79 protein-coding genes, 1 tRNA gene, 2 pseudogenes and 1 riboswitch are annotated in these 96593 nt (G+C 54.1%); of the genes and pseudogenes, 42 read left to right on the top strand and 40 right to left on the bottom strand.

Annotation, left to right across the window (positions count from 1 at the left end; genetic code table 11):
* Nucleotides 1-226 precede the first annotated feature (226 nt).
* Nucleotides 227-529 carry a type II toxin-antitoxin system RelE/ParE family toxin gene (locus AC4IE8_RS15250; RefSeq protein ID WP_069002970.1) on the bottom strand — a complete coding sequence of 101 codons (303 nt, stop codon included), beginning with the start codon at nucleotides 527-529 and terminating at the stop codon, nucleotides 227-229.
* Nucleotides 529-768 carry a type II toxin-antitoxin system ParD family antitoxin gene (locus tag AC4IE8_RS15245; protein WP_071891702.1) on the bottom strand — a complete coding sequence of 80 codons (240 nt, stop codon included), beginning with the start codon at nucleotides 766-768 and terminating at the stop codon, nucleotides 529-531. Before AC4IE8_RS15245 ends, AC4IE8_RS15250 begins: the two co-directional genes overlap by 1 nt.
* Nucleotides 769-932: 164 nt before the next feature.
* On the opposite strand from AC4IE8_RS15245, the gene AC4IE8_RS15240 reads away from it, so the two are divergent.
* A complete protein-coding gene (locus tag AC4IE8_RS15240) occupies nucleotides 933-1547 on the top strand; it encodes a GNAT family N-acetyltransferase (protein ID WP_490791392.1) in 615 nt (204 codons plus the stop codon).
* Nucleotides 1548-2027: 480 nt separating this feature from the next.
* Here AC4IE8_RS15240 and AC4IE8_RS15235 read toward each other — a convergent pair whose 3' ends face one another.
* The 12 genes from AC4IE8_RS15235 to AC4IE8_RS15180 form a co-directional block, all read right to left on the bottom strand.
* Nucleotides 2028-4466 (bottom strand): putative bifunctional diguanylate cyclase/phosphodiesterase, encoded by a 2439-nt coding sequence (locus AC4IE8_RS15235; protein ID WP_490791391.1) that lies wholly within the window; start codon nucleotides 4464-4466, stop codon nucleotides 2028-2030.
* Entirely contained in the window at nucleotides 4463-5314 is an 852-nt protein-coding gene (locus AC4IE8_RS15230; RefSeq protein ID WP_490791390.1) for a phosphate/phosphite/phosphonate ABC transporter substrate-binding protein, read from the bottom strand. Before AC4IE8_RS15230 ends, AC4IE8_RS15235 begins: the two co-directional genes overlap by 4 nt.
* Nucleotides 5315-5762: 448 nt before the next feature.
* Complete coding sequence (gene prpF, locus AC4IE8_RS15225; RefSeq protein WP_490791389.1) at nucleotides 5763-6932, bottom strand: 2-methylaconitate cis-trans isomerase PrpF; 1170 nt, start codon at nucleotides 6930-6932, stop codon at nucleotides 5763-5765.
* 436 nt (nucleotides 6933-7368) lie between these two features.
* Nucleotides 7369-7752 (bottom strand): endonuclease domain-containing protein, encoded by a 384-nt coding sequence (locus AC4IE8_RS15220; protein WP_490791388.1) that lies wholly within the window; start codon nucleotides 7750-7752, stop codon nucleotides 7369-7371.
* A 95-nt stretch (nucleotides 7753-7847) separates the two neighbouring features.
* On the bottom strand, nucleotides 7848-10439 hold the full coding sequence (acnD, locus tag AC4IE8_RS15215) for a Fe/S-dependent 2-methylisocitrate dehydratase AcnD (RefSeq protein ID WP_490791387.1): 2592 nt from the start codon (nucleotides 10437-10439) through the stop codon (nucleotides 7848-7850).
* Nucleotides 10440-10727: 288 nt separating this feature from the next.
* Nucleotides 10728-11882, bottom strand: coding sequence for a bifunctional 2-methylcitrate synthase/citrate synthase (gene prpC / locus AC4IE8_RS15210; protein WP_490791386.1), 1155 nt, complete (start codon nucleotides 11880-11882; stop codon nucleotides 10728-10730).
* A 175-nt stretch (nucleotides 11883-12057) separates the two neighbouring features.
* Entirely contained in the window at nucleotides 12058-12954 is an 897-nt protein-coding gene (prpB, locus tag AC4IE8_RS15205) for a methylisocitrate lyase (protein WP_490791385.1), read from the bottom strand.
* Nucleotides 12955-13740: 786 nt separating this feature from the next.
* Nucleotides 13741-14430 (bottom strand): GntR family transcriptional regulator, encoded by a 690-nt coding sequence (locus AC4IE8_RS15200; RefSeq protein ID WP_490791384.1) that lies wholly within the window; start codon nucleotides 14428-14430, stop codon nucleotides 13741-13743.
* Between the two features lie 159 nt (nucleotides 14431-14589).
* The gene (locus tag AC4IE8_RS15195) at nucleotides 14590-16482 is read right to left on the bottom strand and encodes a propionyl-CoA synthetase (protein WP_068987351.1); all 1893 of its coding nucleotides are present in this window, start codon (nucleotides 16480-16482) and stop codon (nucleotides 14590-14592) included.
* Nucleotides 16483-16764: 282 nt separating this feature from the next.
* The gene (locus AC4IE8_RS15190; RefSeq protein WP_490791383.1) at nucleotides 16765-18420 is read right to left on the bottom strand and encodes a HAMP domain-containing methyl-accepting chemotaxis protein; all 1656 of its coding nucleotides are present in this window, start codon (nucleotides 18418-18420) and stop codon (nucleotides 16765-16767) included.
* Nucleotides 18421-18771: 351 nt separating this feature from the next.
* Entirely contained in the window at nucleotides 18772-19350 is a 579-nt protein-coding gene (locus tag AC4IE8_RS15185; RefSeq protein ID WP_068987353.1) for an isochorismatase family protein, read from the bottom strand.
* A gap of 201 nt (nucleotides 19351-19551) precedes the next feature.
* A complete protein-coding gene (locus tag AC4IE8_RS15180; protein ID WP_490791382.1) occupies nucleotides 19552-20220 on the bottom strand; it encodes a protein-L-isoaspartate O-methyltransferase family protein in 669 nt (222 codons plus the stop codon).
* 344 nt (nucleotides 20221-20564) lie between these two features.
* Nucleotides 20565-20666: riboswitch (TPP riboswitch) on the top strand.
* Between the two features lie 37 nt (nucleotides 20667-20703).
* Here AC4IE8_RS15180 and thiC point away from each other — a divergent pair.
* The 3 genes from thiC to AC4IE8_RS15165 all read left to right on the top strand — a co-directional run bounded on the left by thiC (nucleotide 20704) and on the right by AC4IE8_RS15165 (nucleotide 25784).
* Nucleotides 20704-22593, top strand: a complete 1890-nt coding sequence (thiC, locus tag AC4IE8_RS15175) for a phosphomethylpyrimidine synthase ThiC (protein ID WP_490791381.1) — start codon at nucleotides 20704-20706, stop codon at nucleotides 22591-22593.
* The gene (gene rsuA, locus AC4IE8_RS15170) at nucleotides 22590-23279 is read left to right on the top strand and encodes a 16S rRNA pseudouridine(516) synthase RsuA (protein ID WP_068987356.1); all 690 of its coding nucleotides are present in this window, start codon (nucleotides 22590-22592) and stop codon (nucleotides 23277-23279) included. The genes thiC and rsuA overlap by 4 nt, the downstream gene beginning before the upstream one ends.
* Before the next feature lie 372 nt (nucleotides 23280-23651).
* Nucleotides 23652-25784 carry a bifunctional diguanylate cyclase/phosphodiesterase gene (locus AC4IE8_RS15165; RefSeq protein WP_068987357.1) on the top strand — a complete coding sequence of 711 codons (2133 nt, stop codon included), beginning with the start codon at nucleotides 23652-23654 and terminating at the stop codon, nucleotides 25782-25784.
* Between the two features lie 47 nt (nucleotides 25785-25831).
* On the opposite strand, the gene rapA is transcribed toward AC4IE8_RS15165, so the two are convergent.
* Nucleotides 25832-28711, bottom strand: a complete 2880-nt coding sequence (rapA, locus tag AC4IE8_RS15160; RefSeq protein WP_068987358.1) for an RNA polymerase-associated protein RapA — start codon at nucleotides 28709-28711, stop codon at nucleotides 25832-25834.
* Nucleotides 28712-28856: 145 nt separating this feature from the next.
* Here rapA and AC4IE8_RS15155 point away from each other — a divergent pair, with 145 nt between their 5' ends.
* The 8 genes and pseudogenes from AC4IE8_RS15155 to AC4IE8_RS15120 all read left to right on the top strand — a co-directional run bounded on the left by AC4IE8_RS15155 (nucleotide 28857) and on the right by AC4IE8_RS15120 (nucleotide 34706).
* Nucleotides 28857-29381, top strand: coding sequence for a YqhA family protein (locus AC4IE8_RS15155; RefSeq protein WP_083225842.1), 525 nt, complete (start codon nucleotides 28857-28859; stop codon nucleotides 29379-29381).
* A 99-nt stretch (nucleotides 29382-29480) separates the two neighbouring features.
* Nucleotides 29481-29906, top strand: a complete 426-nt coding sequence (locus AC4IE8_RS15150; protein ID WP_490791380.1) for a GIY-YIG nuclease family protein — start codon at nucleotides 29481-29483, stop codon at nucleotides 29904-29906.
* 139 nt (nucleotides 29907-30045) lie between these two features.
* Nucleotides 30046-30360 (top strand): c-type cytochrome, encoded by a 315-nt coding sequence (locus AC4IE8_RS15145; protein ID WP_068988476.1) that lies wholly within the window; start codon nucleotides 30046-30048, stop codon nucleotides 30358-30360.
* A 209-nt stretch (nucleotides 30361-30569) separates the two neighbouring features.
* Nucleotides 30570-30850: pseudogene (locus tag AC4IE8_RS15140) on the top strand (efflux RND transporter permease subunit); the annotation flags it as partial.
* A gap of 195 nt (nucleotides 30851-31045) precedes the next feature.
* Complete coding sequence (locus AC4IE8_RS15135) at nucleotides 31046-32107, top strand: GGDEF domain-containing protein (protein ID WP_490791379.1); 1062 nt, start codon at nucleotides 31046-31048, stop codon at nucleotides 32105-32107.
* Between the two features lie 169 nt (nucleotides 32108-32276).
* A pseudogene (locus AC4IE8_RS15130) lies at nucleotides 32277-32650 on the top strand (efflux RND transporter permease subunit); the annotation flags it as partial.
* Nucleotides 32651-32994: 344 nt separating this feature from the next.
* The gene (locus AC4IE8_RS15125) at nucleotides 32995-33471 is read left to right on the top strand and encodes a copper chaperone PCu(A)C (RefSeq protein ID WP_490791378.1); all 477 of its coding nucleotides are present in this window, start codon (nucleotides 32995-32997) and stop codon (nucleotides 33469-33471) included.
* Between the two features lie 146 nt (nucleotides 33472-33617).
* Entirely contained in the window at nucleotides 33618-34706 is a 1089-nt protein-coding gene (locus AC4IE8_RS15120) for a hypothetical protein (RefSeq protein ID WP_490791377.1), read from the top strand.
* Here AC4IE8_RS15120 and AC4IE8_RS15115 read toward each other — a convergent pair.
* Nucleotides 34659-34889, bottom strand: coding sequence for a hypothetical protein (locus AC4IE8_RS15115; protein ID WP_068987364.1), 231 nt, complete (start codon nucleotides 34887-34889; stop codon nucleotides 34659-34661). The two genes, AC4IE8_RS15120 and AC4IE8_RS15115, sit on opposite strands and share 48 nt — an antisense overlap.
* 393 nt (nucleotides 34890-35282) lie before the next feature.
* Here AC4IE8_RS15115 and AC4IE8_RS15110 point away from each other — a divergent pair, with 393 nt between their 5' ends.
* The 3 genes from AC4IE8_RS15110 (at nucleotide 35283) to AC4IE8_RS15100 (ending at nucleotide 38545) form a co-directional block, all read left to right on the top strand.
* Entirely contained in the window at nucleotides 35283-35894 is a 612-nt protein-coding gene (locus tag AC4IE8_RS15110; RefSeq protein WP_068987367.1) for a c-type cytochrome, read from the top strand.
* A gap of 278 nt (nucleotides 35895-36172) precedes the next feature.
* On the top strand, nucleotides 36173-36976 hold the full coding sequence (locus AC4IE8_RS15105; RefSeq protein ID WP_068987368.1) for an endonuclease/exonuclease/phosphatase family protein: 804 nt from the start codon (nucleotides 36173-36175) through the stop codon (nucleotides 36974-36976).
* A gap of 30 nt (nucleotides 36977-37006) precedes the next feature.
* Nucleotides 37007-38545 (top strand): GGDEF domain-containing protein, encoded by a 1539-nt coding sequence (locus tag AC4IE8_RS15100; protein ID WP_490791376.1) that lies wholly within the window; start codon nucleotides 37007-37009, stop codon nucleotides 38543-38545.
* Nucleotides 38546-38863: 318 nt separating this feature from the next.
* On the opposite strand, the gene AC4IE8_RS15095 is transcribed toward AC4IE8_RS15100, so the two are convergent.
* The 3 genes from AC4IE8_RS15095 to AC4IE8_RS15085 form a co-directional block, all read right to left on the bottom strand.
* Nucleotides 38864-39415 (bottom strand): hypothetical protein, encoded by a 552-nt coding sequence (locus AC4IE8_RS15095; protein ID WP_490791375.1) that lies wholly within the window; start codon nucleotides 39413-39415, stop codon nucleotides 38864-38866.
* The gene (locus AC4IE8_RS15090) at nucleotides 39412-39912 is read right to left on the bottom strand and encodes a CreA family protein (protein ID WP_068987371.1); all 501 of its coding nucleotides are present in this window, start codon (nucleotides 39910-39912) and stop codon (nucleotides 39412-39414) included. The genes AC4IE8_RS15095 and AC4IE8_RS15090 overlap by 4 nt, the downstream gene beginning before the upstream one ends.
* Nucleotides 39913-40230: 318 nt before the next feature.
* Nucleotides 40231-40620, bottom strand: coding sequence for a TusE/DsrC/DsvC family sulfur relay protein (locus AC4IE8_RS15085; RefSeq protein WP_068987372.1), 390 nt, complete (start codon nucleotides 40618-40620; stop codon nucleotides 40231-40233).
* A 384-nt stretch (nucleotides 40621-41004) separates the two neighbouring features.
* On the opposite strand from AC4IE8_RS15085, the gene AC4IE8_RS15080 reads away from it, so the two are divergent.
* The gene (locus AC4IE8_RS15080) at nucleotides 41005-42741 is read left to right on the top strand and encodes a sugar phosphorylase (RefSeq protein ID WP_068987373.1); all 1737 of its coding nucleotides are present in this window, start codon (nucleotides 41005-41007) and stop codon (nucleotides 42739-42741) included.
* A gap of 119 nt (nucleotides 42742-42860) precedes the next feature.
* Here AC4IE8_RS15080 and AC4IE8_RS15075 read toward each other — a convergent pair whose 3' ends face one another.
* From AC4IE8_RS15075 to AC4IE8_RS15065, 3 genes are all read right to left on the bottom strand, one after another.
* On the bottom strand, nucleotides 42861-44072 hold the full coding sequence (locus AC4IE8_RS15075; RefSeq protein ID WP_068987374.1) for a glycosyltransferase family protein: 1212 nt from the start codon (nucleotides 44070-44072) through the stop codon (nucleotides 42861-42863).
* On the bottom strand, nucleotides 44072-44896 hold the full coding sequence (locus AC4IE8_RS15070) for an HAD-IIB family hydrolase (RefSeq protein ID WP_490791374.1): 825 nt from the start codon (nucleotides 44894-44896) through the stop codon (nucleotides 44072-44074). Before AC4IE8_RS15070 ends, AC4IE8_RS15075 begins: the two co-directional genes overlap by 1 nt.
* Nucleotides 44897-45428: 532 nt before the next feature.
* Nucleotides 45429-48005, bottom strand: a complete 2577-nt coding sequence (locus AC4IE8_RS15065) for a two-component system response regulator (RefSeq protein WP_490791373.1) — start codon at nucleotides 48003-48005, stop codon at nucleotides 45429-45431.
* An 820-nt stretch (nucleotides 48006-48825) separates the two neighbouring features.
* Between AC4IE8_RS15065 and AC4IE8_RS15060 the strand changes: the two genes are divergently transcribed.
* Together AC4IE8_RS15060 and AC4IE8_RS15055 are read left to right on the top strand one after the other, a co-directional pair.
* Nucleotides 48826-49989, top strand: a complete 1164-nt coding sequence (locus AC4IE8_RS15060) for a DcaP family trimeric outer membrane transporter (RefSeq protein WP_490791372.1) — start codon at nucleotides 48826-48828, stop codon at nucleotides 49987-49989.
* Between the two features lie 105 nt (nucleotides 49990-50094).
* Nucleotides 50095-50670, top strand: coding sequence for a DUF2057 domain-containing protein (locus AC4IE8_RS15055; RefSeq protein ID WP_490791371.1), 576 nt, complete (start codon nucleotides 50095-50097; stop codon nucleotides 50668-50670).
* Nucleotides 50671-50702: 32 nt separating this feature from the next.
* Here AC4IE8_RS15055 and AC4IE8_RS15050 read toward each other — a convergent pair whose 3' ends face one another.
* The gene (locus tag AC4IE8_RS15050; protein WP_068988484.1) at nucleotides 50703-51662 is read right to left on the bottom strand and encodes an aldolase catalytic domain-containing protein; all 960 of its coding nucleotides are present in this window, start codon (nucleotides 51660-51662) and stop codon (nucleotides 50703-50705) included.
* A 174-nt stretch (nucleotides 51663-51836) separates the two neighbouring features.
* Nucleotides 51837-54134, bottom strand: a complete 2298-nt coding sequence (gene metE / locus AC4IE8_RS15045) for a 5-methyltetrahydropteroyltriglutamate--homocysteine S-methyltransferase (RefSeq protein WP_068987377.1) — start codon at nucleotides 54132-54134, stop codon at nucleotides 51837-51839.
* Between the two features lie 103 nt (nucleotides 54135-54237).
* On the opposite strand from metE, the gene AC4IE8_RS15040 reads away from it, so the two are divergent.
* Complete coding sequence (locus AC4IE8_RS15040; protein WP_068987378.1) at nucleotides 54238-55134, top strand: LysR family transcriptional regulator; 897 nt, start codon at nucleotides 54238-54240, stop codon at nucleotides 55132-55134.
* A 135-nt stretch (nucleotides 55135-55269) separates the two neighbouring features.
* On the opposite strand, the gene AC4IE8_RS15035 is transcribed toward AC4IE8_RS15040, so the two are convergent.
* Together AC4IE8_RS15035 and AC4IE8_RS15030 are read right to left on the bottom strand one after the other, a co-directional pair.
* Entirely contained in the window at nucleotides 55270-55797 is a 528-nt protein-coding gene (locus AC4IE8_RS15035; protein WP_068987379.1) for a DVUA0089 family protein, read from the bottom strand.
* A gap of 318 nt (nucleotides 55798-56115) precedes the next feature.
* The gene (locus AC4IE8_RS15030; protein WP_490791370.1) at nucleotides 56116-56919 is read right to left on the bottom strand and encodes a peptidoglycan-binding domain-containing protein; all 804 of its coding nucleotides are present in this window, start codon (nucleotides 56917-56919) and stop codon (nucleotides 56116-56118) included.
* 223 nt (nucleotides 56920-57142) lie between these two features.
* On the opposite strand from AC4IE8_RS15030, the gene AC4IE8_RS15025 reads away from it, so the two are divergent.
* From AC4IE8_RS15025 to AC4IE8_RS15015, 3 genes are all read left to right on the top strand, one after another.
* Nucleotides 57143-57553 (top strand): hypothetical protein, encoded by a 411-nt coding sequence (locus tag AC4IE8_RS15025; protein ID WP_068987381.1) that lies wholly within the window; start codon nucleotides 57143-57145, stop codon nucleotides 57551-57553.
* Between the two features lie 70 nt (nucleotides 57554-57623).
* The gene (locus AC4IE8_RS15020) at nucleotides 57624-57995 is read left to right on the top strand and encodes a hypothetical protein (protein ID WP_490791369.1); all 372 of its coding nucleotides are present in this window, start codon (nucleotides 57624-57626) and stop codon (nucleotides 57993-57995) included.
* 255 nt (nucleotides 57996-58250) lie between these two features.
* On the top strand, nucleotides 58251-58691 hold the full coding sequence (locus AC4IE8_RS15015; RefSeq protein WP_490791368.1) for a hypothetical protein: 441 nt from the start codon (nucleotides 58251-58253) through the stop codon (nucleotides 58689-58691).
* 122 nt (nucleotides 58692-58813) lie between these two features.
* On the opposite strand, the gene AC4IE8_RS15010 is transcribed toward AC4IE8_RS15015, so the two are convergent.
* Together AC4IE8_RS15010 and AC4IE8_RS15005 are read right to left on the bottom strand one after the other, a co-directional pair.
* Nucleotides 58814-61999 carry an MMPL family transporter gene (locus AC4IE8_RS15010; RefSeq protein WP_490791367.1) on the bottom strand — a complete coding sequence of 1062 codons (3186 nt, stop codon included), beginning with the start codon at nucleotides 61997-61999 and terminating at the stop codon, nucleotides 58814-58816.
* A gap of 324 nt (nucleotides 62000-62323) precedes the next feature.
* Nucleotides 62324-63019 carry an HAD family hydrolase gene (locus AC4IE8_RS15005; RefSeq protein ID WP_490791366.1) on the bottom strand — a complete coding sequence of 232 codons (696 nt, stop codon included), beginning with the start codon at nucleotides 63017-63019 and terminating at the stop codon, nucleotides 62324-62326.
* Between the two features lie 265 nt (nucleotides 63020-63284).
* Between AC4IE8_RS15005 and AC4IE8_RS15000 the strand changes: the two genes are divergently transcribed.
* The 9 genes from AC4IE8_RS15000 (at nucleotide 63285) to AC4IE8_RS14960 (ending at nucleotide 70997) form a co-directional block, all read left to right on the top strand.
* Nucleotides 63285-64661 carry an L-serine ammonia-lyase gene (locus tag AC4IE8_RS15000; RefSeq protein ID WP_490791365.1) on the top strand — a complete coding sequence of 459 codons (1377 nt, stop codon included), beginning with the start codon at nucleotides 63285-63287 and terminating at the stop codon, nucleotides 64659-64661.
* Between the two features lie 178 nt (nucleotides 64662-64839).
* Nucleotides 64840-65595 carry a hypothetical protein gene (locus AC4IE8_RS14995; protein ID WP_068987387.1) on the top strand — a complete coding sequence of 252 codons (756 nt, stop codon included), beginning with the start codon at nucleotides 64840-64842 and terminating at the stop codon, nucleotides 65593-65595.
* Nucleotides 65596-65864: 269 nt separating this feature from the next.
* The gene (locus AC4IE8_RS14990; protein ID WP_490791364.1) at nucleotides 65865-66092 is read left to right on the top strand and encodes a hypothetical protein; all 228 of its coding nucleotides are present in this window, start codon (nucleotides 65865-65867) and stop codon (nucleotides 66090-66092) included.
* Between the two features lie 13 nt (nucleotides 66093-66105).
* Nucleotides 66106-67551: a Fe-S cluster assembly protein SufB gene (gene sufB / locus AC4IE8_RS14985; protein ID WP_490791363.1), complete on the top strand. Its 1446-nt coding sequence runs from the start codon at nucleotides 66106-66108 to the stop codon at nucleotides 67549-67551.
* Between the two features lie 65 nt (nucleotides 67552-67616).
* Nucleotides 67617-68369, top strand: coding sequence for a Fe-S cluster assembly ATPase SufC (gene sufC / locus AC4IE8_RS14980; protein ID WP_068987390.1), 753 nt, complete (start codon nucleotides 67617-67619; stop codon nucleotides 68367-68369).
* Entirely contained in the window at nucleotides 68366-69703 is a 1338-nt protein-coding gene (gene sufD / locus AC4IE8_RS14975) for a Fe-S cluster assembly protein SufD (protein ID WP_068987391.1), read from the top strand. The genes sufC and sufD overlap by 4 nt, the downstream gene beginning before the upstream one ends.
* Nucleotides 69687-70046 (top strand): SUF system Fe-S cluster assembly protein, encoded by a 360-nt coding sequence (locus AC4IE8_RS14970; RefSeq protein ID WP_068987392.1) that lies wholly within the window; start codon nucleotides 69687-69689, stop codon nucleotides 70044-70046. The genes sufD and AC4IE8_RS14970 overlap by 17 nt, the downstream gene beginning before the upstream one ends.
* Before the next feature lie 76 nt (nucleotides 70047-70122).
* Nucleotides 70123-70449 carry a HesB/IscA family protein gene (locus tag AC4IE8_RS14965; RefSeq protein ID WP_068987393.1) on the top strand — a complete coding sequence of 109 codons (327 nt, stop codon included), beginning with the start codon at nucleotides 70123-70125 and terminating at the stop codon, nucleotides 70447-70449.
* 104 nt (nucleotides 70450-70553) lie between these two features.
* On the top strand, nucleotides 70554-70997 hold the full coding sequence (locus AC4IE8_RS14960) for a SufE family protein (protein ID WP_068987394.1): 444 nt from the start codon (nucleotides 70554-70556) through the stop codon (nucleotides 70995-70997).
* A gap of 95 nt (nucleotides 70998-71092) precedes the next feature.
* Here AC4IE8_RS14960 and AC4IE8_RS14955 read toward each other — a convergent pair whose 3' ends face one another.
* From AC4IE8_RS14955 to AC4IE8_RS14935, 5 genes are all read right to left on the bottom strand, one after another.
* Nucleotides 71093-72220 carry a methyl-accepting chemotaxis protein gene (locus AC4IE8_RS14955; RefSeq protein ID WP_068987395.1) on the bottom strand — a complete coding sequence of 376 codons (1128 nt, stop codon included), beginning with the start codon at nucleotides 72218-72220 and terminating at the stop codon, nucleotides 71093-71095.
* 183 nt (nucleotides 72221-72403) lie between these two features.
* Entirely contained in the window at nucleotides 72404-74725 is a 2322-nt protein-coding gene (locus AC4IE8_RS14950; protein WP_490791362.1) for a PhnD/SsuA/transferrin family substrate-binding protein, read from the bottom strand.
* Nucleotides 74726-75041: 316 nt separating this feature from the next.
* A complete protein-coding gene (locus tag AC4IE8_RS14945; protein WP_490791361.1) occupies nucleotides 75042-75752 on the bottom strand; it encodes an SIMPL domain-containing protein in 711 nt (236 codons plus the stop codon).
* Between the two features lie 149 nt (nucleotides 75753-75901).
* Nucleotides 75902-76774, bottom strand: a complete 873-nt coding sequence (locus AC4IE8_RS14940; protein ID WP_068987398.1) for a ThiF family adenylyltransferase — start codon at nucleotides 76772-76774, stop codon at nucleotides 75902-75904.
* Nucleotides 76761-77576, bottom strand: coding sequence for a PEP-CTERM/exosortase system-associated acyltransferase (locus AC4IE8_RS14935; protein WP_490791360.1), 816 nt, complete (start codon nucleotides 77574-77576; stop codon nucleotides 76761-76763). Before AC4IE8_RS14935 ends, AC4IE8_RS14940 begins: the two co-directional genes overlap by 14 nt.
* Before the next feature lie 461 nt (nucleotides 77577-78037).
* Here AC4IE8_RS14935 and AC4IE8_RS14930 point away from each other — a divergent pair, with 461 nt between their 5' ends.
* Nucleotides 78038-79234: a GGDEF domain-containing protein gene (locus AC4IE8_RS14930; protein WP_068987400.1), complete on the top strand. Its 1197-nt coding sequence runs from the start codon at nucleotides 78038-78040 to the stop codon at nucleotides 79232-79234.
* A 2-nt stretch (nucleotides 79235-79236) separates the two neighbouring features.
* Here the strand turns inward: AC4IE8_RS14930 and AC4IE8_RS14925 are convergent, their stop codons facing one another.
* From AC4IE8_RS14925 to AC4IE8_RS14910, 4 genes are all read right to left on the bottom strand, one after another.
* A complete protein-coding gene (locus AC4IE8_RS14925) occupies nucleotides 79237-80445 on the bottom strand; it encodes an efflux RND transporter periplasmic adaptor subunit (protein ID WP_490791359.1) in 1209 nt (402 codons plus the stop codon).
* 2 nt (nucleotides 80446-80447) lie between these two features.
* Nucleotides 80448-82811: an ABC transporter permease gene (locus tag AC4IE8_RS14920; protein ID WP_490791358.1), complete on the bottom strand. Its 2364-nt coding sequence runs from the start codon at nucleotides 82809-82811 to the stop codon at nucleotides 80448-80450.
* Between the two features lie 7 nt (nucleotides 82812-82818).
* Complete coding sequence (locus tag AC4IE8_RS14915) at nucleotides 82819-83550, bottom strand: ABC transporter ATP-binding protein (RefSeq protein WP_490791357.1); 732 nt, start codon at nucleotides 83548-83550, stop codon at nucleotides 82819-82821.
* 110 nt (nucleotides 83551-83660) lie between these two features.
* Nucleotides 83661-83885, bottom strand: coding sequence for a DUF6116 family protein (locus tag AC4IE8_RS14910; RefSeq protein ID WP_068987404.1), 225 nt, complete (start codon nucleotides 83883-83885; stop codon nucleotides 83661-83663).
* Between the two features lie 744 nt (nucleotides 83886-84629).
* Between AC4IE8_RS14910 and AC4IE8_RS14905 the strand changes: the two genes are divergently transcribed.
* Both AC4IE8_RS14905 and AC4IE8_RS14900 read left to right on the top strand, forming a co-directional pair.
* Nucleotides 84630-85892 (top strand): hypothetical protein, encoded by a 1263-nt coding sequence (locus tag AC4IE8_RS14905; protein ID WP_068987405.1) that lies wholly within the window; start codon nucleotides 84630-84632, stop codon nucleotides 85890-85892.
* 87 nt (nucleotides 85893-85979) lie between these two features.
* Nucleotides 85980-86627 (top strand): c-type cytochrome, encoded by a 648-nt coding sequence (locus AC4IE8_RS14900; protein ID WP_490791356.1) that lies wholly within the window; start codon nucleotides 85980-85982, stop codon nucleotides 86625-86627.
* A gap of 105 nt (nucleotides 86628-86732) precedes the next feature.
* Here the strand turns inward: AC4IE8_RS14900 and AC4IE8_RS14895 are convergent, their stop codons facing one another.
* On the bottom strand, nucleotides 86733-87314 hold the full coding sequence (locus AC4IE8_RS14895; RefSeq protein ID WP_490791355.1) for a PEGA domain-containing protein: 582 nt from the start codon (nucleotides 87312-87314) through the stop codon (nucleotides 86733-86735).
* A gap of 343 nt (nucleotides 87315-87657) precedes the next feature.
* Between AC4IE8_RS14895 and AC4IE8_RS14890 the strand changes: the two genes are divergently transcribed.
* A complete protein-coding gene (locus AC4IE8_RS14890; RefSeq protein ID WP_068987408.1) occupies nucleotides 87658-88125 on the top strand; it encodes a hypothetical protein in 468 nt (155 codons plus the stop codon).
* Nucleotides 88126-88642: 517 nt separating this feature from the next.
* On the opposite strand, the gene AC4IE8_RS14885 is transcribed toward AC4IE8_RS14890, so the two are convergent.
* A tRNA-Arg gene (locus AC4IE8_RS14885) sits at nucleotides 88643-88719 on the bottom strand.
* 229 nt (nucleotides 88720-88948) lie between these two features.
* On the opposite strand from AC4IE8_RS14885, the gene AC4IE8_RS14880 reads away from it, so the two are divergent.
* On the top strand, nucleotides 88949-89476 hold the full coding sequence (locus tag AC4IE8_RS14880; RefSeq protein ID WP_490791354.1) for a c-type cytochrome: 528 nt from the start codon (nucleotides 88949-88951) through the stop codon (nucleotides 89474-89476).
* A 41-nt stretch (nucleotides 89477-89517) separates the two neighbouring features.
* Here AC4IE8_RS14880 and rep read toward each other — a convergent pair whose 3' ends face one another.
* On the bottom strand, nucleotides 89518-91521 hold the full coding sequence (rep, locus tag AC4IE8_RS14875) for a DNA helicase Rep (RefSeq protein ID WP_490791393.1): 2004 nt from the start codon (nucleotides 91519-91521) through the stop codon (nucleotides 89518-89520).
* 164 nt (nucleotides 91522-91685) lie between these two features.
* On the opposite strand from rep, the gene AC4IE8_RS14870 reads away from it, so the two are divergent.
* The 6 genes from AC4IE8_RS14870 to AC4IE8_RS14845 all read left to right on the top strand — a co-directional run bounded on the left by AC4IE8_RS14870 (nucleotide 91686) and on the right by AC4IE8_RS14845 (nucleotide 95974).
* Nucleotides 91686-92408 (top strand): LOG family protein, encoded by a 723-nt coding sequence (locus AC4IE8_RS14870; RefSeq protein WP_068987412.1) that lies wholly within the window; start codon nucleotides 91686-91688, stop codon nucleotides 92406-92408.
* Nucleotides 92409-92430: 22 nt separating this feature from the next.
* Nucleotides 92431-92778, top strand: a complete 348-nt coding sequence (locus tag AC4IE8_RS14865) for a DUF2782 domain-containing protein (RefSeq protein ID WP_490791353.1) — start codon at nucleotides 92431-92433, stop codon at nucleotides 92776-92778.
* 10 nt (nucleotides 92779-92788) lie between these two features.
* Entirely contained in the window at nucleotides 92789-93334 is a 546-nt protein-coding gene (locus AC4IE8_RS14860) for a TRAP transporter small permease subunit (protein ID WP_068987413.1), read from the top strand.
* On the top strand, nucleotides 93334-94713 hold the full coding sequence (locus tag AC4IE8_RS14855) for a TRAP transporter large permease (RefSeq protein ID WP_490791352.1): 1380 nt from the start codon (nucleotides 93334-93336) through the stop codon (nucleotides 94711-94713). The genes AC4IE8_RS14860 and AC4IE8_RS14855 overlap by 1 nt, the downstream gene beginning before the upstream one ends.
* 63 nt (nucleotides 94714-94776) lie before the next feature.
* Entirely contained in the window at nucleotides 94777-95082 is a 306-nt protein-coding gene (locus AC4IE8_RS14850; RefSeq protein WP_068987415.1) for a DUF1330 domain-containing protein, read from the top strand.
* A 457-nt stretch (nucleotides 95083-95539) separates the two neighbouring features.
* Nucleotides 95540-95974, top strand: a complete 435-nt coding sequence (locus AC4IE8_RS14845; protein WP_068987416.1) for a hypothetical protein — start codon at nucleotides 95540-95542, stop codon at nucleotides 95972-95974.
* The last annotated feature ends 619 nt before the right edge of the window (nucleotides 95975-96593 follow it).

Raw genomic sequence — 96593 nt, 5'->3', positions numbered from 1 at the left:
TTATAGACCTGTGCATCATCGGGCTACTGAACCGGTAACTTGCTGCTACAAGTTACGGGCTTCATTTTATCAACTCTCCATTTAGAGGCAGGGATCGGCTATCAGTACTCAAATTCAACCATACAAGTAGTTCCAGCGGACCCCAAACTCCACGCGGCTTTTTGCGCATGCCTACGGCATTGTCGCGCAAACGCCTCGCTCCGTTTGGGTCCACTGAACAAGGGCGTTATGCCTCAAAGAGCTTGGAAGAGACATCCATGTGTTTATGAAGAATTCGAATTATCTCTACGCATTCGGTACCAGAGATCCTGTAATAGATTACGTGGCTGATCACTGGGAATTTTCTATATCCAGGTCTTATATAGTCACAAGCACTTCCGAGGTTTGGGTTGTCTGCCAACTGATGAAAGGAATCGTCAAATTGATGCAAGTATTTGTTGCGCTGATTTCTACCCCATCGCTTTTGGGTAAAAACGGCAATCGCCTTCAAATCATCTTTCGCTCTGGCTTTAAGCTTGAAGGTGGGCATCAATGAGAATCGTCATCAAGTTCAGAAATCAGCCCGTCGAGGGAATACTCTACAAAATCGCTAGATTCGCCTTCATCCAGCATTTTTCGAAGTGCAACAAGTTTTGTCTCCTCTTCCTCAAGCAACCTCAAACCTGCACGCACAACCTCACTGGTAGAAGAAAATCTTCCGTTTTTCAATTGGTTATCAATAAAAGAGTTAAAGTGTTCATTAAGGGTAATGCTCGTGTTCTTGCTCATCTGCTTAGCCTAAGGTTGATACCAATATTTGGTACTATAGTCAGGCATAACAAGGGGGTCAAGCCGCTCGTTGCACTCGCTAGGACTCTCCGCAGCTATGCTGCTCCGTGCCTCTTACCCCAACGTTTGGCAGCAAATAACCAGTTCATCAAATCGCATTGAAGATGGATATAAAAGAAAAAACAATATTACTTAGGCCGGCGAAACCGGAATTTGAAGAGGGTTTGCAATTCGCTCATTACCTCGATCAGGCTGCAGAAGGGTTTTTCCGAATTATGCTGGGCCGAGAATCAGAAAGCATTATCGCTACAGCATACATTGATGGAGGGCATTCACTCTCCTATGAGCATGTGATTTTTGCCGAAGTTGATACAAAAATAGTCGGTATGAGTTCATCATTTACTGAAAAACAACAGCGTATGTTTTCTGAAGAGCCACTACAAAGTGCTGCAAAAAGAAACGTTATTCGACTGAAACTTATGCGGATCCTTTTTGCGCCAATATGGCGTATTCTTGAGACTATCCCTGAGGGTGATTTCTACGTACAGGGGCTCGCTATCGAACCGGAATTCAGAGGAGCAGGAATTGGCTCACTTCTCATGAAGGACATTGAGAATCGGGCCAAAGCAAGCGGCTCAAACAGGCTGAGTTTGGATGTTTCAGCAAAAAATGATGGTGCAAGGAGATTGTACAAGCGGTTTGGAATGGTCGCGTCTTCGGCATGGCCAAATTCACGATTTCTCCCAACAGTGTTCATTAGAATGTCTAAAGATTTGTAGTTATGACATTTGCACGTCTTATCGTTGCATTCAGGAATTGGTTATCTAGCATCGGTTAAGTTTAAGAGTTTGGTGGTACGAAATAGTCTGTGACTGTGATAGCGGGGAATGAGTAATCGAATGGGCAGCTCAGTGATTGAGTTAATTCAGAACAATAGTAGTGGTTAAGCGCCTTTCAATGTGCGTTCTGTTAATGCTGATATCTGCAAATGTAGTTGTACATTCATATATTAATGATAAGAATACACTTGCTAAACGAGCAAAAACAATTTTGTCTCCTTAGGGTTTAAGTTTGATGGGTTCTATTGTACGAAGGACCTACAGCATATTTAGAGAGCAACAGATCAACTTATTTCGTCGCTTACGCCAGTGGTGGCTGAATAATGAACAGATGCTCATCAATGGAAAATAGTGTTCGATGCGGGTTGAAGTAAGAATGGTGCTTGTGGAATTGTGGCGATGCGGTCAGTTGAGGCTGGCTCAACTCATCAAGGCTCCAGGCTGAGTATCGCCGAGGATGAAGGCGAGAGCCTCGCCCGGTGGCATTGGTGGTGCATAGAGATAACCTTGTGCCTGATCGCATTGGTAGTCTCGTAGGATATTGGCCTGAGTCTCGTTTTCCACCCCCTCGGCAATCACCCTTAGATCCATGTGGTGGGCCAGGGAGACGATCGACGCGGAGATGATGGCGTCATTGGGGTCCTGGGCGATGTCCTGGATGAAGGAGCGATCGATCTTCAGGGTGGAGATGGGGAAACGCTTCAGATAGCTCAGGGATGAGTAGCCAGTGCCGAAGTCGTCGATTGCCAGTCTGACCCCGAGGGTGCTGAGCTTCTGCATGATCTGGATAGCGGTATCCACATCCCCCATGATCATGCTTTCGGTGATTTCGAGTTCCAGCTTGGCCGGCTCTATGTGGGTCACCTGAAGAACCTGTTCTACCTTCTCCACAAAGCTGTTGTCTAGGAACTGTTGGGCCGACAGATTGACCGATATCTGCAACCGGTTTGCACCGGCACTCTCCCACTGCTTGAGTTGACGGCAGGACTCCAGGAGTACCCACTGACCAATTTCAAAGATATGACCGGTACGCTCGGCAAAGGGGATGAACCGGTCCGGGCTCAGGAGTCCTTTTTTTGGATGTTGCCAGCGCACCAGCGCCTCAAAACCCAGCAGATCACCATTCGCCAGATCGACCACCGGTTGGTAGTGCAGGCGTAATTCATTCCGGGTCACCGCTTTACGCAGCAGGATTTCCATATCGAGCTGTTCGTGGATCTGCTGGTTCAGTTCAGGGGTATAGAACTGTATGTAGCCTCCCGCTTTATGCTCTTTCGCCCGATGCAGGGCTATTTCGGCGCAGTTGGTCAGCTCCAGTGTCTGGCGGCTGTCCACCGGTGCGACGGCAACTCCGATACTGGCGCTGAAGACATACTCCTGGTCATTGAACATGATCGGTTTGCCAATCAACGCATTGAGCTTGTTGATGGCGTTTAATATGCCTTCCAACTGCTTGAAGGGGTCAAGTAGGATGGCAAACTCGTCGCTGCCGACCCGCGCCACCGAATCGTTGCTGCGGGTAGCGCTTTTCAGTCTCTCCGCAATCTGGATCAGTAACCGGTCGCCCTGGGATTGACCAAGACTTTCGTTAAACGTCTTGAAGCGGTCGATGTCGAGCATCAAGACACCGATCATACCGCCACTGTGCTCGAGAATTTTCAGGGATTGTTCCAAGCGGTCGTTGAACAGTATCCGGTTGGCCAGGCCGGTCAGTTGGTCGTGGTTGACCAGATGCTGAATGGTGGCATTTTTTTCCAAGAGTTTGAGTTCCAGGGTCTGCCGGTCGGTGATGTCACGATGGCTCTCGATCACACCGGTCAGCTCACCGTTGGCATCCAGCATGGGAGAGCCGAGTATTTCGATGGTACGCTGATTGCCGCTGCTATCGGCAAGGTTATGGATCAGCAGTTGGGGCTTCAGGGTTTTCTTCACCAATTCTACCGGGCAGGTGACTTCCTGATTACTGCAGGGCTTATCCAGGTCGTGGATCAGGTTGTAACAGTAGCGGCTGTTGAGGCGCTGCCCATATTTCTCCTGTGAGGCGCGATTCTCCAGCAATACCTGCAGATCGAGATCCACTACCAGGATTGGATCGTTGACTCCGTCGATGATCCGCTGCAGAAAGGTACGCTCCTGATCAAGCGCCTGTTCGCTCGTCTTCAGTTCGTTGACCTGCTGCGCCAGTCGGTCCGCCATGCTATTGAATGCCATGGTCAGCTGCCCCAGCTCATCCTGGCTTTTCAGGTTAACCCGGCTCTCCAGGTTACCGTTGGCCAGCTGTTTACTGGCCCTGGTCAGCTGGTTGAGCGGGCGACTGAAATAGTGGCCGAACCACATGAAGGAGCCGAGACTGATGAGAATGATCAGTGAGGCGGCCAGCAGTGAACGGTTCAGCCACTTGACCATCAGCTCCTGATAGGAAGAGAGGTTGATGCCGACCCGGATTCTGCCGTAGATGACATCGGAGAGATAGATCGATGAGGCAAAATCGTAGACGCCATCGTCGAGCCAGAGATCCGGCAGCGTGTCTATCGTCGGTAAGGGTTTTTCTGAATTGATACTGACGCTGGCGATGTTTCGTCCCTGCTCATCTTCCAGGAGCAGATAGAGGAGTTTCTGTTCTTTCTGCATCTGTTCGAGAAAGAGCTGTGCCTGGGCCAGGTCACGGGTTACCAGGGTTGGCCCCAGAGAGGTTTCGAGCAGGGAGCTGATCAGCTCTTTGTCCCTTTTCAGGTCGTTATTCAGATGGCGCTCGTGGGTGGCGATACCGATATAGAGAATGCTGCTGATCAGGCTCAGTTCCAATAGCAACAGCAGGCCGCTTATTTTCAGGGTGAAGGGCAGGCTTGAGAGTTTCAATGTCTGACCTCACCCTGCTGTCGGCGCAGTGCGGGAAGAAAAGGGTCCAGTGACTGCATGTCGTCATGGTTTGTTGGTCGTAAGCCCTGGTAGCCGAACTGATCGATGAACTTCCGCCCAGCCTCACTGTTGTTGGCAAAGTCGAGGATGATCTCCGCCAGTCTGGCGCTTGAAGTGTTGTCCAGCTCCGGACTCACCTGATAGATGATCGGTGCAGTACGCCCGGGCAGGGTACCGGATATTTGACTTGAGCCGGTCAGTTTACGCAGTTTGCCAGCCAGTCTGTCCTGCAACTGATCCAGTGCTCTGGAAGAGATCACGGCAGCCTGGGTGTTGCCCTGAATGACATCCATGGCGGCAGAGCTGTGGGTTGGATGGTGGATCAGCTTGATATCAATACCTGGTTCAAGTCCCGACTCCTGGAACATCTGTGAGGCCATTTGTGTTATCAGGGCCGTGCGTGACGGTACACCCGCCGTGGCGCCACGCAGTTGGGAGATCTCAGTATAAGGGGCTTGCGATGAAACCAGCAGTACCGCCTCAAGATCGGTTTGTGGGCGTAAAAGCGGCAGATAGCCGTAGTCGAGTTGTGCGACTCGGGCCATATGCGCGGCATTGATCACCAGTGTGTACTCTCCCTGTCGCAGCCGCTCCATGAAGCTGGTGTAGTCCGGTGCACTGACTACCCGCACCGGATGACCCAGCTGAGTTGTCAGGGCTTTCGACAGGGGCGCATAGAGCTGTACCAGCTTTTGCGGTGAAAGATAGGGAAAGATGGCGATTTCCCGTACGGAGGCCAGGCCGTGAGCTTGTGCCGGCGATAGGTTCAGGCTGATCAGCATCAACATGAATAAAACCAACCATCGATTGAGAGGTGATGTTGAACGGGAAATTGTGCGGGTACAGCAGGACAATAGGTGGGCAGGATCGAGCCTCGAATCTCTGATCAGCGGATAATTGGGTCGCCTCGTCATGGTACGCGTCTGAGTATGCCTTGATTGTTATCGGTATGGGTTTCAACCGCCGGTGGTTACTGCGTATCTCGCCATACCCTGGCATACCGGCTCGCCAACTCCACGCTCTCAGTGGTATTGGCGAATCGCTAAGGATTTCAAAAGTATAGTGTGTCCAACATTTCAGTTCAAAAGATGTGGTTATATTGCTGCAGGTTGATACTTGTTGGGGGGGCTTCCGATTGTCCTGTCGAGAGGTTTTCAGGGAGACACCGCCTTTTGATAAGGCGGTGTGTGAGCAGCTACTAGAATAGAATGCTTATTCGCCGGACTGGTCGATAACCTAACCGGGTATTCTGACCCAGCCCTCCATCAGGATGCGGGCACTTCGGCTCATCACCACCTTCTCCACAACCCAGTTACCCTGCTGTTGGGTTGCGGCAGCGCCCACTTTCAGGGTGCCTGAGGGATGTCCGAAGGTAACTGACTCCCGGTCTCCGCCACCGGCAGCCAGGTTGACCAGGGTGCCTGGGATGGCTGCGGCAGTTCCGATCGCCACGGCGGCGGTGCCCATCATGGCATGGTGGAGCTTACCCATCGACAGGGCTCGTACATTCAGATCGATCTCTTCGGCTGCAATCGCTTTCCCGCTTGAAGCGGTATAGCCGGCAGCCGGTGCAACGAAAGCGACTTTCGGTGTGTGTTGCCGGGCTGCTGCCTCTGCCACATCATTGATCAGCCCCATGCGGATTGCCCCATGGGCGCGGATGGTCTCGAAGCGCTCCAGTGCTGCCGGGTCGCCGTTGATCGCTTCCTGAAGTTCCATACCGGTATAGCCGATCTCATCCGCATTGAGAAAGATGGTGGGGATGCCGGCGTTGATCATGGTGGCTTTGAAGGTGCCGATGCCGGGTACTTCCAGATCGTCCACCAGGTTACCGGTGGGAAACATCGCTTCCGAAGGATCCACCGGGCTCATGAACTCGATCTTCACTTCAGCCGCAGGGAAGGTGACCCCGTCGAGTTCGAAGTCGCCGGTCTCCTGGACCTCGCCATTGGTGATCGGAACATGGGCGATGATGGTCTTTTGGATGTTCTTTTGCCAGATGCGTACCACGGCGATGCCGTTGTCAGGGACTCGCTCAGGGGCCACCAGGCCGCTGGCGATGGCGAAGGAGCCTACGGCGGCGGTGAGGTTGCCGCAGTTGCCGCTCCAGTCGACGAAGGCCTTGTCGATGGCGACCTGGCCGAACAGATAGTCCACATCGTGATCCGGCTGATCGCTTTTCGCCAGGATCACCGTTTTGCTGGTGCTGGAGGTGGCGCCACCCATGCCGTCGGTCTGTTTGCCGTAGGGGTCCGGGCTGCCGATTACTCTGAGCAGCAGCTGGTCGCGGGCTTCACCCGGTTGCTGGGCGGCTTCGGGCAGGTCGGTCAGGTTGAAGAAGACGCCTTTGCTGGTGCCGCCGCGCATGTAGGTGGCGGGGATTTTGATTTGGGGTTTGTGGGGCATGGGGTTTTTGCTCCTTATTCCCGCTGATTCCCCCCCTCTCCCCCGGCCCCTCTCCCGCGAGGGGAGAGGGGGGTAAGAGGGTGGGTGCCAGTCAGGAATGAATCTGTTTTGTTTAGGCTGTAGTGACCTTGTTTGATCGATTAGTCATCTTTGGATGAACGCCTCTGTTGTTTTCGTCAGCATTGCCTTTGACGGGGATTAATTCGGTATATGGCATGGGTGTTACTCCTTTTCCTGTTGATTCCCCCTCTCCCCCGGCCCCTCTCCCGCGAGGGGAGAGGGGGGTAAAAGGGTGGGGTGGCAGTCAGGATTGAATCTGTTTTGTTTAGGCTGTAGTGACCTTGTTTGATGGGTTGGTCATCTTTGGATGAACACCTCTGTTGGTTTCGTTCATGCTGCCTTTGGCGGGGATTGATTCGGTAAATGGCATGGGGCGTTACTCCTGTTCCTTTTGATTCCCCCTCTCCCCCGACCCCTCTCCCGCGAGGGGAGAGGGGGGTAAGAGGGCTAGGATTTCAGTCAGGACAGATTCGGTGTTGTTGAGGATGTCGTGGTTCCAGAAGCGCAGAACTTTGAAGCCTTGTTGATTGAGCCAGGCATCCCGTTTGCGATCAGCTCTGTTTTCATTGTGCTGACCGCCATCGCACTCGATGATCAGCTTTTCACCAAAGTGGATGAAATCCACGATATAAGGTCCTATGGGCTGTTGTCGTCGAAACTTCTGACCTGACAGCCGATGGGCCCTTAATTGCTTCCATAACACTCTCTCCGCGTCGGTCATGTTCTGACGCAATCGTTTTGCAAAAATCCGTTTGTTCATAAGCATCCTCCTTGATGCAAAAGCTCCCCTCTCCCCTCGTGGGAGAGGGGCCGGGGGAGAGGGGGTGAACCCCGCTAGAGAGGCGGATGGTGTCATCAACCCGCTTCAGCCTCCAAAAAGTCATTGGCAAATCGCTGAAGAACACCACCGGCACCATACACAGAGACCTCTTCCGCGGTATCGAGTCGGCAGGTAACCGGGATCTCCACCGACTCCCCGTTGCGACGGTGCATCACCACCGTCAGCTCCGCTCTGGGGGTGGGTTGGCCGATCACGTCGAAGGTCTCGGTGCCGTCGATGTCGTAGCTCTGCCGGTTCTCTCCGGGCATGAACTCCAGCGGCAGTACACCCATGCCTACCAGATTGGTGCGGTGGATGCGTTCAAAGCCCTCGGCCAGAATTGCTTCAACCCCGGCCAGGCGCACACCCTTGGCGGCCCAGTCCCGGGAGGAGCCCTGTCCGTAGTCCGCACCGGCCACGATGATCAGCGGCTGATTGCGCTGCATATAGGTCTCGATCGCTTCCCACATGCGCATCTGCTCACCTTCCGGTTCCAGTCTGGCCAGGGAGCCCTGAATGATCTCACCTGCCTGATCCCGGCACATTTCGTTGAGCAGCTTGGGATTGGCAAAAGTGGCCCGCTGGGCCGTTAGATGGTCCCCCCGGTGGGTAGCGTAGGAGTTGAAGTCCTCCTCCGGCAGGCCCATCTTCGCCAGGTACTCACCGGCAGCGCTGCTGGCGAGGATGGCGTTGGAGGGGGAGAGGTGATCGGTGGTGATGTTGTCACCGAGAACCGCCAGGGGACGCATCCCCTGCAGGCTGCGCTCACCGGCCAGTGCGCCTTCCCAGTAAGGTGGACGACGGATGTAGGTGCTTTTTCCACGCCAGTCGTAGAGTGGGCTCTCTGCCGCCACCCGCTCACCCAGGTCGAACATGGGCTGGTAGATCTGCTGGAACTGCTCCGGCTTCACCGACTGCTTGACGATGGCGTCGATCTCCTCGTCGCTGGGCCAGACATCGTTGAGGGTGATCGGGTTTCCTTCCTGGTCATGGCCGAGAGGATCCTGTTCGATATCGAAGCGAACCGTACCGGCGATGGCATAGGCCACCACCAGCGGCGGCGAGGCGAGAAACGCCTGCTTGGCATAGGGGTGGATGCGGCCGTCGAAATTGCGATTGCCCGAGAGCACGGCGGTGGCGTAGAGATCCCGCTCGATGATCTCCTGCTGGATCTTTGGATCCAGAGCGCCGCTCATGCCGTTACAGGTGGTGCAGGCATAGGCGACGATGCCGAAACCGAGCTGCTCAAGTTCGCCCAGCAGGCCCGCCTCCTGCAGATAGAGTTTGGCTACCTTGGAGCCGGGGGCAAAAGAGGATTTGACCCAGGGTTTGCGGATCAGTCCCAGCTGGTTGGCCTTGCGCGCCAGCAGGCCGGCGGCCACCACGTTGCGGGGATTGGATGTGTTGGTGCAGCTGGTGATGGCAGCGATGATCACCGCCCCGTCGGGCATCTCACCCGGCTTCTCTTCCCAGGCGCCGGCGATACCCCGCTCCGCCAGGGCGGAGGTGGGCAGTCTGCGGTGGGGGTTGGAGGGGCCAGCCATGTTGCGCTCCACACTGGAGAGGTCGAACTCGAGCAGCCGCTCATACTCCGCAGCCGCCAGGTCGTCCGCCCACAGGCCGGTCTGCTTGGCATAGTTCTCGACCAGGGCGACCTGCTCAGGCTCCCGGCCGGTCAGTTTCAGGTAGTCGATGGTCTGTTGATCGATGTAGAAGAGTCCGGCCGAGGCGCCGAACTCCGGGGTCATGTTGGAGATGGTGGCCCGGTCACCGATGGTCAGGCTCTCGGCTCCTTCGCCGAAGAACTCCAGATAGGCGGAGACCACCCGCTGCTGACGCAGAAATTCGGTCAATGCCAGCACGATGTCGGTGGCGGTGATACCGGGTTGTCTCTGGCCGGTGAGTTTGACGCCGACGATCTCCGGCAGCCGCATCATCGAGGCGCGCCCCAGCATCACGTTCTCCGCTTCAAGACCACCGACGCCGATGGCGATCACGCCGAGGGCATCCACATGGGGGGTATGGCTGTCGGTGCCGACACAGGTGTCCGGATAGGCGATACCATCGCGGGCCTGGATCACCGGCGACATCTTCTCCAGATTGATCTGGTGCATGATGCCGTTGCCGGCGGGTATGACATCCACATTGTCGAAGGCGGTCTTACACCACTCGATGAAGTGGAAGCGATCCTCGTTGCGACGGTCTTCGATGGCCCGGTTCTTCTCGAACGCCTCCGGATCGAAGCCGGCATGTTCCACGGCCAGGGAGTGGTCGACGATCAGCTGGGTCGGCACCACCGGATTGACCTTGGCCGGATCGCCACCCTTGTCGGCAATCGCATCGCGCAGTCCCGCCAGGTCGACCAGCGCGGTCTGCCCCAGGATGTCGTGACAGACCACCCGTGCCGGATACCAGGGGAAATCCAGATCCCGTTTGCGTTCGATCAGCTGTTTCAAGGCATCGGTCAGCAGCTCGGGATCACAGCGGCGCACCAGCTGCTCCGCCAGCACACGGGAGGTATAGGGGAGTTTGCTGTAGGCACCGGGTTGGATCGCCTCGACTGCCTCGCGGGTGTCGAAGTAGTCCAGGTCGGTCTCGGGCAGTCGTTTTCTGAATTGGGTATTCATGGCGTTCTCGTTCGCTGAATTGGCAAGTTGGATGGCTGATATGAGTTTTACTGGGGCTTGGTCGTGTTGTTGTCGCTTTGCGACCCCCCTCTCCCTGGCCCTCTCCCGCGAGGGGAGAGGGGATGCATTGAGCAGGAGCAGGGGTTAGCAGACAGTTTGTTCCACTACCCGATAAACAGTTATGGATGTTCTCTATTAAGAACGTCCCCTCTCCCCTCGCGGGAGAGGGACAGGGAGAGGGGGATCAAAAGGCCCCGCAAACCACGCCCATAACTCAAAACCTGAAAATCAGCTTCGCTCTTCGATCGGCACCCAGGCCCGGTTTTCCGGTCCGGTGTAGTTGGCCGAAGGCCGGATGATTTTGCCGTCTTCACGCTGCTCGATCACATGCGCGCCCCAGCCGCTGACCCGGGAGATGACAAACAGCGGAGTGAACATGTCGGTGGGCACACCCATCTGGTTGTAGGAGACCGCAGAGAACCAGTCCAGGTTGGGGAACATCTTCTTGATCTCCCACATCACCGCTTCCAGGCGATCGGCGACACTGAACATGGTCATGTTGCCCGCCTCTTCCGAGAGATCCTTGGCGACCCGTTTGATCACTTCGTTGCGTGGGTCGCCCACGGTATAGACCGGATGGCCGAAACCGATCACGATCTCCTTACGTCCGACCCGCTCGCGGATATCCGCTTCCGCTTCATCGGCGCTGTGGTAGCGGCTCTGGATGCGGAAGGCCTCTTCGTTGGCGCCGCCGTGTTTGGGGCCGCGCAGGGCGCCGATGGCCGCTGTGATGGCGGAGTACATATCAGAGTTGGTGCCCGCCACGACCCGTGCGGTGAAGGTGGAGGCGTTGAACTCATGCTCGGCATAGAGCACCAGGGAGGTGTGCATTGCCCGCACCCAGGACTCTGACGGTTTCTCGCCGTGCAGCAGATGGAGGAAGTGACCACCGATGGAGTCGTCGTCGGTCTCCACATCGATGCGTTTGCCGTTGAAGGCGTAGTGATACCAGTAGAGCAGGGCGGAGCCGAAGCTGGCCATCAACCGGTCGATGATCTGACGCGCCTCGGCTGCGGGGTGACTCTCTTTCTCAGGCACACAGCTGCCCATCACGGAACAGGCGGTACGCATCACATCCATCGGATGGGCCGAGGCGGGGATCGCCTCCAGCGCCTGTTTTACCGCCAGGGGCAGACCGCGCATCGACTTCAGCTTGGTCTTGTAGGCGGCCAGCTCCGAGGGGGTGGGCAGGGTGCCGTGAATCAGCAGATAGGCAATCTCTTCGAACTCCGCTTTCTCTGCAAAGTCGAGGATGTCGTAGCCGCGGTAGTGCAGGTCGTTACCGGTGCGGCCGACGGTGCAGATCGCGGTGTTACCGGCAGCGGTACCGGAGAGGGCGACAGACTTCTTCGCCTTGGGCAGGATTTGATTGGGGTCGCTCATGGGGAAACCTCCTCTGATGCGATGTGTGTAATTTGGTACTGCGTCGTTTGACTGTTTTGTGTCTCAGCCACAAATGGACTCGAATCACCGCCAATTAGGGCAAATGAAATTAAAAACGAAGTCATTTCATTTGCGTCATTTTGCGGTGATTGGTGTTCATTCGCGGTAAAATTCTTCAACTTTCAACCCGCTCCTCAGTAGCGAACAGCGAGTCCAGTTTCTGTTCGAAATCGTGGTAGCCCAGGTAGTCGTAGAGATCCATGCGGCTCTGCATGGTGTCGACCACGCCCTGCTGGGTGCCGTTCTTGCGTAAGCTCTGGTAGACGTTCAGGGCGGCGGCGTTAGCTGCGCGGAAGGCGCTCAGCGGGTAGAGGGCAATGCTTACGCCGGCACTCGCAAGCTGATCTACGGTGAACAGGGGCGTGGAGCCGAATTCGGTGATGTTGGCCAGTACCGGCACCTTCACCGCTTTGACAAACTCCCGGTATTGGTCGAGCTCGGTCATCGCCTCGGGAAAGATCATGTCGGCGCCCGCTTCGACACAGGCGCAGGCCCGATCGATGGCAGACTGCATGCCTTCCACGGCCAGCGCGTCGGTGCGGGCCATGATCACGAAGTCGTCATCCAGTTTGGCATCCACCGCGGCTTTGATGCGGTCGACCATTTCGGTCTGCGAGACGATCGCCTTGTTGGGACGGTGGCCGCAGCGCTTCTGCTGAACCTGATCCTCCAGATGTACCGCGGCGGCGCCGGATTTGTTCATGTTGCGGATGGTGCGGGCGATATTGAAGGCGCCGCCCCAGCCGGTGTCGATATCCACCAGCACCGGCAGTTCAGTGACGTCGGTGATGCGTCGCAGGTCGGTCAGTACGTCCTCCAGCGTGGTGATGCCCAGATCGGGAATGCCACAGGATCCGGCTGCGACACCACCACCGGAGATGTAGAGGGAGCGGTAACCGGAAGCCTCGGCGAGGCGTGCGTGGTAGGCGTTGATGGCGCCCACACACTGCAGCGGTTTCTCCTGTTCGATGGCGGCCCGGAAGCGGGCGCCGGGGGTTTGGTTGTCGGTCATTTCATTTCCTCTAAAAAATTAGACTCGGTTATGAGTTTTGGTGTGCGCTTTGCGCAGGCCGTTTTATTCCCCCCTCTCCCTGTCCCTCTCCCGCGAGGGGAGAGGGGGCGTTCTTAATTGAGAGCATCGATAACTGCTTGTTGGGCAGTCGACAGACTCTCTCACACTCCTGATCTTGCTCGATGCATTCCCACTTCCGCGAGGGCAGAGGGGATGCTCTTAATTGAGAGCATCGATATCTGCTTGTTGGGCAGTCGACAGACTCTCTCACACTCCTAATCTTGCTCGATGCACTCCCTCTTCCGCGAGGGCAGAGGGGATGCTCTTAATTGAGAGCATCGATATCTGCTTGTTGGGCAGTCGACAGACTCTCTCACACTCCTAACCATGCTCGATGCATACCCTCTTCCGCGAGGGCAGAGGGGGTGCTCTTAACTGAGAGCATCGATGACTGCTTGTTGGGCAGTCGACAGACTCTCTCACACTCCTGATCTTGCTCGATGCATTCCCACTTCCGCGAGGGCAGAGGGGACGCTCTTAATTGAGAGCATCGATAACTGCTTGTTGGGCAGTCGACAGACTCTCTCACACTCCTGATCTTGCTCGATGCATTCCCTCTTCCGCGAGGGGATATTCTCAATTGCATGCATCCATGACAGTTAGTCGGGTGGTAATCAGACTGCCAGTTCACGCCTGCACCTGTTTAATGAATCCCCTCTCCCCTTGAGGGAGAGGGCCAGGGAGAGGGGGCTCAAAAAACATCGATTCAAACCTCAAAGCTCGCTCTCATAGCTTCTCCAGAAACACCGCCTCCACATTCCTGCGGGAGGAACGGATGTGCTGTCGCATCAGCAGTTCAGCCATCTCTGGATCCCGTGCGGAGATGGCGTTGATCAGGTACTGATGCTCCTCATAGGCCTGCTGGGATCTTTTGCTGCGCATGCCGAACTGATAGCGGTACATGCGCAGCAGATGATAGAGGTCGTTGCACAGCAGTTCGATCAACTGATTGTTCTTGCTGCCCTGAACTATGCGATAGTGGAAATCGAGATCGCCCTGCTTCTGGAAGTAGGCCTGGCCGTGCTGTTCGGCAATCTGCTCGCCATGCTGATTCAGCAGACTTTGCAGCTCTTCGATCTCCATCTCGGACATGTTCTGCGCCGCCAGTCTGGCCGCCATTCCCTCCAGCGCCTCACGCAGTTGAAAAATCTCGATCAGCTGCTCGTAGGAGAGGGTGACCACTCGGGCCCCCAGATTCGGTTTTCGCTCGACCAGTTTGCGCGCCTCCAAGCGGGCCATCGCCTCCCGCAGGGAACCTCGGCTCACTCCGTGTTGACGGGCCAGTTCCGGTTCACTGATCTTGCTACCCTGGGGAATCTCTCCCTCGACGATAGCCCGCTGCAGAGCATCAAAGAGGCGCTCTGTAAGTGGGATATTGGCAGTGCCAAGGGGAGTTGCCGTTGTTTGGTTTTGCATGTCAGGATCCTGATCTGTCGACATAATTAGTCTTTATCCGTGATGTATGGGTTATTTTATAGCCTAAATTTCTAAAAGTGTCGACACTTTTGTGTAAAATAGTCATTAAATTCCTTGTTGGGAACTGGAAAGGCTCCGCTTTCACAGTTCCCGCCCGGACTATTTGCCGTATCCCATTTGCTGCAGGGAGGTGGATATTTCATCGAGAATGGCCGGGTCGTCGATGGTGGCCGGCATGTTCCATTCAGTTCCATCGGCGATCTTCACCATGGTGCCGCGCAGGATCTTGCCGGAGCGGGTCTTCGGCAGCCGTTTGACGATCGAGATGTGTTTGAAGGCGGCAACCGGCCCGATCTGGTTGCGCACCAGTTTGACCAGCTCCGCACCAAGCTCTTCGGCAGGACGGTCGACACCGCTTTTTAGCACCACCAGACCCAGTGGCAACTGCCCCTTGAGGGCATCGGCAACACCGATCACGGCACACTCGGCCACATCTGCATGACCAGCCAGGACCTCTTCCATCTGACCGGTGGAGAGGCGGTGGCCAGCGACATTGATCACATCGTCGGTACGGCTCATGATCCACAGATAGCCATCTTCGTCCTTGTAGCCTGCATCCCCGGTCAGGTAGTAGCCGGAGTAGGCGCGCAGATAGGAGTCGACAAAACGTGTCTCGTTGTTCCACAGGGTGGGCAGGCAGGCGGGGGGCAGAGGCTGTTTGATGACGATGTCACCCATCTCGCCATGCGGTTTTTCGTTACCCTGCTCGTCGAGGATTCTAACGTCATAGCCAACCATGGCGACGGTTGGTGAACCGGCCTTCACCGGCATCGGCTCAATACCCATTGGATTGGCCGCGATGGCCCAGCCGGTCTCGGTCTGCCACCAATGGTCGATGACCGGTTTTTCGAGCATCGTCTCCGCCCAGTGGAGGGTGTCGGGGTCGCAGCGCTCACCGGCCAGATAGAGGGTCTCCATGCAACTGAGGTCATACTTGGACATGTAGGCGCCCTGGGGATCCTCTTTCTTGATCGCGCGAAAGGCAGTCGGGGCGGTAAACAGGACTTTCACCTGATATTCGCTGATCACCCGCCAGAAGGCGCCTGGATCGGGTGTGCCGACCGGTTTGCCTTCATAGATCACCGTCGTGCAGCCGGCCAGCAGCGGGCCGTAGACGATGTAGCTGTGGCCCACCACCCAGCCGACATCGGAGGCGGCCCAATAGACATCCCCCGGCTCCACGTTGTAGATGTTTTTCATCGACCAGAGCAGTGCCGCGGCATGGCCGCCATTGTCCCTGACCACCCCTTTCGGTTGGCCGGTGGTGCCGGATGTATAAAGAATGTAGAGGGGATCGGTCGCCTCCACCGGAACACAGTCGGCTGCGGCTGATTCGTTCATCGCCTGATCCCAGTCCAGATCCCGGCCGTCGATCATCTCTGCTGCCAGCTGGGGGCGCTGTTTGATGATGCAGCTCTGGGGTTTGTGGGTGGAGAGTTCGATCGCCTCATCCAGCAGCGGCTTGTAGGCCACGACCCGGCTCGGTTCGATGCCACAGGAGGCGGAGAGCACCATCTTCGGTTTTGAGTCATCGATCCGGGTTGCCAGCTCTTTTGCGGCGAAACCGCCGAAAACCACCGAGTGGATTGCGCCGATTCGGGCGCAGGCCAGCATCGAGATGGCCGCTTCAGGAATCATCGGCATGTAGACGATCACCCGGTCACCTTTGGTGACGCCCTGGGCGGTCAGCGCTCCGGCAAGTCCGGCGACCTCATCCCGCAGTTCCGTATAGGTGTAGCTTCGTTTGCTGTCGGTTACCGGGCTGTCGTAGATCAGCGCCAGGCGATCCCCGTTACCGGCCTCGATGTGTCGATCCAGAGCATTGAAGCAGGTGTTGAGCTGCCCGCCGACGAACCAGCGTGGCGAGGGTTGGGCGGATTCATCCAAGACCTGATCCCAGGGTTTGTCCCAATGCAGTCCCTGCGCAACATCGCCCCAAAAGGCCTGTGGGTCATCCAAGGAGTGGTTGTAGATCTCAGCATATTTGGACATTTCTCTGGTTCCTCTGGTTGCTAGTTGCCGATTATGTGTCGACATATTTTAGTAATAATAGCTTTATCGTCCCTATTTTATAGACAATAAATTCAAATATGTCGACACTTTGTTATTTTTTTCTGATTTTACGGGATTGCGCCGCATTGATTGCGGCCTGTCGGAGGCTGCGGGTGGTCAACCGAGTTTAGTGGCTACAGCCCATCTGGGAAGGGTTTTTAGGTGGGATTGCCGGGGGTGGCAATCTGACCGGTGTAGAACCGGCCAGATTTCAGATTGGCGCTAGACTTTGAAGCGCTCCACAAGGGATTTCAGTTGTTCTGCCAGTTTTGCTACATCCGCACTGGCCTGTGTGGTCTGTTGAGCCCCGGTGGCGGACTGTTCCGAGACTTCATTGATACTGACAATACTGCGATTGATCTCTTCGGTAACCGAGCTCTGCTCTTCCGCTGCATTGGCGATCTGAGTATTCATCTCGGTAATTTCGCTCATGGCGGTGTTGATCTTCTCCAGAGCCTGGCCGGCTGTGGCGGCCTGCTCAACCCCGGATCGGGTCATCTCATTGCCCCGCGCCATCACCTTTACCGCATTGTCGGTACCCTCCTGAAGTTTGCTGATCATCTCCTCGATCTCCTGGGTCGAATCCTGGGTACGTCCAGCCAGGGTACGAACTTCATCGGCAACCACTGCGAATCCACGACCCTGCTCACCGGCGCGGGCCGCCTCGATTGCGGCATTCAGGGCCAGCAGATTGGTCTGTTCCGCAATGCTTTTGATTACATCCAGAACCGAGCCGATATTGCGGCTCTCAGTTTCAAGCTCCTGGATGACCGCTGCAGCCTGCTCCACTTCATTGGCCAGGCCGTTGATCCCCTCGATGACCTGATCGATGACCCGCTTACCCTCGATGAATGTGGTATCCGCTTCCCGGGCTGCGTTAGCGGCATCGACGGCATTTCTGGCCACTTCCTGAACCGTGGTGCTCATCTGATTCATTGCCGTAGCTACCTGGCTGGTCTCGTTCAATTGCTGATTGATACCGGCGGTGGTCTGGTGGGTGACCACTGAAGTCTCTTCTGCGGCCGAGGCGAGTTGGACCACAGAGTCTTTGACCTGGTTTATTGCATCGTGAAACTGTTGCGCCATACGATTGAAGGCCGAGGCGATATGACCGATTTCGTCCTTACTGTTGTAGTCGACCCGGGTGAGCAGTTGGCCGTCTGCGAGCTGATGGGCGGTGTTTTCAATCTGGCTGACACCTTTGCTGATTTCACTGATGATCAGATAGGCCAGCAGGATACCGAACAGAGCCCCAACCACCAGGCTGCCGATCACAAGGGAGAGCATGCTTTTATAGGCGGCGTGGGTCTCCTCGAAGGCATGGGCAGCCTTGTTCTCTTGGATCTTCAACAGCTCGGCGGTGGTCTCCTGGATCTTCTGCAGTACCGGATTGATGAGAGTGAGCAACAGTTGGTTAGCCTCATAGAATTGACCATCCACCAGCAACTTGTCGACTGGAATCAATCCATCATGTTCCAAATGTTTGAGGTCTTTGCTGAATATCTCGACCAGTCGCTGCTCCTCACTGTCCAGTTGGGATTTGGTGAACTCCTCCCAGCGGTTGTCGATGATCTTGATGTTCTCTTCGATCTGATGGATATGCTTATCCAGTTTATGGTCATGCATTGCAGCAAAGGCTGAGCCTGGATCGTGCTGAAGCGCCAGCAGTATCTGCGCCCGGCTGTCTTCCAGCTTCTCAATCACCGTCGAGAGATCAACCATATGGGCCATCTCAACGTTATAAAGCTCGTCGATGGCATGGTCAGCCTGCTGCATGCCACGCAGTCCAAGCAGGCCGATGAATATGGTATTAAGCAGTAAAATACCAACCAGGAGTGAGAGACGTAATTTGATCGAGAGATTATTCAGGAATGACATTATTCTGATCCCAGCGAGTTTTGTAATAAAAGAAGCAATTAGATTGCTCTGCTGAAGCTCATATCCGGCTAGTGATCAAAATCCGTTTTCCAGAGCGGGAGTCAGCCTGGAAGGGCTGGAATACTGCAATTGAATATATCGACGTTTAGTTAAATCCCTTTAATTTGCTTTATTCATATCGCATGTCTTTTGCATGCTCATCTCCGATTGGGTGATTGAATATGGTGTGTTTACGGGTGGGAGAGCAGTTTTCCGGAGGATTTTGAGACCAGGGTAGTTATTCCCAAAGTGTTGGGTGGGAATAACTACCACTTGGACTTTTGAATTTGCAGATCACCCGGGTTGATTGTTTCAGCGGATCAGCTGGGAAATCTCTTTGAATTTCGGGTGGCTGGCATCGCCCATCCACTCAAAGATGACAGACTCCATGTTGGTGATATTGATGCCGCCGCGACGCATCCGCATGAGTGAGTTTTCCCGGTGCATGGCTTTGCGGGAGGCGATGGCGTCTTCCACCACAAATACCTGATATCCCCATTGTTGCAGCCCGGCGGCAGTCTGCAGAATGCAGATGTGGGCTTCCAGGCCGACCATCACGATCTGCTTTCGCGAACCGTGTTCGGCCAACTCTTCTTCAAACCCCGGTGCGGTGCAACAGGAGAAGGTCAGCTTGTCCTTGGCTTTGGTGTGGGGGGGCAGGTGTTCTGTGATTTCTGACAGGGTATTGCCCAAGCCCTGTCCATAGTGCTCTGACAGGGTGATCGGAATGTCCAGTAGACTGGCGGCCTTACTCAATTGGATGACGCTTGGGACCATCTTTTGCAGGTCCTGTTCCGGCATCGCTTTGGTCAGCCTCTCCTGGGCATTGACGATCAATAATTGACTGGTTGCTGCGTGGGTCAGCGGTAGTGTGCTTTTGTTAATACTCATGATCTCCCTCTGCTCTTCATAATAATCTATGGCCGATTCCAATCGGCGTTGTTGTCACTGCAGTACATCCATCTGCAGCTGAATTACTATTTTTATCTATGGTGCCGGGTCATATCTGGCCCGGAAAGCAAACTTCAATCAGTCGTTTTTTATCCTTATCGTGTTGCTGCAAGCCCAGGATAGTGCCGCAACAGCGGTGGCCTAGAAATTGAACTCAACCGGTGCCGGTGCGTTCTCCAGTGGAGAGACCTCGGTTTCGAAAATGCTCTCTTCCTGGAATATCTTCTCATCGTGTCGTGTGATCAGTTGGCAGGTCATTACCGGGGCCTGGCCAATGATGACGAACATCCGTCCACCTATGGCCAGCTGTTGGCGAAATATCTCCGCCTGCTGGCTGGTGGGTAGGGATCCGGTTACCGCAATCGCATTGAATGGGCTTCCCTGGGTTGGGTTCGCCAGTGCATCGCCTCTCAGCAATGTCACGTTGTGCAGACCCTGTTGTTCAAGCTTGGCCGTTGCGGCATCTGTGAACTCAGGATGGATATCGATACTGACCACCTTTTTTGCCAGGTTTGCCAGGCAGGCTGTCAGGTAGCCACTACCGGTGCCTACCTCCAGGACTCTATCCTCGGGTTGCAGGTCGAGTGCCTGCATCAGCCGGCCTTCGATTCGTGGGAACATCATGCTCTGTCCCTGGCCGATGGGAATCTCGATATCCGCATAGGCGAGATCCTGGTAGGTGTCCGGAACAAAGGCCTCCCTCGGCAGAGTCTCCATGAGTCTCAAGACTCTTGGATCGATCACGTCCCATGGGCGAACCTGCTGTTCCACCATGTTGAATCGGGCTTTTTCAAACTGGCTTGCCATCATGCGAAATATCCTGAATTTTTTTATGGTTTAGTCTGGCAGAGGCATTAGCCTACGTTTTTTAAACCGCTTGGGCAAGATTTCCAGCTGGGTAGCTTGTTGCGTGGGTGACCCTGCCTAATCAACGGTTTATGGAAATAAATCCTTGAATTATATGGGTCAGGGTTATTCTCAATAATCCCTTAAATTAGTATTTAAATAGGCCTAAGTGGTTGTGCAGAAAGGTTTTTGGTGATTTTCTCTTTTTATGCGGGAAGCGATCGCCAGGCCGAAGCCACTCCAATCCTCAGATTGAATCAGCTTGTGCAGTCGCGCGAAGCGGACCGTTTCAGGTTATACTCCTGCGAATCAAAGGCTAGGGGTGTCCTGTGGTGTGTTCACGGGCTGAGATAGACCCTTAAATACCTGATCCGGATCATACCGGCGGAGGGAAGCTGTGAAGCCCACTGGGGTGTTCGCGCTCTCTGCCAAAACGAGGTTTCCACCATGAGCGCCATTCCAGAAGATTTCATCAAAAAGACCGCCACGCTTTCAGAGGAGGTTACCCGTCCCTTTTACAATTCACGCAAGATCTATGTGGAGGGTTCGACGCCGGATATCCGGGTGCCTATGCGGGAGGTCGAGCAGGAGGCCACCTCGGCCAGCTTCGGCGCCGAAGAGAATCCGCCGATCCCGATCTATGATACCTCTGGCCCGTTTACCGATCCTCAGCAAACAATCGATTTGATGCAGGGGATGCCCGATCTGCGTACCCCCTGGATCGAGGCGCGGGCGGATACGCAACGGCTCGATGGTCCAACATCCGAATATGGCCAGAGCCGTCAGAACGATCCGGAGCTTGCCCAATTGCGCTTCGAACATATCCGTGCGCCACGTCGCGCCAAAGCAGGCGCTAATGTGACCCAGATGCACTATGCCTGCCAGGGCATCATCACCCCGGAGATGGAGTTTGTGGCGATCCGGGAAAACTGCCGTCTGCAGGAGCTGCGCGAGGATCCCCGCTACGCCAAGCTGCTGCGCCAGCATGCCGGTGAGGGTTTTGGCGCCAACATACCCGATGAGATCAGCGCGGAGTTTGTTCGCTCCGAGCTGGCCGCCGGCCGGGCGATCATCCCAGCCAATATCAACCATCCGGAATTGGAACCGATGATCATCGGGCGGAATTTCAGGGTCAAGATCAACACCAACATCGGCAACAGTGCGATCACCTCTTCGATCGGTGAGGAGGTGGAGAAGATGGCCTGGTCCGCCCGCTGGGGTGGCGATACCCTGATGGATCTCTCGACCGGCAACAATATCCATGAGACCCGGGAGTGGATCCTGCGCAATGCGCCGATGCCGATCGGTACCGTGCCCATCTACCAGGCCCTGGAAAAGGTCGATGGCAAGGCGGAGGAGCTCAGCTGGGAGATCATGCGCGACACCCTGATCGAACAGGCCGAGCAGGGGGTGGACTATTTCACCATCCATGCCGGTGTGCTGTTGCGCTATGTGCCTCTGACGGCGGAGCGGGTTACCGGCATCGTCTCCCGTGGCGGCTCCATTCTTGCGAAGTGGTGTCTGGCGCACCATCAGGAGAACTTCCTCTACACCCATTTCGAGGAGATCTGCGAGATCATGAAGGCCTACGATGTGGCCTTCTCTCTGGGTGACGGCTTACGTCCCGGATCGCTGGCGGATGCCAACGATGCGGCCCAGTTCAGTGAGTTGGAGACCCTGGGTGAATTGACCAAGGTGGCCTGGGAACACGACGTTCAGGTGATGATCGAAGGGCCGGGTCATGTGCCGATGCAGATGATCAAAGAGAATATGGAGAAGGAGCTGGAGGACTGTTTCGAGGCGCCTTTCTACACCCTGGGCCCGTTGGTGACCGATATCTCCCCGGGCTATGACCACTTCAGTTCCGGTATTGGCGCGGCGCAGATCGGTTGGTACGGCACGGCCATGCTCTGTTATGTAACCCCCAAGGAGCACCTTGGCCTGCCGAATAAAGAGGATGTTCGTGAAGGCATCATTACCTATAAGGTTGCCGCTCATGCCGCCGATCTGGCGAAAGGATTTCCTGGCGCCCAGTTGCAGGACAATGCCATGTCCAAGGCGCGCTTCGAATTCCGTTGGGAGGATCAGTTCGCGCTCAGTCTCGATCCCCAGCGGGCGATCGAGTTCCACGATGAGACGCTGCCTCATCAGGCCCACAAAGTCGCCCATTTCTGTTCCATGTGCGGGCCCCACTTCTGCTCCATGAAGATCACCCAGGATGTGCGGGAGTATGCCAAGACCCACGGGATGAGTGACGGCGATGCGTTGCAACAAGGCATGGAAGAGAAAGCCGTGGAGTTCAAAAAGCAGGGGAGTAAGCTCTACAAAGCATTATGAGGCTGGACCGGTATCTCAGTCAGGTCACTGAACTGAGTCGCTCGGAATCACGCCAAATGATCCGTGCCGGGCGGGTGAGTGTCGATGGCTTGGCGATCGCCCAGCCGGCCCATCAGGTCGACAGCCGTGCGCAGATCCACTTGGATGAGCGACTGCTGGACAGACCTATGCCCCGCTACTACATGGTCAACAAACCGGCGGGTGTGGTCTGTGCCACACGGGACCCCAGCCATCGAACCATTCTTGAGCTGTTGGGTCTGAGCCGACCGAAGACGCTGCATATCGCGGGACGACTCGATATCGATGCCACCGGACTGGTGTTGGTCACTGATGACGGTCAGTGGTCACACCGTATTACTTCTCCGGGCAGAAGCTGCGGCAAAACCTATCTGGTGACGTTGAAGTATCCGTTGCAGGAAGCTCAGGCAGCAACCCTTCGCCAAGGGGTTTCACTGCGTAATGAGAACAAGCCGACCCGTCCTGCGGAATTGCATCAGTTGGGCGAAACCCAGTTGACGCTGACCATCACCGAAGGTCGCTATCACCAGGTCAAAAGGATGTTTGCCGCCGTGGGTAATCGGGTGGTTGGACTGCATCGTCAAGCCATCGGCCCCCTGACTCTGGACGAGTGTCTCTCAGCTGGAGATTACAGAGTGCTAACCCAGAACGAGATCGACAGTTTTTGAAACGCTCTTCTAGCGTGACTTGTTTGTAAAATTCCTTTAAATCAGACGGATTGCTAAAGTTCTTTCGCAGATCGCCGAACTATTATCTACCTGGCCGCTAGGATATTTATTAAATTTCCGCAGTTGGATTGCCGACAGGCAGTTTGCTTGTGTCTGAGTGGTAGCTCTTCTGTCGCCAGGGTAATGTCGGTGCTGAGCAAGCTGGATCGCACATGCACTAAAATTATTTGTAGACCTAATGTTATCCAAGGTGGATGAGCGGCTCATTACAGCTGTCATCATGGAAGAAAGGATTGGGTGTTCAGCAGACAGACCATTGAATGGCCGGGATGCTCATAATCACTATCTTGGGGCAATTTTAGGGTATTTATTGTGCGGGGAAAGGTCTCAGCGGCGACTGATCCATGGTCCGGGCTTACCGAAGATGAAATATTGCATCTGCGGGAAGTGATCGATGCCTGCGATGTGGGGCTCTGTCTGGTTGACCGCAATAAGCGGGCGCTGATCTGGAATCCCTGGCTGGCCGATTATCTGGGCAACCTGCCGCAGTTCTCAGAACACGCAACCATCGAATCCCTGATTCCGGCGCTGGCGGGACCGAGATTCGATAGCATGGTCCATCTGGCAATCGCCCTGTCGCAAAAGCAGGGAGTGGAGGCCAGCAAAAAACAGACGCAACTGTCGCGTCATCTTTTCAGTCTCGAGAACGGTCAATTTTTAAGGGTCAGTGTGCGGCCCATGGTGATGCATCCGGGATTCTGTCTGGTGCAGATCAATGAGCTGGCAGCCGAACAGAAAGCGCCCAGCTTGTCAGGTCTTGGACTCACTGAACATCGCACCCGGGCGATACTCTCCTCGGTAGAGGATGCCGTCATTCTGGTTAATGCCGAAGGAATGGTGGAGTTTGTCAATCTGGCCGCTGAGAGTATGACCGGTTTCCAGAGTCAACGTATATCCGGCCGTCCTCTGGCTGAGGTCTATCAGGTCTATGATGAGATGACTCAGTCGGCTCCGCTGTTGACCCTCGAGCAGATTCTTGCCGATGACAGTCGGCAGCTGGTACTGGTTCATCGTGAGGGATTGACGATCCCCATCCAACAGACGATCACCCGCCTGAAGGGGGATGATGGTCAACTGGAAGGGTTTGTGCTGGTTTTCAAGGATACCAGCCAGTCCCGCAAGTTGGCGGCCCAACTGAATTGGCAGTCGACCCATGATCCGGTCACCCGACTCTACAATCGGGTTGAGTTCGACCGTCGACTCTCACTGCTGCTGGATGAGACCCAATTTGAAGATGAGCAGCACTGTCTGCTCTTTCTGGATATCGACCGCTTTATCATCGTCAACGACAACTGCGGTTACGCGGCAGGTGATGAATTGTTGAGGCAGCTCGCCGCCTTGATCAAACGTTCAATTCGCACCAGCGATTTGATTGCCCGCCTGGGTGGGGATGAGTTCGGGATTCTGCTCAGTCAGTGCACACTGGAAGTGGCGGAACGCATTGCCGAGACGATCCGCCAGGAGGTCCAGGCGTTCCGCTTTGCCTGGGAGGGCAAGACCTTCTCCCAGAGTCTCAGCATCGGCATGGTGCCGATCGACAGACATAGCGAGAGCGTGGAGCAGATTCTTGGACACGCGGATATTGCCTGCCTCACGGCAAAAGAGGAGGGGCGAAACAAAATCCACATCTACGATTCGGTGGACAGCTCCGCAGCCAAGCGTCATGGTGAGACCCAGTGGGTGACCCGCATTCGAACCGCCCTGGAAGAGGACCGCTTTACACTCTTTGTGCAACCGATTACATCCCTCAATGATGAAGATGGGGTGCAAGAGCATGTGGAGGTGCTGATCCGCTTGCTCGATGAGGATGAAAACCTGATCCCGCCTGGCGCCTTCATTCCGGCTGCGGAACGGTTTGGTCTGATGCCGGCGGTGGATCACTGGGTCGTGGACCAGGTGGCCCGTTTCATTACCCATAATCGGGACTCCTGTCTGAATGCAGGACGACGCTTTTTCGTCAATCTCTCCGGCCATTCAGTCGTTGATGATGAGTTTCTGCAGTGGATACTGCTGACCATCAGGGAGCGGGATATCCCTGCAGGCATGCTCTGTTTCGAAGTCACCGAGACTGCCGCCATCTCCAATCTCACCTCGGCTGAGCATTTCATGCGCACCCTGCAGCGCTATGGTTGTGAATTCGCCCTGGACGATTTTGGCAGTGGCCTCTCCTCCTTCGGCTATCTCAAACATCTGCCGGTGGAGTATCTGAAAATCGACGGCGCGTTCGTTCATGACATGCTTGAGAATGCGATCGACGAATCGATGGTCGAGGCGATCAATCGCATCGGCCACATCATGGGGCTGGAGACCATCGCCGAGTTTGTCGAAACCGAGGAGATTCTGCAGCGACTCGAGGCGATCGGGGTCGACTATGTGCAGGGGTATGGGGTTTGCCGGCCCTTCCCGATCAAACGCCTGCTGGATGCCACTCCGGCCGCCGAATAGTTCACTTTCAAGCACAACAGGGCGTATTGGATCAGTGTTAACAGGCCCTAGAGCGTAACCACCAGTCGAACGGCGTCCAGGCGCAGACGGGTGGATTGCAGCTGCTGGTGTAGCGCCATCCCCTGCTGCTGAAGCATTTCGATCTCTTCACTACGCACCGCAGGGTTGTGTTTTTTCAGGGCCTGCATGCGCTGAATCTCGGTTGTGTAGTATTTCATCATTTTCGCCGCTGACTGTTTAACCTGCTCATCCACCAGATTGGCTGCGGCCTCTTCCGCTGCTGCGACCAGCGAACGCAACTGTGACCGATAACTGTTGATCACCGGTAGTAGGGCTTTGCGATCCAGCTCCTCGGCATGCTCGAGCAGCGAGTCGCAGTCCGCCAGGTGGTCGAGTCGCCGGCCTTTGGCGTCGATCAGGATGCGGCTTAAGGTGGTTGGCAGAAAGCGGCCTACCTGGAGTTTTCTGGGCGCCGGACACTCCACCACAAACAGGCACTCCAGCAGCAGCTGTCCTTTGCTGAGTTTCGGGTGCTTGCAGGCCATTGCCGTGCTGTTACCGGTCTGGATACCAATTACCTGATCCATGGCGTTACGCACCAGTGGGTGTTCCCAGGTAAGAAAGTGTCGCTCTTCGTGGCTCAGGGCGTCACGCCGACTGTAGGTGGCGGTCAGGCCATCGGCCGGCAGACCGGGTAGTGAACCGGCGATCACCTGTTCGCCGGGACGCAGGATCAGACCCGCCTCGCCCAGCTCTTCCGTTTCGATGTTGTAACAGTCAAACAGCTGTTGGAGATAGTCTGGCAGCTGTTGCGAGTCGTCCTGTTCTGCCAGCTGTTCTACCAGCTGGCTGGCAATGGGCTGCCGACAGGCGCCAAGCTCAAGCAGGTGGTCCCGCCCCTGCTGCAGGCGCAGCTGTATCTGCTGTTTCAACTCACGGGTACGTTCAATCAGATCCGCCAGAACGGCTGGCTCCTGCTCCTCTTCGATCAGTTGCCAGAGTTCGCCACCAAGTTGCTCGCTGATCTGTTGAGCGCCGGGCACATGCTGGCGAAAGGCGTCCAGGCCATCCCGATACCAGTGCAGCATCACCGACTGGGGGCCAGGGTCCATATAGGGCTGATGGATGGTGACGGTCTGTTGCTGGCCGATTCGGTCGAGACGGCCGATGCGTTGTTCCAGCAGATCGGGATCTGCCGGCAGATCGAACAGAATCAGGTGGTGGGCAAACTGAAAATTGCGTCCTTCACTGCCGATTTCCGAACAGATCAGGAGGCGGGCTCCTTGTGGATCGGCAAACCAGGCGGCTGCCCGGTCTCGCTCCACAATCGTCATGTCCTGATGGAATACCCCGGCGGAGATGCCGGACAGGTTGCGAACCGCCTGCTGCAACTCCACGGCGGTCTTATCGTGGCTGCAGATCAATAGAAACTTGTCGTCGGCCTGCTTGCGCAGCAGCTCGATCAGCCAGGAAACCCTGGGGTCCACCTGCCACCACTCAGGGTGGCCCTGCTCACTGTAGAGTCGTTCCGGGGTAAGTCGCAGGTTGGCTGAAGGGATACCGCTCTGCTGCAGTGCGTCCCCATAGCCCTCCGGCATCGGCAGCGGGTAGGCGATCAACGCTCTGGCTGGAAAGCCGCTGATACGAGCGCGGGTGTTGCGGAACAGTACCCGTCCGGTCCCATGTCGATCGAGCAGGTTGTTGATCAGGTTCTCTCGCGCATCGTTTCGTTCAGCCGGATCCCGGGTCGGATCATTGAGCAGACTCAGCAGCGGAGCGCTTTCGGACTCATCCAGTTTGTTCAGCAGCGCCTGAGTGGCTTTCTCGGGTAGCGGCTCCTCCCGCAACAGATGCTCCACGGCTTCCGCGACCGGCTGATAGTGCTGCTCTTCCTGGAGGAAACTCTGCAGATCGTAGTAGCGATCCGGGTCGAGCAGGCGCAAGCGGGCAAAATGGCCGGCCTGACCGAGCTGTTCCGGGGTGGCGGTCAGCAGCAGTACCCCGGGAGTGCGCAATGAGAGGGCTTCGACCAGCAGATACTCCGCACTGGGGTCCTCTTCCGACCAGGTCAGATGGTGTGCCTCATCGACAATCAGCAGATCCCACTCCCCATCCAGTGCCTGGCTGAGGCGGGCTGGATTGTGGTGAAAAAGATTCAGACTGCAGAGCACCAGCTGTTCCGCATGGAACGGGTTGTCCGCCTGCCCCGAGTCCTGAATGGCCTGGCAGGTCTCTTCATCGAGGATGCGGAATTTCAGATTGAAGCGTCGCAACAGCTCAACCAGCCACTGATGGACCAGTGGATCCGGCACCAGGATTAATACCCGGCTGGCCCGTCCGGTCAGCAGTTGCTGGTGGAGGATCAGGCAGGCCTCGATGGTTTTTCCCAGGCCCACTTCGTCAGCCAGCAGCACCCTGGGCGCGGGTCGTCCGGCCACTTCATGGGCGATATAGAGCTGATGAGGGATCAGATCGATGCGCGGGCCGGTCAGGCCGAGCAGAGAGGAATGCTGCTGTTTCCCCAGGTGGCTGAGGGTCAGCTGACGCAGGTTGAACCAGTGGGGGGGATCAATCTGACCGGTGAGCAGCCGTTGTTTGGGTTGGTCGATGCGCAGGGTGTCACTCAACTCCAGCTCTTCAAGGCGCACCTGACTGCCATCGGACCGATCACCCAGGTAGGTGATCAGGCCGTCATTGAGCAGGGTCTGACGGACACTCATCTGCCAGCCTTCACGACTCTCGATCTGGTCACCGGCGGTGAACGCCACCCGGGTCAGAGGGGCTCCCTCGATGGCGTAGACCCGGCTCTCGTCGATGGCCGGGAAGTGGATGGTGACCCGGCGGCCTTCACAGCCGGTAATCACCCCCAGACCGAGTTCCGATTCCGTGTCACTGATCCAGCGTTGACCCGGCAGAAAAGATGGCATAGTCATGGTCCTGCAAAAAAGGGGCTGATGATAATGGCTATCGGTACGCTTTAACACCCTGGCGTCAACGGTAACCCGGTTGTCAGGTCTCAGTTTGGTCTTCTCTGATATGATTGCCTCACCTTGAATAACGAGAATAGATGTTGTGGAAGCGATATTTGAAAAACTACTCTGGAACAGCCGGCTGATTGTCCTCGCCGCTGTGGTTGCCAGCCTGGCGGCAGCCGTTGCCATGTTCTATATGGCCTCTGTGGATGCCTTCTATATGATCAGCCATTTAGGTCACTATGCCTCGCCGGCCCTGACGGGTGAGGAGCGGGTGGCGCTGCGTTCAACCACGGTGACCCATGTGGTGGAGATTGTCGATGGCTATCTGTTGGCGACGGTGCTGCTGATCTTTTCACTTGGCCTGTATGAGCTGTTCATCAGCAAGATCGATCAAGCCGAGGGTTCTGACAGTGCTTCAAACGTCCTGATGATCACCAGCCTGGATGACCTGAAGAGCCGCCTTGCCAAGGTGGTGATGATGATCCTGGTGGTGCGATATTTCGAGTTCGCCCTCAGTATGGAGTTCTCGACGCCGCTGGACCTGCTGCAATTTGCCGGGGGAATTGCACTGCTCGGGCTTGCTCTCTATCTGTCCCACATGGCGGATAAGAGTGGTCATTGAGCGATCTCACGGCTGAGAGCGGTCATCGGGATCTCCCCCAAGCCGACTGGCAGGGTCTCACGCTCGGGACTTGCCCAGGCAAAGTTCCCCGGAACCTATGTGTTGCTGTTGCACAATCCCAGGCGCCAACAGATCCAGGTAGGTCGTCTGGGGCTGTGCGATTTCGTCCGCGGTTGGTATCTCTACGTCGGCAGCGCCTTCGGCCCCGGTGGGGTGGCTGCGCGTTGCGCTCACCATCGGCGGATCAGTCTGCGCCCCCGCTGGCATATCGACTATTTACGCGCCGCCACCAATCTGCGCCAGATCTGGTATAGCAATGACCCCCGGCGCCGGGAACATCAATGGGCAGCCCTGCTCGGCGAACCGCTCGGATTGGGCCAACCGATCGGTGGATTCGGTTCATCTGACTGCGATTGCGGGAGTCACCTCTTTATTTCTGCGGTCAAACCCGATTGGAAGGCGTTTGCGGTGCTTGCTGGTGAACGTTTGAGCGCCCAACAGGCGATTAATTGTGAAATTGTTTAATTGATAATTATCCTTTATAGGCAATTTACTTATGTTTAACGTATAATCCAGCATTTTTGTGGGAACGGACTCTGTAAAATCAACCCCGCAGCTGTATTTATCTAACCGAACTATTGAGGATAAACTCCTGATGAATAAGATGAAATCATACTTGCTGGCTACCAGCGCTTCTGTCCTTGCTCTTGGTGCTGTAGCGACTGCGTCCGCCGATCCCGTTGCCCTGGCAACCCAGCGTGGCTGCATGGCATGCCATCAGATTGAGACCAAGGTTGTGGGTCCTGCCTACAAAGAAGTGGCTGCAAAGTACAAAGGCCAGGCTGATGCTGTAGCGGCACTCTCTGCCAAAGTCAAAGCCGGCGGTTCCGGTGTCTGGGGTCCAGTACCTATGCCACCTAACGCCCATGTCAGCGACGAAGACATCAAAGTCATCGTAGAGTGGGTCATGACCCTCTGATTCGGGTTGTTTAGCGGCCTTTCGGCCGTTAAGAGAAAAAGCGCCAGGCAGATGCCGGCGCTTTTTTTTTGCCTGTTGTTCGCCCCGATTGACTCTTCAGCTGGCCGTGACAGCCGTGTGAATTGCCCTGAATGAGTCATTTGAAACGCTTTTTTCAATTTTTCATGTGGATTGATTGTACGGGATTACCTTTATAATCTCTTTCATGCCATTCGATCCTGCTGGTGGACTTCGTCAACCAGCAAGTGCGCGAGGGCATGGATCTGGAGAAAGCGGTGGTCAACTCGGCAGCGGTACGAGCCAAACCCATTGCGCTGACCGCCGTGGCTGCGATGGCGGGTGTTTTTATATCCTCGACAACCCGATTTTCATCGGTCTCACCGTCTCGCTGATCTTCGGTCTCTTCGTTTCCACCGTGCTTACCCTGGCGGTGATACCGGTGGTCTACTATGCGGCCATGCGTAATCGTATCCGGGCTATGTATCTATAGCCCGGATACGCTTGCCTATTCTATGGGATGCAGCTTCTATACGTACTGCCCGCAACTCTAGGCTAGATTGCTACGCTGGCTCTGCGTCGAAGAGCCAATGCCTTGATCTTAAATTCACGGTGCTTGGTGTTACGGGAGAGTGTTCTGAACTATTCTAGAAAGTAGGTTTGGCATTCAACTGACCGGGAAAGATCATTGCCAAAGTTTCAGCAGGTGATTAAAAGGTTTCTTAGGGTGCGATCTGACGTTTTGAATGCCTATCCGATTAGCCTGAGTATCTGCCTGATTGGCTTTCTGGCGCACTTATCCTTCATATTCCTGTTTGATTATTGGGCAATTCCCTCACTCTCCTATTTCAATATCTTTAGCAGTCTGTTGTGGGCTTGGGCGATTGCAGAAGTGGTGCGAGGGTACGTCGCCCGCTCAGTCTATATCGGCACTGCCGAGGTGCTGCTTCATGCTGTGATTGCTATGTCAATACTGGGATTGGATTCAGGGTTCGATCTCTATCTATGGCCGTTAGCAGGATGGCTGGCATATAACCCCAACATCAAGAAAATGTTTGCTCTGATCGCCGGTTCAGCCAGCATCATATTGTGGATGTGGGGTAGAACCTATTGGGGGCAGGCGGCCGATGTGCCCATAGCCGCGGAAACGCTTGATATGATGCTGCGGTTGAATACCATTATTGCAGGTAGCGCGTTTATTGTAGGCATCATCGGTGCACGGATGCATGTTGATAGGCAAAGCGAGATGTTATCAGCGCAGGCTGACAGGGATGAGCTGACTGGTCTGTATAACAGACGCTTTGTGATCGAACATATAAGTAGTTACGAACGCGGAGGACGGCTTGATAGACGGGCTTATGCCTTGATCATGACAGACATTGATCTTTTTAAGGCCGTGAATGATAAATTCGGGCATGAGATCGGCGACAAAGCCCTTGAAGTCTTCTCCAAGGCTCTTCAGCGTTTTTTCAGAAAAGAGGATATGGTGGCACGTTGGGGTGGCGAGGAATTTATCATTGTGCTGCCAAATTGCACGCTTGAAGAAGCGTCAGCAAAGGCGGAGGCTATTCGAAGCGCTATAGCGGATGAACCGGTTGCCCGCGATCGAAATCAATCTGTTTATTTAACCGCAAGTTTCGGGGTGACAGAAAGTTTGGATGGAGAGCGCTTTTCAGATCTTCTATCAAGAGTAGATAAGCTGCTGTACCAGGCTAAGGAGTCTGGACGAAACTGCGTTGTTTCAGGCTAGTTAGGATGGGGTAGGGCCAGGCCAGAGAGAGATGGTTTCTGGTGGTTGGGGCGTTAATTCTCTGGCCCAGTTTTAACGATTGGCGCAATCCATAGGGCCCTTTATGCTCAGCATGTTCGCGGTCATGACCTCGGGCTGATGCAGTTGCTGTAGCAGGCTGTTACTCTTGCTCCTGTCTTTCGACAACAAGTCGAAATTCCAGGTAGTACTCGACATGCCGGAGGGGACCAGTCTTGAGCAGACCACCAAGGTTCTCGACGCCATGAGAGACTACCTGGGCACCGTGCCCGAGGTGACTGACTACCAGGTCCACTCCGGCACCGCTTCGCCCATCGGTTCCAACGGCCTGGTTCGCCAGTACTATCTGAGAGAGGATGCTCACCTGGGTGATATCCAGGTCAACCTGGTGAAAAGCAGTACCGGAGCCGCAAGAGCCACCAGATCGCCCTGGCGGTGCGCGAGCCCCTGCAGGCCATCGCCCGGGAGTTCAACGGCAATGCCAAGATCGTCGAGGTGTCGCCCGGTCTGCCAGTGATGTCACCGTAGAGTGGGTCATGAGCCTCTGATTCGAGCTGCTTAACGGCCCTCCCGGCCGTCAAGAGAAAAAGCGCCTGGCAGATGCCGGCGCTTTTTTTGCCTGTTGTTCGGCTCAATTGACCCTTCAGCTGGCCCCGGTAGCAGGGTCATATGCCCTGAATGAGTCATTTGACACACTTTTTTTCAATTTTTCATGTGGATTGATTGCGCGGGATTGCCTTTATAATCTCTTTAATGCCATGCTCCCGGGCCACGGGAATATAATCTTGTTGAATAATTCGGTGGTTGACCCTGTCAGCAATCTGGCTGTCAGCCTCCCTGATAAAAAACTGTGTTCACTGGAGAAAGAGATGAGCTTGCAACGTTTGCTTCCAATCCTTGGCTTTTGCCTGTTTTTCATGGGTCAACAGCTGATGGCCGGTTCTGCCGTGATGGCCGACGATCCCTATGTCCGCGCTGTACCCCCCGGCCAGCCGAATTCCGCCTCATTCATGACCCTGCATAACATGGGTAAAAAGGATCTCGCTCTGGTTAGCGCCAGCAGCAGTGCCGCTGAAGTTGTCGAGCTGCATACCCACACCATGGAAGATGGCATGATGCGGATGCGTAAAGTGGAAAAGATCGACCTGCCTGCGGAACAGAAAATCAGCCTGAAGCCGGGTGGGCTGCATGTCATGCTGATCGGCTTGAAGCAGAAACTGGTGCCGGGTGAGAAGATCGGCCTGACCCTCAGCTTCGACGATGGATCGGAGCTCAAATTGGATGCTCCGGTGCGCAAGCTGCGTATGAAGATGAAACAATCCGACCACGGTAGCCACAACCACTGAGCTGGATTGGGCTGGTCTGGCTAGAGGTTTATGCGGGTTTTTTATCCTCAAGTGAGCACGAATGTCGCTAACCAGGGTGTAGCCATGTGGCCCCGGTCTCCACATGGTTGCACAGTCTCGATGGCATTCGGCCGGGGATTGTTTGCATGAAACAGTCCCTCATAGAGTCACACGCTGCCATGCAGCAGGCATTTGCTTCCGGTCTCGAACGCCTGCTGCTGCAGCCGGGGCTCGGCAGCTATATCCTGGTACACGCCAATGCCAGTTTCGATGCTGAGATCTATCGATCCCTGAAAAGCCAGCTTGCTCGTCGCTTTGATCAACAGGCGGAGTATTGCCGCCTGACCCTGAGTGAGGGACGGGAGTTGGTTGGCGCTGCCGATGACAATCTGGTGTTTCTGAAATTGATGGCCATCGGCTTCGATGGTGTGCATGCGGCTGAATTCCGCGATGAGGCGGATTGGGAGTTGCAATTCAACCATATCCGCGCATTTCGTCCCTCGCGAATGACCAGTGAGCCTGCCCTCGGTATCAGCCGTCCATTCGATCCGAACGGGTTTCATTTCAACAAACCCTTTCTGCGCAGGGAGGCCTTCTGGGCAGGCGATCTGCACGGTGTGGAAGTGGAGCTTATGTATAACAAGTTTCCCTTTGTACCGATGCACTGCCTGCTGGTTCCCGATCGCACCCAGCGCCTCCCCCAACTGTTGACCCGCAAATACCACGACTATGTCTGGGAGCTGGTTGACCGGTTGTGTAGCGGCCTGCCTGGTGTCGGTATCGCCTACAACAGTTTTGCCGCCTTTGCCTCGGTCAATCATCTTCACTTTCAGCTTTTCATCAGGCCAAAGCCGCTACCGCTGATGCGCGATCATTGGCGGCACAATGGCGGAGAGCGGGATTACCCGCTGAATTGCGAAATCTATGAATCGGCGGCTGAGGCTTGGCAGCGGATTGAGTCACTGCACCGCTCGGAGGTCAGCTACAATCTGGTCTACCAGCCAGGCAGGCTCTACTGCATTCCCAGGAAACGTCAGGGCAGTTATGAGCATCAGCCCTGGACCAGAGGATTTGCCTGGTATGAGTTGGCTGGGGGATTCACGACCTTCAGCCGGTCGGATTTCGACACCCTGGATGCCGATGCAATCACCCGGGAACTGGTCAAGCTGCGACCGGAATCTGTCGGCTCAGGTCAGCCAGTGGACCAGGTAGTAGAGACGAAACCCCTCCGATGAGCGGGAAGGACCGTTGACCTGTGCCGCGTGGAGGTTCTCCTGTTCGGTGGCCTTTTGGATCGCCTCTTCCGCCGATGAGGCGAGGGTGACACAGTTTTCCGGAAATCGATCCCGACGTCGGCTGGGGGTGTAGATGACCGCATAGCTGGTGCGTACGATCGATTGGTCCGGATCTTTCTGCATCTTGATGGGCCTGAGCGGATAGGAACCTGGAGTTTATCGGTAACCCGGTTTGCAGACAAACGGGCCGGCTGTTCGCTGCCGGAGTGGTCGCTGATGGCAATTCCGGATTGGCGGAATGGTGATGCTCTCGAACCCTGGGCTTGGATGGTGACCGAAGGCTGGTGAGTGGCATGCCATCCGGCTGGCTGATCCTCTCCGGCATGTTACAGACCAGGCCGAGTTTTCGGAGTCGTCCGGCCACTGCTGAAGCGATGGATTTTGACCTTTATTAGAAAATTCTGGTATAGTTTCGCAGCTTTTTTACGGTCTTTGGGTGGGCTGACAACGCTCTGGCTGCCACCGGAAGGTCCGGGATTTTTAACATATCCAGCATAATTCAGAGCAGGATTGATCATGAATAAATGGTTCGTAACCGCAACCCTAGCCCTCTCTTTCAGTGTCGGCCTTGTGCAGGCTGCAGGCAATGCAGAAGACGGTAAAAACAAATCCGCTGTCTGTGCCGGTTGTCATGGCGCTGAAGGCAACAGCCCTCTCAACCCAGTCTGGCCAAAAATCGCCGGACAGCATCCGGCGTATATTGAAAAGCAGATCAAGGATTTTAAGGCGAACAAGCGCAGTGATCCGATGATGTCGCCAATGGCCGCTCCTCTGAGCGACCAGGATATCGCCGATCTTGCTGCCTTCTACTCCAGTCAGACCATCAAAACCGGTGTGGCTGCTGCGGACAAGGTTGAAGCGGGTGAGCGTCTCTATCGGGCCGGAAATGCCGATACCGGTGTGGCCGCCTGTATGGCCTGTCACGGACCATCCGGTGCGGGTAACCCCCAAGCCAACTTCCCAGCCATCGCCGGTCAGCATGCCACCTATGTGGAAAAGGCACTGAAGGATTTCCGTGCCGGCACCCGCACCAATGACGCCAGCAAGATGATGCAGGGTGTGGTCGAGAGAATGACCGATCAAGAGATGGCCGAGGTGGCCCAGTACATACAGGGGCTCAGTCGTTAAGCAGCCCGGCTGTTCCGATCGAAAAAGGCGGTACCTGGTGTACCGCCTTTTTTTTCGGGCTGCCATCATGTCTTTGAGGGCCTGCAGCCAGGTCGGCCCGGTCGGCAGTGGGCTCGGGGCCTGGAAACAGTAGTCAGGTCACACTATTATTGCGAGATTGAACCTGGTTCCTGAACAGTTTTTGCTTTTTGTCTAAAGTGACGGTTGTAACTTAAGTTTTTTTGTATTTATCCGCCATAGAAAGTGATATCAGAAAAGAAAAAAGCGTCGCAGAACGAATGAATAAGCAAATCATAGAGAATCAAGCCACGCTGGATGATACCCACCGGTTGCGCCTGCTCAGCTACAACATTCAGGCCGGTGCGGACACCCGTCGTTACCGGGAGTATGTGACCCGTGGCTGGAAACAGGTTCTTCCCCACAAAGACAAACGGCACAATTTGAATCGTATCTCCCATCTGTTGAAGGACTTCGATGTGGTGGGGCTTCAGGAGGTCGACTCTGGCAGCTTTCGCAGCGGTTTCATCGATCAGACCGCCTATCTCGCGGAATTGGCAGGATTTCCCTTCTGGTATCGCCAGGTCAATCGTAAGTTGGGGAAGCTGGCCCAGTACAGCAATGGGGTGCTGAGTCGGGTACAACCGAGCATGATTGCCGAACATCGGCTGCCTGGCCTGCCGGGCCGGGGTGCGGTGCTGATGGAGTTTCAGACCAATGAGAAACCCCTCGGTATCTGCATAATGCATCTTGCCTTGGGCCGGCGTGCCAGGCTGCGTCAGTTCTCCTATGTCAGCGAACTGGTCTCCCACTACTCCCACCTGGTACTGATGGGGGATTTCAATTGCGGCTGCAGCTCCACAGAATTCCAGTATCTGATGGAGAATACCAACCTGCAGGGCAGCGCCTGTGACATGATGACCTTTCCCAGTTGGCGCCCCAGCAAGAAACTGGACCATATTCTGGCCTCGCCCAGTCTGAAAGTGTCAAAATCGGAGGTCCTCAACTATGCCCACTCTGATCACCTGCCGATCAGCCTGGAGATTGAGTTGCCTGAAAATGTGGTTTTTCCTGCTGCCGCCTGATAGTTCGGCTGTCGATCCGAGACGTGACCTATGAACGATACCGACTGGAAAAAACGTTATGACGACCTGCTGCGCCAATCCGAAAGTGAAGACAAGGCAAACAAGGCTCTGGAGGAGTTGCTGACGCGGACCGTCATCCGTTTGACCATCGCCGCCAGTGGCCTGGATAACCGGCTTGAACCCCATCTGAAGTCGGTGCGCAATGCGGTCCGGGGTGGGGGCGGTTCGATTTCCCAGGATAAACTGAATGAGATCACCGATGGGCTGCTCCATTTTGCCGAACAGCAGGACAGTGCGGCTGCAGATGAGGGTGAGGTCTATCAAAAGCTGCTCACTCCATTCAATCTCTCCAAGAAGGTCCTGGCCGAAACCACAGAGCTGCTTGAGCAATTGGTCAGTGATCCGGCTGAGATGAAGGAGAAATCCTTCGCCCGGCTGGTACGTCTGCTAGGGCAAGGTAACCAGGCTGCCGGCGAAAAAAAATCCGCAGGTCTGTTCAGCAGGCTGCTGGGGCATACTGAAGAGTCGGGACCCAAGCCGAATCAGATTCTGTTGAATCTGCTCGAACAGGCCTCCTGGCCTGGTCACTGGGGCGAACCGATCAGTAGTTTCAAGCATCGTCTGCTGAAGGATGCGGCGGATGATGCCTGGGTCGGCGTGCTGGATGACCTGCTCGCCTTGTCCGCCAAGTCATTTGGTGAGATCCAGTCAGAGATACAGGAGGCCGAGGATTTTCTTGAAGAGCTGACCCAGCGCCTGCAGGACCTGGGCCTGCACCTGCAGACGGCCCACGAAGGGCGGGATAAGATGGTTCAGCATGGGCGCACCCTGAGTGAACAGGTACACGGTCAGGTCGGGGATATCGGTACTCACGTTGCCCAAGCCACCGATCTGCAGCAGTTGAAAGATGCTGTCAGCCAGCGGATCACCCTGGTGCAACAGAGTATCGACAGCTATCTGGAAGAGGAGCAAAGCTTTCATCAGCAGGCCGAGGAAGGGGAGCAGGCCCTGCGTGAACGCCTCACCCAACTGGAACAGGAGTCCACAGAACTGAGGTCCCGTATGGTCGAGGCGCACCATATGGCGCTGCTGGATGCGGTCACTGGCCTGCCCAACCGGTTGGCCTACGAGGAGCGTATTGAGCAGGAGGTGGCTCGTTGGAAGCGCTTTGACAGTCCGCTGACCATGTTGGTCTGGGATGTGGACGACTTCAAGAAGATCAATGATCGCTATGGACACCAGGCCGGTGACAAGGCGCTCAGGGTGATTGCTCAGAGTCTCAAGGCACGTTTAAGGGAAACTGATTTCATCGCCCGCTTCGGTGGTGAAGAGTTTGTCTGTCTGCTCTGCGGGGCCGAAGATGAAGAGGCCCTGAGTGTGGCAGAAGAGATGCGTCAATCAGTCGAGAGCAACGGGTTCCATTCACATGGCAAACCGGTGATTGTCACCATCTCCTGCGGCCTGACCAGCTTCCGTAAGGGGGATGGGGTGGACCAGGTGTTCTCACGCGCGGACAAAGCTCTCTATCAGGCAAAGCGCAAAGGCAAGAATTGCTGCGAACTGGTCTGACGTCCGGCCCGTTTTTTAAAAGTCCGCAAATAAACGCGAATAGACGCAAATTCTGTAGATTGGTCCGGCAGTCGTAACTGAATCCACATATTCTGATGGGATGCAATCCATTTGCTACAAGACGTAATGTCTTGGTGGGGCATGGCCCCACCCTACCTTATAATTCAGGGCGTAGGGTGGGGCCACGCCCCACCAAATACTGCTTAAGTAAGACCACTCCAGTCTGGGCAGGATAGGGTGTAATTCGGCCACACAGCGCCATTTGTGTTCATTTGCGGACTTAACCACGAGATCAGTCTGCTCGCACCGCAATCCCGATCAATCCTGTTGATAGAAATAGTGCCAGATCGCGCCGTTACTGGCCTGTTGCAGGATCTCGAGCAGGCGTGGCGAGGGGATCGCCTCCTGAGGAAAAATGTTCTCGATCTTCAGCAGAAACCGGCCAAAGCCTGCGCTCTGTTTGAAGTCGTAGCTGGCTGGATCCTGCCGGTGCCCGCAGTGGGGACATTCAGCCAGTTGTTGAGGCTCCCTTTGCCAGTCACTGATGCGCTTTCGACAGGTGTCACAGCGGGGAGGGAGGCTATTTTTGCCGGTCAACAGCCGGGGCGCCGGATGTGGCCCATCCACCCGCAGATGGCAAAAGGGTTCACCACTCTCATCCGGTTCAAGTCTGATGAAGGGCGAGCAGCCCATGAAGGTTATCAGCTGCATGAACGTCTCACCCAGCAGAAAGCCTTGTTCCGCTTCTCGGGGTGACGCGATCAGGCCGATATCCCTCAATGTATCAAACAGGCTGGCGGGATCTTCCGGCACTAAATAGGGGTCCTGGGGTGTCAGCACCAGCCGACCGGTGTGCAGCCGTTGGCTCATTGCTCTTTGGGGCCGGGAAGTTGTGGGCTCTGGGGACGGAACAGAGGTACCGCTGTGATGCTGTTTTTCGGTGAACCATCCACCAGCTTGTCGCTGTAGGTCATATACACCAGGGTGTTGCGTTTGGCATCGTAGAAGCGCACGACCTGCATGGTCTTGAACAGAATCGAGGTGCGTTGTTTAAAGACCTCTTCCCCATCCCTCGACTGATTCAGAATGTCGCCGGGCAGGTTCACCAGTCCGGTCTGCCGGCAGGCGATCGAGGCATCGGAGGTGTCCTCGGCAATCCCCATGGCACCGCCCATACCGCCGGTCTTGGCCCGACTCAGATAACAGGTGACGCCCGCAACCGCCGGATCGTCAAAGGCTTCGATGACCACCTTGTCATTCGGGCCGAGCATTCGGAATTTGGTGCTGACCTCACCCAGCTGTTCTGCCTGTAGGGAAGTCAGGCACAACAGAATCAAACCTAAAGTCCATAGTGTTTTCGAGTTCATGGTGCTGTTACTGATCAATTGACTACCAGCCGACGTTTTTCGACCACAACCGTTCCGGTTTTCGGCTGTCGTTATGATACGCATTTTTCAGCAGACTGTTTGGATGATTTTACTACCCGGTACGCAGATGGACGCAAACAGTGTTTATCAGTCTGAGGCATTTAGGACTGACGGGCAGCTTACAATGTCAGGATTTTTTAGCTTGCTGAACGTTGGGAAGGGAGAAGGTTGAAAAAAGTGACGTGCCTACCGGGATCATAGGATAGGCACGTGGTAGATACCCCATCAAATCGAGCTCTTAGTGAGTTGTTATACCCCTTACAGGCAACTGCGTCCTACCGGTGCGCTGAGTCCGGCATAGCGGCAGGCCATCTTGGCGCCACCCGGAAACAGGGTTTCGATATAACGCTTGGTCCAGTGGCAATCATCTTTATCCTTGCACAGATTTCTTGCCAGGATAGGCATTTCCGGAGCAATGCCATACTCTGCATAGAAACGATGCAGAAAATCGATCAGCAACCAGTGTTCTTCTGTCAGGGTCACGCCATCGGCATCTGCAAGTGCTTCGGCAACGGCCGGGGTCCAGTCATCCAGCGTCAGCAGATAGCCATTCTCATCGACTGCGATCATACGTCCTTCCACTTCAATAGGACGGCTTGCTTTCAGGTTTTCAGGAGAGGTGCGGGATGCTGAGTGTTCTAACCTCATAGTGGATCTCCTTTGGTGCATGCAGGTAGTTTTAATCTGTTTTAACCTGAATCCGCGGGTTGGTGGCGTTCGCAAAGCGTAAGCTATTGGTTATCCAGTGGAATAAACAAATCTCAGCTTCGCCCATGGGGTGAGCGGACATAATTCTAACCGCCGGGGAAGCAATAGCTTGCGGTCTACGCCGTCATAAACCCATGGATTCGGGTTTTTAGGTACTGCTTACTAAACAATAGCAGTAGATAATTTATGGTTTCGCGTATCGGTTGATCTGGATCAACTCTTTTATACTTAAGAGATATTGAATATAGTCATATTTTATCAACACAAACAGATCAATTTGGCTAAATAATTTGCCCCTGGAGTCACTGGTGAGAGTTTTTTTTCATGAGCGTCGATGAATTAGATACCAGACTTCTGAGTCATTTGGGTCTGTTGTATGGTGAGCAGCAGGCTGCAACGCTGTTGCCGAAACTGCATGAGTTGATCGGTCGGCATATCGAGGAGCGGCAGGGCAAGCGCCTCGATATCCCCCGTTGGGATGAGAAGGACAGCGTGCTGATCAGCTATGGGGACAGCATTCAGTATCCGGGGATGACCCCACTGGCCTCCTTGAAACAGTTTTTGGACAGACGCCTGAATGGCGTCTTCAGCATGGTGCATCTCCTGCCCTTCTTCCCCTACAGTTCAGATGACGGCTTTTCGGTCTCCGACTTCCGTGCCGTCAATCCCCAGCTCGGGGATTGGCGGGATATCCGTGAGCTGGGTGAGAACTTCTCCCTGCTGTTCGACCTGGTGCTCAACCACATGTCCCGGGAGCATCTCTGGTTCGTCAACTTTGTGCATGACGAGGAGCCCGGGCGCGACTATGTGATCCAGGTGTCGCCGGATGAGAATCTCTCCATGGTGGTGCGGCCTCGCAGTACGCCCCTGTTGAGCCGGGTTCGTACGCCCCGCGGAATGCTCGATGTCTGGGCGACATTCAGCAATGATCAGATCGACCTCAACTACGCCAATCCGCAAGTGTTGCTCGAGTTCATCGACATCCTGCTCGACTATATCCGGCGTGGTGCACGGGCAGTGCGACTGGATGCCGTTGCCTTTCTGTGGAAGGAGATCGGTAGCAGCTGTATCCATCTGCCGCAGACCCATGAAGTGATCAAGCTCTTCAGGACACTGCTTGATGTGCTTGAACCCGGGGCGATTCTGTTGACGGAGACCAATGTTCCCCATCAGGAGAATATCAGCTACTTCGATCAGGGCGATGAGGCCAATATGGTCTATCAGTTCAGTCTGCCGCCGTTGATTCTGCATGCCATCATGTGTCAGACCACCGAGTTCCTGGTGCCCTGGGCCCGCTCTCTGGAGCAGGAGAAGTTGCCTGAAGACTGTACCTATCTGAATTTCACTGCCTCTCACGATGGGGTGGGGCTGCGTCCGCTTGAGGGCCTGGTGCCGGATGAAGATCTGGATGTGTTGCTTGATATGATGCGCCGGCGGGGCGGCTATGTCTCGATGCGCGCCACTACCGAAGGCCGGGACCGGCCCTATGAATTGAATATCAGCTATTTCGATGCCTTTGCGGCCGAGGATGATGATGTGGATCCCTGGCACATCGCCCGCTACATGCTCTCCCAGACCCTGCCGCTCTCGTTTCGGGGTATTCCAGCGGTCTACATCAACGCCCTGGGAGCAACGCCGAATGATCCACTAGGGGTGGAGCGTACCGGCATGACCCGCAGTATCAATCGGCGCAAGTGGGACGGTGCCGAGCTCGAACGGTTGATCGATCTGCCGTTGACCGATGCGGGGCAGGTATTCCCAGAATACATTCGTCGGCTGCGCATCCGCAGCGGGATCAAGGCGTTTCATCCTGATGCGCCCCAGCGGGTGCTGGAGTTGCCGGACGGGGTCCTCGGTCTGGAGCGGATCAGTCTGGATGGGGAACAGCGCGTCTACGCCATCCATAACATGACCGGTGACTTGAGATCGGTGGATATATCCGCATTGGGCGGAACGAACCAGCGCTGGTTCGATGCCCTGCATCAGGTGGTGCCGGACATGGATGGTGACGGGGTGCGGTTTCGACCCTATCAGACTGTCTGGCTGATGGCCAAGGGGTGATACTCACCGCTTCTCTGGGGCCTATTGGATTCGTGTTAACAGGCCCTAGCCTTTTCGCGGTGACATTGTGGCGTTATCAGTCTTAGCCTTAAACGGGTCTATTTACGACGTATCCTTTTTCAACGGTTATCCTCAGCCACGGCCTGGGAAAGCCGGTCGGTGAAGTCGGGCATCGCCGAGAGTACCCGCTTCCAGTTGGGGATGAACGGGGCCTCCAGCGGGTTGTCGAGAAACGCCTGGCCCGCTTCGACGATGCTCTGCTGAAACACCTCAATCGCTTCCTCTTCCGCGTGGCGGTTGAAGGCCAGGGCATTGAGCTTCGCATCGTGGTAGTACATCTCCACCATATCCAGAGCTTTACGCAGATAGGCGGCCTTCAGGCTGCGGAAGAAGGCCTGATTCATCTGAATGCCTTCGGTGGCGAGTTTGCGGTAGAAGGATTTGGCGATGTCACGGCTCATCTTCGCCAATCCGCCGGTACGATCCTCGGCGGAGAGATCCTGATGCTTGTGGTCATAATGGTCGGCGATATCGACCTGGCAGATCTGATGGTGGGAGATATTGCGGTAGACCTCCGATAACAGGCCCACTTCCAATCCCCAATCGCTGGGTATTCGAACCTGGGAAGCGAGATCCCGACTCATGGCGAACTCACCAGAGAGGGGATAACGAAAACTGTCCATATACTCCAGATAGTCGAGTGGACCGACCATCAGTCTCAGCGCCCTCAACATCGGTGTGACAAACAGGCGGGTGACCCGTCCACTGAGTTTGTTCTCATTGACCCGGGCGTAGTAGCCCTTGGCATATTCAAAACTGAAGTTGGGGTGGGCCAGGGGATAGAGCAGTCGGGCCGGCAGCTCCCTGGAGTAGGTGACGATATCGCAATCGTGCAGTCCGATTGCCTGCAGCTCTTCAATCGCCAGGGCGTAGCCCATACAGAACCAGACATTGCGCCCCTTACCCGGCTCTGGGGGAGAGAGATCCCGCTCCTGAAGTTCTGCATCCAGGCTTCTCAGTCTTGGCCCATCCTGCCACAGCAGGTGGGTACGTTGGGGTAGCCGGGCAAAAAAATCCTGGGCCTGTTTGAATTCACTTTCAGTGGCCCGGTCAAGTCCGATGATGATGTGGGAGATGTAGCTGGCATGCTGCAGCTCATCGATGATATGGCTGAGAGCGGGGCCGGTGAGTTCCGAATAGAGACTGGGAAGAATCAGTCCGATCGGTTTCTTACTGGCAAAGCTGGAGAGCTCCTGCTCCATCTCTTCGAGGGGGCGCTCGGTGAGTTTGTGTAGCGTTGTGATATCCCCATGCTGGAAAAAGTCGGCCATTATCGCTCCTCAAATTGTTGTATCAGGTCCAGAAGCGCCTGGTTCCATCCGGCGGGTCCCGGTTCTTCGGTCACTTTGGTATCGGGTCGTTCCGGCAGCGTCATATGGCTGCCATCATGCTTGCGCACAATGATTGGGGTGTCTGCCGCCAATAACATTGCTCGATCGTTATCACTGTCACCCAAGGCGATGGTTCGGTTGATCTGCTGACCTCGGCTGCGCAGATGGTTGACGATATGGGTGACTGCGTGGCCTTTGTCGGTATCGCTCAACAGATGAAGAAAACGTCCACCCTGCAGAAGTTTCATGCCGGCAGATTCAGCCTTGCGTTGAAAGCGTTTCAGGCTCTCCCGATCGCCGCGCCAGAGCAGAGGTTCCGTTGCCAGTCGTTGTCGAGCCAGATGCGCAGAGTCTCGATCCAGGCCGGTTTCATCCATCACCTGCTGGTCGCTCATGTCACCGAAACCGATGAAGTCAAAGTCAGGGTCGGTGCGGCATTCGACTAAAAAGTCGCGCATCATCAGATAGCCGGGCGGGGCAATCTGGGATTCCTCATTCGGGTAGATGATGACGCTGCCGTTCTCCGCCACCATCGGTCCATCCAGCTCAAGCTGCGCTTTATGGACGTTCAACTCTGCATGGGTTTTGCTTGAGACCGGGATCACCGGGATCCGATTCTCTTTCAATAACCTGAGGGCAGGCAGCGCCGGACTGAAATCGTAGCTGTGGTGATCGAGTAGGGTACCGTCGAGATCGGTGAAGACCAGCCATCCGTCGATTGGACTCTGTGCTCTTTTATGGCCTGATATGGGTATGATCGACACTTGATATTCCAGCTCTATTGGTCTGATGGCTCAGCATAGCGCTGCAGGGTCAAATCAGAATGATCTGAGACAGGTCGTATCATGATTTTGCAAGTTGAATTTCCGCTCATGGCGTGGGCAACGGCGGTTGTCGATGTTCGGGATTTGATCTGCCTCTCCTGAAAAGGTCTGTTTTTTTCATGACACCATAGATCCGGCATGCTCTGTAAACGTTGCAATTCAAGAGCAGGTTCTGTGCCAAATCCAGGTTGTTGGCAAGGTTGAAGCGCTCTGCAGGCTGGGCATCCGGTTCGGTTTGCCAGGACCAATCGGGTCAGGGTTGATAGAGTCGACGGAGTTTGAGGTAAAGAGCGGATCTCACACTTGGATCCAGCGACACCCGGTCGGGGTGATTTTCTCTCAGCGGCAGGTAATGCTCCAAAATGGTGCGTGTTGCTGGTCGTCTAACCTTTGCTGCGCCATGATAGGGCTGACAGAAAACAGCTTCGTCTGGTGTTCCGGCTGGTCACTACCCGGTTTGCCCCATCGCCCGCTAGGCTTGCGATTGTGACGGATTGTTGGCCCGGTTGGCGTTGTCACCCAGTGGCAGGTCGGAGATATCCATGGCATGGGCCAGGTAGTGCCCCTGCACATAATCCACACCAATCTGGTGCAGAAAACGGAGTATCTCAGCATCCTCCACATACTCAGCCACCGTCATCTTACCCAGCGAATGGGCGATATCGTTAATCGACTGGACGATGGCCCTGTCCCCTGTATCCGCGGCAACGCCTCTGACAAACAGGCCGTCGATCTTGACGTAATCCACCGGTAGATTCTTTAAATGGGAGAAGGAGGAGAAGCCGCTGCCGAAATCATCCAGCGCAAAGCGACAGCCCAGAGCGCTGAGTCTGGTAATCAGTTGATTGGCGGAGATGAGATTGGAGACGGCCGAGGTCTCGGTAATCTCAAGAATCATTTTGCTGGGGTCGATCCCCAGGGAGATCACCAGCTCCTCGATGGTCTCGATCAGCGCCATATTGGTAATTGTCTGTCCCGACAGATTGATGGTGAATGTGCCGGTATATCCCTGCTGCTGCAACTGGGCGAGTTGTCTGAGGGCGGCGTTCACTACCCAACCATCGATCTTGTCCATCATATTGAAGCGTTCTGCGGTTGGCAGAAAGGCGCCGGGAAGCACCATGCCCCAGGAGGGATCATCCAAGCGCAGTAATACCTCGTTGATCATCGATGACTCAGGTACCATCGGAAGCAGTTGCTTGAAGATCGGCCCGTCACTGCCGGACATCAGTGAGGTCGGGATATATTCAACTGGAATAATCGGCTGGTAGTGGAGGATCAGGTGGTCTGACTCCAGCGCATTGTGCAGCCGCGACGACCAGCCAAGATCTTTGTCCATCGCCAGTTTGTTATCGTTCTCCTGGACGAACAGGTGAGTGCGATTGCGCCCCTCACCTTTCGCGATATGACAGGCGATATCCGCATTCGCCAACACTTCACTGGAAGATACCGATGCTTTGTCGATTAGGGCAATGCCAATGGTGCCGTTGATCTTGTACTGTTTGTCCTTATAGACAAACATGTAGTGGTCGAGCATTTCACGATAGTCTTCAGCGACGTGCACAACGCTCTTCTTGGTAACGTTCCTCAGAATGACCGCGAACTCGTCGCCACCCAGGCGGGCGAGCAAGTCCGATTTGCGCAGACGCTGGTTCATCTGCTGAGCGATCTCCACCAGCAGACGGTCTCCTGCGGCATGCCCTGCCGTGTCGTTGATGTACTTAAATCGGTCGAGGTCGAGGTAGAGCAGTGCACTGATCTCATTGCTGCGCTTCAGCCGATCAACCTCCAGGTTCAACTGCTCTTCGAAATAGCGCCGGTTGTGCAGCTTGGTCAATGCGTCATGGCCTGCCTGCCAACGTAGCTCTGCTTCAAGCAGTTTGTGCTCAGAGATGTCACGAAATGCGACAACCGAACCCTCTCGCTTATCCTCAATGGTGAGTGGGTAGACAGTGCACTCCACCGGGATGGGCTTGCCCGATCTGTGCCAGAAGATGGTCTCCCTGGCCTGGACCTTGTCGCCATTGGCATAGCTCTCCTGCAGAAAGCAGGCTTCCTGTAAAACGTGATCGCCCTCTTCATCTGCGAAGTGGAAGAGTTGATGTGCCGACTTACCGATCAATCGCGCATCGGAGTCATAGCCCAATATCTGGCGACAGGCTGGATTGACGAATGAGATATGGCCATTGGGATCGACCCCGTAGACACCATCCCCCACCGACCTGAGAATCCCGCCAAGCCTTTTGCGCTCCTTCTCGATCGCCTGATGGGCTCGAATGTGGCGACTCATCGCATCGATACGGGTGAGAAAAAGGTCATCACTTTCGTTCTTGAACATACACTCGACGGCACCGGCTTCAAGGGACTCCTTGATCGCCTTGTCGAGGTAGGAGCCGGTAATGATGGCAGAGGTTATTGATGCGGTGGTCTCGTTTTCGCGCAGTTTCTGACACAACACGTCGCCGGTGGCATCCGGCATGAAGTAATCGATGATGGCAATGTCGTAGGGCGAGGCCAGGGCCTTTTCAAAGCCTTCGCCAACATTGCCGGCAATCTCAGTTGCATAGCCATTGGCATTCAAGAGGCGCTTATACTTAACCCTGACAGTTCTGGAGTCATCAACAAACAGTACCCGTATCGGTTGAACCGATGAATGGTTCTCGGCCTGGTTTGCTGTCCTCTTATTGGTATCTGCCAACATGTGCGAAAGCAGATCGGCACTCCGTTTGTAGTCTGCCCAAAGCAGGAACCTTGTATTGGGCCTTGTTTTGGCCCAGTCAGCGATCGTGTTCTTCTCTTCATGGGCAAACACCACGATCACCTGGGAGGCATAGGCCTGTCTCTCCAGCATCTTGCAGAACGACGAGGTATCGATTGAGGTATCAGCGGGCCAGCCCAGCATAACCGCATCAAAGTTCACACCGTCGTCAGCGCTGGCGCGAATGCGTGGAATCGCAGATTTGTGGTCGCTTTCAATCTCGACCTCATAACCAGCCTTGATCAAGAGATTTCTCTGAATATGGCGGATGGTCGGGGAGTGCTCAATCAATAAAACTCTCGGCAAAACCGCTACCTCGAAGACCGTCAAGCAGTGAAAAAGTGTATAACCATAAAATTTATAGTGTTATCGGACAGATGGGCTGTGACTTTAAACATTTAGGAAATTCAGCAACATATAGGACTCTTGTTCTTTATCTGGTGGTGCGGTATTGCCCAAAAAGATCCCGCATAGCAGGGGAGAGCGGATTCGTCCAAATAACAAGGAACATCCTGAAGAAGGGAGGGTATTTTCTTCGGATGGCCTCGGCTTCTAGGGCCTGTTAACACTAATTGGAAACTGTTGAGGGTTGGTGATAGTCATCCAGGTAGGCCGCCCCATTGATTGAATGACTCCAGCCAATCCTTGATCTGGAACTCACCTGGGCCATTCTGTTTCCATCCACACTCAACCGGCCTGGGTCAGTTTTTTTATTGTATGGTGACTGAATCCATCTGCACTGTGGTGCGTATCTATTGTATGAACCGGTGAGGCGAATTGTTCGCTACCAGAGGATCTGTCGATCCAAGATGTTTCGTCACCCGGGTTGAACGGGAACGGTTTCTTTCTCCGGATAATGGTGTAGTATCTGCAACCTAGGATTAGGTTCATAAATATGTAATAAAAATCCGTATCCCCGATTTTCCGATCCTGGGCTTTCGTCGAATCAGAAATAGTCGATTCAGTCCGGCGATCCATCCTCAGCAGTCGTTAGTGAGGATATAAAGCAAAAAAATATTCACGTAGGGCAGTCGCCATATCGGCAATAAAACAACTCAGCACTAAAAAACCATAACAGCTGAATTCAATTGATACTGTGGAGAATCACACGATGAATCAAATGAAACAGAAGCTGCCAGGGATTGCTCTAATCGGTGCCTGCATGATGCTGCCAGCAACTGCATCGGCCTACAACTTCAGTCAGGTTTTCGGTGGTGACGTGGATGTCAGCATCGGTGGCTATGCAAAATTGAGCGCCATGTGGACCGATACCGACAGCGGAACCATCGCTGGCGGTGCCGGCGGTGCGGGCAGGACTTTCTATCTGCCCTTTTCCATCCCGACGGGTGGTGATGACGGTGATGCGGTGTATGACATGACTGCCCGTGAGTCCCGCATCAATTTCAAGGCCAAGACAAAAGCTGGTGATCACTCGCTTGGTGTGGTGATGGAGATGGACTTCCTGACCACCGGATTCGGAAATGAGGCGGTGAGCAACAGCTACTCCCCACGCCTGAGACACTACCTCTTCACCTTCGACAACTGGTTGTTCGGCCAAACCTGGTCGACCTTCATGGATACCGGTGCGCTGCCCGATGCCTTGGACTTTCTGGGTGCGCCGGAAGGTACGGTGTTTGTCAGACAGCCGATGATTCGCTATAGCCTGGGTAATGTCCAGCTGGCTTTGGAGAATCCGGAAACTTTTTCCGATGCTGGCATCAGTGACGATAATGCGCTGCCTGATCTGGCGGCGAACTACAGCATGAAGATGGGCTGGGGACATGTGCGGGTCAACGGTCTACTGCGTCAACTGAAAGTTGAGGATGGCGGCTCGGAAGAGACCACCACCGGCTGGGGTCTTGGTGTCAGTGGCAAGATTAAAATCCTCGAAACGGATGATATTCGCTTCGCAGTCAACTATGGCGACGGCATGGGCCGCTACACCAGTCTGGGTGTGGTCAGGGATGCGGTGATCGATCCGGGTGATGGCAGTCTTGAAGCGGTGGAATCCCTCGCCGGCTTTGTCGCCTATCGGCATATGTGGAACAGCAAGTGGCGTTCGAACGTAATTCTGAGTCTGGTTGAGGTGGATAACCCCTCCTTCGCTCCGGGCAGTCTCAATGAGAGCGCCAACAGCATCCAGGTCAACCTGATGTACAACCCGATCAAACCGGTTACGCTCGGTGTCATGCTTCTGCATGGCCAGCTGGAGAAAGAGAGCGGTGACGAGGGTGAGCTGGACCGGCTGCAATTTGCCGCCAAATACGCCTTCTGATCAGAAGCTTCACTCAAATGACAGACCTTGCAGTTGACCCTGCAAGGTCTGTTTTTGTGTAACGGGTCGATTGAGTTTCAATTGGCTCCGACAGGAGGTGATGAGATGGCGAAGTTCTATGCAAAGCTGTTGATCGGCGGAGTGTTGCTGGCCTGGCTGAGTCTGGCCGGCTGCACTGTACAGGCGGCACGAATTACCATTCCCGACAGTTTCGAATTTCTGGCCTTGGATGGTCAGGCAGTGAGCGGTTCCCTGCTCTCACATCAAGCGCAGCTTGAGTTGCCGGAAGGTGAGCATGAAATCACACTTCGATATAAGGATGTGATCATCGATCCGGATCTGGGCTACGAAGCAGTCATCAATTCAAGCCCCTTTGTGATCAACCTGAATGCGAAATCCGGTGTCCACTATCGACTCACTCCGGAGCCTGCCGCGTTTAAAGATAAACAGGCATTTGCAAAAAATCCCCAGGTCACGATCCGCAGTGAGCTGGAGCCCTCGCCAAAGTCTGTTGAGACTGCTGCAGTCGACACGACATCCCGAAAGGAGTCACTGGCCGTCAATGCACAAGTGCACACGGACAAGTTGCCGAAGGATGCGGGTGAGCAGCTGCGCTACTGGTGGCTCAAGGCGGATCAAGATACCCGCCAGTCATTCATGAGCTGGATTGTCAGCCAATAGGGCCTGCAAGAGGCCCTGTTGGCAAAGACGTTTTAAGCATTGAGTTTGCTCTGTTCGATGAGGAAGTCGTAACAGAGGTCTCGAATCTCTTTTTCCGAACGGCACTTCATGGCGGCGCGGGGGTGCTGATTCAGATGGCCGCTGATACCGTAGATATCGTTGAAGCCCCACTCGATCTCTTCACGCAGTGGTACGAATTGCTCCTGAATTACCTTATAGATGGGGCGAACATCGAACTTGGGGTTTTTCAGGAAGTTGAGTAACAGCTCCAGATTGCAATTGCCGGCACCCCGGCCGATGCCGTTGATGGTGGCGTCGAGCAGATTGACGCCGTCGATGATCGCCTGCTGGGTATTGGCAAAGGCAAGCTGCTGATTGTTGTGAGCATGGAAGCCCAGTTCCTTGCTCGGTGCATGCTTCTTGTAGAGCTCAAGATAGTCGGTTACCTGCTCCGAATAGAAGGCGCCGTAGCTGTCCACCAGGTAGAGGTAGTCGAGTTCCGCAGTCTCTTCGACCTGATTGAGGGCCTCGATCAGATCGGTGCGAATGGCGGCGGAGCAGGCCATGATGTTGATGGTGGTTTCATAACCCAGATCCTTGGAGCGCTTTACCAGATCCAGGCCCTTGTCGATGTCCGGTACGTAGCAGGCAACCCGGGCCATGTCGAAGGGGCTTTGATCCCGTGGCTGCAGACTGTTGATGTCGACCCGGCCGATATCGAACATCACTGCCACCAGTGGCCGATGCTCACACTCATGGGAGTCGATGATCATATTCAGATCATCGTCATCACAGAAATTCCATTTGCCGTAGGCCTCGCGGGTATACTCTTCACTAACCATCAGCCTCTTACCCAGTTCGATGACATCCACCCCGGATTCACACGCCGCCCGGTAGACCGACTTCACGAAATCGTCGGTGAAATGGTAATTGTTGATCAATCCACCATCGCGAATGGTGCAGTCCAGGACTTTGAGTTCTTTGCGAAACACGTCAGATTCCTCGTGGGCGGGTAAATCCTTCATTCTAGCGGATAGCATCTGGGTGAACTATGGCTTGCCAGGGTAATTTAAGTATGAATTTATCTATAGTTTGTATTTGTCATCTCACGGTTTGAGTTATGGCAAGGCGCCAGAGCCGGTCTGATTTCATCCGTCAGGTGGATCCTATCCGGTGGTTGAGGTTCGATGACTGTCGAGTTGCACTGTCTCACGTAGCTGCCGTGCCGCCTGCTGCATGTTCTTCAGGGCCGGAATGACCTCCTGCCATTGGCGGGTCTTCAGGCCGCAATCCGGATTGATCCACAGTCGCTCAGCGGGTATGCGCAATTGGGCCAGCTCAATCAGTTTAACCATACTCTCTATGCTCGGGATGTTGGGGGAGTGGATGTCATACACACCTGGGCCGATCTCATTGGGGTATTCGTAGGACTCGAACACATCGAGCAGCTCCATGTCAGACCGGGAGGTCTCGATGGTGATGACATCCGCATCCATGGTGGCGATCGATTCGATGATGTCGTTGAACTCGGAATAACACATGTGGGTATGGATCTGGGTATCGTCCCGTACACCGTTGGCGGTCAGGCGGAAGGCGTTGAGTGCCCAGTCGAGATAGTCGGGCCACTGTTTGCGTCGAAGCGGCAGACCTTCGCGCAGCGCGGCCTCGTCGATCTGGATAATGGCCGTTCCCGCCCGTTCCAGGGCAAGTACCTCGTCACGCAGGGCGAGCGCCAGCTGATTGCAGGTTAGTGCGAGAGGTTGGTCATCGCGTACAAATGACCAGTTGAGCATGGTGACCGGGCCGGTCAACATGCCTTTCACCGGTTTGTCGGTGAGCGACTGGGCATAGCCGGTCCAGTGGGTGGTAATGTCGGATTGCCGCTGGACGTCACCATAGATGATTGGTGGTTTGACGCAGCGCGAGCCATAAGATTGAACCCAGCCGAAACGGGTAAAGGCAAAGCCGGTGAGAAATTCAGCAAAGTACTCAACCATGTCATTGCGCTCCGCCTCCCCGTGTACCAGTACATCCAGGCCGATATCCTCCTGCTGCCGGATCGCGTGGGCGATCTCCTTCTCCATCACGGCAAGATAGTCGTCTCTGTCGAGCTGGCCTTGCCGGTAGGCTTTTCTGTTCTGTCGTATGGTCTTGGTTTGCGGAAACGAGCCGATGGTCGTGGTCGGATAGAGGGGCAGATTCAAGCTCTGCTGCTGAATGGCTCGACGGATTGCGTAACTGTTCTGGCGCTGCCCCATCTCTGCGGTGATTCCGGCCGTCCGTTGAATGACGCTCGGGATGTGAATCTGTTGTGATTTCAAGCGCCGCCGGATGGCTTGGGCGTTGTCGTTCAATTGCCGGGCTACCGACGCTCGTCCCTTGTTGAGCGCACAGGCCAACGTCTCAAGTTCTGACAGTTTCTGAAGTGCAAAACTGAGCCAGGATTTGAGCTCCCCATCGAGTTCGGTTTCGTTCTCGAGATCCACCGGCACGTGAAGCAGGGAGCAGGAGGGTGCCAACCAGAGCCTCTCACCAAGTCGCTGATGGATCGGTTCCAGCCAATCCAGTTGAGCGTTGAGATCGCACTTCCAGATATTCCGTCCGTCGATAACCCCAAGCGAGAGGATCTTATGCTGCGGCAGCCAGTCGATGATCCGTTCGATTTCATCCCTGGCCCGGGTGGCATCGATATGCAGGCCGGCAACCGGCAGTTCGCAGGCCAGTTGCAGGTTCTCTTTCAGACTGCCGAAGTAGGTTGTCAGCAGCAGCTTGATGGCTTTTGTCTGCAGACGGAAGTAGGCGTTTCTCAAGGCGTGGCGCCAGCTCTGATCCAGCTCCGTCACCAGGATGGGTTCATCGACCTGCAGCCACTCGATTCCCGCTTCAGCCAGTTGTTGCAGCAGTTGCTGATAGACCGGCAGCAGCTGTTCCAGCAGATCAAGCGGATTGCTTTCGTCTTTGCTTTTGCCAAGCCAGAGGTAAGTGACAGGGCCGATGATTACCGGCTTGATGTTTTTCGACTGGCACTCTTCGATCTGACTCAACAGCTGCTCTGGGTTCAGCTCGAAGCGGGTGTCCCGGTCGAATTCAGGCACCAGATAGTGGTAGTTGGTATCGAACCACTTGGTCATTTCAGCCGCCGCCATGGGTGTGCTGGTTTCTGTCGAACGTCCACGGGCAACCTGGAAGTAGCGGTCCAAGGGGTTGAGTTGTTGCTGTGCGAAGCGGCGCGGTAGATTTCCCAACAGGATGCTGGTATCGAGAACATGATCGTAGAGGGAGAAGTCCCCGACGCTGATCCAATCCAGAAGCTGTTGCTGCTGGTGGTTTTGCGCGCGAATCTGCGCGCTTGCAGCCATCAGTTGATGGGCATCGATTTCACCTCGCCAATAGGCTTCCAGGTTGAATTTGAGTTGACGTCTGGCGCCGATGCGCGGCAGACCGAGATTGTGAGTGGTGACCATGATCCCTAACCTTTTTCCTGTGAATCTGAAGGCAGGATTTTAGAATTTTGTATTATGAAGATATAATGATATTTATAATTAAATATATGAGTAAATTACATAGATGATCGAGCTGACCCATCTGCGGATCGTAGCCGCGTTACAACAACATGGCACCCTGACCAAGGCGGCCAATGCACTCTGTCTGAGTCAGTCGGCGCTCTCTCATCAGATACGCTATCTGGAACAGAAACTGGGTGTTGAGATCTGGGTGAAAGAGGGGCGCAGACTGCGTCTGACCCGAGCGGGTAACCTGTTGTTGGAGACTGCGGAAAAGGTTCTACCCTTAGTGCAGCAGAGTCAACGTACTCTGAAGGCCTATGCGGATGGTCAAAAGGGTGTTTTGCGTCTCGGGGTGGAGTGTTATCCCTGTTATGAGTGGTTGACCGGGGTCATGGCTGCTTATCTTAAGTCCAATCCGCAAGTGGATGTGGATATCTTTCAGCGATTCCGCTTCAGCGGTTTTGAGGGTGTGTTGAACTTTCATATCGATATGCTGATAACCCCCGACCGTGTCGATCATCCAGGATTGAGTTATGAGGCGCTGTTTGAGTATGAACTGAAGTTGCTGGTACCTCAGACCCATCCACTGGCTGAAAAGGATTGGGTAACCCCGGAGCAGCTGGCTAAGGAAGTATTGATCACCTTCCCGGTCGATGAAGAGAGACTGGATGTGCTTAACGGTTTTCTCTGGCCTGCCGGAGTCAGGTCACAACAGCACAAACAGATCGAATCAATCGAGATCATGCTGCAACTGGTGGCTCTGTCGCGTGGGGTAACCGTGATTCCGGACTGGTTGATCGAAAGGGCCTGTGACTCATTGCCATTGAAGAGTTTGCGCTTGGGGCGCCAGGGCATGCAGCGCAAACTCTATGCTGCCTATCGAACAGAGGATCAGCAGTTGAGTTATCAGCAGGCTTTCATATCTGTGGCGGGGAGTATGTCTCACAAGGTGGTGTGATATTGGCGTGATTGGTATCACTTGAAAAGAAATGATTACCTGATCGGTTTTATGATGAAGCCCAGGCCGGGGGGCAGTGATAAAAAAACACCAAGGGAATATCTATCCCCTGGTGTTATTCAAATGGCACAGCTTTCAGGATTTTTGTTTTGCGCGTCTGGCAAAACCCATACCTACCAATCCAAGGCCAAGCAACGAAAGAGTGGCAGGTTCAGGGACATTGCTGAATCTGACATTGGCATTCGATGCTATCCTGATGCGATAGTCGCCATATCCGGATTGATCGTTACCCCTGTTTACTCCTCTGACAGCTTCACCTCGTGTCAGGTCGAAAGCGGATATGGCTACGATATAGCTCCCTGCCTGTAATACCCGGTTGATCAATGAATTCAGATTAATCGGAAAGTTACGATCGTCATTATGGGCAATACGGTCATTTCTGTTTAATCTGCCATCATTCTCGAAGAGAAAGATCTCTGTATCAAAATCATTCGAACTTACTGCAATTCTGGTTCTTGCAGCGGCATCCTGATCGAATAGTACATAAGAGACCGAACCAGGTCCCCCATCCGTGATAGAGCCAGTGGTTCTGATCACATTTGCCTGACTATTCAAGGGCAGAAGCATCACTAAACAAGCCAGAAAAAAGAGTGATTTCTTCATTGGTATATCCTTATGGATAGTTGTTAAATAAGCGCTTTAAAACTAAGTGTTTCAGGACCAACTCCTGTACGGGTTTGATTGGTGCCAGAAAATTGTTTGTTTAGGAATAACAATCGGTTATGCATTTTGAGTTGAAATGGCAAGGTAAAATTACAAAAGGTCTGTAAATTATTTCGACACTGTTGTAATAATCGACACCCAGAATGACTGGGCGCCATTCAGGCCTGTCGTGTAGAGTTTGAATGTTGTTAAAGCGGTGGTGACCAGTCTCTTACTGCTGGTTGTACTTTATTGATCCCGATTTTCTGGACTCTATTACTACTTCAATGAGTAGTAATTGAAATTGTCCTTGCCTACCTGATGATAGCCGCTGCGTCGCTGGATCTTTCCCGCCAGAAGATTACCATCTATGGTATTCAGCCGTGGGGTGAATGGGCTGCCAGGGTCGACCTTTTCGATGAGGAAATGGTGCTGGCGGGTGGCGACGGCGCCGATGTCTGCCAGTTTGATCGCCTGGACGAACTGTGTGCTCCAGCTGTTCAAACCAATGTTGCCGACAGGGGCGCCGATATTCAGGTTCCACCTGACGCTTGTTATGCCCGCTTTTCGATAGCAGTAGACACAGAAAATCCCACACCAGCTCTTTTTCTGACCACTGATAAAAGGCTGTGGACTCCATGCCTTAGTGAAAGGATCTTTGAAGTTGTCATCCTGCAGGGTGACATTCGCGGCTTCCTTAAAGATGGTTTTGACAATATCGATACCTTTCGGTCTGCCACCAATAAGCTGTGCGAAGTCGACCGTGCCGACAAGTTTTCCCGCTTCCATCAGGACCCTTATGCGAATCTCCTTGTGCTTGTCTTTAGCGGTTGGCGGTGTATCGACGATGTTTTTCAGGAAGGCAATCAGCTTTTCCCAGGTTTTTGGACCGATAATGCCGTCAGCAGCCAGTTGATTGCTACGTTGGAATTGTTCGGCTCTGGCGGTCGATTTGGCGCCAAAGATTCCATCAGGGATCAATTCCGGCTTGGTTGAAACGGCACGATTCAGGCTTTGCTGAACCTGCACCACATCATCGCCCCTCGAGCCATACTTGATCAGCCTTTTCAGTGTGGGTTCCATCTGTCTCTCCGCCGCAACAAATAGGGATATTTCGAAAGTATAGAAGGGGGCTGCTGTGTTTGCAGTAACATTATTTTATGGGTGGTTTTTTAAGTCACCAAGGAAGCGGTCTATCAAAATTGACAAAGTGAAACTTAGTTAACTTACCCAGAGCGGTGTTAATTATCGAAGAAGAGTCGCTTATGCTGCCTGTTCCAAAGCGTTTGCAGAGAGAGGAGTAGAGATGTTTCATCCAATAGAAATTCCATTTGGTTGTGTGATGTTATTTAATGTGGTTGATCTCAAGCCCGGTGTCAGTGTTGAGGATGTGGAACTGTTGCTTGGGGAGATGTGCAATGTGGTGAAGAACAATTACGGTGACGATAATGGTGGCTTCATTGGTGGTCAGGTCTACCGCAATGCCGGCTTTGTTTCGGAAGAGGGTAGTGTCGGTTCGGATGACAGCCATAAGAACAAGCGGGTCAACCAGAACATGGGTGATATTGTGATTGTCACTTTCTGGCAATCTTTCGAACAGCACGAACGCTCCCATGCTGATCAATTGTTCAAAGAGAAATTCTCTGCCCTGGCTGATTTTTGTGACGATACCTATGAAGTGGGTTATGAGATGTTGTGGCAGGGCGTACCTGAGTGAACACGGGTGCCTGAGAATCTATCGTCTATGCTTAGACTTGGAAAAGTTATTTAAGGATAGGGGATGTAGAGTGATCAGGTATGACAAAATGTTTGCAGTGGCGGTTGTGTTTGTCTTTTCAGCCTCCTCGGGTTTGGCAAAGGATTTGGATAATAATCCCCCTGGCCCGGTTGGTGGGCCAGGCACCAACTGGGAGAATCCTCCGGGTCCAGAGGGTGGGCCGGGTGCCTCTCCTGATCGCCGTTACCCCTATCGATCGAACCCACCTGGACCGATAGGCGGCCCCGGATCCAACTGGTACTACAAACGTGCCTATCCCCGCTATCGTTACGATCGTGACAACAATCCTCCCGGGCCCAGAGGTGGGCCAGGTACCAATTGGGATAATCCACCCGGTCCACGGGGTGGTCCAGGGGCATCGCCAAACCGTCGATATCGTTAAGACCACGTAGTCGACAGGTTTTCAGTCGAAGCCGTGGTGGCTTGCTGTCTTGATGGTTGGGGCATTGTTAATCTATTTTTTGCTATATTTTTGACCTTTGATTGCCAGCCATTGGTTTCATAAAGGCAAGCTCCGGTTTTGCTGTCATGAATTGGATTGGAGTTTGATTGATAAATAACAATGCTCAAGAGGTTTTTAGAGGATAGTGTTGATAGGCGATAGCTTTACTTCTGTTTTGTTTATAAGAGGGAATCAATGAAAAAAATTACTGTTTTGTTACTGGCCGTTCTGCTTTTTACAGTCTCTGGCGTAACGGCTGAAAACATGGGTGGTAAAGGTCAATTCATGAAATATATGGCACATGTCAATCCCGTGCCGAACTATGTCGCATTTATTCGGAAAAATTCCCAGCAACTGAAAATTAGTGATGCTCAGATGGCGCAGGTCATGGAGTGGAACAAGCAAAACCGTTCAAAGATGCATGAAATGGTGATCTCAGTCATCGAGGGCGAAAAGAAGTTGGCCCAGGCATCGCTGGATGGGGTCAGTGCGGATGAGATCAACAGTATGGCCGAAGCGGTACAAAAAACCCGTCTGCAGATCGTTGCCGGAAAAACCCGTTGCCGTGATCGGATGATGGAAATTCTCGACGATGCACAGTGGAGTCAGCTGACCACCATGGTGGCTGCCAAGTAAATCTCGAAGTTGGTTCTTGAGAAGGCAGCCTGTGGGCTGCCTTTTTTATGGCTGTTAGGGTCTCTTAACCGGCCCTGGGAGCTGAAGCTGGCATGCACCGGCAACGGATCTGTCTGGATTCGTCAAGCGCGCTTTTCCTTGTTCTCCAGTTGGGTCAATTGCCAGATGGGTTGACTCGATTTAGCTCGTTCGATTAGTGATTCCGCTGTATCACCTCGCTTAAGGTGAGTACACCTGGCCTCAATGGTAACATCTTCGATAACACCGAAATCTATCTCATTAAGACTCTGCTTCAAGCGCCAGGCTATCTCATTCAGCGTGGTGTGATCCGTTCGTGGTAAAACGATGATGAACTCTCCTGTTCCCCAACGGGAGAGCAGATCAACTTTTCTTAGCACCTGATTGATTGCATGAGTGAACTCATGAAGCAGCCATCTCAGTAGCTGTCTTCCATGGTTTTCAATGATGAAATCCTCACCTTCGATTTTAAGGATGATCAGACAGAGTGGCTCCTCATACCGATGCGCTTTTTCAGCTGTGAAGTCCAGTAGTTTTTCAATGAAGGTAGCACCGTAGAGGCCGGACATGTCATCCTGGTAGGATGGGTCGTATGGTTCATGCAGCAGCCGATGGGCAATGGTTGTGGAGAGGTTTTCATGAAAGCGCGAAGCGATACGGGGAAACAGTCGGGCAATCCGGTGAATACCGTCCCACCTGAATGACAGGGCCTGTACCTGACCGACAGCCACCACATCAGCCTGACGCTGCCGATTGGAAACCAGTGACGTTACCCCGAATACGCCACCGGGCTGATAGGTGGTGACCTGAAAGGTGGAGCCGTCTGAACGGGTATGCCAGGCTTCCGCCTGCCCCTTGAGCAGAACCAGCATGGTGTCGTATTTCATACCTTGCAACAGAATTGCTTCATCCGCCTGGTACTCTCTGATGCGGCTCAGGGCCACCAGTTGTCTCACCTGCCAGGGCCGCATATCTTTGAACAGTGGACACTTGTCGAGTACATCGCGCCTTAAGTGAAGTGAAAGTACGCTCCACACTGAAATCAGACGCGTATTACGCAGCATCAAAGGAATCAGAACAAAGGTTCCAACCAGGGCCAGGCACATGACCAAGGCACTCAGCAACCCAAATAGAGATACCGGCGGGAAGTTGGAAAAGGTCAAAGTAAGAAAGCCGGCGGCCAGAGCGAGTGCTGTGGCAATGATCGGTGTCGACTCCTGTTGAATGACTTGCAGCAGGGCATCCGATTCAGAACGGAAGTTACTTGCCAGGCGCTGGTATCTCACCATGAAATGCATGGTGTGGTCGACACAGATACCCAGGGCGATGGCGCCAACCATGGTTGTACCGGTATCCAGGGCGATGCCGGCCATGCCCATCACGCCAAATAACACCACGATAGGAAATGCATTGGCGACGACGGCAATCAAGCCTGCTTTCAGATTCATGAACAGCAGGGCTACCAGTAAAAAGATCACCAATAGCATCAGAAGCAGTGATTTTGCCTGCCCATCGGCCATGTAATCTACGGCCTGGCTGTTAAGATAACTGCCCCCGGTGATCATGACTTTGAGGGTGGGATCCAACCAGGTTTCTGTGTAGGTCTTGATCTCCTCAACCACCTGATTAAGTTCATGGGAAGAGCTGATAGCATGCCGCACAAGAATGCGTGCCTGGCTGTAGTCGGAGGAGACAAAGCTCTCGGCGCTCACGTGGTCTAGCAGGGACATGTACTCCTTGACCACTTCGTTACGGGCCGGTAGATAGATGGTGCCGGGCCACTCATTGTCGATGCCACTGTGCACCACGGCAATAAAGTCGGCAAAGGAGAAGCTTTTGTCAAACCGTCCTGTCTCCTCCAGATAGTCCTGCAGTCTGTGCAGTTCCTCAAGATAAGGTACTTGGAGAAAGGTACCCTGGGTACCGCTCAATACAATCGAGAGGGCCTGCATACCCGAGAGATTCTGTTGCAACAATTCGGCCTGTTCTGGTAATTCCGATGATTGATCGAAGTAGTCCATCACATTGTTGTTGATGTTGATCTGGGTTGCCCAGATCAGACAGAGTGACATCAGCAACAGAATCGAACCGATGATGGTTTTGGGGTAGTGGGAGAGTTGTTGATAGAGGTGGGTGGAAAATTGTGCGTATGGACGTTGAGTGGCTGACAGAATGGTGAAGCCATAGTGTCTTGCCAACTGCAGAGAAGCGGGAACCAGGGTGCTGGTGATCAGAAAGTTCATCGCCAGACCGATGGCGCAGATCAGGCCAAACTGTTGCAACAGGTCAATGCGATTGATCGAGATTGAAAGAAATCCCAATGCGGTTGTTGCGAAGGTCAGGAGAATGGCCATACCCATGAACTTTGCCATCAGGCTGAGTGCCAGTTGGTTGCTTTTGCCTTTGCGTATGGCAGCCTGATACTCGGAGAGTAGATGAATATCCTCTGTTGAACCCACGATGATCAGCAGAGCCGGTACGATCGAGGTCATCACGTTTACCGGTATACCGATGGCTGCCATCAAGCCCAGCGTCCATAACACGCTCATACCTGCCGTGAGCAGTGGTATCAGTGGGGCTTTCCAGTTACCCAGGGTGATCGACAGGGTGACAATCAGAACTGCCAGGGCAAGCGGTAGTATCAACAACTGATCGGTGCGGATCTGCTCTGATATGGCTGAACGAATCGAAGGGTCTCCCAGGTGAAAAGCCCTGCGAAAACGTTTCTGTAGAGGCTCAATTGCCTCATCCAGGGCCAGTGAAACCTGCTCATCGAAGCCGCGATGGTAATTCTCCAGATCGAAAAAGAGATTGATCGCCATGACATGCCCGTTGTGCGAGAGCAGGTTTCTTTCGATCAGCGGGTTGAGTAGTGCAGCCTCAATCCGGGATTGCAGGACCTTTCGGCTTTCCGGTATGGGTTTTAAGTAGGGGGCGGTATGAATATAGCCATCGACGGTACGCAGATAGCGTACTGAGAACAGGCTGACCATACGCGACACCTGGGGAATCTTCTCAATCTCTGCCAAGGCCAGCTGGATCGCTTTGAGGTTTTCAGCTGCAAACAGCTTCGGATCTTCCAGGTAGACAATGGTGACGTTCTCACTACCGAAGGTATCCATGGTGCGCTGATAGTCGGTGAGAGCAGGGGGATTGTTGATCATCATCCCTTCCGCCGTGATCTCCACGCGCAGCTCGGGCAGATGGCTGAGGGCAAGCAGCGTGATGCTGAAAAGTGCCGCCATCACCCAGGCTGGATAGCGTGCAGCAGACAAGATGACTTTTGTCATGAGGAGAGCTCCCGAGTCCGTCGGCAGGTCAATATCCACGGTCAAGCTGAGTGGATCGATTTACCTCATTAAGAAATACTCTTTTGGTTACGCCTCACTGCTTAGGAGTATGTTCATGAACCTTTAAGTTAGTATAGTCCTGGGGATTTTTAATGACGCTTCAGTCCGGCATATACCACAGAAAAAGTACGGACAAGCAAGACAACAAAATCAGCTCCTCTGATGTGAGTTCGATGCAGGTCATGAGGTTGTAACGATTGTAGAGGGTCCACTTCTGCAACCTAAACTGGCTTCATGTAGCTTCAGCGGCTGGGTGCTTTTCTATCAGCCTTCGGGGGATACCCTTTTCAACAGTTCCCGAATATGTTTAATGCGTCCTTTCGATCCCTCGCCCCTTCGCTTGAGCTCCTGCTCATTGCAGCCATCGAGAAAATAGGTCACCAGCAGGCTGTCGATGCCACAGGTTTCGGCCCCCATGTGCTCCTCGCTGCTGCCGTCGCCGATGAACAGAGCCGCCCGGGGGGCGATGGCCAGTTCGTCCAGTGCCATTCGATAGATGGCCGGATCCGGTTTCTGTACACCACGTTGCCAGCTGAAGTGTACTGAGGTGAACAGAGGAGCAAGTGGTGAGTCAGGCCAGGCGTCGACCTCACCGGTGGAGGCGTTTGAGATCAGCCCCAGGATGAATCCCTGCTGCTTTAGGTACTGCAGAATCGTCAGGATGCCGGGTTCGATTTCGAGCAAGGCTGTATTGAAACGCAACTGTCGCGCATCGGCAGCCTGTCGGACTTTGTGGAGCGGGATTGATGAATCGAGACTGTGGGCAATGCGCCTGACGGTCTCCAGATGATCGGTTCGAGTGACAATGTCATGGTGCTTACCGAAACAGGCCTGATTCCAGGCTTTGCGATCCAACCCGAGTATGTCTGCGGTATATTGCCCTTGCCCCTTTGCCGCCTTGGAAACGCTCAGCAGTGTGCCGAACAGGTCAAACAGGATTGCTTTGTAGGTGGATTTCATTTTCAGGGCGCACAATTGTGAAGGATCTTCGGCCAGTGGTCTATTTTACCTACAAGCGATGATGGAAAAAATGGATTGTGCCGAATCTGTCGGTGATTGAATAGTCACTCCAAGACTTACTGATTGTCAGATTGAAGAGGTTTAAAAGCCTGTCGCTGGTAACTCATGGCTAGTGGGGGAGTGTGCCAAACTGCGTACAGTGTAGGTATATTGTCGGTGCTGGTTGTGAGATCTTATCGACTCTGGAAGTGAAAGGAGAATGATCATGTCGGTCAGTGTGTTCGATCTTTTCAAAATCGGCATCGGACCATCGAGTTCCCATACGGTAGGACCGATGCTGGCCGCAAAACGCTTTATCGAGCAGCTCGATGAGGCCGGTCAGTTGGCCGGCACAAGCAGGCTGAAGATCGAGCTCTACGGTTCACTCGGTGCAACCGGTAAGGGGCATGGTACGGATAAGGCGGTGATCCTCGGGTTGCAGGGTGAGACACCGGAAGAGGTTGAAGTGGATGCGATTCCGCTGCGCATGGATCGGGTGCGGGTGGAGCGGCAGATCGAGCTCCATGGAGGACAGGTGATCGGGCTGGACCCCGATCGAGATCTGGTCTTCTATCGACGCAAACAGCTGGGTCTGCATCCCAACGGCATGTTGTTCACGGCATTGGATGAGGCGGGAGAGCCTGTAAAGAGTGGTGAGTTCTACTCGGTTGGGGGCGGATTTGTGGTGCAGACCGATGATCAGGGTGAGCCGCAGATTGTCGAGCAGCAGACTGAACTGAAATATCCATTCCACAGCGGTCGGGAGTTACTCGGTCAGTGCGAGGCCAATGGTCTCTCTATTAGTCAATTGATGCTGGAAAACGAGCTGGCCTGGCGGGATAAAGCCGAGATCAGCCAGCAGCTGTTGGGAATCTGGCATGTGATGCAGCAGTGTGTCGAGAAGGGCTGTGAAACGGAGGGTCTATTACCGGGCGGTCTCAAGGTTAAGCGCAGAGCACCAAGACTTTTCCGGCAACTGAGTAATGATGCCGAGCTGAGTACCGTACCCCTGGGGACCATGGACTGGGTCAACCTGTTTGCCCTGGCGGTGAATGAGGAGAATGCTGCCGGTGGCCGGGTTGTTACAGCGCCGACCAATGGGGCGGCGGGGATCATTCCGTCCGTACTTCACTACTACTGGCGATACTCCCCGGGCGCCAATGAAGAGGGCGTGGTGCGTTTTCTGTTGTGTGCCGGTGCGATCGGTATTCTCTACAAGGAGAATGCCTCCATATCCGGTGCCGAGGTGGGTTGCCAGGGGGAAGTCGGTTCGGCCTGTTCCATGGCGGCCGGAGCTCTGACCGAGGTACTGGGAGGCACGCCACAACAGGTTGAGAATGCGGCCGAGATCGGTATGGAGCACAATCTGGGCCTGACCTGTGACCCGGTGGGTGGATTGGTGCAGGTGCCGTGTATCGAACGCAATGCCATGGGGGCGGTGAAGGCGATCAATGCGGCCCGTATGGCCTTGAGAGGGGATGGTTCCCACTTCGTCTCTCTCGACAAGGTGATCAAGACCATGCAGGAGACGGGTGCCGATATGCAGACAAAATACAAAGAGACATCACGGGGCGGTCTGGCGGTGAACCTGGTAGAGTGTTAACTGGCCCAAAGCGGACCGCTTTGAGAGTCTGGAGCTGTCTGCTGCAGCTAGCCTTGGTCCGGATGAAATGGACGATTGCCTCATCGGGCTCACAAATCTGATTTGCTTGCTTCTGATAAGCGATTAGAATCAGTGGCACTGCTGTCGGGCCTGCAGTTGGAGAGGAGAAGGATGCGCCATGACCATTGCCAACGATGACGAGAGTTTTCTATCTTGGGATCATGCCTGCCGTTTTGTTGGCGACGAAAAGATTCTGCGTGAGATGGAGGAGCTCTATCTCCATTTTGCCGGGTTTGCTTCAGTCGAGGTGCAGGAGCGCTCCTACGAGCGGGTCTACGTGGATGGCTATCTCAGGCTCTATCCGGCGGATGTCAGTGAACTGAAACGGGGCCTATCGGTGACCTGTAACAGTGCACTGATCGATCACCACATGAGTATCAACGGCGTCGTCAGAGAAGAGCTGTTTCAGAAATTTTTGGTGTTCGACGATGAATTGCTCATCGGTCTCTCTGTCGAGAAAGGTAACAGTGCCTATAACTACCCCTCGGATATCAGTTTTTATCATGAAGATCTGTACCAGATGTGCGACAGGATCGGCATCAAACCAGGTGTTCCGGTCGATCCCTCCCCTGACAGTCAACTGACGACGCCAACCCCTGACAGTCAATTGCTGGCGCCATCCTCTGACAGCCAGCCCCTGGATTCGTCTGAGAGTACGCTGGATGAGTTGAATCTGATCGGCGCACTGGCCTGTATGCTGGCAATGAACAATGATCTTGAGGAGTCACTGCGTGATGGTCAGCATATCTCCGAAATCATCATTGACGATCTGTTTACCATGCTCGATGGGCTCGGGGTCGAAATGGACGGCAAAAAGAAGTTTCTCTATGAGCGTCTGATCTCAAAGGGTGTCAAGTCGATTCTTGACGATTAGTCGTAAAAGACCTTCAGCCAATCTACGGTTTGTGCCTGGGTTCGGTTCACTGCGTAACCCTTGTTCTATTAGGGTATAGGGACTGTTCCAGTTGTTTGTATTCTTTCTATCCTATTGATTATTAAATAATTAAATAGGTTTGGAAAATGCCTCTCCCACTATTCCCCTTAAATTGGATTGTGTTTAGCTCTTGCAAACCATAATACCTGACTATATTACTAAGTTATTACTTGGTCGCCTTGATTTTTTAAAGGCTGGGATGTGTATTGATGGTTACACTTTTTCAACTCTTTTCGGTCCGCTGTTGTGGTGGTCCCGTGGGCTTTTTAACCCTGATCAGTATCGCTGTTGGTCTGCTGTTTCTGGTGCTCTCCGCGACTGAGCTGGCTGTGGTTTTCATGATGGCCGGTAGCGTTGCAATGCTCTCCTGTCTCTATCTCGGCAGCAGTCGTTGTGGCGCTGTGTGTAATAAGCGGTCACTTCCCGATCAGCATTAAACGGAGTCACGATATGGGTCAGACAAACAGTGAAATGGAGGCGTTGATTGCGGCTGAATATGCCCAGGGTTTCATCACCCGGATCGACTCCGATACCTTTCCTCCCGGTTTGGACGAAGCGGTGGTGCGCGCTATCTCGGAGCGCAAGGGAGAGCCGGAATGGATGCTGCAAAAACGTCTCGAAGCCTACCGCCACTGGTTGACAATGGATCAACCCGATTGGGCGGTAATCAACCATCCGCCTATCGATTTTCAGCAGATCTCCTACTACTCCTCGCCGAAGCAGTCACCGAAGCTTGAGAGTCTGGATCAGGTCGATCCGGAAATTCTTGCCACCTATGAAAAGCTCGGTATCTCCATCGAGGAGCAAAAGGCGCTGTCCGGGGTTGCGGTTGATGCGGTCTTCGACAGTGTCTCCGTGGCCACCACCTTTCGAGAGACGCTCGCTGAAGCTGGTGTGATCTTCTGCGCCATCTCTGAAGCGTTGCGGGATTATCCGGAGCTGGTGCGTCAATACATGGCCTCTGTGGTGCCCCATAAGGATAACTTTTTTGCCGCGCTCAACAGTGTCGTGTTCAGTGATGGAACCTTTGTCTATATACCAGAAGGTGTCAAATGCCCGATGGAGCTCTCCACCTATTTTCGCATCAATGAAGCGAAAACCGGTCAGTTTGAACGTACCCTGATCATTGCAGAGGCGGGCAGTGAGGTGAGCTATCTGGAGGGCTGTACCGCGCCGATGCGGGATGAAAACCAACTCCATGCCGCGGTGGTTGAACTGGTGGCGATGGAGGATGCAAAGATAAAGTATTCAACCGTGCAGAACTGGTATCCGGGTGATCTTGAGGGCAAGGGGGGTATCTACAACTTTGTCACCAAGCGGGGTGACTGTCGAGGGGATCGCTCCCACATCTCATGGACTCAGGTGGAGACCGGATCCGCAGTCACCTGGAAATATCCCAGCTGTATTTTGCGCGGTAGGGACAGCGTCGGTGAGTTCTACTCGGTTGCTGTAACCAAGGGTTTTCAACAGGCCGATACCGGCACCAAGATGATCCATATCGGTGAAAACAGTCGCAGCACGATTGTCTCCAAGGGTATTTCCGCAATGCAGGGAAGTAACGCCTATCGAGGCCTGGTGAGGATTGCCGGCAAGGCGGAAAACGCGCGTAACCACACCCGTTGCGATTCCCTGTTGATCGGTGACCGTTGTGCCGCCCACACCTTTCCCTATATCGAGGTGAAGAATCCAACCGCCAAGGTGGAGCACGAAGCTACCACTTCGAAGGTCAGTGAGGATCAGCTCTTCTATTGTCGACAAAGAGGGCTCACGGAAGAGGATGCGGTGTCGATGATCATCAACGGTTTCTGTAAAGAGGTCTTCCAGGAACTGCCGATGGAGTTTGCAGTCGAGGCTCAGAAACTGCTCGCTGTGAGTCTCGAAGGGGCGGTCGGATAGGTTTGTAACGGAGTCATCAGAGCTGTGGATGATGCGATTCTCTGCAGTATTAATGAGGTAAAGAGATGTTAGCCATTAAGAATTTAACAGCCAGTGTGGATGGAAAAGAGATCCTGAAAGGCGTGGATCTTCAGGTGGAGGCTGGAGAGTTGCATGCCATCATGGGACCGAACGGTTCAGGCAAGAGTACTCTGGCACACATTCTGGCGGGTCGTGACGGTTATTCCGTAACCGGTGGTGAGGTTCGCTATCTGGGTGAAGACCTGTTGCAGCTGGAAGTGGAAGAGCGGGCCCGGCAGGGCCTGTTTCTGGCAATGCAATATCCGGTGGAGTTGCCCGGGGTGAATAATATGAGTTTCCTGCGCGAATCGATGAATGCATTGCGCAGAGCCCGGGGTGAACCTGAGATCGATACCCTCAGTTTCATGAAGCAAGTAAAAGAGAAGGCCAGACAGGTAAAACTCGATGAGAAGCTGTTGAAACGATCTGTCAATGCGGGCTTCTCCGGAGGGGAGAAGAAACGCAACGAAATTCTGCAGATGGCGATGCTTGAACCGAAACTGGCGATCCTCGACGAGACCGACTCAGGGCTCGATATCGATGCCTTACGGACAGTGGCGGACGGAGTCAATCGGTTGCGTACAGCGGAACGGGGCATGCTTGTGGTGACCCACTATCAACGGCTGCTCGACTATATTCAGCCGGACAAGGTGCATGTGTTGGCAGATGGTCGGATTGTACGCAGTGGTGGTAAGGAACTGGCATTAGAGCTTGAAGCAAGAGGTTATGGCTGGTTGCTCGAGGAGGCAGCGGCATGATCCTCTCCCCGAGTGACTACAAGCGTGGCACACTGCAGGGTATCGAATCTCTGCCCATGAGTTCCGGTGATTGGATGATTGACCGGCGCCTGGCTGCTCTGGAAAGGTTTGAAACGCTGGGTTTTCCCGATCGACGTTCGGAAGCCTGGCGTTACACCAGTGTGGAGGGCTTGCTTAAGCAGGGCTTTACTGCTCCAGCCAAGAGTTCGCAAAGGGATCGGGATGACGGGATTCAGAACCATCTGTTGGAAATTGCCACGCTGGGACGCCTGGTGTTTATCGACGGTCAGTTCATCGAAGAGCACTCAGTTTATCCCTCGGAAGGCGTCAGGGTAACCAGTCTTAAAACGGCCATGGCAACAGGGGATCGCCAGGTTTTGGAGGCGGTGGGTAGTCTGTCAGGCTTGGGTGACGATGGATTTGCGGCGTTGAATCTGGCCGGTTTTCAAGATGGGGCAGTGATACGGATCGCCCCGGATGTCAGGCTGGATGGGCCAATGGAGTTGCTTCACTTGAGCACGGACAGGGTAGAAGGGCACAAACTGCCTACCCGTCACCTGATTCTGCTGGAGCGTGGCAGTCAGGCTGAATTGATTGAACGCTTCATCTCAGAGGATCAACAGAGTAGCTATTTCAACCATCAGGTGGTCGAGATCAGCCTGGCTGAGCAGGCCACTCTGAGTCACAAGCGCATTCAGATGGAGAGTCGTCAGGCCTATCATCTGAGCGATCTGCATATCGCACTGCAGAGCAAGGCAGCCTACTACGGGGTAATGGCAGCGATTGGAGGCTGCTGGTCACGCACCTTTATCTCAAATCGTTTTCAACAACCCGATGCCCATTGTGAACTGGATGGTCTCTATCTCGTGGATGATGGGCAGCTGACTGATTTTCATCTCGATATTGATCACCAGTTGGCCAATTGCAGTAGCCGGGAGAACTTCAAAGGGATCTTGCGTGGTGCCGGCAAAGCGGTTTTCGATGGCCTGATACAGGTTGGTAAGGGGGCGCAAAAAAGTGAGGCCCATCTGCATAATGCCAATCTGATGTTGTCGAGACAGGCTGAAGTGGATACCAAACCCCAGTTGACGATTCTGGCCGATGATGTGATCTGCAGTCATGGCACCTCGGTTGGGCAGCTGGATGATCAGGCGATCTTCTATCTGCGCTCCCGGGGGCTTGATGAACAGCGGGCCCGGGCTTTGTTGTGTCAGGGATTCCTGGCGGAAATCATCGAGAAATTTGAACACCAGGCCTTGATCGAGCTGCTTAACAGACGCATGAACTTTGTCGGTTTGACAGAACCGGAGACGAATCATGAGTCGCTTGGTTGAAGCTGTAAAGTCACTTCTGCCCGGTCAGGCGAAGAGCAGTGTACCGAGTCAGGATCAATTGATCGAAGCCCTGCGCACGGTTTATGACCCGGAGATTCCGGTCAACATTTATGATCTGGGTTTGATCTATCGGCTGGAGGTTGATGATCAGGGGCAGGTGGAGATCGATATGACTTTGACCGCACCGGCCTGTCCTGTAGCGGGAACCCTGCCCCGAGAAGTGGGGCGTGTGATCGATGCGGTACCTGGTGTTGAGGATACGGTTGTTCATCTGGTCTGGAGTCCACCCTGGAGCAAGGAGCGGATGAGTGAAGAGGCGCAGATGAAGTTGGGATTGCTGTAGTGTTTGTAATGATGTGAGTCCTGGCGGGCATCATGGTTGTTCATGAGGCTCTTTTCAGGATAGTAGAGGTGTCGAGATGTCCATACAGTTGACTGACAGAGCGGCTGAACATGTCAGCAGGATGTTATCCGGTCACGGCTCGGGTATCGGGCTGCGCCTGGCAACGAAAAAGAGTGGCTGTTCCGGTTTTGCCTATGTGGTGGATTATGCGGAGCAGGTCGATGCGGATGACCTTGTATTTGAAAGCCACGGGGTGAAGATTGTGGTGAATCACCAGAGTCTGCCCATGCTGGATGGTATGACCATCGATTTTGTCAAAGAGAATATGCTCAACGAGGGATTTGAGTTTATCAATCCCAATGTGAAACAGAGTTGTGGCTGTGGTGAATCATTCAGCGTGTGAAATCTTCAACTCTGGCAGCTCCGCCTTGATCAACAGTATGGTTGAAAATCTGCAGGTAACCGATTTGGGCGTCGGCTGGATATTGTGCATGGGAACAAGCTGATATGACCATCCTGTCTGAAGCTGAAAGCATTGAGCAGATCGTCGAAACTTTCGAGTTTCTTGATGATTGGGATACCCGATATCAATATCTGATCGAATTGGGTGAGAACCTCCCACCGATGCCGGATGCCCTTAAAACTGAGGCGAACTGGGTTAAGCCCTGTATGAGTACTGTGCATGTGGCGGCTCAGCTGGATCCCCGTCAGTCAGGCTTGATCCGTTTTCAGGGAGACTGTGATACCGCCATCATCAAAGGTGTACTGGCTGTGCTGATCGATCTGCTCTCCTATCGCAGTCTGCAGGAGATCAGAAATATGGATGTGGACAGTCTGTTCAAACGTTTACGGCTGGAAGAGCATCTCAGTCCCAGCAGGCATGTGGGAATCTACGCCATCGTCGATAAAATGGTTGAACGCGCCACAGCTTTGGTTGATGGTCAGCACTGATCTGCTGCGATCGAGTTCGACCCACTGACCTCTCAGGTCAGCGGGTTATCGTTTGTGCAGACGGTTCTGCTGAGAATCGTCAGTCGCTGAGGTGGTTAATGGTCGCTGCTACAGAGGATGTCGGAATTGCTCTCACCGGCGCGGGCCAGATCTTCCAGACTTGAAAGTACCAGTAGGCTGGCCTCTTCCATCTTGGATATCGCGCTGATGCCGTTTTTGTGGTCACCGGCTTTGGCGCATTCCATCGCCAGTTTACCATTTTTGTGCACATCAAGGTGGGGCGCTTCGATCTCGTGGTAGCCGTTGAGCTGGGAGAAGCAATCCTGACCTTCCCCTGTGTAATACCAGTTACCCAGACGACAGTTTCTGTGGTCCGGTAGATTCGAGGGATCCGCTTCTGTGAGTCCCATGAAGGCCTTATAGATGCCGAACTTAAAGATCAGATGGTCGAGTTTGGCCAGCTCAACGAAGGTTCGCAGTGAAGTTGAGGCAATGGCGCTCTCCATCTCCTTGGATAGCTCAAACTGCTTTTTGATCATCTGTATGGATCCGCTAACCTGACTCTGGAAATTGTCCGTGACATCCATCACCGATGACATGGTCTCGACAGATTTTTTTGTCTCCTGGGTGATGGTATCTACCAGGGCGGCAATTTCTGTGGTCGCCTCACGGGTTCGGCCTGCCAGATTACGCACCTCATCGGCAACCACCGCAAAACCCCGGCCCATCTCGCCGGCTCTGGCCGCTTCAATCGCAGCGTTGAGTGCCAACAGATTGGTCTGCTCAGAAATCCCCTGAATGATACTGACAAAGTTGCTGATGCTGTCTGCAATGGTGCTGAGTTTCACCACACTGTCGGAGCTTTCCCGGGAGATGGTGGTTACGTTATCGATCTCGCTGCTCATCACCTCAACCCCGGAGATGGCCTGCGAGGAGATCTCTGAGCCTTTAATGGCGCTCTGCTTCTCTTCCTTCATTGAGTTTGCCGTATGGCTCAGGGAGTGTTGCAGTTGGCTGAACGACTCACCTAAGCTGGAAAAATTCGCAAACAGTTGCTGATAGAGTTGTTTTTCACTCTGCAGACTCTCCGTTTCCTGCCGGAGTGTGTCATTGTCCCCTTTTGCAGCAGCCAGTTCCTGTTCCAGTGCCTGAATCCTAGCATCCTGCTGAGTGATCTGTTCTGCTTGAAGGGTGAGGGTCTTTTTATTACTTAAGCCAAACATAGTTTGATCCTCGCAGAGATCTGCAGGAGTTATTGATTAAAGGTAAATAGAGTATCGGCGGGAGTTACTATTTTTTAAGCCATATGACGAAATACTTATAAACCTGAGTTTTTACGGAGTCGAACACTTGGTTATGCAGGTAACCCTTGAATTAAGTCAGGTATTTCAGTGGTTGTTGATGGACTAAGCGGCTTGATTCAAAGGCAATTGAAGGCGGAAAGTCGTGCCGACACCGGCTTCTGTGTCGAAGTCTAACTTTCCACTGTGTTTTCGTACCAGGATATCGTGGCTTAGTGTGAGCCCCTGTCCAGTACCTTCTCCCACATCCCTTGTCGTAAAGAATGGGTTGAAGATCTGATCCTGGGCTGATTCCGGAATGCCGTCACCATTATCCGAGATGGCAAGTTGTACATACTGGCCGCGCTGTTGGCTGGTAATGGTGATCTTCCCAGTGTGCTGTTTTGAGCTCTCCTGCAATGCCTGGACCGCATTCATCAGGATATTGATCAGGGCCTGATGCATTTCGCTGGGTGAACAGCTCACCAGCGGCAGGGTCTCATCCAGGTCTGTTTCGAGTTCGGCAATCTGTTCCCACTGATAGCGGCTGATAGCCACGATATCCCTGATCAGCTTATTCAGGTCTGTAGGCTCATGGAGGGCGTTGTCGGAGGTGAAAATACGCATTGAGCGAACAATTCTGGAGACCTGCTCGGTACCCTGGTGACACTGTCGGATGGTGGTTGTGACCTCATCTTTGAGGTAGTCGAGATCGATCTCATCCCGCTTCTCATTACACGCCTCCAGCGTCGCCGAGAGATCGGAATTGCTTTCGATCGCCGCTGTCAGCGTCAGGTAGGTCGAAATCAGATCGTGGCTATCCTGATGAGCCTCCTCAATGAAATTCAAATTGTTGTTGATGGTCTGTATGGGAGTGTTGATCTCATGGGCGATGCCATCCGCCAGTTGAGCCAATGCCGTCATTTTATGGTGCTGAGTGCGTTGCAGTGCCAGCTGCTCCCGCTCGGTTTCGATGATCTTTCTTTGGGTAATGTCCCGGATCAGACAGATCACATGCCAGCCCCGATCCAGGGTGACCGATGAGATGGCGGCTTCGACCGGAAACCGCTCACCGGATTTTCGTATGGCTTCAAGCTCCAGCAGTGTGCCGCTGAGAGGGCTGTCGCAATTGCCGATATAGTTGAGGATCGGGTTCTCCTGTCGGTCAGTTGGCAGCCATTGGTCGATGAGCAGATTTGCTGCCTGCTCGGATGTGTAACCAAATATCTTACTCGCTGCAGGGTTCCAGAATTCGATATTGCCCTGTGGGTCGAGCATGATGATTGCGTCCAATGCGGATTCAGCCAGCTGGGTAAACTTGTTTTCACTCTCTTGCAGCTGAGAAAGGTTGTCTTTCAGTTTCGATTCAGTGGACTTCAGCTTGCCAATCGTTTGCGACAATCTCTGTTGGGTGTTACGCAAGCGGCGATTGTTCTCGCTGAGGAGTATCAGTGAGATTATGATCAGCAGCATGGAGACAAGCGTCATGATTGTGGCGATGGGGTGGTGCTCGGTCCACTCAATCAAAGTGGGTGGAAGACGCTTATGCGGTGGAATGTTCAAGCTTCGGTAGAGCTCATGGACAGGTTCATAGTTTGCCGGTACCGTCCAGCCCAAAATCCGGCTGCTCACAGCTGCAGGATGATCTTGAGGCATTTTTAACAGGGCAATGGAGACCTTTTCACCAAGCGATTTGGGGGTGTGTGGTAGCGCAGCCAATGGCCACTCCGGGTAGAGTTGGGTACTGAGCAGATAGGGAAAGCCCTGATTGGTCTGTAAGTTGAGTACCTTGATCTCATGCAATTTAACCAGGCCGCTGGCGGACATCTGTTCCAGCGTATCAGTTCGAACCGTTCCGGCGTCTACCTCACCGCTGATAACGGCATCAACCACAGCATCATGGGTGTTGAAGAAATGCAGCGTTGTCTCCCTTTCCACGTCTATGTCATGGGAGTGCAGTTCCCGCCTGGCCATCAGGAAACCACCAAGCGAGGTCGGATTTACTGCGCCGAATCTTATGCCTTTCAGGTCACTCAATCGGTGTAGAGCTGAGTTATCTTTGCGAGTGAAGATGACGCCACCAAAACGGTTTGCGCCGTGATCGCTGACCTTATTGATCAGGGTGGCGATACGGAAGGCTCGGAAGTCATGCTCTGCCTTGATATAGATTCCGGAATTGGCGAGTAAAAAATCGATCTGCCTGGTATGGATTGCCGGTTCGATCGCTTCGAACGGCAAAGGAACGATGCGAAATTGGGCATCCATGATCTGTTGTGTCAGATAGTCTGCGGTTTCAGACCAGCGTTGCAGGGTGATCGACGCTCCCCGTTTCGCCAATACACCGATCGTGTAGCTTGGAACCTCGGCCGCAATCCCCGCAGTAGATTGACTGGTTAAGAACAAAGTCAGCAGTAATGACAGCATCCTTGCCTTGGATAGGCTACCCATAAGCTTTTCAACAGCTCAATGCTGTGGTTGTCTCACTCAGTTTGTGTCTGTCATTCAAATGCAGCCGGCAAATGGTTCAAGGAGACCCCTTATTGACAGGAAGGAGCCTTATCTTACGCTCACCACTGCTGATAAGGCAGGTTGAACATATCTTTGCTGTGCCGCTAAACAGTCTATCGACTTGAGGGTGAGATTTTTTACCGGACCGGCTGTTGTCTGTGATTGTCGTTCCTAATTGTTTTGGTAAGTGGGGTTGAAACTGCCTGGCGCAAGGCGTAAAAGTCCGTACACCTCTTGTCTTCTGCTCAATTGACAACTATTCAAGCTGCAACTCGATCTTTCCGTTCGCATCCACTCTCAAGGTCTGGCTGCCAGCCTCAAGGGTGGGGGCTGAAGCCCGCCCCTCAATGGCCATCATGTTGGCGCGCATCGGGTAGGGCGCCGGGGAGTGATCAATGGTCTGCAGATGCATTTCAACCAGACGATAATGGCTGCGTCCCATCTGTTCAGTGACTTGCTCGGCTCGTTTGCGAAAAGCGCTGATCGCCTGGGTGGTAAGAGACTCCTCGGCAGTCTGGCGTTTTTTCGTTGAGATCGTGTAGCTCAGGGAGTCCAATGCCAATTTGGATTGCAAACTACCCAGCAAGCTACTCATGGCGGGGCTTGTTTTGCTCTCCAGTCGAATCGATTGCCGAACCCTCCAGCCAATAAGCTGTTGTTGATGATAACGTGGGGAGGTTCGGTAGCCCAGTGTGCTGACCTTGATATCACTCCTTTGTTTCGCCGTTTTCACCGCTTCTGCGATCAGGCTGTTGACCTGATCGGTCAGCAGCTTGAGGTCGGTACCCTCCCGCTGAGCGTACAAGGTGGCAATTTGGGTGTCGTTATCCACCTCCATTGTGGCGTAGGCATTGAGCTGCACCAGATCATATTGACGAGCTGGCTCCTCAGCGTGGAGTGGGGTAACTGAGATCACTGTAGCGATCAGGATCAGACACGAATTTAGATAAAGACCTGTATGGCGCATGGCTCCTCCGGGGGATGTCTATTCTTGAGCTCTGTTAACAGGCCCTAATATCGCGGCAGGCCGGATAACAGATCTATAGTTGATCGCCAAACAGTGTACGGGTTCCTGTGATCTGCCGTTGCCGGGTCTGGAGAGGGTTGGCGATGCCTCTAGACTGTTTCTGCGGAAGCAGCCAACTGGCGGCTGCCGAACCAGATTGCCAGACGCTGCAAAGGATGACGATTTCCGCCAGGTCTCCAGGTTTTGGCGAGTCGGTTTTCATAGGCATCGAATTGCAACCCCCAAGGGGCCGCTGTAACTGCTCCTCGTCCGAGCAGCAGTTTCAAAACCTGACTGGCGGCGAACCCAGCGCAGATCTCGCAGCCCATGGCGGTTGAGGGGCCGCGCTTCGCCAGCAGATCGATCCGCTGCGGTTCTACCAGATAAGCCTGGTGCAGTCTCGCTGGGGCCAGGCCGACCAGGAATCTCAGATATTGCTGATACTCGTCGACACCCTGAAGCTGAAAGTAGGATTCGAAACTCATCTCGCCCGGCAAGAAGCAGAGCAGTGCCGAACCCATTCCCAATGGCGCTGCCGTTACCGCAGGCAGTCCCATCTCATAACAGGCGGCAAACACTGCCCGCCTTGCCGTCATGGCAAAGAAATCGAGGCCATCCAGGTAGATGTCACAATCCTGTAAAAACGCTTCTGCCTGATCCGCTTTCACCCCCTGGGGAAAAGGCTTGATATCCAGCTGCGGATTGATTGCCAGGGCCGCATCAATCATGGTGTCGAGCTTAGGCTTGCCGACCGTGTCGAGATTTGCACCTGATTGACGATTGAAGTTTTCGACCGCAAAACTGTCGAAATCGGCCAGATTGAATTGACCTATTCCAAGTCGGGTCAGGGTAAGCAGGTGGCTGCCGCCCACACCCCCCAGGCCTGCAATGGCGACTCGGGCTTTACCCAGTTGTTGCTGCTCTGATTCGGTAACCCAGCCGATGTTCCTTGAAAACGCCAGCTGATAATCAAAATTTTTCATTCGAGTGCAATTGCAGATTGTTGCCGGGGATTTGCCAGGGTTGTTGTGCAAGATTCTGTTTGATCAGATCGTAGAGCCGCCTGATGTCGTCAGGCATGTTGCTGGTTAGCTCACTGCTCGGCAGCTCAAACAGCGCACGTTTGCCATGCAGTTCAAAATCGTCACTGATTTTGTGGAACTGGAGTCCGAATCGGCTCAAGTGGCGTTGCAGTCTGGGTTCCATGACCACCAACACCAATTTTAGCCGGCACAGATCGACCAGAGCGATGGATGATAAATAGAGACCGATGGCAATGTTGGGAAAATTGCGACGCTCCTCTTCGGTATACATTGTATTTGTGTTGTGACTGTCCAGGATAAACGGTTTGCCGGTTTCGTTGGCCCTGCGCCGAAAATGGAGTGGTACAGCCAGCCGGGATATTTCGCCGATATCCGTGGGTGGGATTTGCAACAGGCGTTCGCTCTTTACATTGGGAATCTGGTGTAACTGATAGGGCAGGTAGTTATCAGGTCTGCCCGCAGACGGGACCACCAACCTGACGCAACCTGCAATATCGCCACTACGGATATGTTCAAGCAGACAGTGGTGGGAATACGCATCGCAGTGATCTGTTTCAAGTCGGCTGCTGCTGGATGGCTCCCAGCCTAACTCTTCTGCATAGACTTTGTAGCGAATACTGTAACTGAAACGCTTTTGGTGTCGGGATGCGGCGTAGCGCGGATTGAAAAATTGAAAGAAATTTTGCGCCAGCCTCTCCATGTCTCTCTCCATAGCTTTCCTGGTCTGTGCTCTGTCGCTCAATCTACCGACGACCGATCCTGTTGGTCGTTGACCCCTGATCGGCATGGGATCAATGGGGTAGGGATGTGGCGTTTAAGAGTCTGCTGATACATCAACCTGATGCATAATCAATTATTCTTTCATTCTAATATTCTATTGCCGCTTTGAGCATTTGACTTAAACGAACATCCGATGAAACGACTCAGTCAATCGATTTAACTGATCTAGCACAATAAATATAGAACAATTTACGGAATTCTTCGCTGAAGTAGAGGTAAAACCATGTAGAATAGCTGGCTTAATTTGTCGTGGTTCTGCGGTTAATGATCGAGTACTCCCGGTCGGTGGAACCTATCGACCGTGTTTGTGTGGATACTATGGATGGGGCTGTTGATCTGGATCACTGATTGCTTGTTTAACGATCAAGTAGTTCAGGTGACAGGCGCTATAGTGACGGCCACGATGTTGTGGGATCGAACGGAATGATCAGTTTTGAGAAAATGTATATTACGATCAGTGAATCATTAGGGATCTATACCAAAGATCAACTCTACGAGTTGTTCACTACCAAGGAACATGGTCTGCCAATCTCCGGACACCGGGCTACGATTATCCAGAGCCGGGTGTTTTTCTTTTGTTTTGTTTTTGCGGTACTGGTGCCGGCCTGGTCGATCATCGACCTGCTCTTTCTGCCCAGTGCCCTGTGGGGCGGTCTGCTGACGATCAGAGCCGTATCCGGTATTGTTTTCGCCATCCTGGCCTGGTTGTCCCGTCGGCAACCGACCATGAAGCTGGCGCGCCTGCTATTGGCCGGTATGCTCGCGGTTACCCCGCTTTTCTATCTCGCTTCAGGTTATTGGATTGAGGGTTATCCGCTTACCAGTCAGGAGCAGATCATTGCCGGGCTTTACGGCTTGCTGCCGTTTGTGATGGTGGCTGGATTAACGCTCTTTCCATTGACACTGATTGAGTTCCTCGCCTATGCCGTACCCTTGTTTCTGGTTACATTGGTTTCTGCGTTTCCGGGTAGTGAAGCTGAAATACCCCAGGCGGTATCCACCCTGTGGCTGCTGATCCTGATCCTCGGGGTGGCGCTCTTCTCCTCCTTGACCCAGCTGCGTTACATGCTCTCACAGGTCAGTCGTGCCAGTTACGATGTGCTCACCGGTATGCTTACCCGGCGTGCCGGCATAGAAGTTCTTGATCTGCAGTTTCGACTGGCTTCCATGGGGGGCGGGTCGATGTCGATTCTCTACTTCGATCTGGATAACTTCAAAGCGGTAAACGATACCTATGGACATGATACCGGTGACAAGGTGCTTAAGACCGCATCAGAACAGATCTGTAACTGTGTGCGTAAAGGGGACAGTGTGATTCGCTGGGGTGGTGAGGAGTTTGTTGTGGTATTGCCTACCGCTGATCCCAGGGAAGCGAATGAGGTTGTGAGTCGAATCATGACGGCAGGTGTTGGGGAACGTCCTGAAGGAGGGCCGGTGACGGCCAGTATCGGTGTGGCTGAAGTTCAGGAAGACAACGTCAGTGATTGGAAGGCGCAGATTGAACTGGCCGATCATCGTATGTATTCCGCCAAGACGAGTGGCCGTGCCCGATCCATCGGTGTCGATGGCAAAGCCATGCTTTGGGCTGACGGGATTCAGCCCCACGCAGTCAATGAATGAGACTAGTCTCTGCCTTCAAGCAGTATACCTTGTTTGATTTTATCGCTCGGGTGGACAATGATCCGTTCACCCGGGCTTAGCCCTTCAGTCACCTCCGCTTCAAATCCGGTACGATAGCCGGTGGTGATCCGGCGCTGTACTGCCGTACCCTGTTGTTCGATGAAGACTGCCCAATGCTTGCCGTCACGAAACAGTGTGGTGAGCGGCAATTTCAGTACCTGCTTGTCACGCCATAGCACTATCCTTACATCCACCTGATAGCCGTGAGCGATACGATTCCACTGTGCATGCGGTGAGGTGAAATCGATGATCACATTGACCCGCTGCTCTTCAATGCCAAGGGCCGAAACCTTTGTGAAGCCGAAAGGTTCAACCCGCCTTACCACACCGTTGAGGGTTTGATCACCCCCCCAGTTTTCGATATAGACCTGTTGCCCCGGTTCCACCTTGATTGCATCGGAGGAGAGTAGATTAGCCACAATCTCCAGTTTGTCCGGGTCGCCAATCTCCAACAGGGGCTCACCGGCACTGACCACTCCTTCGCTCTTATGCTGAATTTTCAGGATCCGGCCGTTGACGGGGGCACGAATCGGTACACATTGGCACGCCTCTGCATTGCTACGAGGTGCCGTGGGAGAGATCAGTTGGGCATTGGCGCGGTCAAGTTCCGCCTGTCTCGCCTGACGATTGGCGACGGCAGTCTCCAGCGCTGCCTGGCGGGTTTGATAGGTCCGTTGCACGGATTCCAGCTCTCTCGCTGAGATCACCGCTTCCTTATGCAGTCGACGGGATCGGTTGCGTTCACTGAGTGCGAAATCGAGCTCAACCCGAGCCTCCTTTACCGCCGCTTCCGCCAGAATACGGTTGGCTTCCGCAGCGCGGATGTCGGCCCTGGCCTGGGCCTCACTGCGTGGATCGAGCAGGGTTGGATCGATGGGTTCGATCTCGGCCAGCAGGGTCTCATTGGCAATCACCTTATCGCCGACTTCGGCCTCGATGCGCATCGCCCGGCCGCTGATCGGTGCGGAGAGGGTAAACACATCCCTGACCCGGGTCTCTCCCTCCTCATCGATCGTCACGACAAGCTCCCCCGGTTGCAGGGTCATCAGGTCAACCGCAATCGGTTTCGGTTGGAAGGCCCAGACCAGTGATGCCAGAACAACCAGACTCACTACGCCCCAAATCAAGATACGTTTCCAGTGTGCGCTCATAATCACTCACGAGTTTTTAATACGGCAATCAAATCGAGATGGTCAAGTCGCCTTCTGACCACAGCTGCGGAGAAAGCGGTTGCACCCAGTGTAACCAGCACGGCGGTCGCATCCGTTGCGGCCTTGATGACCAGTGGTATTCGAAACAGTTCAGTATTCATCGCGTTGGTCATCAGCCATCCGAGACCATGACCCATCAGGCAGCCCAGTGGCAGTCCGACCAGAATCAGCAACGCCGCCTCACCCAACAGAATGTAGGAGATTTCACCGGAGTGGAATCCCAACACCCGCAGGGTGGCCAGTTCCCTGCCCCGTTCCGATAGGGCAATCCGGGTGCTGTTGTAAACCACGCCGAATCCCAGTGCGCAGGCAAAGGCGGCGAAAAAGGAGATATAGACCATCAGCATTTCTGCCATGGTGTCGTTGAACTCCTCAACCGCTGCATCCTTGAGGGTCACCGCGGAGACTTTGGGTAGCGATTTCAAACTGCGGTAGAGCTGGGTCAGTTGGTTCTTATCCACCAGCAGGTTGATCGCCTCGAGACTGGCACGCTCTCCCATCAGTCTGTTGAAGGCGTGGATATGCATGTAGGCAGGCATCCCCATATAGGTCTCGAACAGACTGACCACCGGTATCAATGCCTTGGGCTGTTTCCCTTCCAACACTTCAACCCAGACGGAATCGCCGATCTGAACGTCCAGCTTCTCGGCCAACCTGGTAGAGAGGATCAAGCCTTCCGGAGGTATGCTGACAACTTCTCCCCGAGCATCATAGATCCGCTGCAGTTGTGGGTTGTCGGTGACCCCCTCGATACCGCCCCGGTGGCTGAGGTGTCCCGCCTTCAGATCGGCGCTCTTGCTTCTCATCGGTTCGGCCGCCAATACCCCGGGCAGGCGGCGGATCTCACGCAGTGTTTGATCCGACTGGCTTTCGACCAGTCCGACAGTCATGTCCTGACGCTGTGTCTGGTGAAACTGAACCTCGATGATCTGTTCGATGGCATCGATCCATTGCAGTGCCATCACCATCACGGAGACTGACAGGGCGATGCCGATACTGGTTAGCAGCGACCTCCACGGGGAGCGCATGATCTGCCTCAGTATGATCCGGGTCGGTTGATCGAGCCATAAACCGAAACGGCTTTGATAGAAGCGGCTGCTGCGATACATGGGGGGCGCCGGTGGGCTCATCGCCTTGGCCGGTGGCAGAGTTGCCGCATGTCTGACGGCACCAAGTGAGCCTGCCAGGGCGGCAATCAGACTGACCGCCGCGCCGATGGCGAAGACCCCCGGGTCGGGACGGAAGATCAGTAATGGGAAGCGAAACAGGTCGGCATAGATTTCGGTGTTGACCCGACCCAGCCAAGCGCCCAGCAGCCACCCCAGAACAATGCCGACGCCACACATCGCCATCACCATCTTGGTGTAGTGCCAGGCGACCTGCCAGTTGCTGTAACCGAAGGCCTTCATCAGACCGATTTCGCTCCGGTCGGTGGCGATCAGTCGGCTCATCACCATATTGCCGAGAAACGCGGCAACCGCCAGGAAGATGGTGGGTAGAATGGTCGACATGGTTTTCAGCTGTTCAATCTCATTCATCAGAAACCAGTTTGAAATCTGGTTTTTACGGGCGATCGCACCATGGCTTCCGTATGTCTCTAGGAGTCGGTCAAGTTTGACGATGATCTGCTCCGGACTGCTGTCATGCAGCAATCCCAGACTGACTTCGTTGAAAGCCCCCTCCAGATCATAAGCGGCAGCCAGGGCTTCCCGACCCATCCACATCACACCGAATCGTTTGTCGTCCGGCATCAAGGCGCCTGGGCCCATGGTATAGATGAATTCAGGGGAGAGGGCGATGCCCACCACGGTGAGGCTGCGCTGGTGGCCGTTCATCAGGGCTTTGAGCTGATCGCCTGGCTGCAGATCGTGGGCCTCGGCAAACGGTTCGTTCAGCACCACTTCATCCGGATGATCCAGGCTGACCAGCCGGCCCGATCTCAGTACCAGATTGTTGAGCAGCGGCTCCCCCTGTTCGGGAATGGAGACCAGTTGACCGATCACCGGCTCCTCAAATCCATCGATAGAGAGGGTGGCCATCTGTTTGATTCTGTCTTCCACCGAGCGGACCCCGGGGAGTGTGCTTATCTGATTGACCAGTCGGCGCGGGGCGCGCTTAACCGTGGCAAAGACATCGGCAAAACGCTGCCTCTCGTAGTAGGCGGTGGCGGTCTGTTGGAGTGCCTGCAATGATGACAGGGACATTACCAGAACCGCCACACCGGAAGCGATCACTACCGCAATTGCCAATACCTGTCCCTTCAGCTTCCACAGGTTGCGTATCAGTTTTAGATTCAGAGCACGCATGATTCTGTCACCAGCTCAATTCATGCGCCGCTTTTCGGAGGCTGTTTTGCTGATAATTCGCAACATGTCCATCGGCAAAGTGCAGAACCCGGTCCGCCATCTCACCGATGACACTGTTGTGGGTGATCACCGCAGTGGTGGTTCCCATCTCCTGGTTGACCCGTTCAATTGCCTCCAACACCAGGATGCCGGTCTGGCTGTCGAGCGCGCCGGTGGGTTCGTCGCAGAGCAGGATGTCCGGTCGTTTGGCGATCGCCCGGGCGATTGCCACCCGCTGTTGTTCACCACCGGAGAGTTGGGCCGGAAAGTGGTCGAGCCGTTCCGCCAGGCCGACCAGAGCGAGGGCTTCGGCAGGATCCATGGAACGGTTGGCGATCTCGGTAACCAGGGAGACATTTTCCCGTGCGGTGAGACTGGGAATCAGGTTATAGAACTGAAACACAAAGCCCACATGGTCACGACGGTAACGGGTTAGGGTGGATTCGTCATCGACACTGATCCGCATGTCGCGAAAGGTCACTTCGCCGCTACTGGGGCTGTCCAGACCGCCGAGGATGTTGAGCAGGGTGGATTTACCGCTGCCGGAAGGGCCCAGCAGTACCACCAGCTCCCCCTCTCTCAACTCAAGATCGACCCCACGCAGGGCGTGTACATCAACACTGCCTGTGTGATAAACCTTGGTCAGCCCCTGACCTTGCAGGGTGATTTCCGGGATTGCGCTGGGACCTGAATCAGACACGACTTACTCCATGTCATGGAAGTATAGCTCGGCAAAGGATTTGCCGATGACGTGATGGACCCCCTTCAGCCTCAGTTCGTCTGGCTACAGCAAGAGATCAAGCGCTGCGCTCAGTGACTGCTTTTGTCCTCGATGGCGTTTTGTTCCTGCTTCGGTTTACGCCAGGCGGCAAACAGCAGGGTGAGCAGGCCGAGTATCAGTTCATCGGCAAAAGGGATCATATCGGGGATCACAAGATCGAGTAGAAACAGTGAGCCGGTCAGCAGAAACAGCTGGCGGAAACGCAGCCGGTCCGCAAACTTGAGAATGGCAGCAATGATTGGCACCGAGTGCATAGGCGTTACCCGAAATTGTTTGGCGAGTTTGACTTTAAGGCAGTCTGTTCCACATCCAGCTTCCATACTCTAACGGATGAGTGGAATTGTCGAGTTCTCCTTTCTTAGGGCCTATTAGATCAGTGTTAACAGGCCCTGATTCACGCTCTATAGGCCGAGGTCGTTTGTTATTTGCGGTTTGTGTGTAGGGGTATTACTACCCTCTAAAAGTAGGGTATCACCCCATAATAAAAAAACATGAGCCTTGTTAGGGTTTTGTTACTGTTTCACAGAAAGTAACAATGTCGCTTTGGGGTCCGATGGGTAGTGAATTGCTCGCTGGGATTCCGGGGGAAAGCGGTGAGACAAGTGAGGATGGATGGGGTGATCTGTGTCGTACAGACAACAATAAGAAGGGATTGGCGTGATCGACATACTCTTAGGCAGTCTGTATGTCGATCACGGATAATTCCCCTGGCATCTCCTGCAGCATGAACTGTTTGGTACAACCTCAACGTACCCGACCAAATTGACCTGGCTGCAATCTTAATACCAGGCATGTTTATGCCGTGTTTGTCTTTGCCAGAAGACACCCACCTCCCCATCCGATACAGACCGCAGCGATTACCTTTGCACCAGGTATTTCGTCGCTGGTGAATTCCGGGTTGTTTTTGGCGTGTTGCTGATCTTTGTTACCTGAAGGGTATTTTCAATGGTACTCAACAGATCAGGCCTGGTCGTTTAGCCTTCTAATGGGAGAATTCAATGAGTCAGAATCTTGTGAACCTGCATCGTTATGCGATGTGCCTGTTGCTGCTGATGGGGGGATTTTCAGTCAGCAATCAAGCCGAGGCGGTACCGGCCTTTGCCCGTCAGACGAGTATGCCATGCACAGCCTGCCATTTTCAGCAATTTCCAGCGCTTAACTCGTTCGGTCGTTCATTCAGATCCGGAGGTTATACCCTGACCGGTGGGCAGGGGATGATTGAAGGGGACGATATCTCCCTGCCTTTGATGCTCAATGCCTCTGTGATCACCAAGCTCAGATATCAGAAGACCAACGGCAACACGGATGAGGGAACCGATCATGGTCAGATCGAATGGCCGGATGAGGCGGCACTGCTGGTCGGTGGTAAGCTGGCCAAGGATGCGGGCTTCCTGATGGAACTCGGGTTGACAGACGCCAACTCATTCCTCTCCACCAAGGTTCATTTCAATGTGGCCAAAGCCGGTGCGACCCAGTTGAGTGTGATTCCTTTCTCTACTGACGGACTGGGCTCGGGTTACGGTTTCGAGCTGCTCAATACAGGCGCTCAACGTTCGCAACGTCCTATCGAAGAGCGTAAAGGTTTCAGCGCCGCTCAGGCTCTGGGTCTGGGAAGCGGCGAAGCGACCGGTATCGCCCTGGTCGCATCCGGACACAACTATTTCGTCAACTACACTCCCTGGACGCCGGGTTGGGAAGAGAACAACACCACCGTGAAACCTTCCGGTCTGGCCCACTATATCCGGGCGGCCTATACGCCGTTCATCGGTAGCTGGGATACCGGTTTCGGTGTTCAGATCTGGACCGGGGATGCGGAAACCAGGAATCACGGTGAGGATACCGTCATCCCGACCGATGGCTGGGTCATCGATGCGCAGATGCAGGGCAATCTGGGGAATATGCCTCTGGGTGTTTATGGCAGCTATGGTCAATGTGAGGGCACCGATGCCGCCAATAGCGGCTTGACTCATTTTGCTGACAGCGGATTTTGTAATGGTGCGGATGATGCGGATTCATTTGCCATCCTTGGACAATTGGGACTGCTGCCGAACAAGGCCAATGTGTTTCTCGCCTATCGGACTTTGGATGACGGCTCGGATAACGACAACAAGTTCAACGCCACAACCGTTGGCGGCAACTATATGTTTTCGCAAAACATCCGCTTCGAGCTCTACTATGTCAAAGAGAGTGGCAGCGGTATCGATTCGCGTCCCGATGAGCGTGACAGCAAGTGGATGTTTCAACTGTTTGCCGGTTATTAATCGGCTGACGCTGTATCGGTCGCAGAATCCATACCCAGACAACGCCACCATACAGGTGGCGTGAGAGAACCAATTGAGGAAAGACTCATGAGTAGAATTGTTACCAGAGTGGTCAAGATTGCCGCAGTGTTCAGCCTGTTTTGTCTGACCCTGTCCGCGGCTTACGCAGGGAGTGCCTATGAAGGATATTCCCTGTTCAATCAAACCTGCTTCCTGTGCCATGGTACCAGCGGCAAAGGGGATGGCCCGCTGGCCGGCAAACTGGATATGTCACCATCGGATCTTACCAGCGATGGCAAGACAGACGATGAACGCTTGTTCGGTTTGATCAAAGGCACCATCGCACATGGTTCAGAGAAAAGTGCGATGCCCAAGTGGGGTCTGGCGATGCCGGAGAATCAGATCCGTTCACTGATGACCTATATCCGTTTTCTGCAGAACAGCAAGCACACTCTGCCAGGGGATCCGCAATTGGGTCGCGATGTCTATATGTCGCGCTGTGTTGCCTGCCACGGTCGTGGTGGCATGGGAGATGGTCCGTTGACAGAACTGCTGACCATGAATGCTCAGAATCTCACCGATGCCAGTGAGTTGAACAAGCATCCGAACAGTGAGCTGATGAATGTGATTACCAATGGAAGCCCAGGCGACTCCCTGATGCCTGGTTGGAAAGGCATACTTTCAGAAGAGGAGATAGCTGGTGTGCTCAGCTACGTCCGCCTGCTGGCCAAGTAATCCGCATTAATCTGAACTCACCGGCAACCTGCATCGGTATGCAGGTTGCCGGTTTTCTTCCTTCAATTCCAAATTCCAGCCAATCGAGGCGAGAATCTAACGCGCTCAGAGCTCGTTGAGTATCCTTTTTCTTGCCGCCCGATACTCCTCTTCACTGATTACGGCTTCGTTTCGCAGATTGTCCAGTCTCTGCAGGCGTGCCTTGATGCTGGTATTGGCTGGCTGGGTTACAACAGCAGTGGATTCCACCGGTTTGAGCCGCTGTTCAGGCGGTTGTGCAGCAACGGGCTGCCTGTTTTTCTGTGGCGCCGGGGCGGTTTCAGCTGTGGCTGAGCTTTGGCTCTGCTCCGCACTATCACTACAGTTCAGCGTGACCTGCAAGCCTTTGGGGAAATCCTGGTATTTGACCCGCTGGCTGAATGCCTCGCAGGCCGGTTTGCGGATCACGATTTTGCCGTACAGTTCGCCTTTACCCGCATCGTAGGCGGCGGGATAGAGTTGATTCTGGGTGATTTCCAGAGGGGTGACGCCCAGGGCTTCGTCCATTATGTAGACCGTTGCACCACTCGGTTGAGTTTCGATGCGCAACGGCATCTCTCCGGATACCCCACCAATTCCGGTGCAGGCCGAAAGTTGTGTGATCAGCAGCATCGGTGCTGCCAAACGGGTCAATGTTTGCTTCGGCATAGGGAAATCCAATCGGTCTCTGTGTCTCTGTTCTGGTTATTGTTGGTGACTGTTTGTTGCGTATGGCGGTGGTTTCTCACTTGCCGCAACTCCCTCCGGTCACCGCGATGAGTATATAGCATGTCTGTCCGCTTGGCAGTCCATGCTTCCTTTCTGGGTTGGTTTCTTAACCCTTAATTAACACTTAAGTTACTGTTCACACTTTGAAAAAAGAGTGCTTGGGATTAAGTTTCGTTTAAGTTTCAGGGGCTAGCTTAAGGTTAAAGGATGAAAACGACCTGGTGCACAAACGCCATTCTGGCAATTAATGTTGAGCCCGTTGATGCGGTCTCAGGAGGTAATTATGAAACATTTCATGACTATGATTCAGAGCATTTTGGTTCTGGTATTCGGCATGACTCAAGTCTCTTTTCTCTCTGCGGAGACTCTGGATTCCCAACAGACTGCAGGTGTCTCCCATGCGCCTGATACCCTGGTTATGGTTGAAAAAGTGATCGCTATCGATGCTGATGGGCAGGCTCATACGCTTTATCAGGAAGAGGAAGGTCGAATCTATCGACTGGATAATGTCAATCAGGTGGTGCATGACCTGAATGCTCGTGGAATCAAATCGAAAGGCAACTTTCACTCCCTGCAGGCCGTGTTGGCTCAGCGGGTCTTCGTGATGGGTAAGAACAATCAGCCCTATCCGGCCGAGCGTTCTGAGGTGGGTATCCCCGAAACCTATCGGTTGGCGGTAGAAAATCTCCGGGTTACCAAGGACCGGATAACCGCGATCTACACCACCAACTGTAACGGCTTATCGATCTGATCAACCATGAACTGGACATACGCCGTAGAGCCATGCTTCCGGTAGTCGACCGTTGATCGACTACCGGATGCGATTTTCGGTGGACTGATCTACGATACAGTGCTGGATATTAGCTGGTTACAGGTTGCTTCCTCGAACAAGCTCACTTATCAAACGATTGTGACTGAGGCTGGGCAGGGTCCTGCCGAGTCCAATCCGACCTCCAACAATTACAACCCCTTCCACAATCTGCAATCCTGAGGTTACTGGCCAGAAACCACTGTTGCCGGAAACGGTCAGATGGTCTGCTTGCTGCAATTTCATCCGGGTATTCAGGGTGCACAACCAGAGTTGATGCAGATGAGTTGCCTGTTTCGGCGGTCAGTGATGGCAATGTCACTGCAGTACCAGTTCTTCCCCCATTGCAGGTTTTTTAATAGATTATCGATGGAGACGGCTGGCCATGGTCAGTACAGCGACCGGCTCTCATATGGCCCACGCCTGATGTGGCGTGTTGCGGGTACATACCGGAATGAGATGGCGCGCCCGACAGGATTTGAACCTGTGACCCCCGCCTTCGGAGGGCGGTACTCTATCCAGCTGAGCTACGGGCGCTGAGGTGCTGCAACTCTCCGCAGCGCGGTGATTACAGCGATGCGTAGTTTAGCCCTCCCGGGGGGTGCCGTCCAACCCTGTTCGCTCTTTTTTTCATCCACGGGTATAATCGCCGGGTTTTTCGGAATGCCTGTTGTTAACAGGCCCTAATAGGCCATGCTCAGGGCTTGAAGTCAGCCCATGAACAAGGCGTGGGGCGCAATCGATTGAAATACGGAGGATTATGCCCGTGAGTATCCATGTTGTAACTAAGTCTGGTGTGTTGACAGGTGTGGCTGTCGCATCGCTGCTGGTTTCTACCCAGCTTTTCGCAGAAGAGCGTCCAGAGGTTCTGGAACGAATTGCCCCGATCGGCAAGGTGGCTGTTGAAGGCGCCGCAAAGCCTGCTGAGGCTGCGCCTGCAGCGGCTGCCGAGAGTGCGCCTGCCGCCACTGAAACAGCGGCCGCGCCGGCCGCCGAGGCTGCCCCGGCTGAAGCGGCACCGGCTGCTGCTCCAGCTGCACCGACTGGTGATGCGCTGGCAGTCGCCACCACATCCGGTTGCATGGCCTGTCACCAGGTCGAGACCAAGGTGGTCGGTCCAGCCTATAAAGAGGTAGCCGCTAAATACAAAGGTGACGCTGGAGCGGTTGATACGCTGGTCGCGAAAGTCAAGGCCGGTGGTGTCGGTACCTGGGGACAGATTCCCATGCCGCCCAACGCCCATGTCTCGGATGAGAACATCCGCGTCGTTGTGGAGTGGATCCTGAGTATGTAATGAAAGCGTCCGGCAACCCTTTTGTGTGGTTGTCGGGCGGTTCAGCTGAGCATCGATTTCAAATTGGCCAGATGGGCCGATCCCCGCGCCTGCTGCTCCTCCTTGCTGAGCTTGTTGCCTCGGCCCTCCCAAACCAGATCCTCTTCCGGTAGCTCCTGCAGAAAGCGGCTTGGCTCTCCGGGAACCATTTCACCGAAACGTTTGCGTTTACTGGCATAGCTCATGGTCAGGGTGCGCTGCGCCCGGGTGATGCCCACGTAGGCCAGCCTGCGCTCCTCTTCGATGTTGTCCTCTTCAATGCTGCTGCGATGGGGCAACAGCTCCTCCTCCATACCGACCAGGAAAACATGGGGGAACTCCAGTCCTTTGGCTGCGTGCAGGGTCATCAGGTGGACCTGGTCCTGTTCGGCTTCATCCTCCTGACGCTGCAGCATGTCCATCAGGGTCAGATGGTTGACCATCTCCGCCAGGGTCTTCTCTTGAAGCTCACCATGCTGTAGGGCTTTCAACCAGTCAATCAGGTCGGTGACATTCTCCATCCGCGCCTCGGCGATGCCGTCGCTGCTGGCGTTCTCTTTCAGCCAGCCCAGGTAGTCGATCTCTTCCATCAGGGCGCGGAAGGCTGCCGCCGGATCCGAGTCGGCCTTTTGCGCATGGTGTTGGATCAGTCTGGAAAAGTGCTGCAGGCGCTCATAAGGGCGACTGCTGAGCAGGTTCTTCAGGCCCATCTCTTCGCAAGCGGGCAGCAGGGCGCTGCCACGCTGCTGGGCATAGTCGGCGAGTTTCTCCAGGGTGGTCGGACCGATCTCACGGCGCGGGGTGTTGACGATACGCAAAAAGGCGCTGTCGTCGGTGGGATTGGCCAGCAGTCGCAGATAGGCCATGCCGTCTTTGACTTCGGTGCGGGAGAAAAAAGAGGTGCCGCCACTGAGAAAATAGGCAATGTTATGGCTGCGCAGGGCCTTCTCAAACAGTTTCGCCTGGTGATTGCCCCGGTAGAGGATGGCGCAATCCCGGTTGTTGGCCTTGGCGGTGAACTTCAGGTGGATGATTTCCGATACCACCCGTTCCGCCTCCTGGACCTCATTGGGGCAGACCAGGACACGTAACTCCGGGCCAAGGCCCAGTTCACTCCAGAGCTTCTTTTCAAACACATGGGGGTTCTTGCTGATCAGGTGGTTGGCGGATCTGAGGATACGGCCGCTGGAGCGATAGTTCTGCTCCAGCTTGATCAGCTTCAGGGTTGGGAAATCGGCCTGCAGACGGGCCAGGTTTTCCGGCCGGGCGCCTCGCCAGGCATAGATCGACTGATCGTCATCCCCCACCACGGTGAATGCGGCCCTTACCCCGGCCAGTTGTTTGACCAGCTCATACTGGGCCTGATTGGTGTCCTGGTACTCATCCACCAGCAGATAGCGGATCCTGTCCTGCCACTGATCGAGTATCTGGGGGTGGTTGCGAAACAGGCTTACCGGCAATAGGATCAGATCGTCGAAATCGACCGCGTTAAAGGCCTTCAGGCTGCGCTGATAGGCCGCATAGAGCAGTGCCTGCCCTTGTTGCAGATCGTTCTCCGCCTGCTGCAGGGCCTGTTCCGGGGTGATCAGGTCATTTTTCCAGGCGGATATGGTCCACTGGGCGGCGTTCACCACCGAGTCGTCCCCCAGATTCTGCTTGCGCAGCAGATCCTTAAGCAATCCGGCACTGTCCTGCTGATCAAAGATCGAAAAGCCCGATCGATAGCCCAGTGTCTTCAGCTCCTGGCGGACGATGTTCAATCCCAGATTGTGAAAGGTGGAGATTCGTGGAAGCTGCTGCTGTTGATCGCCCAGGGTTTTGCCAACCCGCTCTTTCATCTCCCGCGCCGCCTTGTTGGTGAAGGTGACTGCGGTGATCTGCTGGGGGTTGAGTCCGCAGCGCTTGATCAGGTAGCTGATCTTTGCGGTGATGACCCGGGTTTTTCCGCTCCCGGCCCCCGCCAGCACCAGGAGCGGTGTGTCGATGTAGTTGACCGCTTGCTGTTGTCTAGGGTTGAGGTCGGACATTGAGGGGTGGTCTTTACGGCTGCTGGACAGAGGCGCAAGGGTACGCAGTGGCGTTATCGATTTCAACACTGGCGTCAATGCCTGATATGATGGGTAGGGTAGGGTAGGTTTCGGCAAGCAGCATTGAGCGGCCCTGTAAGCGTCCAGAAAAAAGAAGAGATTTCATGGCAATAACACAAGACAGACGCCGCAGTCCCCGGGGTGGCGCAGAGGGTCAGCTGACCCGTGAATCCTGGCGTGTATTTCAGATCATGGCCGAATTTGTCGAGGGTTTCGAGCAGTTGGCTCAGATCAGCCCTTCGGTGAGTTTTTTCGGCTCGGCAAGAACACCACGGGATCATCCCCATTATGCCCTGGCGGAAGAGATCGCCCGGCTGCTCTCCGACAGCGGATTCTCAGTGGTCAGCGGTGGTGGGCCCGGCATTATGGAGGCCGCCAACAAAGGGGCCTTTGAGGGCAAGTCCACCAGTATCGGGTTGAACATACAGCTGCCGATGGAGCAGTCCGGTAACGCCTATCAGGATATCTCGCTCAATTTCCGCCACTTTTTTGCCCGTAAGGTGATGTTCGTCAAGCACGCCTCCGCCTATGTGGTGCTGCCGGGTGGGTTTGGAACCCTGGATGAGATGGCTGAGATCCTGACCCTTGTGCAGACCGGCAAAACCCGTAAGATCCCGATCATCCTGGTGGATGGCAAGTTCTGGGGTGGGCTGCTGGATTGGTTTCGCAATACGCTCTGCCCCGCCGGGACCATCGATCAGGAAGACCTGGATCTGGTGCAGGTCTGCGAACAGCCGCAACAGGTTGTGGACGCCATCTTCAACCACTACGAAACACGACGCTTCGAGCCCTCTCCTGCGGAGCAGGAGATACTGCTTGAGCTGTAAACATCTCCCATGGAGGGAGGACATGATGAACAAGCTGAATCTCCTGGCCAAAGCCCTGCTGAGTGTCGCTCTGCTCAGCGGTCTGCCGCTCCTCGCTGAGGATCAGGCTGTACCTGAGCCGCCGGAGCTGCCCCTGCCCGAGGTGATTGTCGACGGTGAGGTGATCGAACCCGATATCACCATCATCAAGCGGGATGAGGGTACGATTACCGAATACCGGGTCAACGGCCAGCTCTATATGGTGAAGATTCAGCCGGACAACGGGCCGGCTTACTACATGAGCGACCGGGATGGGGATGGGGAGTTCGATTCCCGCTCCAACGACCCAACCAATATTTCCGTACCCCAATGGATACTGCTGCGCTGGTGATCGGGGTTTGATGAGTCATTTTCTAGCAACCATCGAAAAATTTGCCCGGGGGTTCGACCAGATCAATGAACGACTGGGGCAGGCGATTTCCTGGTTGAGCCTGTTGATGGTGCTGGTCACGGTGGCCGTGGTGGTGCTGCGCTACGTTTTTCAGCTCGGCTGGATCTGGCTGCAGGAGTCGGTCACTTTCATGCATGCGGCCCTGTTTCTGGTAGGGGCCGCCTACACCCTTAAGCACGAAGGTCATGTGCGGGTCGATATCATCTATCGCAAGTTCTCCGAGCGAGGTCGGGCCTGGGTCGATCTGATCGGTACCCTGACCCTGCTGCTGCCGGTCTGTCTGTTCATCTTCTTCATCAGCTGGGACTACGTGGCCAAATCCTGGGCGCTCTATGAAGGCTCCAGGGAAGTCGGCGGGCTGGATGGCGTGTTTCTGCTGAAGAGTCTGATTCTGGTGATGGCGGTGTTGCTGGTGCTGCAGGGGATCTCCCTGGCGATACGCAGTCTGAGTCAGCTCCTGGGTCAGGGGGAAGTGTCTGCCGAAGGTGATGGGTGATGGCTGAGTATCTTCCCCTGGTTCTGTTCCTGCTGGTCTGTCTGGTTTTGCTGTTCGGCTACCCGGTAGCTTTTTCTCTCGGCGGCACCTCGCTGGCGTTTGCCTGGTTGGGGACCTATACCGGTCACTTCGATGATGCCTTTCTGCAGGCGCTTCCCAACAGGCTCTACGGCATCATGACCAATGAGACTTTGATCGCGGTGCCCCTGTTCGTCTTCATGGGGGTGATGCTGGAGCGTTCCAGGGTGGCGGAAAATCTTCTCGATACCATGGCCAGTCTGTTCGGTAAACTGCGTGGTGGTCTCGGTATCTCGGTAACCATCGTCGGTATGCTGCTGGCCGCCAGTACCGGTATCGTCGGCGCAACGGTGGTGACCATGGGATTGCTGTCACTGCCGACCATGCTTAAGCGCAACTATGATCCGGCCATCTCCTGTGGGGTGATTTGCGCCGCCGGCACCCTCGGTCAGATCATTCCCCCTTCGATCATTCTGGTGCTGCTTGGGGATGTGCTCTCGGCGGCTTATCAGCAGGCCCAGCTCGACATGGGGATCTTTTCACCGGACACGGTCTCTGTCGGCGATCTGTTTGTCGGCGCACTGTTGCCAGGGCTGATGCTGGTGCTGCTCTACCTGCTCTACATTGTTTTCGTCGCCGTGGTGAAACCGGCATCGGTGCCGGCGATGCCGGTCGATGAGAAGCTGGAGAAGGGCGCCCTGCTGGCCAAGACATTGAAAGTCCTGCTGCCGCCGTTGCTGTTGATCGTTGCCGTGCTCGGTTCGATTCTTGGCGGTCTGGCGACGCCAACCGAAGCCGCTTCAGTGGGTGCGATCGGCGCCATGCTGCTGGCCTTCAGTCAAAAGCAGCTGAATCTGAAAACCCTCAAAGAGGTGGTTACCGGTACAACCAAAGTCACCAGCATGGTGTTCATGATCTTCATCGGTGCCTCTCTCTTCTCATTGGTGTTCCGCGGCTTCGGTGGCGATGAAGTGGTAACCGAGTTGCTGACCGATCTGCCGGGTGGGGTGGTCGGTGCGATGGTCGTGGTGATGCTGGTGATGTTTCTGCTGGGCTTTATTCTCGACTTCATCGAGATCACCTTTGTGGTGGTGCCGATCGTCGGGCCGATCCTGTTGGCGATGGGGCTGGATCCGGTCTGGCTTGGGGTGATGATTGCGATCAATCTGCAGACCTCGTTTCTCACCCCGCCTTTCGGTTTCGCCCTGTTCTATCTGCGTGGTGTGGCGCCGAAACAGATCTCCACCGCGGCCATCTATCGCGGCGTTGCGCCGTTCATTGTTATTCAACTTCTGATGCTCGGCCTACTGGCCTACTGGCCGCAACTGGCCACCTGGCTGCCGGACGTAGTCTACGGCTGAGGTAGAACAGATCATCAAAGTATCGTGTTGAATTGCTGAATTAAAAACTTGTGAGGCGTGATTATGGGTTTTGAAAGAATCATGGGACTTAACGTCACGGATGATGAAGCGTATCAAAAATATCGTGAGGAAATGGAGCCGATATTGAACTCGACCGGTGCTGCCTTCGGTTATGATTTCAAGATTGCTGAAGTGTTACGATCAAAAACCGATCAACCGATCAATCGGGTCTTCACCATCGATTTTCCGAATCGAGAGGCGATGGAAGCGTTCTTTGAGCGGCCCGACTACCTGGCAATCAAGCAGCGTCATCTGGATGGTGCGATCAACAGTAAAACGGTGATTGCCCTGCATGAGACGGATGCGTGAACCGATCGTCCGGTCCGCTGCGTATTTATTGATCACTGTGTGATAAATAATCAGAGTTTCCTTAAGAATCACGTTAGACTCATGCACTGAATGGATGCTTGGTGAATCACTCTGAGGATTATATGGATTCCTTGTTTCGTGCTTCTGATCCAGCCTGTGCTGGAATGACGGTGAGCAGTCGTTACTGGATTTTATTATCCGCTAATAAACGCGAATGTTCGTCAATAATAATGGGTACAAAATAGCATCGATACCAATTGAATTGTCTTCCCTGCGAAGGCTGGGATCCATGGATCAATCAGATGGGATTCGCTGCATGCCGGATTGACGGTAATCTCATAAACCGATGTTACAATTATCTCTCTAGATCCTGAGACTACTGATTGACTCCCATCATGGGCTCCTGATTCAAACGTCAGGGGATCCTTCTTCTTAATGCAAAGAGGCCAGTTCAAAAATGAATATCAAGGACAAAAAGATCAACTGGGGTGTGGTCAGTGTGGTGATCGGTTCCTGGCTCGGTGCAATGATCATGTTGTTGGTGATGTATGACATGATGCTATCCATGCGGGCCATGCGTGGTCACATGGGGGATATGTCTCATGATATGCGAGAAATGAAGGTCAGTATGAATGGCATGGGGGAGAAGATATCCCTGATGTCCAAGGATATGAAAATCATGAGTCATGAGTTTGTCGAAGTGGATCAGCATATGTCGGATATGTACAAACTGATGGCGGATGATCTGGACGCCATGCGCCAGAGTATGCAGCTGATGACGCCATCGGTTGCCACCATGGGGCCAACCATGAATCGCATGGGCAGCGATATGAACCGGGGTGTCGACTCCTTTACCAGCCCCGGAAACTATATGTGGAATATGATGCGTTGATTGTTTGATTAAGTCCGCAAATAAACACAAATGGGTGGGTATATTAACTCCCCTCTCCCCTTGCGGGAGAGGGGCCGGGGGAGAGGGGGAGAATAAGCTCCTTAATCTTCATAAGAACTCAACAGGATAAAGACGAGGGATCAACGCGTTTTTACCCCTACATCTGAAACCAGGGATTCAGGTTTTAGCCAGGTGAAACGCTTCGCGTACACCCTCTCCCCAACCCCTCTCCCATCAAGGGAGAGGGGCTTATCTTCGCGATTGGCGTCCAAGCGTTATATCAAAAACCTGAAGCTCAGGAAGTTACACGATTACCAGTCCCGGAATCTATTTGTGGAATATGATGCGTTGATTGTTTTGATTGAGCCCATAAATAAGCGCAAATAGATGGGGACATGAACTCCCCTCTCCCCTTGCGGGAGAGGGGGAGAATCGGCACCTTAACCTTCATAAGAACTCAATGCATTTTTTTACCTGAATCCACGGATTCATTTTGTTAGCCAGGTGAAACGCTTCGCGTACACCCTCTCCCCAACCCCTCTCCCATCAAGGGAGAGGGGCTTATCTTCGCGATTGGCGTCCAAGCGTTATATCAAAAACCTGAAGCTCAGGAAGTTAC

This window comes from Candidatus Thiodiazotropha sp. AKAK2, from assembly GCF_058244685.1.
The sequence above is the reverse complement of the archived record's forward strand: the minus strand, read 5'-3'. Positions and strand labels throughout refer to the sequence as shown.

Coding starts and splice junctions, on each gene's coding strand:
- AC4IE8_RS15250 (WP_069002970.1), bottom strand. CDS start 529: ATGCCCACCTTCAAGCTTAAAGCCAGAGCGAAAGATGATTTGAAGGCG.
- AC4IE8_RS15245 (WP_071891702.1), bottom strand. CDS start 768: ATGAGCAAGAACACGAGCATTACCCTTAATGAACACTTTAACTCTTTT.
- AC4IE8_RS15240 (WP_490791392.1), top strand. CDS start 933: ATGGATATAAAAGAAAAAACAATATTACTTAGGCCGGCGAAACCGGAA.
- AC4IE8_RS15230 (WP_490791390.1), bottom strand. CDS start 5,314: ATGTTGATGCTGATCAGCCTGAACCTATCGCCGGCACAAGCTCACGGC.
- prpF (WP_490791389.1), bottom strand. CDS start 6,932: ATGCCCCACAAACCCCAAATCAAAATCCCCGCCACCTACATGCGCGGC.
- AC4IE8_RS15220 (WP_490791388.1), bottom strand. CDS start 7,752: ATGAACAAACGGATTTTTGCAAAACGATTGCGTCAGAACATGACCGAC.
- acnD (WP_490791387.1), bottom strand. CDS start 10,439: ATGAATACCCAATTCAGAAAACGACTGCCCGAGACCGACCTGGACTAC.
- prpC (WP_490791386.1), bottom strand. CDS start 11,882: ATGAGCGACCCCAATCAAATCCTGCCCAAGGCGAAGAAGTCTGTCGCC.
- prpB (WP_490791385.1), bottom strand. CDS start 12,954: ATGACCGACAACCAAACCCCCGGCGCCCGCTTCCGGGCCGCCATCGAA.
- AC4IE8_RS15200 (WP_490791384.1), bottom strand. CDS start 14,430: ATGCAAAACCAAACAACGGCAACTCCCCTTGGCACTGCCAATATCCCA.
- AC4IE8_RS15195 (WP_068987351.1), bottom strand. CDS start 16,482: ATGTCCAAATATGCTGAGATCTACAACCACTCCTTGGATGACCCACAG.
- AC4IE8_RS15190 (WP_490791383.1), bottom strand. CDS start 18,420: ATGTCATTCCTGAATAATCTCTCGATCAAATTACGTCTCTCACTCCTG.
- AC4IE8_RS15185 (WP_068987353.1), bottom strand. CDS start 19,350: ATGAGTATTAACAAAAGCACACTACCGCTGACCCACGCAGCAACCAGT.
- AC4IE8_RS15180 (WP_490791382.1), bottom strand. CDS start 20,220: ATGATGGCAAGCCAGTTTGAAAAAGCCCGATTCAACATGGTGGAACAG.
- thiC (WP_490791381.1), top strand. CDS start 20,704: ATGAGCGCCATTCCAGAAGATTTCATCAAAAAGACCGCCACGCTTTCA.
- rsuA (WP_068987356.1), top strand. CDS start 22,590: ATGAGGCTGGACCGGTATCTCAGTCAGGTCACTGAACTGAGTCGCTCG.
- rapA (WP_068987358.1), bottom strand. CDS start 28,711: ATGCCATCTTTTCTGCCGGGTCAACGCTGGATCAGTGACACGGAATCG.
- AC4IE8_RS15145 (WP_068988476.1), top strand. CDS start 30,046: ATGAAATCATACTTGCTGGCTACCAGCGCTTCTGTCCTTGCTCTTGGT.
- AC4IE8_RS15125 (WP_490791378.1), top strand. CDS start 32,995: ATGAGCTTGCAACGTTTGCTTCCAATCCTTGGCTTTTGCCTGTTTTTC.
- AC4IE8_RS15120 (WP_490791377.1), top strand. CDS start 33,618: ATGAAACAGTCCCTCATAGAGTCACACGCTGCCATGCAGCAGGCATTT.
- AC4IE8_RS15115 (WP_068987364.1), bottom strand. CDS start 34,889: ATGCAGAAAGATCCGGACCAATCGATCGTACGCACCAGCTATGCGGTC.
- AC4IE8_RS15110 (WP_068987367.1), top strand. CDS start 35,283: ATGAATAAATGGTTCGTAACCGCAACCCTAGCCCTCTCTTTCAGTGTC.
- AC4IE8_RS15105 (WP_068987368.1), top strand. CDS start 36,173: ATGAATAAGCAAATCATAGAGAATCAAGCCACGCTGGATGATACCCAC.
- AC4IE8_RS15100 (WP_490791376.1), top strand. CDS start 37,007: ATGAACGATACCGACTGGAAAAAACGTTATGACGACCTGCTGCGCCAA.
- AC4IE8_RS15095 (WP_490791375.1), bottom strand. CDS start 39,415: ATGAGCCAACGGCTGCACACCGGTCGGCTGGTGCTGACACCCCAGGAC.
- AC4IE8_RS15090 (WP_068987371.1), bottom strand. CDS start 39,912: ATGAACTCGAAAACACTATGGACTTTAGGTTTGATTCTGTTGTGCCTG.
- AC4IE8_RS15085 (WP_068987372.1), bottom strand. CDS start 40,620: ATGAGGTTAGAACACTCAGCATCCCGCACCTCTCCTGAAAACCTGAAA.
- AC4IE8_RS15080 (WP_068987373.1), top strand. CDS start 41,005: ATGAGCGTCGATGAATTAGATACCAGACTTCTGAGTCATTTGGGTCTG.
- AC4IE8_RS15075 (WP_068987374.1), bottom strand. CDS start 44,072: ATGGCCGACTTTTTCCAGCATGGGGATATCACAACGCTACACAAACTC.
- AC4IE8_RS15060 (WP_490791372.1), top strand. CDS start 48,826: ATGAATCAAATGAAACAGAAGCTGCCAGGGATTGCTCTAATCGGTGCC.
- AC4IE8_RS15055 (WP_490791371.1), top strand. CDS start 50,095: ATGGCGAAGTTCTATGCAAAGCTGTTGATCGGCGGAGTGTTGCTGGCC.
- metE (WP_068987377.1), bottom strand. CDS start 54,134: ATGGTCACCACTCACAATCTCGGTCTGCCGCGCATCGGCGCCAGACGT.
- AC4IE8_RS15040 (WP_068987378.1), top strand. CDS start 54,238: ATGATCGAGCTGACCCATCTGCGGATCGTAGCCGCGTTACAACAACAT.
- AC4IE8_RS15035 (WP_068987379.1), bottom strand. CDS start 55,797: ATGAAGAAATCACTCTTTTTTCTGGCTTGTTTAGTGATGCTTCTGCCC.
- AC4IE8_RS15030 (WP_490791370.1), bottom strand. CDS start 56,919: ATGGAACCCACACTGAAAAGGCTGATCAAGTATGGCTCGAGGGGCGAT.
- AC4IE8_RS15025 (WP_068987381.1), top strand. CDS start 57,143: ATGTTTCATCCAATAGAAATTCCATTTGGTTGTGTGATGTTATTTAAT.
- AC4IE8_RS15015 (WP_490791368.1), top strand. CDS start 58,251: ATGAAAAAAATTACTGTTTTGTTACTGGCCGTTCTGCTTTTTACAGTC.
- AC4IE8_RS15010 (WP_490791367.1), bottom strand. CDS start 61,999: ATGACAAAAGTCATCTTGTCTGCTGCACGCTATCCAGCCTGGGTGATG.
- AC4IE8_RS15005 (WP_490791366.1), bottom strand. CDS start 63,019: ATGAAATCCACCTACAAAGCAATCCTGTTTGACCTGTTCGGCACACTG.
- AC4IE8_RS15000 (WP_490791365.1), top strand. CDS start 63,285: ATGTCGGTCAGTGTGTTCGATCTTTTCAAAATCGGCATCGGACCATCG.
- AC4IE8_RS14995 (WP_068987387.1), top strand. CDS start 64,840: ATGACCATTGCCAACGATGACGAGAGTTTTCTATCTTGGGATCATGCC.
- AC4IE8_RS14990 (WP_490791364.1), top strand. CDS start 65,865: ATGGTTACACTTTTTCAACTCTTTTCGGTCCGCTGTTGTGGTGGTCCC.
- sufB (WP_490791363.1), top strand. CDS start 66,106: ATGGGTCAGACAAACAGTGAAATGGAGGCGTTGATTGCGGCTGAATAT.
- sufC (WP_068987390.1), top strand. CDS start 67,617: ATGTTAGCCATTAAGAATTTAACAGCCAGTGTGGATGGAAAAGAGATC.
- sufD (WP_068987391.1), top strand. CDS start 68,366: ATGATCCTCTCCCCGAGTGACTACAAGCGTGGCACACTGCAGGGTATC.
- AC4IE8_RS14970 (WP_068987392.1), top strand. CDS start 69,687: ATGAGTCGCTTGGTTGAAGCTGTAAAGTCACTTCTGCCCGGTCAGGCG.
- AC4IE8_RS14965 (WP_068987393.1), top strand. CDS start 70,123: ATGTCCATACAGTTGACTGACAGAGCGGCTGAACATGTCAGCAGGATG.
- AC4IE8_RS14960 (WP_068987394.1), top strand. CDS start 70,554: ATGACCATCCTGTCTGAAGCTGAAAGCATTGAGCAGATCGTCGAAACT.
- AC4IE8_RS14955 (WP_068987395.1), bottom strand. CDS start 72,220: ATGTTTGGCTTAAGTAATAAAAAGACCCTCACCCTTCAAGCAGAACAG.
- AC4IE8_RS14950 (WP_490791362.1), bottom strand. CDS start 74,725: ATGGGTAGCCTATCCAAGGCAAGGATGCTGTCATTACTGCTGACTTTG.
- AC4IE8_RS14945 (WP_490791361.1), bottom strand. CDS start 75,752: ATGCGCCATACAGGTCTTTATCTAAATTCGTGTCTGATCCTGATCGCT.
- AC4IE8_RS14940 (WP_068987398.1), bottom strand. CDS start 76,774: ATGAAAAATTTTGATTATCAGCTGGCGTTTTCAAGGAACATCGGCTGG.
- AC4IE8_RS14930 (WP_068987400.1), top strand. CDS start 78,038: ATGATCAGTTTTGAGAAAATGTATATTACGATCAGTGAATCATTAGGG.
- AC4IE8_RS14925 (WP_490791359.1), bottom strand. CDS start 80,445: ATGAGCGCACACTGGAAACGTATCTTGATTTGGGGCGTAGTGAGTCTG.
- AC4IE8_RS14920 (WP_490791358.1), bottom strand. CDS start 82,811: ATGCGTGCTCTGAATCTAAAACTGATACGCAACCTGTGGAAGCTGAAG.
- AC4IE8_RS14910 (WP_068987404.1), bottom strand. CDS start 83,885: ATGCACTCGGTGCCAATCATTGCTGCCATTCTCAAGTTTGCGGACCGG.
- AC4IE8_RS14905 (WP_068987405.1), top strand. CDS start 84,630: ATGAGTCAGAATCTTGTGAACCTGCATCGTTATGCGATGTGCCTGTTG.
- AC4IE8_RS14900 (WP_490791356.1), top strand. CDS start 85,980: ATGAGTAGAATTGTTACCAGAGTGGTCAAGATTGCCGCAGTGTTCAGC.
- AC4IE8_RS14895 (WP_490791355.1), bottom strand. CDS start 87,314: ATGCCGAAGCAAACATTGACCCGTTTGGCAGCACCGATGCTGCTGATC.
- AC4IE8_RS14890 (WP_068987408.1), top strand. CDS start 87,658: ATGAAACATTTCATGACTATGATTCAGAGCATTTTGGTTCTGGTATTC.
- rep (WP_490791393.1), bottom strand. CDS start 91,521: ATGTCCGACCTCAACCCTAGACAACAGCAAGCGGTCAACTACATCGAC.
- AC4IE8_RS14870 (WP_068987412.1), top strand. CDS start 91,686: ATGGCAATAACACAAGACAGACGCCGCAGTCCCCGGGGTGGCGCAGAG.
- AC4IE8_RS14865 (WP_490791353.1), top strand. CDS start 92,431: ATGATGAACAAGCTGAATCTCCTGGCCAAAGCCCTGCTGAGTGTCGCT.
- AC4IE8_RS14860 (WP_068987413.1), top strand. CDS start 92,789: ATGAGTCATTTTCTAGCAACCATCGAAAAATTTGCCCGGGGGTTCGAC.
- AC4IE8_RS14855 (WP_490791352.1), top strand. CDS start 93,334: ATGGCTGAGTATCTTCCCCTGGTTCTGTTCCTGCTGGTCTGTCTGGTT.
- AC4IE8_RS14850 (WP_068987415.1), top strand. CDS start 94,777: ATGGGTTTTGAAAGAATCATGGGACTTAACGTCACGGATGATGAAGCG.
- AC4IE8_RS14845 (WP_068987416.1), top strand. CDS start 95,540: ATGAATATCAAGGACAAAAAGATCAACTGGGGTGTGGTCAGTGTGGTG.